This window comes from Streptomyces gobitricini (assembly GCF_039532985.1).
GTDB classification, from domain to species: domain Bacteria; phylum Actinomycetota; class Actinomycetes; order Streptomycetales; family Streptomycetaceae; genus Streptomyces; species Streptomyces gobitricini.
In genome coordinates, this window is the sequence record NZ_BAAASR010000016.1 from 146,640 (window position 1) to 238,876 (window position 92,237).

At 73.3% G+C, this 92,237-nt stretch carries 73 protein-coding genes and 1 tRNA gene; 28 read left to right on the forward strand and 46 right to left on the reverse strand.

What is annotated here, in order from left to right; all coding sequences use genetic code 11:
* Positions 1–42 precede the first annotated feature (42 nt).
* The 3 genes from ABD347_RS14985 to ABD347_RS14995 all read right to left on the reverse strand — a co-directional run bounded on the left by ABD347_RS14985 (position 43) and on the right by ABD347_RS14995 (position 6,114).
* A complete protein-coding gene (locus ABD347_RS14985; protein ID WP_344361131.1) occupies positions 43–1,815 on the reverse strand; it encodes an outer membrane protein assembly factor BamB family protein in 1,773 nt (590 codons plus the stop codon).
* A 364-nt stretch (positions 1,816–2,179) separates the two neighbouring features.
* Positions 2,180–4,066 carry an outer membrane protein assembly factor BamB family protein gene (locus ABD347_RS14990; RefSeq protein ID WP_344361133.1) on the reverse strand — a complete coding sequence of 629 codons (1,887 nt, stop codon included), beginning with the start codon at positions 4,064–4,066 and terminating at the stop codon, positions 2,180–2,182.
* A 245-nt stretch (positions 4,067–4,311) separates the two neighbouring features.
* Entirely contained in the window at positions 4,312–6,114 is a 1,803-nt protein-coding gene (locus tag ABD347_RS14995; RefSeq protein WP_344361136.1) for an ABC-F family ATP-binding cassette domain-containing protein, read from the reverse strand.
* A gap of 108 nt (positions 6,115–6,222) precedes the next feature.
* On the opposite strand from ABD347_RS14995, the gene ABD347_RS15000 reads away from it, so the two are divergent.
* Entirely contained in the window at positions 6,223–6,852 is a 630-nt protein-coding gene (locus ABD347_RS15000) for a lipoprotein (RefSeq protein ID WP_344361138.1), read from the forward strand.
* A 112-nt stretch (positions 6,853–6,964) separates the two neighbouring features.
* On the opposite strand, the gene ABD347_RS15005 is transcribed toward ABD347_RS15000, so the two are convergent.
* From ABD347_RS15005 to rsmI, 7 genes are all read right to left on the reverse strand, one after another.
* Positions 6,965–8,251 (reverse strand): acyltransferase family protein, encoded by a 1,287-nt coding sequence (locus tag ABD347_RS15005; protein WP_344361141.1) that lies wholly within the window; start codon positions 8,249–8,251, stop codon positions 6,965–6,967.
* A 48-nt stretch (positions 8,252–8,299) separates the two neighbouring features.
* A complete protein-coding gene (locus ABD347_RS15010) occupies positions 8,300–9,199 on the reverse strand; it encodes a 4-(cytidine 5'-diphospho)-2-C-methyl-D-erythritol kinase (RefSeq protein ID WP_344361143.1) in 900 nt (299 codons plus the stop codon).
* Positions 9,196–10,059 (reverse strand): 16S rRNA (adenine(1518)-N(6)/adenine(1519)-N(6))-dimethyltransferase RsmA, encoded by an 864-nt coding sequence (gene rsmA, locus ABD347_RS15015; protein ID WP_344361144.1) that lies wholly within the window; start codon positions 10,057–10,059, stop codon positions 9,196–9,198. The genes ABD347_RS15010 and rsmA overlap by 4 nt, the downstream gene beginning before the upstream one ends.
* Positions 10,056–11,459 carry a resuscitation-promoting factor gene (locus tag ABD347_RS15020; protein WP_344361145.1) on the reverse strand — a complete coding sequence of 468 codons (1,404 nt, stop codon included), beginning with the start codon at positions 11,457–11,459 and terminating at the stop codon, positions 10,056–10,058. Before ABD347_RS15020 ends, rsmA begins: the two co-directional genes overlap by 4 nt.
* Before the next feature lie 96 nt (positions 11,460–11,555).
* Entirely contained in the window at positions 11,556–12,425 is an 870-nt protein-coding gene (locus ABD347_RS15025) for a TatD family hydrolase (RefSeq protein ID WP_344361147.1), read from the reverse strand.
* A 40-nt stretch (positions 12,426–12,465) separates the two neighbouring features.
* On the reverse strand, positions 12,466–12,885 hold the full coding sequence (locus ABD347_RS15030; protein WP_344361149.1) for a hypothetical protein: 420 nt from the start codon (positions 12,883–12,885) through the stop codon (positions 12,466–12,468).
* 128 nt (positions 12,886–13,013) lie between these two features.
* Positions 13,014–13,892 carry a 16S rRNA (cytidine(1402)-2'-O)-methyltransferase gene (gene rsmI / locus ABD347_RS15035; RefSeq protein WP_344361315.1) on the reverse strand — a complete coding sequence of 293 codons (879 nt, stop codon included), beginning with the start codon at positions 13,890–13,892 and terminating at the stop codon, positions 13,014–13,016.
* A 72-nt stretch (positions 13,893–13,964) separates the two neighbouring features.
* Between rsmI and ABD347_RS15040 the strand changes: the two genes are divergently transcribed.
* The 5 genes from ABD347_RS15040 (at position 13,965) to ABD347_RS15060 (ending at position 19,326) form a co-directional block, all read left to right on the forward strand.
* Positions 13,965–15,698: a dolichyl-phosphate-mannose--protein mannosyltransferase gene (locus tag ABD347_RS15040; protein WP_344361152.1), complete on the forward strand. Its 1,734-nt coding sequence runs from the start codon at positions 13,965–13,967 to the stop codon at positions 15,696–15,698.
* 206 nt (positions 15,699–15,904) lie between these two features.
* A complete protein-coding gene (locus ABD347_RS15045) occupies positions 15,905–16,453 on the forward strand; it encodes a hypothetical protein (RefSeq protein ID WP_344361154.1) in 549 nt (182 codons plus the stop codon).
* Between the two features lie 36 nt (positions 16,454–16,489).
* The gene (locus ABD347_RS15050) at positions 16,490–17,182 is read left to right on the forward strand and encodes a hypothetical protein (protein WP_344361157.1); all 693 of its coding nucleotides are present in this window, start codon (positions 16,490–16,492) and stop codon (positions 17,180–17,182) included.
* Between the two features lie 180 nt (positions 17,183–17,362).
* Positions 17,363–19,003, forward strand: a complete 1,641-nt coding sequence (locus tag ABD347_RS15055) for a penicillin-binding transpeptidase domain-containing protein (protein WP_344361160.1) — start codon at positions 17,363–17,365, stop codon at positions 19,001–19,003.
* Positions 19,004–19,125: 122 nt separating this feature from the next.
* On the forward strand, positions 19,126–19,326 hold the full coding sequence (locus ABD347_RS15060) for a type II toxin-antitoxin system VapB family antitoxin (protein WP_344361162.1): 201 nt from the start codon (positions 19,126–19,128) through the stop codon (positions 19,324–19,326).
* Between the two features lie 34 nt (positions 19,327–19,360).
* Here the strand turns inward: ABD347_RS15060 and ABD347_RS15065 are convergent, their stop codons facing one another.
* The 5 genes from ABD347_RS15065 to ABD347_RS15085 form a co-directional block, all read right to left on the reverse strand.
* Positions 19,361–20,167, reverse strand: coding sequence for a helix-turn-helix transcriptional regulator (locus ABD347_RS15065; RefSeq protein ID WP_344361163.1), 807 nt, complete (start codon positions 20,165–20,167; stop codon positions 19,361–19,363).
* Positions 20,168–20,368: 201 nt separating this feature from the next.
* Positions 20,369–21,538, reverse strand: coding sequence for a serine hydrolase domain-containing protein (locus ABD347_RS15070; RefSeq protein WP_344361165.1), 1,170 nt, complete (start codon positions 21,536–21,538; stop codon positions 20,369–20,371).
* Positions 21,539–21,583: 45 nt separating this feature from the next.
* Positions 21,584–22,345 (reverse strand): energy-coupling factor ABC transporter ATP-binding protein, encoded by a 762-nt coding sequence (locus ABD347_RS15075; protein WP_344361168.1) that lies wholly within the window; start codon positions 22,343–22,345, stop codon positions 21,584–21,586.
* Positions 22,342–23,103: a cobalt ECF transporter T component CbiQ gene (cbiQ, locus tag ABD347_RS15080; RefSeq protein WP_344361170.1), complete on the reverse strand. Its 762-nt coding sequence runs from the start codon at positions 23,101–23,103 to the stop codon at positions 22,342–22,344. The genes ABD347_RS15075 and cbiQ overlap by 4 nt, the downstream gene beginning before the upstream one ends.
* 1 nt (position 23,104) lies before the next feature.
* Complete coding sequence (locus ABD347_RS15085) at positions 23,105–24,193, reverse strand: energy-coupling factor ABC transporter permease (RefSeq protein ID WP_344361171.1); 1,089 nt, start codon at positions 24,191–24,193, stop codon at positions 23,105–23,107.
* 159 nt (positions 24,194–24,352) lie between these two features.
* Here ABD347_RS15085 and ABD347_RS15090 point away from each other — a divergent pair, with 159 nt between their 5' ends.
* Positions 24,353–24,709 (forward strand): SsgA family sporulation/cell division regulator, encoded by a 357-nt coding sequence (locus ABD347_RS15090; protein WP_344361172.1) that lies wholly within the window; start codon positions 24,353–24,355, stop codon positions 24,707–24,709.
* Positions 24,710–24,829: 120 nt separating this feature from the next.
* Here ABD347_RS15090 and ABD347_RS15095 read toward each other — a convergent pair whose 3' ends face one another.
* Together ABD347_RS15095 and ABD347_RS15100 are read right to left on the reverse strand one after the other, a co-directional pair.
* A complete protein-coding gene (locus tag ABD347_RS15095) occupies positions 24,830–27,001 on the reverse strand; it encodes an MMPL family transporter (protein WP_344361174.1) in 2,172 nt (723 codons plus the stop codon).
* Between the two features lie 167 nt (positions 27,002–27,168).
* On the reverse strand, positions 27,169–27,741 hold the full coding sequence (locus ABD347_RS15100; RefSeq protein WP_344361176.1) for a TetR/AcrR family transcriptional regulator: 573 nt from the start codon (positions 27,739–27,741) through the stop codon (positions 27,169–27,171).
* 162 nt (positions 27,742–27,903) lie between these two features.
* Here ABD347_RS15100 and ABD347_RS15105 point away from each other — a divergent pair, with 162 nt between their 5' ends.
* Positions 27,904–31,260, forward strand: a complete 3,357-nt coding sequence (locus tag ABD347_RS15105; protein WP_344361179.1) for a S41 family peptidase — start codon at positions 27,904–27,906, stop codon at positions 31,258–31,260.
* Positions 31,261–31,903: 643 nt separating this feature from the next.
* On the opposite strand, the gene ABD347_RS15110 is transcribed toward ABD347_RS15105, so the two are convergent.
* The 4 genes from ABD347_RS15110 to ABD347_RS15125 form a co-directional block, all read right to left on the reverse strand.
* The gene (locus ABD347_RS15110) at positions 31,904–32,107 is read right to left on the reverse strand and encodes a hypothetical protein (RefSeq protein ID WP_344361180.1); all 204 of its coding nucleotides are present in this window, start codon (positions 32,105–32,107) and stop codon (positions 31,904–31,906) included.
* A gap of 98 nt (positions 32,108–32,205) precedes the next feature.
* Positions 32,206–33,102 carry an SDR family oxidoreductase gene (locus tag ABD347_RS15115; RefSeq protein WP_344361183.1) on the reverse strand — a complete coding sequence of 299 codons (897 nt, stop codon included), beginning with the start codon at positions 33,100–33,102 and terminating at the stop codon, positions 32,206–32,208.
* Positions 33,099–33,977, reverse strand: coding sequence for an alpha/beta fold hydrolase (locus ABD347_RS15120; RefSeq protein WP_344361184.1), 879 nt, complete (start codon positions 33,975–33,977; stop codon positions 33,099–33,101). Before ABD347_RS15120 ends, ABD347_RS15115 begins: the two co-directional genes overlap by 4 nt.
* Positions 33,974–35,485, reverse strand: a complete 1,512-nt coding sequence (locus ABD347_RS15125; protein ID WP_344361185.1) for a flavin-containing monooxygenase — start codon at positions 35,483–35,485, stop codon at positions 33,974–33,976. The genes ABD347_RS15120 and ABD347_RS15125 overlap by 4 nt, the downstream gene beginning before the upstream one ends.
* A gap of 330 nt (positions 35,486–35,815) precedes the next feature.
* Here ABD347_RS15125 and ABD347_RS15130 point away from each other — a divergent pair, with 330 nt between their 5' ends.
* Positions 35,816–36,442 carry a MerR family transcriptional regulator gene (locus ABD347_RS15130; RefSeq protein ID WP_344361316.1) on the forward strand — a complete coding sequence of 209 codons (627 nt, stop codon included), beginning with the start codon at positions 35,816–35,818 and terminating at the stop codon, positions 36,440–36,442.
* Here the strand turns inward: ABD347_RS15130 and ABD347_RS15135 are convergent.
* Together ABD347_RS15135 and ABD347_RS15140 are read right to left on the reverse strand one after the other, a co-directional pair.
* The gene (locus ABD347_RS15135; RefSeq protein ID WP_344361187.1) at positions 36,432–37,691 is read right to left on the reverse strand and encodes a DUF6528 family protein; all 1,260 of its coding nucleotides are present in this window, start codon (positions 37,689–37,691) and stop codon (positions 36,432–36,434) included. The genes ABD347_RS15130 and ABD347_RS15135 overlap by 11 nt on opposite strands.
* A gap of 105 nt (positions 37,692–37,796) precedes the next feature.
* Entirely contained in the window at positions 37,797–38,594 is a 798-nt protein-coding gene (locus ABD347_RS15140; protein ID WP_344361189.1) for an exodeoxyribonuclease III, read from the reverse strand.
* Positions 38,595–38,653: 59 nt separating this feature from the next.
* Here ABD347_RS15140 and ABD347_RS15145 point away from each other — a divergent pair, with 59 nt between their 5' ends.
* Positions 38,654–39,133 carry a GNAT family N-acetyltransferase gene (locus ABD347_RS15145; protein WP_344361190.1) on the forward strand — a complete coding sequence of 160 codons (480 nt, stop codon included), beginning with the start codon at positions 38,654–38,656 and terminating at the stop codon, positions 39,131–39,133.
* A gap of 181 nt (positions 39,134–39,314) precedes the next feature.
* Positions 39,315–40,271, forward strand: a complete 957-nt coding sequence (locus ABD347_RS15150; RefSeq protein WP_344361192.1) for a trypsin-like serine peptidase — start codon at positions 39,315–39,317, stop codon at positions 40,269–40,271.
* 33 nt (positions 40,272–40,304) lie between these two features.
* Here the strand turns inward: ABD347_RS15150 and ABD347_RS15155 are convergent, their stop codons facing one another.
* The 8 genes from ABD347_RS15155 to galU form a co-directional block, all read right to left on the reverse strand.
* Positions 40,305–42,179, reverse strand: a complete 1,875-nt coding sequence (locus ABD347_RS15155) for an RICIN domain-containing protein (RefSeq protein ID WP_344361195.1) — start codon at positions 42,177–42,179, stop codon at positions 40,305–40,307.
* A 385-nt stretch (positions 42,180–42,564) separates the two neighbouring features.
* A tRNA-Ala gene (locus ABD347_RS15160) sits at positions 42,565–42,638 on the reverse strand.
* Between the two features lie 86 nt (positions 42,639–42,724).
* A complete protein-coding gene (gene sepX, locus ABD347_RS15165) occupies positions 42,725–43,786 on the reverse strand; it encodes a divisome protein SepX/GlpR (protein WP_344361198.1) in 1,062 nt (353 codons plus the stop codon).
* 166 nt (positions 43,787–43,952) lie between these two features.
* A complete protein-coding gene (locus ABD347_RS15170) occupies positions 43,953–44,555 on the reverse strand; it encodes a GNAT family N-acetyltransferase (RefSeq protein WP_344361200.1) in 603 nt (200 codons plus the stop codon).
* 14 nt (positions 44,556–44,569) lie between these two features.
* Complete coding sequence (locus ABD347_RS15175) at positions 44,570–45,178, reverse strand: MogA/MoaB family molybdenum cofactor biosynthesis protein (protein WP_344361202.1); 609 nt, start codon at positions 45,176–45,178, stop codon at positions 44,570–44,572.
* Positions 45,175–45,675, reverse strand: a complete 501-nt coding sequence (moaC, locus tag ABD347_RS15180) for a cyclic pyranopterin monophosphate synthase MoaC (RefSeq protein WP_344361205.1) — start codon at positions 45,673–45,675, stop codon at positions 45,175–45,177. Before moaC ends, ABD347_RS15175 begins: the two co-directional genes overlap by 4 nt.
* 206 nt (positions 45,676–45,881) lie before the next feature.
* Positions 45,882–47,189, reverse strand: a complete 1,308-nt coding sequence (gene glp / locus ABD347_RS15185; protein ID WP_344361208.1) for a molybdotransferase-like divisome protein Glp — start codon at positions 47,187–47,189, stop codon at positions 45,882–45,884.
* Positions 47,186–48,097 (reverse strand): UTP--glucose-1-phosphate uridylyltransferase GalU, encoded by a 912-nt coding sequence (gene galU, locus ABD347_RS15190; protein ID WP_344361210.1) that lies wholly within the window; start codon positions 48,095–48,097, stop codon positions 47,186–47,188. Before galU ends, glp begins: the two co-directional genes overlap by 4 nt.
* A gap of 107 nt (positions 48,098–48,204) precedes the next feature.
* On the opposite strand from galU, the gene ABD347_RS15195 reads away from it, so the two are divergent.
* A complete protein-coding gene (locus tag ABD347_RS15195; protein ID WP_344361211.1) occupies positions 48,205–48,786 on the forward strand; it encodes a 5-formyltetrahydrofolate cyclo-ligase in 582 nt (193 codons plus the stop codon).
* Between the two features lie 22 nt (positions 48,787–48,808).
* On the opposite strand, the gene ABD347_RS15200 is transcribed toward ABD347_RS15195, so the two are convergent.
* Positions 48,809–51,643, reverse strand: a complete 2,835-nt coding sequence (locus tag ABD347_RS15200) for a penicillin acylase family protein (protein ID WP_344361213.1) — start codon at positions 51,641–51,643, stop codon at positions 48,809–48,811.
* A gap of 290 nt (positions 51,644–51,933) precedes the next feature.
* Between ABD347_RS15200 and ABD347_RS15205 the strand changes: the two genes are divergently transcribed.
* The 6 genes from ABD347_RS15205 (at position 51,934) to mscL (ending at position 57,873) form a co-directional block, all read left to right on the forward strand.
* Positions 51,934–53,391: a potassium/proton antiporter gene (locus ABD347_RS15205; RefSeq protein ID WP_344361214.1), complete on the forward strand. Its 1,458-nt coding sequence runs from the start codon at positions 51,934–51,936 to the stop codon at positions 53,389–53,391.
* A gap of 307 nt (positions 53,392–53,698) precedes the next feature.
* The gene (locus ABD347_RS15210; protein WP_344361217.1) at positions 53,699–54,994 is read left to right on the forward strand and encodes an MFS transporter; all 1,296 of its coding nucleotides are present in this window, start codon (positions 53,699–53,701) and stop codon (positions 54,992–54,994) included.
* 68 nt (positions 54,995–55,062) lie between these two features.
* The gene (locus ABD347_RS15215) at positions 55,063–55,404 is read left to right on the forward strand and encodes an FmdB family zinc ribbon protein (protein ID WP_344361220.1); all 342 of its coding nucleotides are present in this window, start codon (positions 55,063–55,065) and stop codon (positions 55,402–55,404) included.
* A gap of 76 nt (positions 55,405–55,480) precedes the next feature.
* Complete coding sequence (locus tag ABD347_RS15220) at positions 55,481–56,365, forward strand: S-methyl-5'-thioadenosine phosphorylase (protein WP_344361222.1); 885 nt, start codon at positions 55,481–55,483, stop codon at positions 56,363–56,365.
* A gap of 272 nt (positions 56,366–56,637) precedes the next feature.
* Positions 56,638–57,264 (forward strand): RcpC/CpaB family pilus assembly protein, encoded by a 627-nt coding sequence (locus ABD347_RS15225; protein ID WP_344361224.1) that lies wholly within the window; start codon positions 56,638–56,640, stop codon positions 57,262–57,264.
* 93 nt (positions 57,265–57,357) lie between these two features.
* A complete protein-coding gene (mscL, locus tag ABD347_RS15230) occupies positions 57,358–57,873 on the forward strand; it encodes a large conductance mechanosensitive channel protein MscL (protein ID WP_344361226.1) in 516 nt (171 codons plus the stop codon).
* 10 nt (positions 57,874–57,883) lie between these two features.
* Here mscL and ABD347_RS15235 read toward each other — a convergent pair whose 3' ends face one another.
* A complete protein-coding gene (locus tag ABD347_RS15235) occupies positions 57,884–58,258 on the reverse strand; it encodes a hypothetical protein (protein WP_344361317.1) in 375 nt (124 codons plus the stop codon).
* A gap of 1,214 nt (positions 58,259–59,472) precedes the next feature.
* On the opposite strand from ABD347_RS15235, the gene ABD347_RS15240 reads away from it, so the two are divergent.
* On the forward strand, positions 59,473–60,501 hold the full coding sequence (locus ABD347_RS15240) for a P1 family peptidase (RefSeq protein WP_344361228.1): 1,029 nt from the start codon (positions 59,473–59,475) through the stop codon (positions 60,499–60,501).
* A 174-nt stretch (positions 60,502–60,675) separates the two neighbouring features.
* The gene (locus ABD347_RS15245) at positions 60,676–61,401 is read left to right on the forward strand and encodes a DUF6227 family protein (protein WP_425575664.1); all 726 of its coding nucleotides are present in this window, start codon (positions 60,676–60,678) and stop codon (positions 61,399–61,401) included.
* A gap of 57 nt (positions 61,402–61,458) precedes the next feature.
* Here ABD347_RS15245 and ABD347_RS15250 read toward each other — a convergent pair whose 3' ends face one another.
* The 4 genes from ABD347_RS15250 to ABD347_RS15265 form a co-directional block, all read right to left on the reverse strand.
* The gene (locus ABD347_RS15250; protein ID WP_344361231.1) at positions 61,459–63,771 is read right to left on the reverse strand and encodes a fructose-specific PTS transporter subunit EIIC; all 2,313 of its coding nucleotides are present in this window, start codon (positions 63,769–63,771) and stop codon (positions 61,459–61,461) included.
* Complete coding sequence (gene pfkB, locus ABD347_RS15255) at positions 63,768–64,721, reverse strand: 1-phosphofructokinase (RefSeq protein ID WP_344361233.1); 954 nt, start codon at positions 64,719–64,721, stop codon at positions 63,768–63,770. The genes ABD347_RS15250 and pfkB overlap by 4 nt, the downstream gene beginning before the upstream one ends.
* Positions 64,718–65,479 (reverse strand): DeoR/GlpR family DNA-binding transcription regulator, encoded by a 762-nt coding sequence (locus ABD347_RS15260; protein ID WP_344361236.1) that lies wholly within the window; start codon positions 65,477–65,479, stop codon positions 64,718–64,720. Before ABD347_RS15260 ends, pfkB begins: the two co-directional genes overlap by 4 nt.
* 189 nt (positions 65,480–65,668) lie before the next feature.
* Positions 65,669–67,213 (reverse strand): MFS transporter, encoded by a 1,545-nt coding sequence (locus tag ABD347_RS15265; RefSeq protein WP_344361239.1) that lies wholly within the window; start codon positions 67,211–67,213, stop codon positions 65,669–65,671.
* A gap of 62 nt (positions 67,214–67,275) precedes the next feature.
* Here ABD347_RS15265 and ABD347_RS15270 point away from each other — a divergent pair, with 62 nt between their 5' ends.
* The gene (locus ABD347_RS15270; RefSeq protein ID WP_344361241.1) at positions 67,276–68,241 is read left to right on the forward strand and encodes a helix-turn-helix transcriptional regulator; all 966 of its coding nucleotides are present in this window, start codon (positions 67,276–67,278) and stop codon (positions 68,239–68,241) included.
* A gap of 210 nt (positions 68,242–68,451) precedes the next feature.
* Here ABD347_RS15270 and ABD347_RS15275 read toward each other — a convergent pair whose 3' ends face one another.
* Positions 68,452–69,459 (reverse strand): sigma-70 family RNA polymerase sigma factor, encoded by a 1,008-nt coding sequence (locus tag ABD347_RS15275; protein ID WP_344361243.1) that lies wholly within the window; start codon positions 69,457–69,459, stop codon positions 68,452–68,454.
* A 148-nt stretch (positions 69,460–69,607) separates the two neighbouring features.
* Between ABD347_RS15275 and ABD347_RS15280 the strand changes: the two genes are divergently transcribed.
* Positions 69,608–70,129 carry a GNAT family N-acetyltransferase gene (locus ABD347_RS15280; protein ID WP_344361245.1) on the forward strand — a complete coding sequence of 174 codons (522 nt, stop codon included), beginning with the start codon at positions 69,608–69,610 and terminating at the stop codon, positions 70,127–70,129.
* 47 nt (positions 70,130–70,176) lie between these two features.
* On the opposite strand, the gene ABD347_RS15285 is transcribed toward ABD347_RS15280, so the two are convergent.
* Complete coding sequence (locus ABD347_RS15285; protein WP_344361248.1) at positions 70,177–70,986, reverse strand: dioxygenase family protein; 810 nt, start codon at positions 70,984–70,986, stop codon at positions 70,177–70,179.
* Positions 70,987–71,100: 114 nt separating this feature from the next.
* On the opposite strand from ABD347_RS15285, the gene ABD347_RS15290 reads away from it, so the two are divergent.
* On the forward strand, positions 71,101–71,616 hold the full coding sequence (locus tag ABD347_RS15290) for a MarR family winged helix-turn-helix transcriptional regulator (protein WP_344361251.1): 516 nt from the start codon (positions 71,101–71,103) through the stop codon (positions 71,614–71,616).
* Between the two features lie 108 nt (positions 71,617–71,724).
* Here ABD347_RS15290 and ABD347_RS15295 read toward each other — a convergent pair whose 3' ends face one another.
* From ABD347_RS15295 to ABD347_RS15315, 5 genes are all read right to left on the reverse strand, one after another.
* Entirely contained in the window at positions 71,725–72,762 is a 1,038-nt protein-coding gene (locus ABD347_RS15295; RefSeq protein WP_344361253.1) for a YeiH family protein, read from the reverse strand.
* Complete coding sequence (locus ABD347_RS15300; protein ID WP_344361254.1) at positions 72,762–73,322, reverse strand: cysteine dioxygenase family protein; 561 nt, start codon at positions 73,320–73,322, stop codon at positions 72,762–72,764. Before ABD347_RS15300 ends, ABD347_RS15295 begins: the two co-directional genes overlap by 1 nt.
* A gap of 84 nt (positions 73,323–73,406) precedes the next feature.
* Positions 73,407–74,312 carry a LysR family transcriptional regulator gene (locus tag ABD347_RS15305; RefSeq protein WP_344361257.1) on the reverse strand — a complete coding sequence of 302 codons (906 nt, stop codon included), beginning with the start codon at positions 74,310–74,312 and terminating at the stop codon, positions 73,407–73,409.
* A 141-nt stretch (positions 74,313–74,453) separates the two neighbouring features.
* The gene (locus ABD347_RS15310) at positions 74,454–76,004 is read right to left on the reverse strand and encodes an MFS transporter (protein ID WP_344361260.1); all 1,551 of its coding nucleotides are present in this window, start codon (positions 76,002–76,004) and stop codon (positions 74,454–74,456) included.
* Positions 76,005–76,196: 192 nt separating this feature from the next.
* Entirely contained in the window at positions 76,197–76,943 is a 747-nt protein-coding gene (locus ABD347_RS15315; RefSeq protein WP_425575663.1) for a TetR/AcrR family transcriptional regulator, read from the reverse strand.
* Between the two features lie 182 nt (positions 76,944–77,125).
* On the opposite strand from ABD347_RS15315, the gene ABD347_RS15320 reads away from it, so the two are divergent.
* The gene (locus tag ABD347_RS15320; protein WP_344361264.1) at positions 77,126–78,406 is read left to right on the forward strand and encodes a M6 family metalloprotease domain-containing protein; all 1,281 of its coding nucleotides are present in this window, start codon (positions 77,126–77,128) and stop codon (positions 78,404–78,406) included.
* A 231-nt stretch (positions 78,407–78,637) separates the two neighbouring features.
* Here the strand turns inward: ABD347_RS15320 and ABD347_RS15325 are convergent, their stop codons facing one another.
* Together ABD347_RS15325 and ABD347_RS15330 are read right to left on the reverse strand one after the other, a co-directional pair.
* Complete coding sequence (locus ABD347_RS15325; RefSeq protein ID WP_344361267.1) at positions 78,638–80,332, reverse strand: class I adenylate-forming enzyme family protein; 1,695 nt, start codon at positions 80,330–80,332, stop codon at positions 78,638–78,640.
* A gap of 119 nt (positions 80,333–80,451) precedes the next feature.
* Entirely contained in the window at positions 80,452–81,072 is a 621-nt protein-coding gene (locus ABD347_RS15330; RefSeq protein ID WP_344361269.1) for a ScbR family autoregulator-binding transcription factor, read from the reverse strand.
* 304 nt (positions 81,073–81,376) lie between these two features.
* Here ABD347_RS15330 and ABD347_RS15335 point away from each other — a divergent pair, with 304 nt between their 5' ends.
* The 4 genes from ABD347_RS15335 to ABD347_RS15350 all read left to right on the forward strand — a co-directional run bounded on the left by ABD347_RS15335 (position 81,377) and on the right by ABD347_RS15350 (position 92,205).
* On the forward strand, positions 81,377–84,508 hold the full coding sequence (locus ABD347_RS15335) for an amino acid adenylation domain-containing protein (RefSeq protein ID WP_344361271.1): 3,132 nt from the start codon (positions 81,377–81,379) through the stop codon (positions 84,506–84,508).
* Positions 84,509–84,534: 26 nt separating this feature from the next.
* The gene (locus tag ABD347_RS15340) at positions 84,535–91,026 is read left to right on the forward strand and encodes an amino acid adenylation domain-containing protein (RefSeq protein WP_344361273.1); all 6,492 of its coding nucleotides are present in this window, start codon (positions 84,535–84,537) and stop codon (positions 91,024–91,026) included.
* Between the two features lie 82 nt (positions 91,027–91,108).
* Positions 91,109–91,429 (forward strand): AzlD domain-containing protein, encoded by a 321-nt coding sequence (locus tag ABD347_RS15345; RefSeq protein WP_344361276.1) that lies wholly within the window; start codon positions 91,109–91,111, stop codon positions 91,427–91,429.
* A gap of 29 nt (positions 91,430–91,458) precedes the next feature.
* Positions 91,459–92,205 carry an AzlC family ABC transporter permease gene (locus tag ABD347_RS15350; RefSeq protein ID WP_344361278.1) on the forward strand — a complete coding sequence of 249 codons (747 nt, stop codon included), beginning with the start codon at positions 91,459–91,461 and terminating at the stop codon, positions 92,203–92,205.
* Positions 92,206–92,237 lie beyond the last annotated feature (32 nt).

A 92,237-nucleotide genomic window follows, 5' to 3' on the forward strand; every position in this document is an offset into this window, starting at 1 on the left:
GCTCCGATGTGCCGGGCCGTCGGTCCGACCGGTGGGTACGGCTCAGCGCGTGGTGAAGGAGATGGCCAGGTACGCCTTCCTGTCGGTGGACGTGTCGCGCGGCGCGTCGAACAGGTGGTCCGCGATGAACAGCCTGCCGTCGGTGTAGATGATCTCCGCGGAGTCCAGCACGAAGGACTGCTCCGCGTCCCGCACCGACCGGTCGGAGGGGTTCTCCAGCAGGACGGTCTGCTTGAACGTCGCGCCGTCGATGCTCACGACCTGCCCGCCCTTGTCGTACGGCGGCTGCTTGAAGGCGATGATGTCACCGCCGTCCATCCTCAGTGGGAACATCGAGTACCGGTCGCCCGCCTCGGCCTTGTCGGACGTGGGCTTGCCGGTGGTGAGGTCGAAGGAGACGATCTCGTTGGTGTTGCCGTACTCGCCGCCGCCCTCGTGGTCCTCGGTGGGCAGGTAGAGCCGGTTGTTGCCGACGACCACCCGGTGGCAGACCTCCACGCCGGACGAGTCGCACTCGGCCGCGTACCGCTCGGCGTCCGCCGCGATCTTCACCTTGAGCTTGCCGGTCTTCTCGTCGATGGAGAAGAAGTCCGAGATGCTGGAGCCGTCACCGGCGGTGTCGCCGACGTCGGCGGCGACCACCAGCGGCTTGGTGGAGACGATGCCCGCGTCCTCGACGCCGGCCGGCATCTTGTACGACGACAGGGGCGCGCCGGTCTTCGGGTCGAGGTTCTGGATGAGCAGGTACCCGTTGTCGATCCGGCCACAGCGCCGGGCGGCGACCAGGCCCTCGCCGCCGCCGTAGCCGCGGTCCTCGCACTCCTCGGCGTTGGTCTGCGGCTTCCACAGCTCCTTGCCGGTGGCCAGGTCCCAGGCCGCGCCACCGTCCAGTCCGCCGGCGGCGACGGTGGTGGCGCCGATGGTCACCTCGTCGAACGCGGCCTTCTCGTCACCGGAGTCGGACGTGACGGACGTGCGCCACAGCAGCTTGCCGGTGGTCAGGTCGATGACGCCGACCTCGGTGCAGGGCTGGAAGTTCTTCGGCGGCACGCGCTTGGCGGCCTCGAAGACGACGGCGGTCCTGTTGTCCTTGACGTGCCGCGAGGCCGCGCAGACCTGGCCGGGCAGCGGGGTGGTCCACAGGGGCGTCCCCTTGGCGATGTCGTAGCCGACCACCGACTCGACGCCGGTCTTCACGTACGCCTTGTCCGTGACCCAGGAGCCGGTGACGTTCGTGAGGTCGTCGACCTTGGGCAGCGGAAGCTGGAACGCCACCTTCGCCCGGGTGTTGGCGGGTGCCTTCTCCTTGCCGCCGCCGTCCGGGGCGTTGCCGCCGGCTGCCTCGCCGCCGCTCTCACTGGTGCCCGTGGGCCCCTTGGCGTCGTTCGCGGGGTCGTCCTTGGACCCCGCGTACCAGATGCCGGCGGCGACGATCAGGACCACGGCGACGGCCGCGGCGATGATGATCCGCATCTGCGCGGACAGCTTCCCGCCCCCGCCTCCCTGCGGCGGCACCGGCTGCTGCACCGGCGCCGTGGGGTACCCGTACCCGGGCTGCTGGTAGCCGGGGCCGGGTGGCTGGGGCGGCGGGTACTGGCCGGGCGCCTGCGGGTAGCCGTAGCCGGGCGGCTGCGTGGTCGGAGGCGTGTGGGGCGGAGGCGCCTGGGGCGGCTGCGGGTTCTGCGGGTTCTGCGGGTATCCGTAGGCGGGGCCCGGGCCCTGCGGCGGCGGGGCGCCGAAGCCGGGGGGAGGGTCCTGCGGGGCGCCGAAGCCGCCCGAGGGGGGCTGGTTCGGCGGCGGCGGTGGCTGCGTCATGGGCTGAGTACCTCTGGAGAGAAGGGTGTCGGTCGGCCTTGGCACCGGGTGCGCGACCGTCGCGGGCGCACCGGGCCCGGGGGCCGGTCGCCTGCCGGTCGCCTGCGGGTCGCGTGCCGGAAGCCGTATGGGGCGCCGGCCGTGGGCGCCGGCCGCCTGGTCGTCGCCGGAAGTGGCGTACCACCGGACCCGGCCGCCGAGGACGACCGGGGCGGCCACGGCGGCGGGCGGGGGGCCGGCCCCGCTACGGCGGGCCGGGGGCGGCGGCGGTCGCTACCCGCCCCCGTGCGGGTCGAGGGTGTCGTACGGCCCGGCCGGGCCGTACGACGGCTGGATCGGCCGGCTCGTCGAACCGGCCCTGTGCTCACTTGCCGAAGGCCATCATCGTCTTCGTCTCCTTCTCCTCGGTGTCGTTACGGGCGCTGACGCGGCCGCTGGCGATGAAGAAGCGTCCGTCGGCGTACGCGTACCGGGGCGAGTAGAAGTCGCGCTCGATCTGGGCCGTCGACGCCGGGTGCTGGAGCAGCGTCTTGGGGGCGCCGCCGGTCGGGGCGAGGGTCGCGACGCCGCCGCCGCGGTCCCAGGAGCCCTCCATGTACAGCAGGACGTCGGCGCCCTCCATGCGCAGCGGGGTCATCGTCCGCTGCGGTCCGGCGGGGGCGCGCCACTTGGACTTGCCGGTGTTCAGGTCGAACGCCACCACGTCATTGGTGCCGTTGGTGAGCTGGGTGGGCTCGGTCGACATGTAGAAGGTGTTCGCGTCGGCGGCGACACCGATGCAGCCCTGGAGGTTCTCGCCGAAGACGACGAAGGATCCGCCGCACTTGGGGTTGAACTTGTCCTTGCCGCCGTCGAGCGTCGAGCGGAGCTTGCCCGCGTTCGTCAGCGCGACGACGCTCCACGTCTTCTTGTCGGGCTCTTCGATGGAGATGACCAGCGGGCTCACCGAGAAGACCTTGGTGACCTCCCAGTTGACCGGCAGCCGGTACGTCCACTTCGGCTTGCCGGTCGCCGGGTCGACCTCGCTGACCTCGTGCTGTGTCTTCTTGTAGTCACCGGTACGGCACTGGGCGGCGGCGATCAGCTTCGGCCCGCCCGCGTAGGCGAACGGCTTGCAGTCGGCGTTCGGCGTGCCGAACAGCTGCTTGCCGTCGGCGAGGGAGAATCCGTGGGAGTTGCCGGTGCCCGCGGCCGTCACGGTGGTGCCGCTGATGGCCAGCGTCATGTCGGACAGCGCGTTGAAGCCGGTCCCCTGCGGGACGGGCTTCTTCCACCCCGCCTTGCCGGTCTTCAGGTCGATCTGCTGGAGGACGACGCAGTCGGCCTTGTCGCCGGCTTTGTCGTTGAGGCCGATGACGATCGTGCCGTCGGAGGCGGGTGCGACGGGCGCTGTGCACACCTCGGTGGTGAACGGCACCTCCCACTTCTTCTTGCCGTCGGCCGCCGAATAGCCCACGACGCTCTTGTACATGGCCTTGACGACGGTGTCGCCGACGACCCACGGGCCGTACACGTGCGCGCCGTTGCGCGGCAGGTCGACGTCGTTCTTGACCAGCCACTCGACCCTGGCCTCGCCGTCCTTGCGGCCGGCGTTCAGGTCGTCGTCGGCCTCCCGGCCGCCACCGCTGCCGTCGCCCTGGTCGACGTCGCCCGATCCGGTCGGGGCCGGCGCGGCGTTGGAGCCCTTGGCCTCGGGCTTCTTGGGGTCGCTGCCGTCGTTCGCGAGGGCCAGGTACGTGCCTCCGCCGATGACGAGCAGGGCGGCGACGGCCGCGCCGATGATGGCGGCCGGCTTGCCCTTGAAGGGGCCGCGCGAGCCGGCCGGGGGCGGGGTGGGCGCCCCGGGGTACTGCGGCTGGGCCGGGTAGCCGCCGTAGGGACCCGGCTGGCCGTAGGGACCCGGCTGGCCGTAGGGGCCGGGCTGCGCCGCGTACGGGCCGGGCTGCTGCCCGGGAGCCTGCGGGTAGCCGTAACCGGGCTGGCCCGGAGGGGTCTGCGGGTAGCCGTAACCGGGCGGGCCCGGAGGGGGCTGGGGGTGGCCGTAGCCCGGTGCGGTGGCCGGCGGCGGGCCGGGGGGCGTCTGGGGCGCCGCCGGCGGCGAACCGGCGGGCGGCTGCGGGGCCGCGTCCGGCGGTGTCCCGTGGCCGGGCGCCGCGGCGGGCGGCTCCGGGGCCTGGGGAGGCTGCTGGTGCGGGTCCTGCGGAGACCCGAAGCCCCCCTGCGGCGGTTGCTGGCTGGGCGGCTGAGTCATCAGCGCTTCCCCCTTCGTGCGGCCCGCTGCCCGACCGGCCTCCCCCGCGATTCCGGCGCGCACGTACCGCCGGAAAGGAGCGAATCGGACATGGATTCCGCAGTGTTGCGTGAGTCGAGCGGGGCTTCTTTCTATCACTCGGCACCGACACGAAAGGGGCCGGTCCGCCCCTGTTCCCAAGGGAGGACCGGCCCGTGACGCCCTCGTTATCCGCTCTCCACGCCTTCTCTACGCGGGCGCCGGCGCTATGCGTCCTCGGCGAGTTCCAGCCACCGCATCTCCAAGTCCTCGCGCTGTGACGCCAGTTCCCGCAGCTCCGCGTCCAGTTTGGCCACCTTCTCGAAGTCCGTGGCGTTATCGGCGATTTGGGAGTGAAGCTTGGCCTCCTTCTCGGAGACCTTGTCGAGCTGCCGCTCGATCTTCTGCAGCTCCTTCTTCGCGGCACGGGCGTCGCCCGCCGACTTCTCCTTGGCGGGCGCGGAGGCGGCGGCCGGCGCGGGGGCGGCCGTCTCGATCATCCGCCGGCGTCGCTCCAGGTACTCGTCGATGCCGCGCGGCAGCATCCGCAGCGTGGCGTCGCCGAGCAGCGCGAACGTCCTGTCCGTCGTCCGCTCGATGAAGAACCGGTCGTGGGAGATGACGACCATCGAGCCGGGCCAGCCGTCGAGGAGGTCCTCCAGCTGCGTGAGCGTCTCGATGTCGAGGTCGTTGGTCGGCTCGTCGAGGAAGAGGACGTTCGGCTCGTCCATCAGCAGCCGCAGCAGCTGCAGCCGGCGGCGCTCACCGCCGGACAGGTCGCCGACCGGCGTCCACTGCTTCTCCTTGGTGAAACCGAACTGCTCGCACAGCTGCCCCGCCGTCATCTCCCGGCCCTTGCCGAGGTCGACGCGGTCGCGCACCTGCTGGACCGCCTCCAGCACCCGGAGCGTCGCCGGCAGTTCCGCGACGTCCTGCGACAGGTAGGCGAGGCGCACCGTCTTGCCGACGACGATCCGCCCGCCGGCCGGCTGTTCCTCGCCCCGTGTGGTGGCCGCGTCGGCGAGGGCCCGCAGCAGCGAGGTCTTCCCGGCGCCGTTGACGCCGACCAGGCCGATGCGGTCGCCGGGGCCGAGCTGCCAGGTGAGGTGCTTGAGCAGCACCTTCGGTCCGGCGGTGACGGTCACGTCCTCCAGGTCGAAGACGGTCCTGCCGAGCCGGGCGTTGGCGAACTTCATCAGCTCGCTCGTGTCGCGCGGCGGCGGTACGTCGGCGATCAGCTCGTTGGCCGCCTCGATGCGGTAACGCGGCTTGGAGGTACGGGCGGGGGCACCGCGCCGCAGCCACGCCAGCTCCTTGCGCATCAGGTTCTGCCGCTTGACCTCCTCCGTGGCGGCGATGCGCTCACGCTCGGCCCGCGCGAAGACGTAGTCGGAGTAGCCGCCCTCGTACTCGTGGACCGTGCCGCGCTGGACGTCCCACATCCGGGTGCAGACCTGGTCGAGGAACCAGCGGTCGTGCGTGACGCAGACGAGCGCGGAGCGCCGTTCCTGGAGGTGGCGGGCCAGCCAGGCGATGCCCTCCACGTCGAGGTGGTTCGTCGGCTCGTCGAGGACGATCAGGTCCTGCTCGGCGATCAGCAGCTTCGCGAGCGCGATACGGCGGCGCTCGCCACCGGACAGCGGCCCGATGACGGTGTCGAGTCCCTGCGGGAAGCCCGGCAGGTCGAGCCCTCCGAACAGCCCGGTCAGCACGTCGCGGATCTTGGCGCTGCCGGCCCACTCGTGGTCGGCGAGGTCCCCGATGACCTCGTGCCGCACCGTGGCGGCCGGGTCGAGCGAGTCGTGCTGCGTGAGTACGCCGGTGCGCAGGCCGCCGCTGTGCGTGACCCGCCCGGTGTCGGCCTCCTCCAGCTTGGCGATCATCCGGATGAGGGTGGTCTTGCCGTCTCCGTTGCGGCCGACGACACCGATCCGGTCCCCCTCGGAGACGCCGAGGGAGACACCGTCGAGCAGGGCACGGGTGCCGTACACCTTGCTGACTGCCTCGACATTGACCAGATTGACGGCCATTTCACTCCTGTGCAGGTGGACGGGGTCGACCTACCAGGGTAGTCGCCGTGGGGGGTGGGGTAGCGTGCGGCGTTCGATCGAACGGTCAGGCTCGGGGGCGGGATGGTCATGGGGCGGTACGGGATGCGGCGCGGCGTCACCACGGCGGTGGCGGCCGGGATGGTGCTGACGGGCTGCGCGTCGAAGACGCCCGAGGCGGCGCCCTCCGCCGGGCCTGCCGGGGCGACCGCGGCGACGCAGGCCGGTCCCGAGCCGGTGAAGGGCGTCGCGCTCGGCGGCAGGGGGACGCCGTGCCCGCTGCCCGTGACGTTCGAGACGGCGCCGAGGTGGACCGCGGAGGCGGTGACGTCCGAGTTCGGGACGCTCGACCAGGGCCCCGTCACCCTCGCCTGTGAGATCGACGCCAAACCGGCCGGGAACATCGGCTTCATCCGCGTCTGGACGGGCGACGCCGCCGGGGCGACGCCGCGCGAGGTCCTGGAGGGGTTCGTCGGCGCCGAGAAGGACGCCACGAAGATCCGGTACCGGGAGACGAAGGCGGGCGCCCTGCCGGCCACCGAGGTGACCCTCACGGTCAGCGGCGAGTTCACCGACGGGCCCAAGCCGGAGCGGGCCTTCGCCGTCGCCACGCCGCGCGGCGCGGTCGTGGTGCATCTGGGCGGGCTGGACGCCGAGGAGCACGGGGCGATGCTCCCGGCGTACGAGCTGGCCAAGCGGACGGCCGCGCTCACGGACTGACCCCTGCCACGGGCCGCCCGCCCGGGAGCCGCCGCCGGCAGCCGCCGGTGCCTGCCGGTTCCCGTGCCCGTGCCCGCCGGTCCCCGTACCCGCCGGTGCCGGTGCCTGCCGGTCAGGACGTGCGGCTCGCCCGCTCCACCAGGAGCCAGCCCACCAGCGCCATGCCGACCGCCACCGGGGCGCTGACGGGGACGGCGATCAGGAGGGCCGCGCGCCCCTCCAACAGGCCGCCGAAGCCCACCATCGACAGGCCCAGGACTCCGAACAGGCACAGCGTGATGCCGAGCGCCGCCATGGGCGACGAGCCCGGTGCGGCGGCCGGGCGGGAGCCGGGCCGCTCGAAGGCGCGGAACGCGGCGACCAGCACGCCCGTCACCGCCGCCGCCACCGCCAGCCGCACCGGCACCTGCGCCCACCACGCGCCCGAGGCCGGCGCCGGGAGGGGCACGTCCAGCGCGAGCATCGCGCCGTACACAGCGAGCATGGCCGTCAGGTGCCACAGGAACGCCGTCATGGCGACGCCGTTCGCCGCGACGACGGCCCGCCACACGGCCGGGCGCCGCGCCAGCCGGGCGCCGGGGCCCCGCAGCAGCTCCACCGCGCCGACCAGCCACAGGGCGTGGCAGAGCAGCGCGAAGGTGGGCGGCGCCATGTTGGAGACCTTCTCGCCCGGCATCCCGACCATGGACAGCGGGTACGGGCCGAGCGCCACCAGGGCGACGGCCCCCACCAGGCCGGACACCGCCAGGGCGGCGGGCAGCCGGATCCGGCCGTCCGCCCGCAGGAAGCCCAGCTGGTGCACGGCCAGCCACACGAAGGCGAAGTTCAGGAACTCGACGTACGGCACCCCGGCCGCGAACCGCAGCGCGTCCACCGCCGCCGCGCCCGCCACCAGCGCGGCGAAGGCGCCCCACCCGTACCGCTCGTGCAGCCGCAGCAGCGGCGGGGTGAAGGCCACCATCGCCAGGTAGATGCCGATGAACCACAGCGGTTGCGCGACCAGGCGCAGCGCGACGCCCGTCAGGCCACCGTCCCCGCCGGCGAGCTGGACGGCGAGCGCGGCGGCGGTCCACACGCCGATGAACACCATCGTCGGGCGGAGCAGGCGCTCCAGCCGGGCCCGCAGGAACGTGGCGTAGCCGGGGCGGGACCGGTACGACAGGGCGTGCGAGAACCCGCCCACGAAGAAGAACACCGGCATGATCTGAAGCGCCCAGGTGAGCGGTTGCAGTGCGGGGACGACGGCCAGCAGGTTGCCGACGGAGCCGTCGGCGGTGACGGCGGCCATCAGCCAGTGGCCGAGCACCACGGTCGCGAGTGACACGACCCGCAGCAGGTCGATGTACCGGTCGCGGGTGTCGGGGGTGCGGGCGGCGAGCTCCGAGACGCTGATTGCCATGCCGGTACGGTCCCGGACGGGGCCGCACCGGCGTCAGTGCTCTCGTACTCAGGTGCGGATCTGAGTAGCTCCCGGCGCCGGGGAGGTCGCCACCCGGGCGGTGCGGCAGGTGCCGGAGGCGAGCAGGGCGTCGGCGACCGTGCGGGCCGCGTCCTCGTCCTTGACCAGGAACGCGGTGGTCGGGCCCGATCCGGAGACCAGGCCCGCCAGGGCGCCCGCGGCGGTGCCCGCCGCGAGGGTGTCGGCGAGTGAGGGCCGCAGGGAGAGGGCGGCGGGCTGGAGGTCGTTGACGAGGGCGCCCGCCAGCAGCGCGGTGTCGCCGGTTCGCAGCGCGTCCAGCAGCGCGGCCGAGGCGGCGGGGGCGGGGACGTCCGCACCGGCCACGAGCCGGTCGAACTCCCCGTACACCGCGGGCGTCGACAGCCCGCCGTCGGCGACCGCGAACACCCAGTGGAAGGTGCCGCCCACCTCCAGCGGCGTCAGGCGCTCACCGCGCCCGGTGCCCAGTGCCGCCCCGCCGACGAGGCTGAACGGCACGTCGCTGCCGAGCTCGGCGCAGATGGCCAGCAGTTCGTCCCGGGACGCCCGGGTGCCCCACAGGGCGTCGCAGGCGAGGAGCGCGCCGGCGCCGTCGGCGCTGCCGCCCGCCATGCCGCCGGCGACGGGGATGTCCTTGGCGATGTGGAGGTGGACGTCCGGGGAGATGCCGTGCCGGGCGGCCAGGGCGAGGGCGGCGCGGGCCGCCAGGTTCGTGGTGTCCAGGGGCACTTGGCCGGCGTCGGGGCCCGAGCAGGTGATCCGCAGCTCGTCCGCGGGGGTCGCCGTCACCTCGTCGTACAGCGAGACGGCGAGGAAGACGTTGGCCAGGTCGTGGAATCCGTCCGGGCGGGCGGCGCCGACCGCCAGCTGGACGTTGACCTTCGCCGGGACTCGTACGGTGATGCTCACGCTGACTTGGCCTCCGCGATACGGGCGAACTCTTCCACGGTGAGGGACTCGCCCCGCGCCTGCGGGGAGATCCCGGCGGCGACCAGCGCGGCCTCGGCGGCGGCCGGGGAGCCGGCCCAGCCGGCCAGCGCGGCGCGCAGCGTCTTGCGGCGCTGGGCGAAGGCGGCGTCGACGACCGCGAAGACGTCCTTCTTGGTGGCCGTGGTCCTCAGCGGCTCCGAGCGGCGCACCAGGGAGACGAGTCCCGAGTCGACGTTGGGGGCGGGCCAGAAGACGTTGCGGCCGATGGCGCCGGCCCGCTTGACCTCCGCGTACCAGTTGGCCTTCACCGACGGCACGCCGTACACCTTGTTGCCGGGCCGCGCCGCGAGCCGGTCGGCGACCTCCGCCTGGACCATGACGAGGGTCCGCTCGATGGTCGGGAAGCGGTCCAGCATGTGCAGCAGCACGGGCACGGCGACGTTGTACGGGAGGTTCGCGACGAGCGCGGTCGGCGGCGGGCCGGGCAGCTCCTCGACGTGCATGGCGTCGGAGTGGACGAGGGCGAAACGGTCCTTCCTCGCCGGCATGCGGGCGGCGATCGTGGCGGGCAGGGCGCCCGCCAGGACGTCGTCGATCTCGACGGCGGTCACCCGGTCCGCGGCCTCCAGCAGCGCCAGGGTCAGCGACCCGAGCCCGGGCCCGACCTCCACCACGACGTCATCGGGACGGACCTCCGCCGTGCGGACGATGCGCCGGACGGTGTTGGCGTCGATGACGAAGTTCTGGCCGCGCTGCTTGGTGGGGCGTACGCCCAGCGCGGCGGCCAGTTCACGGATGTCGGCGGGGCCGAGGAGGGCGTCGGGCTCAGTGGTGCTCACCGATACAGCCTACGGCCGCAGTGCGGCCACGGGCTCGCCCCCCGCTGCACGTAGAGCTTCTTCGCCCGGTATGTCTGTTCGGCGGCGGGGGCGTCCTGGGCGACGCCGCTGCCGCCGAGGGAGCGCCAGGTGCCGGGGTCGAACTGGTACAGCCCGCCGTAGGTGCCGGAGGCGTCCACGGCGTCGGGCCGGCCCCCGGACTCGCACTGGGCGAGCGCGTTCCAGTCGAGGTGGTCGGCGCCGTCGACGGATGCGGGCCTGGGCTTGGTGCCGACCAGCACCCGCCGGTCGACCGGCTCCCGCACGAGCTCGTCGGCGATCTTCCGGGGCCTCTGCTGGACGCCGTTGACCGTGCGCAGGGAGTACGTCACCCGGCGCGAGCCCTGCCGTCCCTGCCGTTCGACGACCTCGGTGCCCTTGTACAGGGACGGGTCCTCGACCCGCTCGACGCCGTAGGGGACGGGCTCCTCCCGGACCTCCTTGGTGTCGGTGATCCGCATGATGGTGATCGTCTGGCCGTCGCGCGGGAAGCTGCCGAACGGTACGGAGGTGGTGTCGCGGCCGCTGAGGGTGATCCCCGCCTGGTCCAGCGCCTCGCGGACGGTGGCGGCGTTGGTGCGGATGGTGCGCTCCCGGCCGTCGGCCATGAACGTCACGGTGCGTTCGGTGCGTACGTCGAGGGTGAGGCCCTCCCGCGAGATGGCGGCGGAACGGGACACGGACATGTAGGCGCCCTCGGCGCGGACCCCGAGGGCGCGCAGGGCCTCGCCGACGGTCCGGGCGGTGGTCCAGACGCGGCGGCGCTGCCCGTCGAGGGTGAGCGTGACGGGGCGGCCGTAACGCAGGGCGACCTCGTCGCCGCTGGCGAGAGCCTGGTGGGGGCCGGGGACGACGAGGTCGTGCTCGCCGACGGCCAGGCCCTCGTCGGCGAGGAGTTCGGAGACGTCGTCGGCGAAGGTGTGCAAGGTGCGCGGTACGCCGTCGACGCTGAGCCGCACCGCCTTGTCGTCGGCGACGAACGCGCTGGTGCCGCCGGCGAGGAACGCCACGACCAGCGCCTGCGGGACGAGCCGCCGCAGCCCTTCGGGGCCGCCGGACCCGGCCGCCCTGCGGCGGCGTGCGGCACGGCGGGCCTCGGCGCGGCCCCCGGCGGGCACCGCCGTGAGGGTGGGCGCCTCGGGGTCGACGCGGGCGGCGGGGCCGGCCTCGGGGCCCGCCCCCTGGCGGGGCAGCGCCCGGTACACGGCGACCGGCGCGGGGCCGGGCGGGGGCGCGGGGCTCGGCAGCGGTACGTCCCACTCCCCGTACCCCGCCTCGGCGACCGGGGCGGGTGCGGGCGCCCCGGAGGCGTGGCGGCCGGCCCGGGTGGCGGCGCGGTGACTGCCCTGGGAGTTGCTCACGAGGCCGGGACCCTAGCGGAGGGTCGGTGACTCTCCAAAGCGGCTCGACTACGCAGCGTCGCACCGCTACGCTGAGTGGCCCGTGTGCGTTATCGGTCAGTAATCAAAGGCTCGCGCGGTGTTGACGGCGATCGCGGTGGACATGGCCTCCTCGTCGATCCCCCGCACCCGGGCCATCGCCCGGACCGTGATCGGAACGAGATACGGGGCGTTGGGCCGTCCGCGGTACGGCACGGGCGTCAGGAACGGGGCGTCCGTCTCGACGAGCACGAGGTCCAGCGGCGCGACGGCGAGCGCGTCGCGCAGCGGCTGGGCGTTCTTGAAGGTGACGTTCCCGGCGAAGGACATGAAGTACCCGGCCTCCGCGCAGGTCCGTGCCATGTCGGCGTCGCCGGAGTAGCAGTGGAACACCGTCCGCTCGGGGGCGCCCTCCTCGGCGAGGATGCGCAGGACGTCGTCGTGCGCCTCGCGGTCGTGGATGACGAGCGCCTTGCCGTGCCGCTTGGCGATCTCGATGTGGGCGCGGAAGGACCGCTCCTGGGCGGCCATGCCCTCCGGGCCGGTGCGGAAGTGGTCGAGCCCGGTCTCGCCGACCGCCTTGACCTCCGGCAGGGCGGCGAGCCGGTCGATCTCGGCGAGCGCGTCGTCGAGCGCCGCGTCACCGCCCGCCTCCCGGGCGCCCTGCCGCGACCACCCGTCGGGGTCGCCCAGCACGATCCGCGGCGCCTCGTTGGGGTGCAGGGCGACGGCCGCGTGGACCTGGGGGAACGCGGCGGCGGTCTCCGCGGCCCAGCGGGAGCCCTTGAGGTCGCAGCCCACCTGGACCACCGTGTCGACACCGGCGGCGGCGGCCTTGGCGAGGGCCTCCTCGACGGAGCCGGACTGCATGTCCAGGTGGGTGTGGGAATCGGCGACGGGCACCCCGAGGGGTTCGGGCAGCGGCGGCGGGACGTCCTTGGAGCTCATGCCCCGATCGTACGGAAGCCCCGGCCGCCCCTCCGTGGGGCTACTTGCGGTGGAAGGCGTGCAGCAGGTCGGACAGGTGCCAGTGGTGCGGTTCCCTGGCCGGGGCCTCGGTGGCCGGTTCCTCCGCCCGCGCCTGCGCCTGTTCCTGCCCGAGGGTCGGTCCGGCCGACCCGACGGAACCCTTGGTGGGCTCGGCCTGGTGCTGGGCGAGCAGTTCCAGCACCGAGGAGACCTGACCGGCCCGCATGATCCGGACGACGTGCCGTCCGCAGTTGAGGCAGGTGGGGTCGGACAGCGGCGACGGCACCCGGCGGCCCCCCGCCTTGTACACGACGAACTCATGACCGCTGATGTCGGTGTGGTGCTCGATGTCGTACGCCTGCTCCCAGCCGTACCCGCAGTTCATACAGGCGAAGGCATAGGCCTCATGGCCTACCGGGGTGCTTGTCGTCTCGCTCATGCCAGCTCCTCTCCACTGCACCAGTGGACGCCTCTACGGGCGGGAGTGCGCAGGCACCTGCCGAATGTTGGACCGGTTTTGGGGCTTACCATGCCGAAAGGCCTGCCGCACGGTCTGGTCTTTGCCTTTCACGATAGACCTTTACCCGCCGCGGAGCCTTCGGCGGACGCGTTCTTCGCCGCCACCACGGCGTCGAACACCTCCCGCTTGGGCAGGCCCGCGTCGGCTGCGACCGCCGCGATGGCTTCCTTGCGGCGCTCCCCCGCCTCCTCGCGCACCCGTACCCGGCGCACCAGCTCGGCCGCGTCCAGATCGGCGGGACCGGTCTCGGGGGCACCCTCGACGACGATCGTGATCTCACCGCGTACGCCTTCGGCCGCCCAGGCCGCCAGCTCGCCGACGCCGCCGCGCCTGACCTCCTCGTACGTCTTGGTCAGCTCCCGGCAGACCGCGGCCCGGCGCTCCTCGCCGAACACCTCGGCCATCGCGGCGAGCGTGTCGTCGAGCCGGTGCGGGGCCTCGAAGTAGACGAGGGTGCGCCGCTCCCCGGCCACCTCCCGGAGCCGGGACAGCCGCTCCCCCGCCTTGCGGGGCAGGAAGCCCTCGAAGCAGAACCGGTCGACGGGCAGCCCGGACAACGCCAGCGCGGTCAGGACGGCCGACGGGCCCGGTACGGCGGTGACCTTGATGTCCCGCTCGACGGCGGCGGCGACCAGCCGGTAGCCGGGGTCGGAGACGGACGGCATGCCCGCGTCGGTGACCAGCAGGACACGCGCGCCGCCCGCGAGGGCCTCGACCAGTTCGGGCGTACGGGCGGACTCGTTGCCCTCGAAGTACGACACGACCCGGCCGGTGGTGTGGACGCCGAGCGCCTGGGTCAGCCGGCGCAGCCGCCGGGTGTCCTCCGCGGCGACGATGTCGGCCGTTTCCAGCTCGGCGGCGAGGCGCGGCGGGGCGTCCGCGACGTCCCCGATCGGGGTTCCTGCGAGTACGAGCGTTCCGGTCACCGTTCCTGTCACGGAGCCATCCTCGCAGCCCGGACGGGCGACTCGCACAGGCGCGTTCCCTACGATGGCGCGGTGACCAGTACTGCTCATGAGGCCCTGCGCGGGCGGGACGCCGGGGAACAGCCGCCCCCGTGGCAGCAGCGCCTGCGCCGATTCGGCTACGTACCGCGGCCCGTTACGGGCGTGCGCGAGCGGTTGGTGCCTCCGTACGCCCGCCCCTCGGACCGGGTGTGGACGGTGCTCGGCGCACCGCCCGCGGTGGCCGAGCGGCTGTGGCGGCTGGCGGCCTGGGGCGGGCCGCTGCTGGTGGCGCTCGTCGCGGGGCTGCTGCGGTTCTGGAACCTGGGCCGGCCCCATGCGGTGATATTCGACGAGACGTACTACGCCAAGGACGCCTGGGCGCTGGTCAACCAGGGGTACGAGGGGGCGTGGCCGAAGGACGTCGACGCGTCGATCCTGAAGAACCCGGGCGCGGTCGCCGTCCCGACGGACCCGGGCTATGTGGTGCACCCTCCGGTCGGCAAGTGGGTCATCGGCCTGGGCGAGCAGCTCTTCGGCTTCACGCCGTTCGGCTGGCGCTTCATGGTGGCGGTGCTGGGCACGCTGTCGGTGCTGATGCTGTGCCGGATCGGGCGGCGGCTGTTCCGCTCGACGTTCCTGGGCTGCCTGGCGGGCGCGCTGCTGGCCGTGGACGGTCTGCACTTCGTGATGAGCCGCACGGCGCTGCTCGACCAGGTGCTGATGTTCTTCGTCCTGGCGGCGTTCGGGTGCCTGCTCATCGACCGTGACCGGTCCCGGCGGCGGCTGGCGGAGGCGCTGCCGGTGGACGCGGACGGGCTGCTGCGGCCGGACGCCGGGATCGCGGAGACGCTGCGCCTGGGGTGGCGGCCGTGGCGCGTCGCGGCCGGTCTGTCGCTGGGCCTGGCGGCGGCCACGAAGTGGAACGGCCTGTACGTCCTCGCCGCGTTCGGCGTGATGACGGTCCTGTGGGACGTGGGCGCCCGCCGCACGGCCGGTGCCCACCGGCCCTACGAGAGCGTGCTGCGGCGGGACCTGCTGCCGGCGTTCGTCTCGACGGTCCCGGTGGCGATCGTCACGTACATCGTGTCGTGGTCGGGCTGGATCCTCACCGACAAGGGGTACTTCCGGAACTGGGCCACCAGCGAGGGCAAGGACAGCGCGTGGTCGTGGCTGTTCCCCGACTGGTGGCGCAGCCTGTGGCACTACGAGTCCGAGGTCTACGGCTTCCACGTCAACCTGACGTCGGGGCACACGTACGAGTCGAACCCGTGGAGCTGGATCGTGCTGGGCCGGCCCGTGTCGTACTTCTACGAGGACCCGGAGCCCGGCCGGGACGGCTGCCCGGTGAACGCCACGGAGAAGTGCGCGCGCGAGGTGCTGGCCATCGGCACACCCCTGCTGTGGTGGGCGGCGTGCTTCGCGATCCTCTACGTCCTGTGGCGCTGGTTCTTCCGCCGCGACTGGCGCGCGGGCGCGATCGCGTGCGCCGTCGCGGCCGGGTGGGTGCCGTGGTTCCACTACCAGGAGCGCACGATCTTCGTGTTCTACGCGGTGGTGTTCGTGCCGTTCCTCTGCCTCGCGGTGGCGATGATGATCGGCGCCATGCTGGGGCCCCCGGGCACCGGCGAGGCGGCCGAACGGCGCCGGACGATCGGCGCGGTGGGCGTGGGAGTGCTGGTGCTGCTCATCATCTGGAACTTCATCTACTTCTGGCCCCTGTACACCGGCGAGTCGATCCCGATGGAGGAATGGCGCGACCGGATGTGGCTGGACACCTGGGTGTAGGTGGAGGGGGCCTGCCCGGCCCACGGCCCTCCCGCCGTTGTCAGTTGGCCTGTGTAGGCTGATCGGCAGCCGGGGGGAGCGGGTCTGGAACGGCATGCGCGGTTGCGTGTTCACACGTGGCGCGGGTGCCGTCCGTGGCGTGTGCGGTGGTGCAGGTTCGCCGTTTCCCCCGGGACATGAGCACCTACGGGGATACGGGGAAACACATGAGACGGAGCACACGTGTGCTCGCGGCGCTCGGCGCCGCTGTCGGTTCGCTGATACTCGTCACGCAGCCGGCCTCGGCCAATTCCTTCGGGCCGACGTTCGCCGACAACAAGGCGCACAGCTTCTTCTTCGACGACGACCTGTCGAAGAAGCAGCGCTCGGGCATGGACTGGGCGCGCAAGAACTCGCTGGCGCCGACGGACATGACGACCAGCGTGAACCGCACGTACAACAAGCAGGTCGACGTGTGGACGTACGCCACGTGGAACCCCACCGGGGACCAGAAGAACTGGTACGCGTGGACCACGTGCGTGAAGAGGGCGAGCGGCAGCAAGTGCGACCAGTTCACCATCGTGTTCAACCACAAGGTTCCGCACTCGAACTACAAGTCGCTGTCGTGCCACGAGATCGGGCACAGCGTCGGCCTGGGCCACGCCAGCGGCAAGAACAGCAGCTACTCCTCGGCGAATCGTTCCTGCATGCGCGGCAATCCCGACCACAACTACTACGCCAAGCATGACAAGAACCACATCAACGGCCGTTACTGAACAGGGACCGAGAGAGCAGAGGAGAGTGAGCAACCGATGAAGACACGTATGCGCCTCGCGCCGGCCGCCGCCGGCGCCGCCACCCTTGCCGTCCTGCTGAGCACGGCGGCGTGCTCCTCCGGCACGCCCCGGGCCGAAGGGACGCCGGACACCCCGGCCGCCTCCGGCGGCTTCTGGGGCGCGCACGCCGGCGCCGCCGCCTCCGAGGCGAATCCGCCGACGAGCGTCCCCGACCTCGCCGGCCGCTCCGACCTGGTCGTCCTCGGCACCATCACGGGCGCCGAGGAGGGCAAGGAGTACACCGACCCGGGCAAGCCCGCCAACCGCACCTCGAACGTCCGCATCGCGGTCGAGAAGTCCAGCAAGCCGGGGGTGACCGAAGCGGTCGTGGAGTTCACCCGCGACCCGGCGCACGACCTGAACGACATCACCGACGACCTTCCCGAGGGGAAGTACGTCTTCTACCTCACGTCCTGGTACGAGGGCCCGGACGGCCCGGTCCACAGCTGCGCCTCGACGGCGGCGTGCGTGGTCAGCGCCAAGGACGGCGCCCTGGAGACGCCTCGGGACCCGGAGATCGCGCGGGAGCTGACCGAGGGCACCAGGGCGGCGGTCAAGACCGAGCCGGTGAAGAGCGCCCAGTCGTCCAGGGCCGGGCAGTCGGCTCAGGAGGGCCGGCCGCGGCTGAACAGCGCCGATGACGTCTTCGCCCTCGGCGTCGCCGGCTGAGCGCACCACGGACCGCGGTGAACCGCGGTGACGTGCGGGCCCCGGACATCGCGCCGATGCCCGGGGCCCCGCACGTTCCGGTCGGATAACGGTCCGCCGCCTCGTCAGAACCGTCCCGTAGGGTGACTCCAGTTACGTGCTTGAACATGTTCAAGGGCTCCTGGGGAGGGGGACTGCACGATGCGCAGCGGAGCGAAGATCGCCATCGTCGGCGGGGTGTTCACCGTCGTGGCCGGTGGTGTGGGGTACGGGGCGTACAACGTCTTCAACGGCATCACGGGCGGGGCGGGCGAGACCACCACCACATCGGCCGTGGCCGCGCGGAAGGCCGGTTCGGGGCCGGTGACCGCCGAGGAGATCGAGCGGACGGCGAAGGACTTCCTCGCCGCCTGGGCGAAGGGGGACGCGGAGGCGGCCGGCGACCTGACCAACGCCGCCGCCACCGCGACGTCCGCCGTCGCGGGCTTCCGCGAGGAGGCCCACGTCTCCAAGGCGGTAATCACGCCGGGCAGACCGGTGGGGCCGAAGGTGCCGTTCACGGTCGACGCGACGGTGACGTACGACGGGCGGTCCAAGCGCCTGACGTACGCCTCGCAGCTCACCGTCGTACGGGGCGTCACCAGCGGCGTGCCGCTGGTGGACTGGGCGCCGACGGTGATCCACCCCGGGCTGACCGCCCAGTCGGTACTGCGCACGGGTGAGGCGTCCAGCCCGCCGGTCGAGGCGGTCGACCGCGACGGCGTGGAGCTGACACCGGAGAAGTACCCGTCGCTGAAGCCCGTCCTGGACCAGTTGCGAGAGAAGTACGGCTCCCGGGCGGGCGGGAAGCCCGGCATCGAGACCTGGATCGACTCCACCGGCGAGGGCGTGGCCGACCGGACCCTGCTGACGATCGCCAAGGGCGTGCCCGGCAAGCTGCGGACGACGCTGGACGCGGACGTGCAGGCGGCCGCCGAGCGGGCGGTGAAGCGGTACGCCGAGTCCTCGGTGGTGGCCGTCAAGCCGTCCACGGGCGAGATACGGGCGGTGGCCAACAACCGCACGGACGCGTTCAACGCGGCGTTCGAGGGGAAGCAGGCGCCCGGATCCACGATGAAGATCGTGACGGCGGCCATGCTGCTGGAGAAGGGCCTGGTGAGCGCGGACCGTCCGGCGGAGTGCCCCAAGGACGTCATGTACCAGAGCCGGTCCTTCCACAACCTGGACCACTTCGCCCTCCCGGACGGCAGCACCTTCAAGGAGAGCTTCAAGCGGTCCTGCAACACCGCCTTCATCAAGCTGATCGACGACGTGGGCGACGACGCGGCGCTCGGCAGGGAGGCCCGCGACGTCTTCGGCATCGGCCTCAACTGGCAGACGGGCGTCGTCTCCTGGGACGGTTCGGTGCCCGCGGAGGCCGGCGGCGTCGCCGCGGCGCAGTACATCGGCCAGGGCACCATCCAGATGAACGCCCTCAACGTCGCGTCCATCGCCGCGACCGCGAAACACGGCTCCTTCAAGCAGCCGATCATCGTGCCGCGCGACCTGGACGACCGGGAGATCGCCACCGCCGCGCGCGGCCTGCACGGCTCCGCGGCCCAGCAGTTGCGCGAGATGATGCGGGCCACGGCGACCAGCGGCACGGGCGCCACGGCGATGGCCGGGGTCGGCGGCGACAAGGGGGCCAAGACCGGCTCCGCCGAGGTCGGCGGGCAGGCCGACTCCAACAGCTGGTTCGCCGGCTTCGCCGACGACCTGGCGGCCGCGGCGGTCGTCCAGTCGGGCGGCCACGGCGGGGACGCGGCCGGCCCGCTCGTCGCCTCGGTGCTCAAGGCCCGGTGACGCGCTCGCGTGGCCCGTACAGCCACCGCCGGCGTGCGGGGACGAGCGGGGGCCGGGGCCGTCCCCGAGCCGCTAGGGTCCGGTGAACCGAGGTGCGCGTACGAAACGACGAGGGGGGCCGCATGGCCAAGGTGGAGATCAGTCTCGACGCCGAGCTGGTGGTGGAGGTGATGGTGCTGGCCGGGGTCGGCTCGCCGCAGGACGCCGTCGAGCTGGTCGTGCGCGACTACATCGCCCGCGGCCACCGCACGGAGGCGCGCACCGAACTGAAGGACCGGACCCGGCGGGAGACCGACGCGCGGCCGCAGGAGCCGCAGGGCTGACGCGCCGGGGCGTGCGCCGCGGCGGGCGGGCCGGTCATCGTGGGGTACCGGCCGCCGCGGGCGGGTGGGCGGGCGGGAGCAGGCCCAGTTCCTGGGCGCGCAGGACCGTGCCGAGCCGGTCGGCGGTGCCGAGCTTGCGGTAGAGGTTCTGCAGGTGCTTGTGCACCGTCCGTACCGAGACCCCGAGCCGGCGGGCCATGGCGGTGGCGGGGAGCCCCTCCGCGAGGGTCCGCAGGACGGCCGTCTCACGGGGGGTCAGGCCACCGGTGGCGGGCGCCGGCCCGGGGGCGCCGGCGGGCTGCCGGGGCGCCAGCAGCCGGCACTGGGCCGCGGCGGCGGACAGGAGCGGCTGGACGCGTGCGGCGTAGTGGAGGTCCCGGGCGTCGAAGTCGGCTCCGGAGCGGTGGACGATGAAGCCGCGCACGGCGCCGTCGCGGTCGGGGAACGGGAGACCGAGCATGTGGCGGGTGCCGAACGAGTCCCGCAGGGCGCTCGCCGTCTCGCTGTGCCGCCAGGCGCGCTCCCCCACGAGCTGCGCCGCGGTCCGCGGCTCCCGGTCGGTGCGGGAGCCGTAGTGGGTGGCGAACGGGTACCCGGACCTGACGAACCCGGCTGTCCGGCCCACCGGTTCGACGGGCGCGGAGGCGTCCCGGAGCCAGGCGCGGACCGCCCCGTCGGCCGGTGTCCACTCCTCGTCCTTCATGAGCAGTACGGAGCCGTCGAGCGTGCGCAGGAGCTCCTGGGCGATCAACCGCCAGACGGTCTCGGGCTGTCGGCTCTCCAGGACGGCGACGGCGAGAGCGAGCATCCGCTCGTAGTCGTCCTTCCCCAAGTACGGCACGGCCCCTCCGCAGTCCATACGCAGTTCTCCCCATGGAACCGGCTTCGGCCACGCTGTCATCGTAGGCGTGCCGGATCCCCACCCGACCGACGAGCCGGCCCCCGGGCCGCCTCGGACGACCTCCCGCACAAGCGCGCCCCGCACGGCCTGAGCCGGGTCGTGCGGGGCGCGCGCACGCGCGCCGCCGCCCCCGGGCGCGGTCTACACGCCTATGGCGGTTCTGACCGCCCGCACCAGGGCCTGGGCCCTGGGGTCCGCCGTGACGCCCTTGCGCATCCCGTTGGTGACGTAGCCGAGCGCGACGCCCGAGGCGGGGTCGGCGAAGCCCAGGGAGCCGCCCCGCCCGGGGTGGCCGAAGGAGCCGGGGGACAGCAGCGGGGACGCGGGGCCGTGGAGCATGTGGCCGAGGCCGAAGCGGGTGGAGACCACCAGGACCCGGTCGGGGCCGGCGGACTCCTCGGTGCGGGCCATCGCGAGGGTCGCCGGCGCGAAGAGGCGGTGGCCGTCCACGGGGCCGAGCGTCGCCGCGTAGAAGCGGGCGAGGGCGCGGGCGGTGGAGATGCCCGCGGAGGCGGGCAGTTCGGCCGCGCGGTAGGCCGGGTCGTTCTCGTCGGGGGACGGGGTGATGACGCTGAAGGCGCGGCGCGTGAGCGAGGACGGGTCGGCGTAGGCGTCGGCGACCGAGCGCTTCGGGCGGAGCCTGAGCGCGCCGCCGTCCGCGGGCTCCTCGACCGGGCCGACGCGGCCGGCCCGGTGGGCCTCGTCCGCGGGGAGGCCGATCCACAGGTCGAGGCCGAGCGGGCGGGCGATCTCCTCGGCGACCCAGCGTCCTATGGAGCGGCCGGTGACCCGCTGGACCAGCGCGCTCAGCAGGAAGCCGTACGTGTGGGCGTGGTATCCGTGGTCGGTGCCCGGCTCCCACACGGGCGCCTGGGCGGCGATGGCGTCCGACGCCACGGAGAGGTCGGCCGCCTCCGCCAGGGTCAGCGGACGGTCCAGGGCCGGGACTCCCGCCTGGTGCGACAGCAGGTGGCGCACGAGCGTCCGCTCCTTGCCCGCCGCCTTGTACTCCGGCCAGTACGTGCCGACCGGGGCGTCCAGGTCGAGCTGCCCGCGCTGGTGCAGCAGCAGGGGTACGGCGGCGGCGACGCCCTTCGTGGCCGAGCGGACGACCTGGGCGGTGTCCACGGCCCACGGGGCGGTGCCGTCGACGTCCCGCGTGCCTGCCCACAGGTCGACGACCTTGCGGCCGTCCCGGTAGACGGCGACCGCGGCGCCGCGCTCGCCGCGCTGCTGGAAGTTGCGCAGGAACGCGTCCCTGACCGGCTCGAAACCCGACTGCACCGTGCCCCGGATGTCCCGGACGTCCACGCTCCCACGCTCCTTACGCGATCGGTCACCCCATGGTGCAACGCGCTACCGGGTGACCGGCTTCCGGGTCGGGTCGAAGCCGAAGGGCAGCTCCAGCCGGTGCCGGCGCATCAGTTCCTCGTCGGCGAGCAGGTCGCCGGTCGGGCCGTCGGCCGCGATGACGCCGTCGCTGAGCACGACCGCCCGGGGGCACAGTTCGAGCGCGTACGGCAGGTCGTGGGTGACCATCAGGACGGTGACGTCCAGCGAGCGGAGGATGTCGGCGAGTTCGCGGCGGGAGGCCGGGTCCAGGTTGGACGAGGGCTCGTCGAGGACGACGATCTCGGGTTCCATGGCGAGGACGGTCGCCACCGCGACCCGCCGCCGCTGGCCGAAGGAGAGGTGGTGCGGTGGCCGGTCGCCGTACTCCTCCATGCCGACCCGGGCGAGCGCCTCGCGCACGACCGCCTCCAGCTCGGGGCCGCGCAGTCCGGCCGCCGCCGGGCCGAAGGCGACGTCCTCGCGGACGGTCGGCATGAACAGCTGGTCGTCGGGGTCCTGGAAGACGATGCCGACCCGGCGGCGGATCTCCGCGAGGTTGGCCTTCGCGACGGGCAGTCCGGCGACGGTCACCGTTCCGGCGCCGCCGGTGAGGATGCCGTTGAGGTGGAGCACGAGGGTGGTCTTGCCGGCGCCGTTGGGGCCGAGGAGGGCGACCCGTTCGCCGCGCTCGACGGTGAGGTCGACGCCGAAGAGCGCCTGGTGGCCGTCGGGGTAGGCGTACGCGAGGCCGCGGACGTCGAGCGACGGGACGAAGTTCGGACTCATAGGGTCCATCCCAGCAGACAGATGAGCAGGGCGGTGAGGGGGAGGGCGGCGGCCGAGGACCACTGGGCCCGGGAGGCCCCCACGTCGTCGATGACCGGCATGGAGCCGGTGTACCCGCGGCTCACCATCGCCAGGTGGACGCGTTCGCCGCGTTCGTAGGAGCGGATGAACAGGGCACCCGCCGACTTCGCGAGCACTCCCCAGTGCCGTACACCCTTCGCCTCGAAGCCGCGTGAGCGGCGGGCGACGGACATGCGCCGCATCTCGCCGGTGACGACGTCGCCGTACCGGACCATGAAGGTGGCGATCTGGACGAGGAGGGGCGGGAGCTTCAGCCGTTGCAGGCCGAGCAGCAGGGCCCGCAGTTCGGTGGTGGCGGCGAGGAGCACCGACGTGGCGACGCCCAGGGTGCCCTTGGCCAGCACGTTCCAGGCGTCCCACAGGCCCGGTACGGAGACGTGGACGCCGAGCAACCGCGTCTGCTCGCCGGGCACGACGAACGGCATCAGGAACGCGAACGCGACGAACGGGACCTCGATCACCAGGCGCCGCAGCACGAAACCGGGCGGTACCCGGGCGGCACCCGCGACCGCGCCGAGCAGCACGGCGTACGCCGCGAAGGCCCACACCGCCTCGCGCGGCGTGGAGACGACGACCACGACGAAGGCGAGGACGGCGGCGAGCTTGCAGTGCGGCGGCAGCCGGTGCACGGGTGAGTGCCCGTGCCGGTAGAGCTTGTGCGCGTGGCCGGCGCCCACGTCAGACGGTTTCCTCGGCGCGGACGCCGGTGCGGACGTCGTCGCGGCGGCGGCGTACCGCCCAGAAGACGCCCGTGCCGGCCAGGACGGTCGCGCCGACGCCGATGGTGCCCGCCAGCCCCCCGGACAGGCGGGCGTCGGTGAGGCCGCTGACGCCGTAGTCGGCGAGCGGCGAGTCGGCGGCGGCGTGCTCCTCGGCCTTCCGGTCGATGCCCTGGTCGGCGGCGACCTTCTCCAGGCCGTCGGGGCTGGCGGAGGCGTAGAAGGAGACGAACCCGGCCAGCACGAGGGCGGTGGCCAGGCCGGTGGCCCAGACCTTCCCGGTGGACCGGGCGGCCGGAGCCGCCACGGGCGCGGGGGACGCGTCCACCAGCTCGCCGCCCACCCGCAGCTTCAGCGGCGTGGTCAGGCCGCGTGCCCCGTACACCAGGTCGGGCCGTACGGCGATGACGGCGCCGACGGTCGCGGTCGTGATCAGCGCCTCGCCGACGCCGATCAGGAGGTGGACCCCCACCATGGCGGTGAGGACCTTGCCGACGGGTACGGCGGTGGTGCCGCCGATCGCGTAGACGGCGGTGAACGCGGCGGCCGCGGCCGGTACGGACACCAGCGAGGCGACGAAGGAGGCGACGGTCACCGACCGGCGTGACCGGGGCAGGACCTTGACCAGGCCGCGGAAGAGCCCGTACGCGACGAGGACGGTGACCACGCCCATGACGGTGATGTTGACGCCGAGCGCGGTGAGCCCGCCGTCGGCGAACAGGACGCCCTGCATCAGCAGGACCACCGCGATGCACAGCACCCCTGTCCAGGGCCCGACGAGTATCGCGGCGAGCGCGCCGCCGAGCAGATGCCCGCTGGTCCCGGCCGCCACGGGGAAGTTCAGCATCTGCACGGCGAAGATGAACGCCGCGACCAGTCCGGCGAGCGGCGCGGCCCGCTCCCCCTCGTAGCCCGCGTAGCCCTCGGCACGGGAGGTCCCTCCGAGCTCCCGCCGCGCTCCGCGCAGGCTGACCGCGACAGCACCGGCGGCGACGAGACCGGCGGCGGCGGAGACCGGCGCGTTGATGAATCCGTCGGGAACATGCATGCGGGGACCGCTTTCGGACAGGCGGAAAGGGACGGCTCTGATGATGGGTCCTTCTGCGAACGACTTGCAAGAGCGTCCACATCACAGAAGCGGGGCGGGCGCAGACCACGGAATGGTGGGACATTAGAGACAAACGAGGCGAGTGTGAGGAGTCGGCCCATGTACCCCGCTGAGGAAGGTGTCGTAGTCCGCACCAAGGCCCTGATCGTGACCGACGGCCCTCTCTCCCGCCCCGTTCCCGTCGCGATGCGCTACCGGCCGGCCGGCCCGGAGCCCGTCGTACAGCTGTGCTTCCCGGGCGGCACCGAGTGGAGCTTCCCGCGCACCCTGCTGGAGACCGGTCTGCGCGCCCCCGCCCGGGACGGCGACTTCGGCGTCTGGCCGTGCGGCCGGGTCCAGACGATCGTGGAGTTCCACGCGCCGGAGGGCGTGGCCGTGGTGCAGTTCGACTCCTCGGCGCTGCTGCGCTTCCTCCGGCGTACGTACGCCGCCACCACGTCGACCGTCACCCGGTGACTCCGGGAGGGCACGACGCGGCGGCGGCGTGACGCCCGCGCCCCGCCGCCGTCCCCACCGCGGTCAGGGCGCGTGCCCGGGGCGGCCCTCCGCTCGAGCGGCCGCCCAGGGGCGGGTGTGTCAGGCGCGTACGAGCTTCCGCCCGCCGTCCTCGGACGCGTCGCCCGCCGGCTCCCCGCGCAGCCCCTCGCCCTCGACGTCCACGTTGGGCAGGGCGCGGTCCAGCCAGCGCGGCAGCCACCAGGCCTTGCGGCCGAGCAGGGCGAGCACCGCCGGGACGATCGCCATGCGGACCACGAACGCGTCGAAGAAGACGGCGACGGCGAGACCGAAGCCGATCATCTTGACCATCTGCTCGCTGGAACCGATGAAGCCCGCGAAAACGGCGATCATGATGACGGCCGCGGCCGTGACGACCCGGGCCCCGTGCCGGAAGCCGGTCACGATCGCCTCGCCTGGCCGCTCCCCGTGGACGTACGCCTCACGCATCCGGGTGACGAGGAAGACCTCGTAGTCCATCGCCAGGCCGAAGACGACGCCCACCATGAAGATCGGCATCATGCTCATGATCGGGCCGGTCTGCTCCACCCCGAAGACGGAGCCGAGCCAGCCCCACTGGAAGACGGCCACGACCGCGCCGAGGGCGGCGACCACCGACAGCAGGAAGCCGAGCGCGGCCTTGAGCGGCACCAGCACCGACCGGAAGACCACCATCAGCAGCAGGAAGGCCAGGCCGACGACGAGCGCCAGGTAGGGCAGCAGGGCGTCGTTCATCTTCTGCGAGAAGTCGATGTTCATCGCGGTCGCGCCGGTGACCAGCACGTCGTCGCCTGTGGTGTCCCGGATCGAGTGGACCAGGTTCTCCGTCTCGACGGAGGAGGGCCGGTCCTTCGGCACGACGGTGATGATCGAGGTGTCGCCCGCCTCGTTGGGCGTGGCGGGGGTGACGGCGGCGACGCCGTCCAGGCCCTTGATGTCGGTGACGGTACGGTCCGCGGCGGCCTTGTCGCCGTCGACGACGACCATCAGCGGCCCGTTGGAGCCGGGTCCGAAGCCCTCCGACAGCAGGTCGTAGGCGCGACGCTGGGTGGTGGAGGTGGGCTGGGCGCCGTCGTCGGGCAGACCCATCTCCAGCGAGGCGGCCGGTACGGCGACGGCACCGAGGCCGATGACGCCGACGAGCAGGACGGCGACCGGGCGGCGCAGCACGAAACGGGCCCAGCGGGTGCCCAGGTTCGCCCTGGTCTCGGCGGGCGCGCCCTCGGCGGCCTTGCGGGCCTTGCGGCCCACCACGCGCCGGCCGGCGTAGCCGAGCAGCGCGGGGATGAGGGTGAGGGCGATCAGGACGGCGATCAGGACCGTGCCGGCCGCCGCGAAGCCCATCTTCGTCAGCATCGGGATGTTGACGACGGCCAGACCGACCAGGGCGATGACCACGGTGAGACCGGCGAAGACGACGGCGGAGCCGGCCGTGCCGACGGCCCGCCCGGCCGCTTCCTCCCGCTCGCGGCCCTCGGCGAGCTCGGCGCGGTAGCGGGAGACGATGAACAGCGCGTAGTCGATCCCGACCGCGAGGCCGATCATCATCGCGAGGGTGGAGGTGGTGGAGCCGAGGTCCAGGGCGGACGCGAGCGCCGTGATCGTGGAGACGCCGATGCCGACGCCGATGATCGCGGTGAGCAGCGGCAGTCCGGCCGCGACCAGCGACCCGAAGGTGATGACGAGGACGATGCCCGCGACGATCACACCGATGATCTCGCCCGCGCCGGTCTCCGGGACGGTCTGCAGCGCGTCGCCGCCGATCTCGACGGTCAGCCCGCTCTCGCGGGCCTCCTCACCGGTGGCCTTCAGCGCCTCGCGGGTCGCGTCGGTCAGCTCCATGCCGTTGACCTTGTAGGACACCTGCGCGTAGGCGGTGCTGCCGTCCCGTGAGACCGCCTGGACGGTGTACGGGTCGGTGACGTCGGCGACCTGGTCGGAGCCGGCCCTCAGCTCGCCGACGGCCTCGCCGACCGTGGCCTTGTTGGCCGGGTCGGTCATCTTCTGCCCGTCGGGGGCCTTGAAGACGACGCGGGCGGTGGCGCCGTCGGCGCCGGCGGCCGGGAAGCGCTCTTCGAGGAGGTCGAAGGCCTTCTGGGCCTCCGTCCCCGGTATGGAGAAGGAGCTGGACGTCGCGACGGGCGCGGAGGCTGCTCCGACGCCGGCGAGCGCCAGCAGCGCGACCCATATCAGGGCTACATAGTGGCGGTGCCGGAAGGCGGACCGGCCGAGTCGGTAGAGGAACGTTGCCACGGGGGCGTCTCCCGGTGATGGGTGGACAAGGACATGGGGAGTCGGCCCGACAGCGTGAGCGGTACGTGTCAGGTGCTGCTGGGTGGTGCGGGTGCGTGGTGCGGGTGCTCGTGCGCCGGGCTGGGTGTTCCCGTCGTACGCGGTGGCGCCGGTGGTGCGGTGGAGCGTCAGACGCCCAGGGCGGGGAGGACCACGGCGTCGACGTAACCGGTGAGGAACGCCTGGTCGACCGGCCGGTCCTCGATGAGGGGACGGGCGACGAAGGCACCGATGAACATGTGCGGGACGAGCTTGAGCGCCGGGTTGTCCACGCTCACCTCACCGCGCCGCACCGCGCGGCCCAGCACCTCGTCGAGCCCGGTCATCTCGGGTTCGACGAGCAGGTCGCGCAGCGCCTGGAGCAGGTCGGGGTTGTCGTGGACGGCATGGGCGAGGCCCCGCATCAACGCGGAGTCCCTCTCCATCTGGCAGTCGTCGGAACGCGCCAGCATCTCGTGGAAGTCGCCGCGCAGCGAGCCGGTGTCGATCTCGGCGATGTGGACCGGCTTGTTGTGCCGCAGGGCGTGGGCGACCAGCTCGGGCTTGCTCCCCCACTGGCGGTAGAGGGTGGCCTTGCTGGAGTGGGTGCGGGCGGCGACGGCGTCCATGGTGAGCGCGTCGTACCCGACCTCGCGGAGCAGGTCGAGCACGGCTTCGTAGAGCTCGGCCTCGCGCTCCGGGGTGAGCCTGCCACGTGCCATGCCTGACGACTCCCATCGAGACGAAACGGTTTCGTACACCTCGACCGTACGCCAGGGCCTCTGCGAAACGAAACCGTTTCGTACGTGTCCCCGGTCACGGTGATCCTCACCAACTGCCGTGATCGGGTTGCCGGGCCCCCTCCGCGCGGAAAGCATGGCTGTGTGAGCAGTGACGGCGCATACCTCCGCTACCCCCACCTCCACGACGGCCTGCTGTGCTTCGCGGCCGAGGACGACCTGTGGGTCGCCCCCCTGGCCGCGGACGGTGAACCGCCCGGCCGTGCCTGGCGCGTGACGGTCGACCGGACGCGCGTCGGACACCCGCGCTTCTCGCCGGACGGACGGCACATCGCGTACACGACCTGGCGCAGTCTGGACCCGGAGATCCACCTGGTACCGGTGGACGGCGGGCCCGCGCGCCGGCTGACCTACTGGGGGTCGCTCGACACCCGGGTGTGCGGGTGGACGCCGGACGGCGAGATCCTCGCCGTCGCCTCGCACGGCCAGCCGTTCTCGCACTTCTCCTGGGCGTACAAGGTCCCGCTCGACGGCTCGCCCGGCGGGCGCCTGCCCTGGGGGCCGGTCTCCGACATCGCGGTCGCGGACGTCGACGGCCGGCACCTCACCCTGCTCCTGACCGGCAAGCCGCCGCACGAGCCGGCCGCGTGGAAGCGGTACCGGGGCGGGGCGACGGGGCGGCTGTGGCTGCACGGGGAGCGACTGCTGCCCGACATCGAGGGACACCTCGACTGCGCGATGTTCGTGGGCGGCCGGATCGCGTTCCTCTCCGACCACGAGGGCGTCGGCAACCTCTACTCCTGCCTGCCGGACGGCGGCGACCTGCGGCGGCACACCGACCACGACGACTTCTACGCCCGGCACGCCTCCTCCGACGGGCGCCGCGTGGTCTACCAGTGCGCGGGCGACCTGTGGATCGTGGACGACCTGACCCCGGACTCGGTGCCGCGCAGGCTGGCCGTGCGGCTCGGCGGGCCGCGCGCCGGACGGCGCACGCACCAGGCACCGGCGGCGAACAACGTGGACGCCGTGTCGGTGGACGAGACGGGCCGGGCCAGCGCCGTCTCCGTACGCGGCAGCCTGTACTGGCTCACCCACCGGGACGGGCCCGCCCGGACGATCGCCGACACCCCGGGCGTACGGGTGCGGCTGCCGGAGATGCTCGGCGGCAGCGGCCGGATCGCGTACGTCACCGACGCCGAGGGCGAGGAGGCCGTCGAGGTGGCCCACCTGCCGCGCGTGAGCGGCGACCGGGCGCCGAGGCGGCTCGCGGCGGGCCGGCTGGGCCACGTCACGGAGATGGTGTCCGACCCGGAGGGCGAGCGGCTGGCGATCGCGTCGCACGACGGGCGACTTCTGCTGCTGGACGTCTCGGAGGAGCCCGAGGCGCCGGAGGAGCCGGCGGCACCGGGCGGTGAACCGGCGGGCGGGCCGGAGCTCGGGCCGGGGGGCGGCCCCGAAGGTGGTGCGGGGGGTGGTCCGGAGGACGGGCTGACGGAGCTGACCCGCTCGATCAACGGCCCCGTCCGGGACATGGCGTTCTCCCCCGACGGCGCCTGGCTGACCTGGGCACACCCCGGGATCGGCCGGTCACTGCGGCAGATCAAGATCGCCCGGATCAAGGACCGGACGATCGTCGACGTCACCGACGGGCGGTTCGAGGACGAGAGCCCCGTCTTCACCCGGGACGGCCGCTACCTCGCCTTCCTCTCCTGGCGGGGCTTCGACCCGGTGTACGACGTGCACACCGGGGACCTGTCCTTCCCGCTCGGCTGCCGCCCCCACCTCGTACCCCTCGCCTCCACCACGCCGTCCCCGTTCGCGCTGTCGCCCGAGGGGCGGCCGGCGGCGGGCGGCCTGGACCTCACGGAGGAGGCGGCGGAGGGCGACGGGACGGTGGTCGTCGAGTTCGAGGGGCTGGAGAACCGGGTGACCCCCTTCCCGGTCGCCGCCTCCAAGTACTCGTCCCTGCACCCGGTGAGCGGCGGCGGCCTGGTGTGGCTGCGGTGGCCGATCTCCGGCGCGCTGGGCGAGACGTTCGCCAACCCCGCCGACACCTCCGGGCGGCCCACGCTCGAACACTTCAACCTCGCGAAGGCCCGCAGGACCGAACTCGTCGACCACCTGGACTGGTACGCCGTGAGCGGTGACGGGACACGGCTCGTCGTCTTCGACGAGGGCGACCTGCGGGCCGTTCCGGCGACCGAGACGGGTGACAGCGACAGCACGGTGTACGTCGACTCCCGCCGGATCCTGCACGAGGTGGACCCGGGCGCGGAGTGGCGCCAGGCGTACGAAGAGGCGGGGCGGATCATCCGCGCCTACTTCTGGGACCCGGGGATGAGCGGCATCGACTGGGACGCCGTCCTCGACCAGTACCGCCCGCTGGTCGAACGGGTGGCCACGCCCGACGAGTTCGCCGACCTGCTGCGGGAGGTGCTCGGCGAGCTGGGCACCTCCCACGCGTACGTCACGCCCGCGCGCCGCAACGAGGGCCCGCCGCACTACCAGCGGGCACAGGGCCTGCTGGGCGCCAACTTCGTGTGCCGGGACGGCCGGTGGACGGTGAAGCGGATCCTCCTGGGCGAGTCGTCCGACTCCAAGGCGCGCTCACCCCTGGCCGGTACGGGCATCCGGGAGGGCGCCGTCCTCACCCACGTGGACGGCCGGCCGGTGGACCCCGTGGCGGGGCCGTACCCGCTGCTGGCCGGGGCGGGCGGGACGACGGTCGAGCTGACGTTCCGCCCCGACGGGGGTGAGGGCCGCCCCCGGCGCGTCGCCGTCGTCCCGCTGGTCGACGAACGGCCGCTGCGGTACCAGGACTGGGTCGCCAAGCGCCGCGACGTGGTGCGGGAACTGAGCGGCGGCAAGTGCGGATACCTGCACATCCCGGACATGGGCGGCTCGGGCTGGGCGCAGTTCAACCGGGACCTGCGGCTGGAGGTGTCACGGCCCGCTCTGATCGTGGACGTCCGGGGCAACGCGGGCGGGCACATCAGCGAGCTCGTCGTCGAGAAGCTCTCCCGCAGGATCCTGGGCTGGGACCTCACGCGGGGGGCGCAGCCCGTCTCGTACGCCTCGAGCGCCCCGCGCGGCCCGGTCGTCGCCCTCGCCGACGAGGCCACGGCGTCGGACGGCGACATGATCACGGCCGCGTTCAAGCTCCTGGGCCTCGGGCCCGTGGTGGGGCAGCGCACCTGGGGCGGAGTCGTCGGCATGACGGGCCGCCACCGGCTGGGCGACGGCACGGTGATCACCGTACCCATGAACGCGGCCTGGTTCGACGAGTACGGGTGGTCCGTCGAGAACCACGGGGTGGCCCCGGACATCGAGATCCCGCGCACCCCGCTGGACTGGGCGGAGGGCCGCCACCGCCAGCTCTCGGACGCGGTGGAGGTCGCGCTGGACCTGCTCTCCACCCACCCGGCGTCCCGTCCCCCGGACTACTCCCAAGTCCCCTCGCTCACCCGCCCGAAGCTCCCCCCACGCCCCGGCCGCTGACGCCCGCGGACCCCGGGGCCCCGCCCCGCGACCGGCCCGGTGCGGGACCGCGCCACGGCGGGTCTCCGGACCCGCCCTCGCCGCCCCGCCGCACCCGGCACGGACGCGGCGAAGGCGCGGGTCGCCCCGTACGCGGCCCAGGCCCGGCGCGCACCCGGCCCGGGCACGGGCGCGGGCAGCACCGCCCGCCCCGGCGGCCCCGGCCTACGCGGTGCGCGCGCCGCTCAGAGCGGCGCCGGCGCCCGAGTGCCACCACCCCTCCAGACCGAACCGCATTACCGCCCGCCGCGCCGCCCGGCACACGGCATGTGAGGCCGGGGCGTCCGCCTCCCGCCGCACCAGCACCCGGGGCGCCCGGCACCCGCCGCACCACCACCCGCCACCCGGCACTCCCGGCCGAGACCCGGGCCTCCCACCTCCCGACGACCGCCCGCCGCCCCAGACCGGGGCCGGGCGCCCACGTCCCGCCGCACCACCACCCGCCGCCCCGGGGCCGAGGCGCGGACCGAGGCCGGGGCGCCCGCCCCGGCAGCTCCGAGCCCGGCCGTGGCGCGGGCCCCGCGGACAGGCCCGCCCCCGGGCATGCGCGAGGGCGCACCCGGCGTCCCGGGTGCGCCCTGCGTACTGCCGCCGAGGCGAGGCGTCAGACGTCGCCCCGGTCCGACCGGCCGCGCGTCGCCTGCATGTCGTCCTGCACGCCCTGCCTGCGCTCGTCACGCGGCGGGCGGCTCTTCTGCTGGCCCTTCTGCGTACGCTCCTGCGCCTCGCGCTTCGCGTCCTGGGCCCGCCGCTTGGCCTGGTCCTTCATGTCCTGCGCCTTGTCCTGGAACTGGTCTGCGATACCCATCGAGGTTTCTCCTGAAAGGGTGTGTGGGAGTGCCGGGAACCGTCGTCGGTTCCCGGCCTCGACCAGCCTGGCACGCCCGGACATACCGCGCATTTCGATCAATGCGTAACGGATCGGTCGCGCTCCGTGCGCACCTGCTCGTCCGCCGCGCCACCCGCTCCGACCAGCCCCTTCCGCACGCCCCCGAGCCTCGGCCCGAAGCGCCGCATCTCGCGCTGTCCGACCGTCGCGATGAGCCCGGGCAGGTAGCCGCGCATCGACTGCATGCCCCGCAGCCACCACTGGGCGTACACGTGCGCCGAGCGCCGCTCGATGCCGGCGACGATCCGGTCGACCGCCGGGCCGAGCGGGTACGTCCGGTTCGACGGCCACGGCAGCCGCTGCCGCAACTCCCGCATCACGTCGTCCTCGTCGGCGCCACGCACCATGTCCGTGTCGGTCCACGACAGGTAGCCGACGCCGACCCGCACGCCCTTGTACCCGACCTCGGCGCGCAGGCTGTGCGCGAACGCCTCCACACCCGACTTGGACGCGCAGTACGCGGTCATCATCGGCGCGGGGGTGATCGCCGCGAGCGAGGCGATCTGGAGGAAGTACCCCCGGCTCTCCGTCAGCACCGGCAGGAAGGCCCGCCCCGTCACCGCGCCGCCGATGAGGTTGACCTCGATGACCCGCCGCCACGCGACCGGGTCGGAGTCGACGAACGGGCCGCCCGCCGCGACGCCCGCGTTGGCGACGACGACGTCCACCTTGCCGAAGCGCTCCTTCACCTCGCCCGCGACCTGGGCCATCGCCTCGTGGTCGGTGACGTCGACGTGCCACCAGTCGCTCTCGGTGTGCAGCCGCCCGGAGACCTCCTTCAGCAGCTCCGGCTCCAGGCCGAGCAGGGCGATCTTCGCGCCCCGCGCGGAGAGCTTGCGCGCCAGCAGTTCGCCGACGCCGCGCGCGCCGCCCGTGATGACGGCCACCTGCCCCTCCAGGCTCACCCTGCTCATGCGACCTCCTCCTGTCCGGTACGGACGTACGTCGTCACCAGGCCGCGTATCCGGGCCGTCACGGCCTCCGGCGCCTCGACCGGCGTCATGTGCCCGACACCCGCCAGTTCGTCGAGCCCGAGGCACTCGGGCAGCGCGGCGGCCAGGGCCCTCGCGTGTACGGGCGGGGTGAGCCGGTCGGCCGTGCCGACGATCACCGCCGTCGGTACGGTCAACTCCCGGACGCGCGACTCCACGTCGAGTCCGGCGAGCACCCGCGACCACGCCACCCGCACCGCGCGCGGGCAGGCGTGCACGATCCGGGCGCACTGAGCGACCCGGTCGGCCGCCGAACCGGGGCCCATGGTGGCGTACTTGAGGATGGCCTTCGACACGGGGGTCACCGGCCCGAGGGGCGCCCGGGCGCCCAGGACGGCACCGGTCAGCCGGGTCCGCAGCCGACCGGCCCGCAGCGGCAGCACCAGGGACTCGGCGACCAGCCGCGAGGAGCCCGTACTGCACAGCAGGACGGCCGCCGCGTGGGCACGCAGCCCCGGTCGCCCGGCGGCCGCCATGAGCGTCATGCCGCCCATGGAGTGCCCGGCGAGCACCGCCTTCTCGCCCGGCTCCAGCGTGGCGGCCAGCACGGCCTCCAGGTCGTCGGCGAGGGCGTCGGTGGTGTAACCGGCCGGCCCCACGGCGGGCGAGCGCCCATGGCCGCGCTGGTCGTAGACGATCACCCGGTGGTCGTCGGCGAGGTCCCGCACCTGGGCGGCCCAGAACTCCGTCGAGCAGGTCCAGCCGTGGGACAGCACCACCGCCGGGGCGCCCTCGGGCCCGTACACCTCGACGTGCAGCGTCGATCCGTCGGCGGAGACGGCGGGGACGACCTTCATGCCGCGGCCTCCTTCGACCCGGCCAGCGAGCGGGCGCGGACCACCTCGTACTCCGTCAGGTCCACCGCCTTCGTGGCGCGCCGGAACTCGGACGTCGTGCCCGGCCAGAGCGTGGTGTTGCGCCCGTTGGCGTCCAGGTACCAGCTGTCGCAGCCGCCCGCCTTCCACACCGTCCGCTCCATCCGGGCCTGTACGCGCCGGTTCCACGCGGCGACCGCGGACGGCCGGGCGGCCAGTGCGGCCCGCTCACCGAGCAGGTTCAACTGCCGCAGGTAGTCGGCCATGTAGTTCAGCTGGGACTCGATCATGAGGATCATGGACGAGTTGCCGAGCCCCGTGTTGGGCCCGATGATCGTCATCCAGTTGGGGAAGCCCGCGGCGGTCGCACCGCGCAGCGACTCCATGCCGTCCTTCCACGCCTCGGCGAGCGTGATCCCGTCGGCGCCCACGACCCGTTCGGAGATCGGCATGTCGGTGACGCGGAAACCGGTGCCGAAGATGATCGCGTCGACCTCCGCCTCCGTCCCGTCGGCGGCGACGACGGTCGAGCCGCGCACCTCCGCCAGCCCGGAGGCGACGACGTCCACGTTGGGCTTCGCGAGTGCCGGGTAGTACTCGCTGGACAGCAGGATCCGCTTGCAGCCGATCCGGTACGACGGGGTCAGCTTGGCGCGCAGGGCGGGGTCCTTGATGGCCCTGGCCATGTTGGCCTTGGCGATCGACTCCACCAGCCGCAGTTCGTTCGGCCGCTTGGTGAACGCGCTGACCTGGAGCTCCCGGATGCCCCACAGCAGGCCCCGCCGAGCCGTCCCGGTGATGGGCAGTCGCCGGTGCAGCCACCGCTCGGCGCCGCTGATGGCGCGGTCCATCCGGGGCATGACCCACGGCGGGGTCCGCTGGAAGAGCGTCAGCCTGCCGGCCTTCGGCTGGATCGCGGGCACGATCTGGATGGCCGAGGCTCCGGTGCCGATCATGGCGACACGCTTGCCGGTCAGGTCGTAGTCGTGGTCCCAGCGGGCCGAGTGGAAGACCTTGCCGCCCGCCTCCTCGAAGGAGGCCAGCCCGGGGACGTCCGGGATCCTGGGGTCGGACAGCGGGCCGGTGGCGGAGACCACGACGTCGGCGGTGAGCGTCCCGCGGGTGGTCTCGATCTCCCACCGGAGTTCGTCGTTGTCCCAGCGCATCATCAGCACCTCGTGGTCGAGGCGGATGTGCGGGCGCAGCCGGAAGGTGTCGGTGACGTGCTCCAGGTAGGCGCGGATGTGCCGCTGCCCGGAGAACGTGCGCGGCCAGTCGGGGTTGGGCGCGAACGAGAACGAGTAGAGATGTGACGGTACGTCACATGCGCAGCCGGGGTAGCTGTTGTCGCGCCAGGTGCCGCCGACGGAGTCGGCCCGCTCAAGGACGACGAAGTCGGTGATCCCCTCGCGGCGCAGCCGGACGGCGGCGCCCAGGCCGCCGAATCCGGATCCGATCACCGCCACTCGTACATGCTCGTGCTGGCTCATGCCGCCTCCGCATCGGAAATCCGAGATCCGCAAAACTCTGCCAGCAATCACTGGCACGGTTGTTGGGAGAGTAGAGCAGGCGCATACCGAGCGGTAGGGGTAGGGCCAAGGAAGTTACCGGCGGTACGACATAGGGTTGCGGACGTGACGAACCAGCGGGCGAACGGACGGGTGGACGGACCGGCGGGCGAACCGACGGGGGCCGGGGCGGACGGCCGGGCGGGCGGTCCGGCGGACGGCCGGTCACACGGCGCGGCGCACGAGCCCACGGGCACCTCCGCGGCCCACGCCGACGCGGCCGACGCGGCCGACGACGGGCGCGAGTACCGCATGGAGGAGCTGGCCGAGGCGGCCGGCATCACCGCCCGTACGCTGCGCTTCTACCGCGAGCGGGGGCTGATCCCGCCGCCCCGCCGGGAGGGCCGCATCGCCTGGTACGGCCACCATCACCTGGCCCGGCTGCGGACGATCGCCGCGCTGCTGGAGCGCGGCCACACCCTCAACGGGATCGCCGACCTGGCCGCCGCCTTCGAGAGCGGCCGCGACGTCGGCGAGGTGCTCGGGCTCGGCGAACCGACGGAGGAGGAGCCGGTCCGGCTCACCCCCGAGGAACTGGCCGACCACTTCGGCGACCAGGTCACACCCGAGAACTTCGCCGCCGCCCTGGAGCTCGGGTACCTGGCCACCGACGGCGAGGAGATCGTCCACGTCAGCCGCCGGCTGCTGGAGGTCTCGGCCGCCCTCGTCGGCGAGGGCGTCCCGCTGTCCTCGGTCCTGGCCGCCGCGGCCCGGGTGCGGGAGCACGCCGACGCCCTCGCCTCGCTCTTCGCCGACCTGCTGCACACCCACGCGGTGGCGGACGCCGACCTCGTACGCCTGCGCCCCCTGGCGAAGAGCGTGGTGGAGGCGGAGGTCTCGATGGCCCTGGACCGCCGCCTGCGCGCCCTCAAGCAGTAGTGCGGAGGCGCGCCGCACCGGCGGTGGAGGCGGTGCGGCGCGCGCCCGCGGGCCCGGTGCTCGCCGCGCCCCGCGTACAGCACCGGCCGCCCCGCGGTGTGGCGCTTCCGGCGCCGCTCGCCGCGCCGGGGCTCCCGGACCGGGCCGCCGCGCCCGCCGTGCCCCACGCGCCCCGGGCGCTCGCCGCCCCGGGCGCGGCCGACACCTCCGCCCCGCCCGGCCGGCCGCGGGGCGCGGTCCACCACCGCGCCTTGTAGATGCCCCCGTTCGCCAGGCGGTAGCGGCCGGCCGGCCGGTGCACGGCCACGGTGCGCGTCCACCAGGTCTCCTCCAGGCCCCGCTCCGGCACCGTGGAGATCACCTGCCCGGTCACCGGGTCGTCGCCCACCGCCTTGACCCGCGCCCGGCTGATGTCCGCCGCGCCCGGGAAGTCGCGCAGAAACGTCCCGGTGCTCTTCACGTACTGGTGGACGGCCGAGCCGCTGCTCACCCACAGCCGGTCCGGGTTCCCCGCCACCTGCCCCAGGTCGTGGCCGTGCGGGGCCGGCAGCCGCGCCCCGAAGGCCTCGTCGAGCGTCGGCCGCGCCGCCGTACCGCCCACCCGCAGCGCCACCAGCCGGTCACCGCCCAGCGCCCACAGGACCCGCCGCCCGGCGTCCCACTGGAGTCCGTGCGCGTCCTTCAGCGGGTACGTCGCGAACGGCACGCCCGCCCGCCCCCGCGAGGCCGCGTAGAGCCGCACGACGCCGCCGGTGCTGCCCGCGACGGCGACGTTCCCGTCCGGCAGCAGTTCGATGCTGTGCGGGTTGTGCCGGATCGTCCCCGGCGAGAGCGCGTCGCCCCAGTACCGCCGGCCCGAGGGGTACTCGACCACCGCCGCGAACCCGGACGAGGCCACCGTCAGCACATACGTCCTGCCGCGCCAGACCCGCACCTTGGCCTCGCTGGGGTGCACCCAGCTCACGTCCGGATCCAGGTCCGCGTACCGGGCGTCCCCGAGCGGTGAGAACGCCCACCGCACGACGGCCGGATCGGCGCCCGGGTCCCACCCGCGCCGCGCGCCGTCGAGGAGCAGGACGCGCCTGGAGGCCTGGTCGGTGAGGAGGACGTCGGGCGTCCCGGCGGGGATCGCGGCGGCGGGAACCGGGACGGCGGCCGACGTCGGTACGGTGGCGACGATCAGCAGACCGCACGTGACGGCCGCGACCAGGACGGACTTCAGCGGCGTACGTACGGCGGTGAATCGCACACCGCCTCACCTTGCCAGAAGCATCCCCCGAAGTGAGGTTCGCCACACCAGCACTGACATACCCTCACTTCCGGATCCGGCCGCTCCCGCTTCGGCGGCGCGGCCTCAGAGCTCGTACACCGCCGTGACCGGGGCGTGGTCGCTCCACCGCTCGCCGTGCGTCGCGGCGCGCTCCACCCACGCCTTGACCGCGCGGGCGGCGAGGCCCGGCGTCGCCACCTGGAGGTCGATGCGCCAGCCCGCGTCGTTGTCGAAGGCGCGGCCGCGGTAGGACCACCAGGAGTAGGGCCCCTCCTGGCCGGGGTGGAGGGCGCGGACGACGTCGACGTACGCGGCCTCGTCGAAGACGCGGGTCAGCCACTCCCGCTCCTCGGGGAGGAAGCCGGAGTTCTTCCGGTTGGCCTTCCAGTTCTTCAGGTCGGCCTCCTGGTGGGCGATGTTCCAGTCGCCGCAGACGACCACCTCGCGGCCGTCGGCGGCCGCGCGCTCCTTGAGCTCCTTCAGGTACGGCAGGAACTCGCCCATGAAGCGGGTCTTCTCGTCCTGCCGCTCGGTGCCGACCTCGCCGGAGGGCAGGTAGAGGCTGGCGACCGTGACGCCGGGCAGGTCCGCCTCCACGTACCGGCCGGTGCCGTCGAACTCGCTCGACCCGAATCCGATCCGTACCGCGTCGGGCTCACGCCGCGTGTAGACCGCCACCCCCGCGCGGCCCTTCGCGGCGGCCGGGGCGTGGACGGTGTGCCAGCCCTCCGGCGCGCGGACCGCCTCGGGGAGCTGGGACTCCTCGGCCCGTACCTCCTGGAGGCACACCACGTCGGCCTCGGTGGTGGCCAGCCACTCCACGAAGCCCTTCTTGGCGGCGGCACGCAGACCGTTTACGTTCACGGACGTCACAATGAGCATCCGCGCACCCTACCGACAACGCCTCGAAGACCGCTCCGCATGATTGTACGATGCCACGCATGATTATTCACACCCGGCCGTTCGACCACCCCGACGCCCGCAAGCTCAACGACATGGTGCAGCTGGAGTACGCCGAGCGGTACGGCGACGAGGGCGACCTCACCCCGCTCGACCCGTCGATGTTCCGCCCTCCGCGCGGCCTGTACCTCATCGCCTACGACGCGCAGGACCGCCCCGTCGCCACCGGAGGCTGGCGCGCGCAGGAGAGGAACGACGAGGGGTACGCCGACGGCGACGCCGAGCTCAAGCGCATGTACGTGATCCCGGAGGCCCGGGGTCTGGGCCTCGCCCGCCGCATCCTCGCCGCCCTGGAGGACGACGCCCGGGCCGCCGGCCGCACCCGGATGGTGCTGGAGACCGGCGACGCGCAGCCGGAGGCCATCGCGCTGTACGTGTCCAGCGGCTACGAGCCCTGCGCCAAGTTCGGCTACTACCGGGAGTACGAGAGCAGCCGCTGTTTCGCCAAGCCGCTGAAGTGACGGCGAACGCCTGGAGTGACGGCGAAGTGACCCCTCCGGTGAAGTCGTGGTGACGCGCCCCTGACAAACCGTCGCCGTCCATGACACCCTGCCTCACGCACGTCGATCCGCACCGCTCTTCGTTCCCCCACCCTGCCCGGCCGCGTCTGCCGCGCACCGGGCACGGCAGAAGGAGACATGCGTGAGAGGCCAACGCACCGCCACGGGCGTCCTGCTGACCGTCGGAGCCCTGCTCACCGGCACCCTGTCGGCCACCGCCGCCACCGCGGCCCCGACGGCGCCCGCCCCCGACACCAGGACCGTCACCACCGCCGAACAGCACAAGGCGCGAACCTTCTGGACCGCCGAACGGATGCGCTCCGCCGCCCCGCTCGACCTGCTGCTCACCCCGCGGGCCGTCAAGAAGCTCAAGGCCCCTGAACCGGGCGGCGCCACCACCACCGTCGCGCCCACCGCCTTCCCCCAGGCGGGCGGGGCGTGGACCGGCGGCGGGGCCGTCGTGAAGACGTCCGGACGCGTCTTCTTCACCCACCAGGGCCGCACGGCCTCCTGCTCCGGCAACGCCGTGACCAGCCAGAACGCCAGCACCGTGATCACCGCGGGGCACTGCGTGAAGTACCAGGGCAGCTGGCACACCAACTGGGTCTTCGTCCCCGCGTACGACAACGGCCAGGCCCCCTACGGCCAGTGGACCGCCTCGAAGACGCTGACCACCCCCCAGTGGGAGGCGAGCGAGGACATCAACCACGACATCGGCGCGGCCGTCGTCGCACCGCTGAACGACCAGAAGCTCACGTCCGTCACCGGCGCCCAGGGCATCCAGTTCAACGGCGGCTACAACAAGCGGATGTACGCCTTCGGCTTCCCCGCCGCCTCCCCCTACGACGGCTCGAAGCTGATCTACTGCAGCGGGAACTCCTCCAAGGACTTCCTCTTCTCCCAGGACCACAGCCTGGGCTGCAACATGACGGGCGGCTCCAGCGGCGGGCCCTGGTTCACCGGCTTCAGCGAGACGGCCGGCACGGGCCTCCAGGTCTCGGTGAACAGCTTCGGCTACACGTTCCTGCCCAACCGGATGTTCGGCCCGTACTTCGGCGACGAGGCCAAGGCCCTGTACGACAAGGCCCAGACGTCCTAGCGGGGCGAACGCCCGGCGGCCCGCCGCCGGGCGTCACGGCCGCGGCCCGGTGCCCTCCCCGGCGCGTCCCGTGGCGGGCGCGGGCCCCGCGGCACCCGGCGCCGCACCGTCGGCCGGGCCGCTGACGCCCCGGACGCCGTACCGGTCCCCGGCAGGGGCCCCGGTCGCCGCTCCGCGCCCGGCAGGAGCCGCCGGAGGGCCGGGCTCCCGGCCGGCCGGCGGTCTCGTCGGGGAGCGCGGGACCTCGGCCCCGTCCACCGCCCCGAGGCGCGCCGTGCCCTCGGGGCCCTCGTGGCCCTCGGTAGTAGCGATGTCATCGACGGCCCGCCGGGGGGAGGGGGCGGCGACAGCGTTGTCGGTCAGCCAGCGCTGGGACGCCGACCCGTCACGCACCTTGACGACCACGGCGGACCCCTCCCGCTCGGCGACCGGCACCAGGCCGAGGCCCGCGTGCCACCGGGGCACCACATGGCCCTGGACGCTCAGGTCGTACCGCACGGTCACGGCGGCCTGCGTCGCGCACAGCCGCAGCACGACCGCGCCGGAGGGCTCCTGCGAGTGGGGGCACAGTTCCGGGGCCGCGGCGCTGCGCAGCAGCCCGTCCCGCTCGTACCGCCAGCCCTGCGTCGGGGAGCCCGAACACGGCGCGAGCGTGAGCTCGGCGCCCACCAGCGGGCGGCTCTCCCGGATGTCGAGGCACAGCCCGGCCGCGGCGTTGCGCAGCCGGGTGTCCAGGGCCCCGCCGTGCCCGGCGGACTCGGGCGGCTGCGGCGGGGCGGCCGTGGACCCGCCCGGGCCCGGCGCGGGGACGGCACCGCCCGACGGGGCCGCCGTGCCTCCCGGGGGCACCACTCCGGCGCTGTGCCCGCCACCGTCCGTGCCCGTCCAGAGGCTCGGCAGGGCCGCCACACCCAGGACACCGGTCATCACCAGTCCCAGTCCCACCAGGAACGCTCCCCCACCCGGCACGGCCCCCGCCAGGCGCCGCGCGGCACCCATCGGCACGACCCGCGAGTGACGGCCGGACCTGCGCGCCTCCGCCGGGGCGCCGGCGCCGGGGCCGGTGCCGGTACGGGTGCGGGAGCGGGCCGGCCGCGATTCGACGTACCCCCGGGCACTCCCGCCGAGGACCGCTTCGGCGAGGAGCAGCGGCAACCGCCCTTCGGAGTGGTTCAACTGGTCCGCCGCGTAACGGCAGTGCCGGCACTTCGACAAATGCCGGCGGATGTCCGGGATGAGCGCGCCGCCGCGGCGCAGCGATATGTCGAGGAGCCGGTTGTAGTGGCGGCATTCCGGGTCCGTCGCGAGTTCCGAGTGGGCGTGCAGACAACCGGCGCGCAACAGTTCACGGGCCTCTTCGAGTCGCGCCGTGGCGGCCCGGGGATCGATGGCCAGCAAAGCGGCCGGAATGGATATCCCCTCCGCCTCCACCTCACGGTGCCAGAGCAGTACCTGCGCCGGTCCGGGCAGCGCCGCGAAGGCGCGGGCGAGGAACCTCCGGTCCGGCGCCGGCGCCGCGGGGGCGGGCAGTCCGGTCAGGAGGGCGGCGACGCGCCCGTCCTCGGCCCACTCCGCGACGGTACGGCGCACGGCCACCAGCAGCCGCGGCCGGAGCGCCGCCCGCGCAGGCCCCGCGCCGCCGTACCTCAGCTCGTCCAGGACCCGCGCGAAGGCCGCGGACACGGCCATCGAGGCGTAGGTGCGCGAGGCGGTGAGCAGCGTGGCGTAGTCGTTCGCCGCGCCGCAGTGCCGCGCCATGATCACGGTGGCGGGATAGGCGTCCGCCTCGGCGGCCGGGCCGTCGGGCGCGGCGCTCAGCATGTCGGCGAGTGCCGCGTCCGCCCCTCCGGATGTGGGCGCGTAGGGCGGCGGTGGCGGGACGGAATGCTCGGGACGGGGAAAGGGCATGGATGTTTTTCCGTTCAGGGCATTGCGATGGGGGGCTGAAGGTGAACGCAGCCTGATTGGTACATACCTTGTCGGCGCGATTCCCTTTTAGGGACAACACCGTCCACTAATTCGAACTGCCGCTCAATAAAGCCCTGTCGGGCCCGTAGGGCTGCACAGCCTTCCATAACCCGCCGGTATGGAACAAGAGTTCCGGCTCGCGAGGCTTCCCGGCCTATTCCACCCGCCCCCCGCGCGCCCCGACGCGCCCCCGGCCCCCGGCCCCCGGCCCCCGTACGTCCCGCCCGGCCGACTGCCCGACCACCCGACGGCCCGCCGTCCGTTCCGGGCACCAACGACAAGATCCCGCCCGATCGGAACGATCGGACGGGATCTTGTGTGTGCGTGGACCTGAGGGGATTTGAACCCCTGACCCCCTCGATGCGAACGAGGTGCGCTACCAGTCTGCGCCACAGGCCCTTGCGACGTGTGAAACATTAGCATCCCGATCCGGGTGCTCGGAAATCCGCTTCCCCGGGGCCGCGGGGAGGCGCGTCACGCCGTCCTCACTCGTTGGCCGCGCGCGGGCGGTCCTCGTCCGCGTACTGGTCGAAGAGGGGCGTCCTGCCGTGGTCGTGGGAGCGGCGCGGCGGGTGCGGGCTCGGGTGCGGGTTCTGCCGGGTGGCGGGCGGCGGAGTGGGGTCGGCCGCGGAGGAGCGGGCCGCGCTCCAGGTCTCCGGGTCGGTGACGTCGACGCCACCCGTGGCACGCGGAGCGACCGGCGCGGTGACGTACGTGGGCAGCGGCACGGGGACCGGGTCCCAGCTGTCGCCGCGGGTGGGGCCGTGGTCACGCTGCTGGTCCACCCACTCGGCGTGGTCGGTCTGCTCGACCAGCGCGCGGCGGCCGGCCTCCTGCGGGGTGAGCACAGGGGCCGGCTCCGGCTCGGGGTCCGCACGGCGGACCTCGGGCGCGTCGCCCTGGTCCGGCGCGGGCCGGCCGCGCGGACGGCTCTCCCGCAGGCGCTGCGCCGCGACCTCGGCCCGGCGCCGGTCCATGACGTACACGAAGCGGCGGCGCTCCTGGGCCCGCAGGTGCACGATGTACGCGCTGAGCAGCACGGCGGGGACGCCCGGGGCCCACAGGAACGCGAGTCCGCCGACGGCCGCGACGACCGCGCCGACCGTGAAGGCGAGGAAGAGGACGACCGTGGTGCGCCGGCGCCGGGCGAGGACCTTCGAGCGCCGGGCCCGCTCCGCGGCCGCCCCGGTGGGCAGGGGGCGCCGGGCCGGGCGCGGCCTGGCGGGCGGGGCCGCCGGAGCCTCCAGGCGCGCCTCCGTACGGTCCGGGGGCGCGGCGAAAGCCCGGACGTCGACCGAGCTGAGGTGCTCGGTCTCGGCGTCCGGGTCGACGTCGGGCGAGGCCGCCTGCTCGGCGCCCCGCTCGCGCAACTCCTTGGCGTACCGGCGCTCCATGCCCGCCCGTCCGGAAAGGAGCCGGATGGCGGTACTGAAGCGTTCCGTCGGACGGGCTTCGTTCAGCTCGTCCTGCCTGCGGAGCCACATCGGCACCAGGTAGGCGGCCCAGGCCCCGACGATGACTGCGTAGATGAGGCCGCTGCTGCTCACGACTCACACGGTAGAGGGGTTCGCATCCAGCCATCGGCCAATTGGGCCGGTGTGTCGCACGATCTGGCTCATATCACTGAATTTTTTTGTGATTGGTCGGACCGGTTCCGACAGATCGGCGACTGAATTCGAACATTTATTTTATTTACGGGAGGCATGGCCCCATTCAGCGGGGGGTTCCCCGGCCGGTCCGGTGCCAGCGGCGCAGCAGGCCTTCCGGCACCTCCTCCGCGGTGAGCGCGAAGACGAGATGGTCGCGCCAGGCGCCGTCGATGTGGAGGTAGCGCGGGCGCAGCCCCTCCTCGCGGAACCCCAGTTTCTCCACGACGCGGCGGCTCGGCGTGTTCTCGGGCCGGATGCACACCTCGATCCGGTGCAGGCCGACCGTGCGGAAACAGTGGTCGACGGCGAGCGCCACGGAGGTCGGTATGACTCCCCGGCCGGCGACGTCGCGGTCCACCCAGTAGCCCACGTGGCCCGAGCACATGGAGCCCCAGGTGATGCCCGCCACCGTCAGCTGGCCTACCAGCCGGCCCTCGTACTCGACGACGAACGGCAGCATGCGCCCCGCGTTCGCCTCCGCGCGCAGGTGGCGGACCATCTGGCGGTACGTCGGGCGCTGCGCGAGCGGTACGCCCGGCGCGGGCGGCGGAATGGTCGCCTCCCAGGGGCGCAGCCAGTCGCGGTTGCGCCGGTTGACCTCGCGCCACTCCCGCTGGTCGCGCAGCTTTATCGGCCGCAGGACCACGGCGCCGTCCGCCAGCGTCACGGGCCAGGCCGGGATCATGACGGTCTGGGGTGGTCGCCGCCGCGCAACTGGTCGACCGCGTGGACCAGGAGCCGTTCCAGGACGGCGAGACCGTCGCGGACGCCGCCGGTGGAGCCGGGCAGGTTGACGATCAGGGTGCGGCCGGCCACCCCGGCCAGGCCCCGGGACAGGGCGGCCGTCGGCACCTTGTCGCGGCCGTGGGCGCGGATGGCCTCCGGGATGCCGGGGACCTCGTGGTCGAGGACGCGGCGGGTGACGTCGGGGGTGCGGTCGGTCGGCGAGACGCCGGTGCCGCCGGTGGTGAGGATGACGTCGTACCCGGCGTCGATCCCGGCGCGCAGCGCCGCCTCGACGGGGTCGCCGTCGGGCACGACCTGGGGCCCGTCGACGGTGAAGCCCAGACCGGCGAGCCCCTGGGCGAGGATGGGGCCGCCCTTGTCCTCGTACACCCCGGCGGATGCCCGGTTCGAGGCGGTGACGACGAGGGCGCGGTAGGGGGCGGCACCGGCGGGGACGTGCTCCGGCTCAGGGGCGTGCGGGGCGGGTGCGGGGGCGTGCGGAGCGACGGGGTGCTCCGGCTCGTCGGCGTGCGCGCCGTGGACCTGCCCGGCCCGGGGCGTCACGCCTGCGCCCCTTCCGCCTCGGTGCGCCGGTAGTGGCCGGACTTGCCGCCCGTCTTCTCCTCCACCCGTACGTCGGTGATGACGGCCGCCTTGTCGACGGCCTTGATCATGTCGACGACGGTCAGCGCGGCCACCGACACGGCCGTGAGTGCCTCCATCTCGACGCCCGTGCGATCGGTGGTCTTCACGGTCGCCGCGATCTCGACCGCGTCGTCCGCGACCGACAGGTCGAGCTTCACCCCCGAGACGGCCAGCGGGTGGCACAGCGGGATGAGGTCGGGGGTGCGCTTGGCGCCCATGATGCCGGCGATACGGGCGGTGGCGAGGGCATCGCCCTTGGGGACGCCCTCACCGCGCAGCAGCTCGATCACCCGGGGGGAGACAAGGACCCGGCCGGTGGCGCGGGCGGTCCGGGCGGTGATGTCCTTCTCGGAGACGTCGACCATACGGGCCGCCCCCGACTCGTCGATATGCGTCAGGCTGCCTTGCGTACTCACTGCTGAACTCCGCCTCGCGTGTTCCGGCGCCGATTGCCCCGCACGGCCATTGTCGCTCCGGCGGGGGCCGGGGGTGGTCCCCCGGGAAGGCACAGCGGCAGACACGGTACCGCCACGCCGAGGGCACCTCCACGCCCGCACGGGGGTCCCCCGCGCCCGGACGGAGCAGGGGGATCCCGGGGGGGGGACCGGGGGGCCGGGGTGAGTCATCCGATGAGGACCACGTCCAGTTCGTCGCCCGGCTCGACCGCGGTGGTGTCCTCGGGGACGACGAGCAGCGCGTCCGCGTGCGCGAGGGCGGCGATCAGGTGGGACCCGGTACCACCCACCGGGGTGGCGGTGCCGGCCTCGGCGTCGTACGTGCCGCGCAGGAACTGGCGCTTGCCGGCCGGTGAGGACAGCGGCCCGCCGGCGGCCAGGGCGGCACGCACGCGTGGCCGCCGGGCGTCCTTGACGTCCCCCAGGCCCATCAGCGCGCGGATCGCCGGCCGGACGAACAGCTCGAAGGAGACGTAGGAGGAGACCGGGTTGCCGGGCAGGGCGAGCAGCGGGGTGTGCTCGGGACCGATGGAGCCGAAGCCCTGCGGCTTGCCCGGCTGCATGGCGAGCCTGCGGAAGTCGATCCCGCTGCCCGGTTCGTCCTCGTCGCCCACCGAGGACAGGGCCTCCTTGACCACGTCGTACGCGCCGACGCTGACCCCGCCGGTGGTGACCAGCAGGTCGGCGCGGATCAGCTGGTCCTCGATGGCGGCCCGCAGCGTCGCGGCGTCGTCGGTGACGGCGCCGACCCGGTAGGCGATGGCGCCCGCGTCCCGCGCGGCGGCCGCCAGGGCGAAGCTGTTGGAGTCGTAGATCCGGCCCTCGCCCAGCTCCTCGCCGGGCTGGACCAGTTCGCTCCCGGTGGAGATCACGACCACGCGCGGGCGGGGGCGCACCCGGACGGTGCCGCGGCCGATGGCGGCGAGCAGGCCGATCTGCGGCGGGCCGAGGACCGTGCCGGCCTCCAGGGCCAGGTCGCCGGCCTGCACGTCGCTGCCCCGCGCGCGGACATGGGCGCGGGCCGCCGCCGGGCGGTGGACGCGGACCTCGCCGGTGGCGCCCTCGGGGGCGGCGCTCGCGGCCCGCATGCCGGTGGCGGGCGCGCCGCCGGTACCGCCGTCGGTCCACTCGACCGGGACGACGGCCTCGGCGCCGGGCGGCAGCGGGGCACCGGTCATGATGCGGGCGGCCTGGCCGGGGCCTACGGTGGGCAGTCCCGCGCTGCCCGCCGCCACGTCGCCGATGACCTTGAGCACCGCGGGGAACTCCTCGGTGGCGCCGGTGACATCGGCGATCCGTACCGCGTACCCGTCCATGGAGCTGTTGTCGAAGGGCGGCAGGGCGACGGGCACCATGACGTCCTCCACCAGGACACAGCCCTGGGCGTCGGGCAGCTGCAGCTCGATGGGCTCGAGCGGGTGGACCGCCTGGAGGATGTCCTCCAGGTGCTCGTCCACCGACCAGGTCGTACTCACAGTCCCTGCATCTCCTCGGTGACGTAACCGCGCAGCCAGTTCCGGAAGTCCGGTCCCAGATCCTCACGTTCGCACGCGAGTCTGACAATGGCCCTCAGGTAGTCGCCGCGGTCACCGGTGTCGTAGCGGCGGCCCTTGAAGACGACGCCGTGCACCGGGCCGCCCACCGACTCGTCGGCGGCGAGCTTCTGCAGGGCGTCGGTCAGCTGGATCTCGCCGCCCCGGCCGGGCCCGGTCTCGCGCAGTATCCCGAAGACGGCCGGGTCGAGCACATAGCGGCCGATGATGGCGTAATTGCTGGGCGCCTCGGCCCGGTCGGGCTTTTCGACCAGGTTGGACACCTTTACGACGTCGGCGTCGCCGGTGGGCCCGACGGCCGCGCAGCCGTAGAGGTGAATCTGCGACGGGTCGACCTCCATGAGGGCGACGACGCTGCCGCCCTCGCGCTCCCGCACCTCGACCATGCGGGCCAGCAGCGGGTCGCGCGGGTCGATGAGGTCGTCACCGAGGAGGACGGCGAACGGCTCGTCGCCGACGTGGGGGGCGGCGCACAGGACGGCGTGGCCGAGCCCGCGCGGGTCGCCCTGGCGGACGTAGTGCATGGTGGCCAGGTCGCTGGACTCCTGGACCTTGGCGAGGCGCTCCTGGTCGCCCTTCTTGATGAGGGCCTCTTCGAGCTCGTAGTTGCGGTCGAAGTGGTCCTCGAGGGGCCGCTTGTTGCGGCCGGTGATCATCAGCACGTCGGAGAGGCCGGCACCGACGGCCTCCTCGACCACGTACTGGATGGCGGGCTTGTCGACCACAGGCAGCATCTCTTTTGGAGTGGCTTTCGTGGCCGGCAGGAACCTGGTGCCGAGGCCGGCGGCGGGGATGACAGCCTTGCTGATCCTGGGGTGCGACTCGTTCATGCGGAGCACCATATCCGGTCGGTATGGGCGGAAGATTCACTTCCCTTTGCCTTCATGCCCATACGACCACTAATGAGAGGCTTTGTGAGGTATTGGTGGCCGACGACATGTCCGAAAAGGGCGCTCTGCGGCGCCAACTGCTGGCCGCTCGCGCCCTCCTGACCAGTGATGACGTCCAAAAGGCCGCTGTGGTTCTCGCGGACATCGCCCTGAACCTGCCCGAGCTGAGGCGGGCCTGGACGGTCGCCGCGTACGTTTCCATGGGGAGCGAACCGGGCACGCGCGCGTTGCTCGACGTGCTGCGCGAGCGGGGAGTCCGCGTCCTGCTGCCGGTCCTGCTGGAGGACAACGACCTCGACTGGGCGGTCTACGAAGGCGCCGAGCGGCTCGTACGGGCCCGGCGCGGGCTCCTGGAGCCCACGGGTCCCCGGCTGGGCGTGGACGCCGTCCTGACGGCCGACACGGTCCTCCTGCCCGGCCTGGCGGTGGACGCGCGGGGCATGCGGCTGGGCCGCGGAGGGGGCTCGTACGACCGGGTGCTGGCCCGCGTCGCCCGGTCGGGGCTCGATCCGGCCCTGGTGGTGCTCCTGTACGCGAACGAGGTGGTCGAGCGGGTCCCGGAGGAACCGCACGACCACCCCGTGCACGCGGTGGTGACCCCGGAGGTCACCCTCCGCTTCCGGGCCTGAGGGGCCCGTCCGGTCAGGTGGCCTACGGCGTCAGCACGAGCGTGTCGGCGGTGGCGGCGTCGACCGCCTGCTTGCCGTAGGCCCAGTCGAGCAGCTCACCCTTGGCCCACTTGTCCGTCTGGTCGATGTAGTGGGCGTTGTAGGCGTGTCCGGAGGCGCCGGTCAGGTTGATCCAGCGGGACTTGTCCCAGTCGCCGACGTTCACCACCATCCGCATCGACGGCACCCACACGACCCCGTACCCACCGGCCGCGTTCCAGCCGGTGGCGTTGACCGCCGCCTCGCCGCCGGAGAGGTTCCAGGGGCCCCGGTTGAGCAGGGACTGGATGAAGCCCGGCCCCTCCGTACCGAGGGTCTGGTTCTTCAGCGTCAACTGGTGCAGCCGGCCCCAGCTCCAGCTGTTGACGTCCTTGCCGAGCTTGGCGGTCAGCTCCCAGCGGGCGTCCACCATGGCGCGCTTCAGCAGCTGGTCACGGGTGACGGTGCCGTCCCGGTCCGTACGGGTGGGGGCGGACTTCCACCACTCGTTCTTCTCGTCCTGCAGGATCCGGCGGACCACTTCGTACCAGCGGTCGCCGCCGTCCGGCTGGGCCGTCTCGGCGTCGCGCTGGCCGCACTCGCGCACCAGCCGGTCCTGCTCGTCGACCGGCCCGGTGGAGTCGGCCGGGCGGACGTTGAGGCACTCGCCCTTCACCCGCAGCTCCTTGGGCAGCTTGTCGCCGAAGGAGAGCTTGAGGACGTTGCGCCAGACGCCGTTGAAGTAGGCGGCCGCCGCGGAGTCCGCCTCCTGGGTGTAATTCCAGCCTTCGAGGAGCTTCTGCGCCTCACGGACGTGCGCGTCCGAGATGTCGATCTTCAGCAGGTAGGGCGTCAGCAGCTTGGCGATCTCGCTGCTGTTGTCCATCTGCATCGCGCGCATGTCCTCGGTCGAGACCTTGGCCCCGTCCTTGGTCTTGGACTCGATCAGGTCGTTGATGCGCTGGCTGCGCGATCCGTAACCCCAGTCCTCGGTGAGCAGGTACGGGTACTTCCCGGCGTCGATGACGGCCTGGTTGGCGGTCACGATGTAACCGCGTTCCGGGTTCTCCTCGTAGGGCAGCTCGTCGAAGGGGACGTACGCCTTCTTCCACGTGTACTTCTTGTCCCAGCCGGGCGCCGGCATGGTGCCGTCGTGGCCCTTCTGGCGGACCGGGATCCTGCCGGGGGCCTGGTAGCCGATGTTGCCCTCGGCGCCCTTGGCGTCGGCGTAGATCAGGTTCTGGGAGGGCACGTCGAAGTCGCGGGCGGCCTCGCGGAACTGCTTGAAGTCGGTGGCGCGGTTCAGCTTGAACACGGCCTCCATGGACCTGCCCGGGTCCAGCGCGGTCCAGCGCAGGGCGACCGCGTAGCCGTCGCCGCGGTCGGGGGCGAGGGTGTCGACGGGGGCCTCGTCGCCGACCTTCTCCAGCTCGTTGCTGCGGTCGGAGACCAGGGGCCCGTGGTTCGTCGTCCGGACCGTGATCTTCCTGCTCTTGGCACCGGCGATCTTGATGACCTCTTCGCGGGTGACGAAGGGCCGTTCCTTGCCGTCGTACAGGTAGCCGCTGTCGGTGATCTTCTCCAGGTACAGGTCGCTGACGTCCGCGCCCAGGTTGGTGAAGCCCCAGGCGATGTCCTGGTTGTGGCCGATGATCACGCCGGGCATTCCCGAGAACGTGTAGCCGGACACGTCGTAGCGGCACTTGTCCGAGACGGAGCGGCAGTGCAGGCCCATCTGGTACCAGAGCGAGGGCAGCTGGGGCGCCAGGTGCGGGTCGTTGGCCAGCAGCGGCTTGCCGGTCGTCGTGTACTTGCCCGAGACGACCCAGGAGTTGGACCCGATGCCGTTGCCGTTGGGACCGAGCAGGGCGGGAATCTTCTCCAGGGAGGCGGACAGTGCCGACAACTGCGACTGGAGGCCCTCGGTGGCGCCCTGGGCGGTGCCGGCGCCACCGCTCCGGCCGGTGTTCTGACCGGAGTCCTGGCCGTCGCTCTGGCGGGAGTCCCGGCCGTCGCTCTGCCCGGAGTCCTGGCCACTGCCGGTCTCCGTGTCCTGGGTGCCGCCCCGCACGGACGGGTCGAACTTCCCGGTGGCCTCGTCGACGCCGCCCTTGTCCACGATCGGACGGTGCAGGTCGTACGGGTACGCGGGGTAGAGGTCCTTGATCTGCTTCTCGCTGAGCCTGCTGGTCATCAAGGAACGGTCGATCTCCTCCTGCATGTTGCCGCGCAGGTCCCAGGCCATGGCCTTGAGCCAGGCCACGGAGTCGACCGGCGTCCAGGGCTCGATCGCGTAGTCGTTGCTGAAGGCGAGGGCGGCGTACTCGACGGAGATGTCACGGCCCTCCTTGCCCTTCAGGTAGGCGTTGACGCCGTCCGCGTACGCCTGGAGGTTCTTCTTGGTCTCCGGCGACAGGAGCTTGTCGTACTCCTCCTGCGCCACCCGGTGCCAGCCCAGGGTGCGCAGGAAGGCGTCCGTCTCGACCTGGCCCTTGCCGAACATCTCGGACAGGCGCCCGGCCGTCATGTGCCGGCGGACGTCCATCTCCCAGAACCGGTCCTGTGCCTGGACGTACCCCTGGGCACGGAACAGGTCCTCGTCGGTGGAGGCGTAGATCTGCGGGACGCCGTAGTCGTCCCGTTTCACGTCGACGGGTCCGGAGAGACCGTCGAGCTTGAGGGTGCCGGTGGTCTGCGGGAAGGGGGCGCGTACGGTGCTGACGCCCCAGTAGGCGCCGTAGCCGACTCCCGCGACCAGCGCCAGCACCAGGGCGATCACGAGCAGACGGGCGCGTCGCCCCTTCTTCTTGGTGGAAGCGGCGGTGGTGTTGGCGGGCATCGCTGTCCTTCGAGGCGCAGTCTGGTCCTGGAGTGCTGGAGCAACCATAGGCGCAGCGCCCGCCCGGCCCGGACGCGGTGTCAGTAAGGAGCCCCTCCCTGGGACCCTCCACAGGCGCCGCGCACCCCGGACCGTACCCGGACCCGAGCGCCGGGCGGGCATCAAGGAAGCGTTAATGATTAGGTAAGGTAACGAAGTACCGCGGCGGGAACGATCCGGCGTGCATGTGAGGAAAGGGTCGGCCACTGACTGTCCACCAGCTCAACGAACTCCTGTTCATCTGCTCGCTCGTGCTGCTCATCGCCGTCGCGGCGGTGCGGATCTCCTCCCGGAGCGGGCTCCCCAGCCTGCTGCTGTACCTCGGGATCGGGGTCGCCATCGGGCAGGACGGGATCGGCAAGGTCCAGTTCGACAATGCCGAACTGACCCAGGTGATCGGCTATGCCGCGCTTGTGGTGATCCTGGCCGAGGGCGGCCTGGGCACCCAGTGGAAGGAGATCAGACCCGCGTTGCCCATGGCGGCGGTCATGTCGACCGTCGGCGTCGCGGTGAGTGTGGGCGTCACGGCGGCGGCGGCGCACTACTGGGTGGGCCTGGAGTGGCGGCAGGCATTGATCATCGGCGCGGTCGTCTCCTCGACGGACGCCGCCGCCGTCTTCTCCGTCCTGCGCAAGGTGCCCCTCCCGTCGCGGGTGACGGGCACCCTGGAGGCCGAGTCCGGCTTCAACGACGCCCCCGTCGTGATCCTGGTGGTGGCCTTCTCCACGACCGGCCCGGTCGACAGCTGGTACGTGCTGCTCGGCACGATCGCGATGGAGCTGGCCATCGGCGCGGCCATCGGACTGGCCGTCGGCCTCCTGGGCTCGTTCGGGCTGCGGCACGTGGCCCTGCCCGCCTCCGGCCTGTACCCGATCGCCGTGATGGCCATCGCCGTGGTGGCGTACGCGGCCGGTGCCATGGCGCACGGCAGCGGCTTCCTCGCGGTGTACCTGGCCTCGGTGATCCTGGGCAACGCCAAGCTGCCGCACGCGCCCGCCAACCGCGGTTTCGCGGAGGGCCTGGGCTGGATCGCCCAGATCGGCATGTTCGTCCTGCTCGGCCTGCTGGTGACCCCGCACGAGCTGATCGACGACTTCTGGCCGGCGGTGATGGTCGGGCTGGTCCTGACGGCGGTGGCCCGGCCGCTCTCCGTCGCCCTGAGCCTGCTGCCCTTCCGCATCCCCTGGCAGGAGCAGACCCTGATGTCCTGGGCGGGACTGCGGGGCGCGGTGCCCATCATCCTGGCGACCATCCCCATGGTGTCCGGGATCGAGGGCAGCGAGAAGGTCTTCAACATCGTCTTCGTACTCGTGGTGGTCTACACGCTGGTCCAGGGCCCGACCCTGCCCTGGCTGGCCAGGGCGCTGCGGCTGGGCGACTCGGCCGAGGCGGCCGATCTGGGTGTCGAGTCGGCTCCCCTGGAACGGCTGCGGGGACACCTGCTCTCGGTGGCCATCCCGGAGAGGTCCCGGATGCATGGCGTGGAGGTCGCGGAACTGCGGCTGCCGCCGGGAGCGGCGGTCACGCTCGTCGTGCGGGACGACGAGAGCTTCGTGCCCTCGCCGACGACCGTACTGCGGCGCGGTGACGAGCTGCTGGTGGTGGCGACGGACCCGGTCCGGGACGCCGCCGAGCGGCGCCTGCGGGCGGTGGGCCAGGGCGGCAAGCTGGCCGGCTGGCTGGGCACCGGCGGGAACGGCGGAAGGTGACGGCCCCCGGCCCGGCGGCGGCCGGGGACGGGCGGGACGCGGCGTACCGGAAGATGAACGTCCGGTTAATCGGAGGTGAGGTCTCCGCCGTATCGGCCATTTCACAGGCACCGCACCCGCTCAGCCCTGTACCATGAAGGCACACTGATCGACCAACTCTGCCTGACGCAGAGCTGGCGCGACCGTATGGCGGCCGTGACGCTCCTCCGCAGAGCCCGGCATCTACCGCAGTTCCGCGCAAGAGGACAGCTCTCGGCGGCTCCCGACACCCAGGGGAGCGCTACCAGGCGGCAGAAAGGCACGGGCCGTGCCCTCCGCTGTAGACACAGCCACGGTCACCCCCTCGGACACCTCTCGGCGTCCCGGCTACGGGCAGCTTCTGCGCACACCCGGCGCATGGACGTTCCTGCTCCCCGGATTCGCCGCGCGGCAGCCCTTCGCGATGCTGACCATCGGCATCGTCCTGCTGGTCCAGCACACCACCGGTTCGTACGGCAGCGCCGGCGCCGTCGCCGCGTTCACCGGGGTCTCCATGGCCCTGTTCGCACCGCAGAGCGGCAAGCTCGCCGACCGCTTCGGTCAGCGCGCCGTCCTGGTCCCCGGCGTGCTCGTGCACACCCTGTCGGTGGTGGCCCTGACGGCGCTCGCGCTGGCGGACGCCCCCCTGTGGGTCCTGTTCGCGGCGGCGGTGCCGACCGGCGCCTCCGTGCCGCAGATCGGCCCCATGGTGCGGTCCCGCTGGGCCGCCAAGCTCGAAGGGTCACCGCTGATGTCGACCGCGGCGGCCTTCGAGTCCGTGACGGACGAGTTCACGTTCGTGGTCGGCCCCGTCCTCGCCACCGCGCTGTGCACCGGCGTTCACCCCGCGGCCGGTCTGATCGCCGAGGCCGCGCTGACGCTGACCGGCGGCCTGCTGTTCGCCGCCCAGCGCGGCACCCAGCCCGCGCACGGCCTGACCGCCGGCCACGCGCGCGTGGAGCGCGTCTCCGCCCTGTCCGTGCCCGGCGTACGGGTCCTCGCCATCGCCTTCCTCGGCATCGGGTCCGTCTTCGGCGGCATGCAGGTCTCGCTGACCGCGTTCACCGAGGAGATCGGGCAGCCCGGCATGAACGGTCTGCTGTACGGCCTCTTCGCCGCCGGCAACATGCTGGCCGGTGTCGCCGTCGGCGCCATCGCCTGGAAGTCCGGTCCCCGCCGCCGGCTGTTCCTCGGCTACGCGGGCCTGACCGTCGCCGCGTCGCTGTTGTGGTCCGCCCACTCCGTGGTGCTGCTCGGCGCGCTGGGCCTGATCGTCGGCCTGTGCATCGCCCCCGCGCTGATCACCGGCTACACGCTGGTCGAGTCGCTGGTCCCGGCGTCCGCCCGGACCGAGGCGTTCACCTGGCTGACGGGCGCCGTGGCGCTCGGCCAGGCGGCCGCCGTGACGGTGGCCGGGCGGCTGGCGGACGGGCACGGCGCGAGCGCCGGTTTCCTGGTCCCGCTGGCCGGTACGGCCATGGCGCTGGCCACCCTGGTGGCGCTCCGGTCGCGGCTCGCGCCGCGTCCGGCGACCCGGACCGTGGCACGTGGCGTCGGTCACCGCGTACCCGTGACGGTGGACTGATCCGTCGGAATACGTCAGTATGGACTGTCGTTAGCACTCAATGAGTGAGAGTGCCAGGAGGAAGACAAGTGCCGACCTACCAGTACCAGTGCACCGAGTGCGGCGAGGGCCTCGAGGCGGTGCAGAAGTTCACCGATGACGCCCTGACCGAGTGCCCGAGCTGCCAGGGACGCCTGAAGAAGGTGTTCTCGGCCGTCGGCATTGTCTTCAAGGGCTCCGGCTTCTACCGCAACGACAGCCGTGGCGCGTCGTCCAGCAGCTCGCCGGCTTCGAAGTCGAGCTCCTCGGGTTCGACGAGCTCGTCCGACTCCGCGTCGGGCTCCTCTTCGAGCTCGTCTTCGAGCTCCGCGTCGTCGGACTCCAAGCCCGCCACGTCGAGCGCGGCCGGAAGCTCCAGCTCCGCCGCCTGATCCGGCTCCCCGGGACCCTGCCGTTTCTGCCACGGCGGGGTCCTCGGCGCATCCGGGCACGGCTAGGGTGAGCCGCATGGCGAACGCAGTTGAGGCAGGCAACGGCGCGGGGGACCGTGGTGACGGCGGCCTGCGCGCGGACATCGGCGTGATCGGCGGCTCCGGCTTCTACTCCTTCCTGGAGGACGTGACCGAAGTCCGGGTGACCACCCCGTACGGCAGCCCGAGCGACTCGCTGTTCTTCGGCGAGCTGGCCGGGCGCCGAGTCGTCTTCCTGCCCCGGCACGGGCGCGGCCACCATCTGCCGCCGCACCGCATCAACTACCGGGCCAACCTGTGGGCGCTCCGCTCGGTCGGCGTACGCCAGATCCTCGGGCCGTGCGCGGTGGGCGGCCTGCGACCCGAGTACGGCCCGGGCACGCTGCTGGTACCGGACCAGCTGGTGGACCGGACGAAGAACCGCACACAGACGTACTTCGACGGGGAGCCGCTGGCGGACGGGACCGTGCCGAACGTGGTGCACACCTCGTTCGCCGATCCTTACTGCCCGGACGGCCGCAAGGTGGCCCTCGCCGCGGCGCACGGACGGGGCTGGGAGGCGGTGGACGGCGGGACCATGGTCGTCGTCGAGGGCCCCCGCTTCTCCACGCGCGCCGAGTCGCGGTGGCACGCCGCGATGGGCTGGTCGGTGGTCGGCATGACCGGGCACCCCGAGGCCTGCCTCGCTCGTGAGCTGGGTCTCTGCTACACCTCGATGGCGCTGGTGACGGACCTCGACGCGGGCGCCGAGACCGGTGACGGCGTCTCGCACACCGAGGTGCTGCGGGTCTTCGGGGAGAACGTGGGCCGGCTGCGGGAGGTGCTCTTCGACGCGGTCGCCGGGCTGCCCGAGACCGTAAGCCGCTCGTGCCTGTGCACGCACGCGCACGACGGGTGGGACCTCGGCATCGAGCTGCCGTGACCTGACCGGCGGACGCCCCGGCGGCTGTGACCAGGGCGTCCGACCTCCGTGATCGGGACCGCCCGGGGGACACCCCGGCGGAGGGGCCTGGGCACCGAGCTGCCGGGAACGCGGTGGAGGGGCACCCGCGCGGGTGACGGGGCTGTCCACATCGCGGGGGTTGTCCACAGGCACGAGCGGGATCGGCGGAGTCACGGGATCGTGAGGGCGTCGGCGGACAGCCGGCGGAGTTGATGCCCGGTCCCGGTCTCCCACGGCAGGCGGTGGTCGCCATGACGTCCCGTTCCCTCTCCTCTCCTTCTTCCTCCCTCCCCTCCTCTTCTTCCCTGTCCTCCTCCCTGTCCTCCGCTCCCCCGTGCGGGTTTCCCGTGGCACGCGGGGCCGCGGTGCCGGTGCCCGAGACGCACGGGGTGCCGCAGTTCCCGCCGCTGCGGGTCCGAGGCGGGCGCCATCGGTTGCGCCGGGCCGTACGACGGCGGCGGCGGGCGATGGCGGCGGGGCTCGCCATGGCGGCTGCCGCGCTGGCCGCCTCCGCTCCGGGGTCCCGCGGGCCCGCCGAGGCGGACCGGCCACCGGCCGCGGCGGCTCCGGAGCGGGAGCGGAAGCCGGTCGAGGTGGTGTCCGCTCCGGTACGGATCGCCGACGGCGCCACGGTGCGGCTGCTGCGGCCCGGCGACCGCGTCGACGTGATCGCGTCGCCGGTCTCACCGTCGGCGGAGCGTGAGGACAGCGCCCGTGTGGTTGCCCGGGGCGCCCGCGTGGAGAAGGTGCCGCCCGCGCAGGGCGAGGCAGCGGCATCGGACGGCGGTGCGCTCGTGGTGTTGGCCGTCCCGCGTGGGATCGCCGCCGAACTGGCCGGCGCGGGGACGACGTCCCGTCTGGCCGTGACGCTGTGCTGAGCCGCCCCGGAGCGCGCGCCCGTCGCACGGAATGCCTGTCACGTCACCTGTCCGTGTGTACGGATTGGACGGTTGTCCACGACGCCCGGCGTAATGACTGCGCCAACTGCACAAGCGACGAAAGGCACCGTGGTGAGCCAGGAGAAGAACCAGAACTTGCTGGAAGGCTTCAAGGCCTTCCTCCTGCGCGGGAACGTGATCGACCTGGCGGTCGCGGTGGTGATCGGCGCCGCGTTCACCAACATCGTGAACGCGATCGTCAAGGGGGTGATCAGTCCGGTCGTCGGTGCGTTCGGCACCAAGAACCTGGAGAGCTACCGGTCGTGCCTGAAAGCCCCGTGCCAGGTGAACGAGAGTGGCGAGGTCGTCCAGGGCGTCGCGATCCTCTGGGGCTCGGTGCTCAGTGCCACGCTCAGCTTCCTGATCACCGCGGCCGTCGTCTACTTCCTGATGGTGCTGCCCATGGCGCGGTACCTGGCCCGCCGGGCAGCTCTGCAGAAAGAGAGGCGGGGCGTGGAGGAGGCGCTGGAGGTCACCGAGCTGGAACTCCTCAAGGACATCCGGGACGCCCTCGTCGCCCAGCGCGGAGCGGAGCGGGGCGCCCCGTAGGGACGTCGGCTCAGAGGTGGTGCGGCGGCTTCTCGTCCAGGAAACGTGCGAGGTCGGCGGCGCTGCCGCCGGCCGGAGGCCGCTCGCCCCACCCACGGTCCGTATCGTCCGCTGACGTCTGGTCCAGCGGATCGTCGAAGATCAGCGCCGGCGTCCTCTTCCTGGGACGTGCCGGACCGGCCGGACTCGTCGGATCGGCCGGAGCGCTGGGACTGTCCGGACCGTTATGGCTGTCCGGGTCCGCGCTGTCCGGGCTCTGCGTGTTCTTCGGATCCTGCGGGTTCTTCGGATCTTGCGTGTTCTTCGGATTCTGCGGGTACTTCTCTTCCTCCGGCGCCGATTCGCTCTTCGCATCGCGCGGTCCGGGGGCGGGGGCGGTCCTCATACCCCCAGCGTACGCCGGGTGTCAGCGGTCGTCAGGGGTGAGCGGCCGTGAGGTGCGGCCCGCGCCCCACCGTTCGTCGACGACTGCCGTCATGCCCCGGAGCCCACCGACCACCACCGCGAGCGCCGGCGTGGGGGCGGGCCCTGGCCCCGGGTGGGGCGGCGGATCCGCGGATCGCCGCAGCCGCGGGGTGTGCCGTTGGCGGGCCGGGCTGTTGCGGCGGGGGCGCGGCCGCGGACGTGGACCGGCTTGCACCGGGCTGCGCCGGACCTCTGCGACCCCAGGAAGTGCGGCGGTCAGGTGTGCCGGTTCCTCTCCTCCCGGGAGTCCTCCCCGGGTTCCGCACCGGAGTCCTCACCGGGCCGGCGGCCGGTGTCGCCGGCTCCGCCGTCTTGTCGCCCGGCCGGGGGGCGGGGCGGTCGGCGGGTGGGCTCCGACGTGGCGTCGGGGCGAGCGGCCGGCGGTCCGGCCGCGTCGGTGGGGGCGGGCGGCTCGCCGGGCGCGGGATCACCGGTCGGGGCGGGCGGGGCGCCCGGACCTGCCTCACCCGTAGGTGCGGGGGCCTCTCGGGAGCTCGGCTCGCCCGTGGGGGCGGGGGCGGGGTGCGCCGGGTCGTCCGTGGGAGTGGGTGGGATGCGCAGGCCGGGGTCGCCGGTCGGGGCGGGCGGGGCGCCCGGACCCGGGTCGCCCGTAGGGGCGGGGGCCCCGCCCGGACCCGGCTCGCCGGTGGGAGCAGGAGGGTCGGCAGGGGCCGGGTCCGCCTGGGTGGGGGCGTCGTGCCGGGGCGGGTGGTCGGGGGACTGGGTCACGCGGCCACCGTAGGGGCAGGCGGTGCGGTTCGCGCGTTCTGGAGACTTCGTGAGGCACGGCTTCCCACGGATGGCGCCCGGCGACGGCGTCTCTGCCGCCGGTCGGACGGCTCCCCGCCCGGCGTGTGTCCGAACGAGGGGCTCGTCCTGGTTACTCGGACAGACCGGGAGTGGGCCGGAGCGCCGAGCCGGACTGCTTGCTCTTCCGCCGTGACGGTGAGTCCGGACCGGTCGTGTCCTGGAGTGCCGCGTGTCCTGGAGTGCCGCTGTGTTCCCACCACCGGGCGCCGGGGCGACTTCTCGGGCGCGACTTCTCGGGCGACTTCTCGGGCGGGTTCGTCGCGGCGGTGGCCTTCGGAGTCGGGTCTCGCTCACCGCCCGTACGGAGCGTGGTACGCAAGGGGGATGAATGACGCACTGACGGACGTGGTCGGTCTCCGGGTCGGGCACGCGCGCGTACCGGGGGACAACGCGCTCAGCGGCACCACGGTGGTCCTCGCGCCCGAGGGTGGGGCGGTCGCGGCCGTGGACGTCCGGGGCGGGGGCCCCGGGACGCGGGAGACGGACGCGCTCGACCCGCGCAACGTGGTCCAGCGCATCGAGGCGGTCGTCCTGACGGGTGGCAGCGCCTATGGGCTGGAGGCGGCGGCCGGGGTGATGGCCTGGTTGGAGGAGCGCGGGAGGGGCGTGCGTGTGGGACCCGACCCGTCGCAGGTGGTGCCGGTGGTCCCGGCGGCATGCGTGTTCGACCTCGGCCGGGGCGGCGACTGGAAGGCGCGTCCGGACGCCTCGACGGGGCGTGCGGCGGTGGAGGCGGCGGACGCCACCGGCCCCCGCGCCCCCGTGGAGTGCGGTGCCGTCGGCGCCGGGACCGGGGCGGTGATCGGCGGGATGAAGGGCGGGGTCGGTACGGCCAGTATGGTCCTGACGTCCGGGATCACGGTCGGCGCGCTGGTCGTGGCCAACGCGGTGGGTTCGCCGGTCGATCCGTCGACCGGCGCCCTGTACGGGGCGTACGGGGACGGGCCGGTCGAGCTGCCGGCACCCGAGGTGCACGCGGCGGCGGCACGACGGCTGGCGGAGGCGCTGGAGCGGAACGACTGGCCGCCACTGAACACCACGCTCGCGGTGGTCGGTACGGACGCGGAACTGACCCGGGCGCAGGCGCAGAAGCTGGCGGGGACGGCGCACGACGGTATCGCGCGCGCCGTGCGGCCGGTGCACCTGCTCAACGACGGCGACACCGTGTTCACGCTCGCGACGGGTGGGCGCCCGCTGCCCGACGCACATGGGCCGCTCGCGCTGAACGAGGTGCTGTCGGCCGGCGCCACCGTCGTGACCAGGGCAATCGTCCGGGCGGTGCGGGCGGCCCGGTCGGTGTCGGGGCCGGGTGGCGACTACCCCGCGTACCGCGATCTGTACCGGCTCGACTGACCGTTCCCAGGGCCGAGTTGGGCGGGGCGCACGGGAACTCGTGCCGCGCGCCCCTCGTTTTGTGGAAGTCGGACGCGTTGTCAGACCCAGGCACTACCTTAAGCAAGCATCAAGTGACACGCGGCGACGGCCTGGAGACCCCTCTTGAACGTTCCGAACGACGAGACGACCGAGATGCACGTGGAGCGCCTTCTGGGGCGGGCGCTCAACTCCTTCGATCTGCCCGACGCGCTGGTCGAGCGATTGGACTCCGCTCTGGCGCACGCCAGTTCACTGCACTCGTCGTACCACAGCGCGGCGCTCCGCCGGGTGACGTACCGGCATACGTACCTGCTGGCGGACGGCTCGTCGCTGACGCTGTGGGAGCTGGTGCACGCCACCGGGCGGGACGGCCGCGAGCAGCACGAGCTGTACGCGGACGAGACCGACGTACGGCTCGCCGCCTCCCGCCTGCCGGCCGGCCTCCCCGACCCGGAGGACGACCTGGACGTCGACCTGGACGCGGACCTGGAGCTGCTGGGCGCGTTACTGATCCGGCCGACGGCCCCCGCCCCGGTGGTGTACGTGCCGGACGACTCGGCGGACCACGCGCGCCGGGTGCTGCGTCGCGCGGAGAACGTGGACCGGCCCGGCGAGGCGGTGGCCTCGCGGCTGCGGAGCGCGTTCGCGCACCACATCAAGCAGGTCTTCGGCCGGCAGTGCGGCGTGGCCGGGAAGGACGCCGGGTTCACGCTGTACGAGCACGCGTTCCTGCTGCTGGACGGCAGCGAGATGAGCGTCTGGGAGGTGGAGCACACGGCGACGCCGGACGGCCGGCACATGTGCGAGGTGTACGAGGACGAGCACACCGCGCGCGAAGCCATGGAGCTCCGCGCGCGGGTGCGGGGGCGCGTGCGCTGACCGGCCCTGCCCCTTTCCGGGGCCGGGTCGTCGCAGCGGGGCGTCAGGGCGGGGGCGTCACGCTGCGACGGTGACCTTCCCGTGGTTCTCCCCCGGCTCGTCGGCCGCCGGCTCGGGGGGCGGCGTCCGGTGGGAGTGACCCTTGAGCAGGGTCACCAGAGCGGCGCTCACCAGCACGCCGGCGAGGACCGCGACCAGGTACAGCAGCGGGTTGCCGATCAGCGGGATGACCCAGACCCCGCCGTGCGGGGCGCGCAGGGTGCACTCGAAGAGCATCGACAGTGCGCCGGTGACCGCGCCGCCCGCCATCGCCGACGGGATGACCCGCAGCGGGTCGGCGGCGGCGAAGGGGATCGCGCCCTCGGTGATGAACGAGGCACCGAGCACCCAGGCGGCCTTGCCGTTCTCCCGCTCCGCCTTGGTGAACAGCTTGCCGCGCACCACCGTGGCCAGGGCCATCGCCAGGGGCGGGACCATTCCGGCGGCCATCACCGCGGCCATGACCTTGAGCGAACCCTCGTTGGGGTTGGTGAGGCCGCCGATGGCGAAGGCGTACGCGACCTTGTTGAGCGGCCCGCCCAGGTCGAAGCACATCATCAGGCCGAGGATCACGCCCAGGACGACCGCGTTGGCGCCGGACAGGCCCGACAGCCAGTCGGTCAGCGCCTTCTGGAGCGACGCGATGGGCTTGCCGATCACCAGGAACATCAGGAAGCCGACGATCGCCGACGAGACGAGGGGGATGACGACGACGGGCATGATGCCGCGGAGCGCGGCGGGCACGTCGACCCGCTGGATCGCCCGCACCACCGCGCCCGCGATCAGGCCGGCGGCCAGGCCGCCGAGGAACCCGGCGTCGATGGTGAGGGCGACGGCGCCGCCGACGAACCCGGGGACGAGGCCCGGCCGGTCGGCCATGCCGTACGCGATGTAACCGGCGAGAACCGGGATCAGGAAACCGAACGCCAGGGCGCCGGTCTGGAACAGCAGCGCGGCCCAGCTGTCGGCCTGCCCCCAGGCGAAGTTCTCGGCGACGGAGGGCGCCTTGTCGATGGCGTAGCCGCCGATGGCGAAGCCGAGGGCGATGAGGAGGCCGCCGGCGGCGACGAACGGGACCATGTAGCTCACGCCGGACATGAGCCAGGTGCGGAGCTTGGCGCCGTAGCTGTCGCCGGGTTCGCCCGCGTCGTCGACGGGGCTGCCGGTGGCCGCCGGGGCGGTGGCCTCACCGCGTACGGCCTTGTCACGCACCTCGGCGATCAGCTCCGGGGCCCGGTTGATCCCGGCCTTGACGCCGACGTCGACGGTGGGCTTCCCGGCGAACCGTTCCTTCTCGCGGACGGGGACGTCATGCGCGAAGATCACCCCGTCGGCGGCGGCGATGACCTCGGCGTCGAGCCGGGTGAACCCGGCGGACCCCTGCGTCTCGACGGCCACCTCGACGCCGGCGTCCCGTCCGGCGTTCTCCAGGGACTCGGCCGCCATGTAGGTGTGTGCGATGCCGGTCGGGCACGACGTCACGGCCACCACGCGGAACGGTGCGGAGGGTCCACCCGCGGGGGCTCCCGCCGTCCCCCTGGCGCCCTGCCGCACGCCGGGGTCACCGCCGGCCATCGCCCCCGGCTTTCCCGGCCTTCCCGGCTCACCCGACTTCCCCGGCTTCTCTCCGGCGGCAGGGGTTACGGCGGAAGGCGCCACGCCCGCGGCCGGGCCTCCAGCCGCAGCCGAGGTGCCCGGCGCGGCCGGGCCGGTCGGCGTGGTGTCCGCCCCGGGGCCGCTCGCCGTGAGGTCCACCTCGCCGGCCTGCCGTGCGGCGCTTCCCTCGCCGGTGGACGAGCCCGGGCCCCTGCCGGTGTCGGCGCCTCGCGCCGGGGGATGCGCCGTGCCGGAGGCGAGGCCCTCGGGCGGGCTCGGCGCGGGCCGCGCCTCCGCGTCGCCGCGGATCAGGGCGGCGGCGCCGGCCCGGGAGGTGGTCGTGCGGAGGGCGGAGGTGAACTCCGGGTCCATCAGGCGGCGGGCCAGGGACGACAGGATCGTCAGGTGGGCGTCGTCCGCGCCGGACGGAGCGGCGATCAGGAAGATCAGGTCCGCCGGGCCGTCCGGAGCGCCGAAGTCGATGCCGGGGCCCGAGCGGCCGAAGGCGAGCGTCGGCTCGGTGACGTGCGCGCTGCGGCAGTGCGGGATGCCGATGCCGCCGTCCAGGCCGGTCGGCATCTGCGCCTCGCGCGCCGCCACGTCGGCCAGGAAGCCGTCCAGGTCGGTCACCCGTCCCAGCCGCACCAGACGCTCGGCGAGCGATCGGGCCGCTTCTTCCTTCGTGCTCGCGGCCAGGTCGAGATCGACCAGGTCCGCGGTGATCATGTCGCTCATCGCGGGTTCCCTTGTTCGCTCAGGTATCGATCGAGGGGTACGTCGGCGGTCACCGTGACCGCCGCCGGGTCCAGGTCGGACGGGGTGGGCATCTCGCTGCCCGGCAGCCGCACGGCCGCGGCGCCGTGCGCCACCGCCGCCGCCAGGGCGGCCGGGCCTTCGCCGCCCGCGGCGAGGAAGCCCGCCAGGGAGGCGTCACCCGCACCGACGTTGCTGCGTACGGCGTCGACAGCGGCGTACCCGTAGAAGGCGCCGGCCGCGCAGACCAGCAGCTGGCCGTCCGCGCCGAGGCTGGCCAGCACCGCGCCGGCGCCCGCGCCGCGCAGCTCCTCCGCCGCCTTGAGGGCGTCGCCCACGGTGGCGAGGGGGCGACCGACGGCTCCGGCGAGCTCCTCGGTGTTGGGCTTGACCACGTCGGGGCGGGCGCGCAGCCCGGCCAGCAGCGCGGGGCCCGAGGCGTCCAGGGCGATCCGCGTGCCGTATCCGTGCGCACGGGTGACCAGGTCGGCGTACCAGGCGGGTCCGAGGCCTCGCGGCAGGCTGCCGCAGCAGGCGACCCAGTCGGCGGCGGGCGCGTGGGCGCCGACCGCCGCGAGGATCGCCTCCGACTCCCCCGGGGTCAGCCGGGGCCCGGGCGCGTTGATCTTGGTCAGTGTGCCGTCCGGTTCGGCGATCGCGATGTTGGAGCGGGTGTGGCCCTTCAGCGGGACGGGCGTCACCTCGATGCCCTCGTCGGCCAGCAGTTCGGCGACGAGGACCCCGGGGGTCCCGCCCAGCGGTACGACGGCGACGGTGCGCCGTCCGGCCGCGGCCACGGCACGGGAGACGTTGACGCCCTTGCCGCCCGGGTCCATCCGCTCGCGGGTGGCGCGCAGCACCTCGCCGCGGTCGAGGGCCGGGACTTCGTAGGTGCGGTCCAGGGACGGGTTGGGGGTGACGGTGAGGATCATGCGCGTACGACCTCCGTACCGGCCGCCTCGATGGCCGCCGCCTGCTCGGGGCCGAGTCCGGTGTCCGTGATGAGCAGGTCCACGTCGGCGAGGTCGCCGAAGCGGGCGAAGTGCTCCTCGGTGTGCTTGGCCGAGTCGGCGAGCAGTACCACGCGGCGGGCGGCGGCGATCATGGCGCGCTTCACGGCGGCCTCGGCGAGGTCGGGGGTGGTGAGCCCGCGTTCGGCGGAGAACCCGTTGGCGCCGAGGAGGAGGACGTCGGCGCGGATCTCGGCGTACGCCCGCAGTGCCCACGCGTCGACGGCGGCGCGCGTACGGTGCCGGACGCGTCCGCCGACCAGGTGGAGGGAGATGCCGGGGTGGTCCGCGAGCCGGAAGGCGACGGGCAGGGCGTGGGTGACGACGGTGAGCGAGCACTCGGGGGGCAGGCCGGCGGCCACCCTGGCCACGGTGGAGCCCGCGTCGAGGATGACACTGCCGTCCTCGGGCAGGCCGGCCAGCGCGGCGCGCGCGATGCGGTCCTTCTCGTCGGCGGCGGTGGACTCGCGCGCGGCGAGGTCGGGCTCGAAGTCCAGCCGCCCGGCCGGGATGGCGCCGCCGTGCACCCGGCGGACGAGTCCGGCGCGGTCCAGGGCCTTGAGGTCGCGGCGGACGGTTTCGGCGGTGACCTGCAACTGCTCGGCGAGGGAGAGCACGTCGACCCGGCCGCCCTCGCGGGCGAGACGCAGGATCAGCTGCTGGCGCTCCGGTGCGTACATGTGGTTTTACGTCCGATCAATGCCCGAGCTTGTGGTTTCTTCCCGCAGAGTACGTCCGATCTCGGGGGAAGTAAACAGAACCGGGCAAACGGAAGGCCCGGATCCGAGGCGGTCACGCCGCCTCGGATCCGGGCCGTCAGCCCTCCGCCCGGTCGGACGGGCCGGCACCGGACCTCAGTGGACCGGACCTCAGTGGACCGGCACGGGCTCCGGTTCCTCCGCCGCCGCCCCGGCGGCCGGCGCACCGGCGCCCTCCGCCGCCGCGCCCTCCATGTGCTGCTTCGGGCGACCCGGCAGCGCGAACATCACGGCGAAGATCACCAGGAGGACCGCGACGACCCACCACAGCGAGCCCTGGAAGGCGCCGGCGAAGGCGGCCCCGACCTCCCCGGGCGCGAGCCGCTGCTCGTCGATCGCTCCGAAGAAGACCACCGACACCAGCCCCAGGCCCAGCGCGGTGCCCATCTGCCCGGTCGTGTTGATCAGGCCCGACGCGGACCCCGCGTGCTCGCGCGGCACGTCCGACAGCACCGCGTCCGTCAGCGGCGCCACGATCAGGCCCATGCCGGCGCCCATCACGATCAGCGGCGCGACCATCTGCCAGGGCTCGATCCCGGTCCCGTACCGCCCGGCCTCCCAGATGTAGAGGAGCACCCCGGCGACCATCGTCAGCGCGCCCGCCTGAAGCACCTTCCGCCCGAAGCGCGGCACCAGCTTCTGTACGGACATCCCGGCGGCGGCGGACACGGCGATCGAGAACGGCACACCGGTCAGACCGGCCTTCAGGGGGGTCCAGCCCAGCCCGATCTGCATGTACAGCGTCCAGACCAGGAAGAAGATGCCCATCACCACACCGAAGGTCAGCTGCACCGCGATGCCCGCCGCGAAGCTCTTCACCCGGAACAGCGACAGCTCGACCAGCGGTGATCCGTCCTTGCGCGTCTTGTGCCTCTCGTACGCCACGAACGCGCCGAACACCGCGAGGCTCGCGACCATGCACGCGTGGCCCCACAGCGGCCAGCCCAGCTCGCGGCCGCGCGTCAGCGGGTAAATCAGCATGAGCAGGGCGAGGGTGACCAGGGCGACGCCGACCAGGTCCAGCCGCATCGCCCGTTCGGCGCGCGACTCGGTGATGAACTTCCGGCCCAGGATCAGCCCGGCGATGCCGACGGGCAGGTTGATCAGGAAGATCGGCCGCCACTCCAGCCCGAACAGGTTCCACTGCGTCAGCAGCGCGCCCAGCAGAGGCCCGGAGACGGCCCCGAGCCCCACGACCGCGCCGAACATCCCGAAGACCTTGCCGCGCTCGTGCGCCGGGAAGGTGACGTGGACGATCGCCAGCACCTGCGGGACCATCAGAGCCGCCATCGCGCCCTGGAGCAGCCGGGAGGCGACCAGCATCCCCGGGTTCACGGCGAAACCGCACAGGGCGGACGCGACGGTGAATCCGGCCATGCCCACGAGGAAGAGCCGCTTGCGTCCGTAGATGTCGCCCAGACGCCCGCCGGTGATCAGCCCGGCGGCGAAGGCCAGCGCGTAACCGGCGGTGATCCACTGGATCGCGCCGAACGAAGCGGACAGGTCCCGCTCGATGCTGGGAATGGCGATGTTGACGATGGTGACGTCGACGAGGTCCATGAACGCGGCCGTCATGACGATGGCGAGTGCCAGCCATCGCCGGCGGTCGGCCGCCGCCGACGCCGTACCCGTGGTGCTGGTGGTGAAGGAGGTCATGCCGGAAAACTAATCGCCATATAGGTCAGGTCATGTCCTACTGGGCGCGCATCCTGGAAGGCATGACGGACACTCCGGCACGACTCCTGAATCTGCTGTCGCTCCTCCAGACGCCGCGCGAGTGGCCGGGCAGCGAGCTGTCCGAACGGCTCGGTGTGAGTCCCCGTACGATCCGCCGCGACATCGACCGGCTGCGGGATCTCGGCTACCCGGTCGAGGCGAGCCGCGGCGCGGTCGGCGGATACCGGCTGGTCGCGGGCGCCGCGATGCCGCCGCTGCTGCTGGACGACGAGGAGGCGGTAGCGATCGCCGTGGGGCTGCGCGCCGGGGCGGGCCATGCCATCGAGGGCATCGAGGAGGCCGCGGTACGGGCGCTGGCCAAACTGGAGCAGGTGCTTCCGTCGCGGCTGCGGCACCGGGTCGCCACCCTGCAGAACGCGACGATCCCGCTGACGCGCGGCGACGGCGCGACGGTCGCCCCGTCGACGCTGACGACCCTCGCCGCGACGGTGACCGCCCATGAGCGCCTCCGGTTCGGCTACCGGGCGGGCGACGGGACGGAGTCGAAACGGCAGGTGGAGCCGTACCGCCTGGTGTCGACCGGCCACCGCTGGTACCTGGTCGCGTACGACCTGGAGCGCGAGGACTGGCGGACGTTCCGCGTCGACAGGGTCGCCGAGCCGTTCGCGACGGGCGCCCGGTTCACGCCGCGCGAGCTGCCCGCGGGCGACGCGGCGGAGCTGCTGTCGCACACCACGTCACGTACGCAGCCCGACCACGAGGTGGACGTCACCTTCGCGGCACCCGCGCAGTTCGTGGCCGCCCGGCTGCCGGCGCACCTGGCGCCCGCGCCGACGGGGCCCGACAGGTGCCGGCTGCGCGCGCGGTCGGCGGACTCCGTGGAGTGGCTGGCGCTGCGCCTGGCGCTGGTGGACTGCGAGTTCACCGTGCACGGCCCGGACGCCCTGACCGCGTACGTCGCCGCCCTGGCCGCCCGCCTGGCCCGCTCGGTGCCCGCGGCGCCCTGAACCCCGGCCGCACGGCGCGGACCGGCCGGACCGGGCCGGCCGGCCGGGGTACGACGACGCGGCCGGGCCGGGGGTACGACGACGCGCTGGGCCGGCCGGGGTACGACGACGAGGCCGGGCCGGGGGTACGACGACGCGCTGGGCCGGCCGGGGTACGACGACGGCCCCCGCCACAGGGGCGGGGGCCGGGGCGCCGGTGCCCCGTGGGGCTTACGCCGCCGCGTCGAAGCCGGTGTCGCGGGCCATGCGCTTCAGTTCGAGCAGCGCGTGCTTCTCGATCTGGCGGATCCGCTCACGGGTCAGGCCGTGCTCCTTGCCGACCTCGGTCAGCGTCCGCTCACGGCCGTCCTCGATGCCGTACCTCATACGGATGATCGACGCCGTACGGGTGTCGAGCTTGCCGATCAGCCCGTCCAGCTCCTCGCTGCGCAGCAGCGTCAGCACCGACTGCTCGGGCGACACCGCGGAGGTGTCCTCCAGGAGGTCGCCGAACTGCGTCTCACCGGCGTCGTCCACCGACATGTTCAGCGACACCGGGTCGCGCGCCCAGTCCAGGACGTCGATGACCCGCTCCGGGTTGGAGCCGAGCTCGGCGGCGATCTCCGCCGGCTCCGGGTCCCGGCCGTGCTCGCGGTTGAACTCGCGCTGCACGCGGCGGATGCGGCCCAGCTCCTCCACCAGGTGCACGGGGAGGCGGATGGTGCGCGACTGGTCGGCGATCGACCGGGTGATGGCCTGGCGGATCCACCACGTCGCGTACGTCGAGAACTTGAAGCCCTTGGTGTAGTCGAACTTCTCCACCGCCCGCACCAGGCCGGCGTTGCCCTCCTGGATGAGGTCGAGGAGGGGCAGGCCACTGCGCGGATACCGGCGGGCGACGGCGACGACGAGACGCAGGTTCGACCGGATGAAGACGTCCTTGGCGCGCTCACCCTCGGCCACCAGGCGCTCCAGCTCCGCACGGGACGCGCCCGCGGCGTCGGAGTCCACCTCACCGTCGAGGATCTGCTGGGCGAACACGCCCGCCTCGATGGTCTGGGACAGCTCGACCTCCTTGGCGGCGTCGAGCAGGGGCGTGCGCGCGATCTCGTCGAGGTACATGCCGACCAGGTCGCGGTCGGCGATCTCCCCGCCCACGGCGCGCACGCTGCTTGCCCGGTCCGTGGTCCTGGCCCCACCGGGGGCGGACTGACGACGGGCGACGGCACGGGTTGCCATGCGAGCTCCCTTGCTGAGTAGGTCGCGACACCCTCCCGGGTGCCCTGCATCCGACGGAAACAACGACTGGAATCCGGACAGAATTCCCATGGCGTCCGTCGATTTCCCGGATCTTGCAGTACCCTGTGCCGCCACCGAGGGAGGTCGAATGCCGCACGGGGGCGAAGAGGTGCAGGTCAGGCCGGGGACGGAAGGTGACCTCAGAGCCCTCACGGACATCTACAACCACTATGTCCGTGAGACGGCCATCACATTCGACACCGCCCCTCTCACCACCGAGGAGCGACGCCCCTGGCTGCGCTCCCACCCGGAGGACGGCCCCCACCGCCTGCTGGTCGCCCACGGCGCCGGCGGCGCCGGACCGGTCCTCGGGTACGCGACCTCCAGCGCCCTGCGCCCGAAGGCCGCGTACTCCACCTCCGTCGAGGTGAGCGCCTACCTGGCCCCGGAGGCGGCCGGCCGGGGCGTGGGGACCCTGCTCTACGCGCACCTCTTCGAAGCGCTGGCGAAGGAGGACGTACACCGCGCCTACGCCGGGATCGCGCTGCCCAACGAGCCGTCGGTGCGCCTGCACGCCCGTTTCGGCTTCCGGCACGTCGGCACCTACGCGGAGGTGGGACGGAAGTTCGGGCGGTACTGGGACGTGGCCTGGTACGAGAAGGCCCTGTAGCCGGGGCGGGCAGGCACCGCGACGGGACGGAGGCCCGGAGCCGGGGGCTACCCGAACTGCACCGACCGCTTCGCCAGCCCCATCCAGAACCCGTCGACGACGCTGCGCCCGCCGGCCAGGTCGCCCGCCGCGTCGGCGGCGCCCAGCGTCACGAAGAGGGGCGCGAAGTGTTCGGTACGCGGGTGGGCGAGCGCGCCGGCCGGCGAGGCGTGCGCGAAGTCCAGCAGCGCGTCCACGTCCCCGGCGTCCAGCGCCCGCCGCCCCCAGTCGTCGAACTCCGCCGACCAGGTGGGGACGCCCGCGTGCCGCAGCGCCGCCAGGTTGTGGGTGAAGAACCCGCTCCCGACGATCAGCACCCCCTCGTCGCGCAGCGGCGCCAGTCTGCGCCCGACGCCCATGAGGCGGGCCGGGTCCAGCGTGGGCAGGGACATCTGCAGGACCGGCACGTCGGCGTCCGGGTACATCTCGACGAGCGGGACGTACGCCCCGTGGTCCAGCCCCCGGCCGGGAAGGTCCCGCACGGGCGTGCCGGGCCCGCGCAGCAGCTTGCGCACGGACTCGGCGAGCCGGGGCGCGCCGGGGGCGGGGTACCGCACCCGGTAGTAGTGCTCGGGGAAGCCCCGGAAGTCGTACACCAGCGGCGCGGTCACGGTGGCGCCGAGGGTCGTCGGGGCCTCCTCCCAGTGGGCGGAGACCATCAGGATCGCGGAGGGCTTCGGCAGGCGGGCGGCCCAGTCGGCGAGCTGGCCGGGCCATACGGGGTCGTCGGCGAGCGGCGGGGCGCCGTGGGAGAGGTAGAGGGCGGGCATCCGCGCCGCCTCACGCCGTACGGGCTCCAGCTCCTCGAAGGCTTTCATGGCCGCGACTCCTGACGTGCTTCTTCCACCATACCTACTTGAATATTCAAGCAGACTCGCCCATGAGCGTATCGACCGTTTGTTCAACTTTCAAGAAGCCGTAGAGTGGGATACATGGATACGGCACCGAACGGCGGCGGCGGCGAGCAGCCGCGCTGGCTCAGCGACGACGAGCAGCGCGTCTGGCGTGCGTACCGGCACGCCACCACGCTGCTGGAGGACCATCTCGACCGTCAGCTCCAGCGCGACGCCGGAATGCCGCACATCTACTACGGGCTGCTCGTCCAGCTCTCCCAGGCCCCGCGCCGCCGCATGCGGATGACCGAACTGGCCAAGGACGCCAAGATCACCCGGTCCCGGCTGTCGCACGCCGTGGCGCGCCTGGAGAAGAACGGCTGGGTACTCCGCGAGGACTGCCCCTCCGACAAGCGCGGCCAGAACGCGTACCTGACGGACGCGGGGTACGAGGTGCTCAAGCGCAGCGCGCCCGGCCATGTCACCGCCGTACGCCAGGCGTTGTTCGACCGGCTCAGCCCCGAGCAGGTCGGCCAGCTCGGCGAGATCATGCGGGTCATGGCGGAAGGCCTCCAGCCCTCGGACCCCGACGCCGACCTGCCCTGGCTCCGCTAGCCGCGCCATCGGAGGCCCTCACGGCCTGGCCGCCAGGCCGCCAGGCCGTCAGCCCCGGGCCGTCAGGCCGCCAGGCCGTCAGGCCGCCAGGCCGTCAGCCCCGGGCCGTCAGGTCGTCAGCAGGACGCCCGCGTACGACGCCACCGCGACGATCACCCAGGCCGTCAGCCCCAGCACGGCGACCCGCGCCCCGGTCCGGGAGAGCGTCGGCAGGTGCACCGCGCTGCCCAGACCGAACAGGGCGGCGGCGAGCAGGAGTTCCTGCGCCGTCCCGGCGGCCTCCAGGGCCGGCCGCGGCAGCCACCCGGTCGTGCGCAGCGCCACCATGGCGAGGAACCCGGCGACGAACAGCGGCACGAGCGGCGGGCGCCGCCCCCCGGGCGCGGCACGCCCCCGGCGCCGCGCCGCCACCACCAGCGCCGCGACCAGCGGCGCCAGCAGGGCGACGCGCATGAGCTTGACCAGCACCGCCTCGCCGAGCGCGGCCGGTCCGGCGGTCTGCGCGGCGGCGACCACCTGGCCCACGTCGTGCACGCCCGCCCCCACCCAGCGCCCGAACTGCGCGTCGCTCAGCCCCAGAGGGCCGTGCAGCAGGGGAAGCACCGCGATGGCGAGCGTGCCGCAGAGGGTGACCAGGGCCACCGACGTGGCCATGTCGTCCTCGTCGCTGTCCCGCACCGCGCCCACCGCGCCGATCGCCGACGCCCCGCAGATCGCGTACCCCGCGGCGATGAGCACCGGCCGGTCACCCGGCAGGCCGAGGCGGCGCCCCAGCCACCAGGTGCCGCCGAAGGTGGCGGCCACCACGGCCAGCACCATCGCGACGGTCCACCAGCCCACGCCCAGGACGTCGGCGAGGCTCAGCTTCAGCCCGAGCAGGACGACACCGACACGCATCAGGCGCTTGGCCGCCAGGGTCAGGCCGGGCCGGCAGCCGCCCCGGACGCGGTCGCGCAGCCCCGGCGTGTGGGCGGCGGCGACACCCAGGACGACGGTGGCGGTGAGCATCGGGACGGCCGGCACGGCGAGGTGCGCCAGCCAGGCCGCGGCGACCCCGGCCGCGGCGAGCGCGAGACCGGGCACGGGGGAGGGCCCCGCCCGGCCGCCCGCCGCGAGGGGGCGCAGGCGTGGGCCGACGAGCGCCATCAGCGGTCCGCGGGCAGGCGGTAGAGGCGCCGGACGCTGGTGCCCAGGCGGGTGATGTCGGCCCCGTAGACGTGCAGGGACAGGGTGGTGCGGTCGCCGCTGTTGCGTACGGAGTGGATGTCGCCGGGCGGGGCGAGGGCGGCGACCTCGCCGGCCCGGCTGATCACGTCCTCGGTGGCGAGCAGCCGGGCGGAGGCGCCGTCCGGGACGAGCTGGTAGCGCCGTTCGTGCTCCTCGCCCCGGTGGACGCCGGTCGCGCACCACGAGACGTGGTCGTGGATGGGCGTGGACTGCCCGGGCAGCCAGACGAGGGCGACGACGGAGAAGCTGCCGTCGGGCTCGGCGTGCAGGACGTGCTGGCGGTAGTGGGCGGGGTCGGAGGCGCACTGCGCCGGGGTGAGCAGGTCCGGCGCGCCGAGGTGCGGGGCGATGCGTTCGGCCACGAGTCGGGAGGTCGGTTCGGGCGGCAGCCCGCGCCCCACGGCCTCGCGTACCGCGGTGACGAGAGCACGAAGGCGTTCGGTGGTCGGGCCGGCGGCGGCAACGGGGATCGTCGTCATGGCGGCAGGGTCCGCCCCGCCGAGCCATCACGTCCAAGGAGGGTTCTTTGCCGGACACCCAACCAGCGCTTATGGGTGGGGGGTTCAGCAGCCGGTCCTGGACTCGGCCACCGTGACGATCTCGTCGAGCATGAGGGCCGTCGCGGGGATCCGGAGATGGTCGCGCAGGACGTACGCGTACACCTGGCGCCGGGTGTGGGGTTCGACGATCCGGCCGGTGACCTTGTCGTGGCAGAGGAACGACAGGACGAGTGCGGGCACCATGGCGATGCCGACGCCGGCCGCCACGAGGCTCTGCATCACCAGGTTGTCGTCCGTGGTGCAGGCGATGTCGGGACTGAAGCCGGCCTCGGCGCAGGCGTGCAGGAAGTTGGCGTTGCAGCGCGCGCAGCCGGCGATCCACCGCTCGTGCGCCAGATCGGCCAGGTGCACGGCCCGGCGGCGGGCCAGCGGGTGCCCGGTGGGCAGGAGCACCGTCAGCGGGTCCTCCAGCAGCTTGAACTCGTCGAGTTCCTCGGGGACGTCGACCCGCAGTCCCGGATAGCTGAAGGCCAGGGTGATGTCGCACTCGCCCCTGGCCACCATCCGCAGCGACTCGGGCGGCTCGCTCTCCACCAACTCGACCCTGACGCCCGGGTGCCGGGTCGCCATCCGGGCCATGGCCTCGGGCAGGATCGTCGCTCCGGCGCTGGGGAAGGCGCAGACGCGCACCCGTCCGGAGCGCAGCCGCGCTATGGCGTCGATCTGTTCCTGGGCGGCGGCCAGGCTGTCGAGGATCGTCCCGGAGTGCCGGGTGAGGGCCTCCCCCGCCTCGGTGAGCCGCAGGCCACGTCCGACGCGGGTGAACAGCGGCGTGCCGACGTCCCGTTCGAGCGCCTTCATCTGCTGGCTGACGGCCGGCTGTGTGTACCCGAGGGCGCGGGCGGCCGCCGTATAGGAACCGGTCCTGACCACTTCATGGAAGGTCTTGATGTACCGGGAATCGAACACGGTCGAAAGCATAAGCAGAAATTGGGATACGGAAAGGGGCGCTCCTCGCCACCTCGGTGGCGGAGAGCGCCCCTCCCGGTACGTCCGTACGCCGTTGCCGCCGTACTCCCGTGATCCCGTACTCCCGCGCTTCCGGGCGCGTCAGTGCGCGACGACCGGGATCCTCGCCTCGCCCTCGACGTGGTCCCCGTCGCCACCGCCCGCGTCCGGCCGTGAACCGACGCCCGGACGGCCGGTGTTGATGAACGTGACCGCGATGACGGCGGACACCACCAGGATGCCGACCGCCCACCAGATGGCGGCGGAGTACCCCTCCACCATGCCCTGGAGCTGGAGCAGCTTCCGCGCCTGCGGGGAGGCCGCGGCGGCCGCGTTCTCGGTGATGTACGCGGTGGTGGCCGACGCGGCGATGGTGTTGAGCAGCGCCGTGCCGATCGCGCCGCCGACCTGCTGCGAGGTGTTCACCATCGCGGAGGCCACACCGGCGTCCCGGGCCTCGACGCCGTGCGTCGCCAGGGACATGGCCGGCATGAAGGCCGTACCCATGCCGAGACCCAGCAGGAGCTGCGCGGGCAGGATGAGCCCGGCGTACGACGATCCGACCTCCAGTTGCGTCAGCAGCAGCATGCCGGTGGCGGCGGTCAGGAAGCCGGGACCCATCAGCAGCCGGGGCGCGACGCGGGTCATCAGCCGGGCACCGATCTGCGTCGAACCCGTGATCATGCCGACGATCATCGGCAGGAACGCGAAACCGGTCTCGACCGGCGAGAAGCCCTTGACGATCTGGAGGTAGTAGGTGAGGAAGAGGAACAGGCCGAACATCGCGATGACGGCGAGTCCGAGGGAGAGGTAGACCCCGCCCCGGTTGCGCTCGGTGATCACGCGCAGCGGCAGCAGCGGCGACTTGACCTTCGCCTCGACGGCGAGGAACGCCCCGAGCAGCACGGCGGACGCGACGAACAGGCCGATGGTGCTCGCGTCGGACCAGCCCTGGGACTCGGCGCGGGTGAAGCCGTACACCAGGGAGACCAGACCCAGGGTGGACAGGACGACGCCCGGGATGTCGAGCGGCGAAGGGTTGCGCCCGCCGGCCGGCTCACGGATCACGAAGTAGGCGCCCGCGGCGGCGACGACGGCGAAGGGGATGTTGACGAAGAACGTCCAGCGCCAGTCGAGGTACTCGGTGAGGACACCGCCGAGGATCAGGCCCACGGCGCCACCGCCACCGGCGATCGCACCGTAGATGCCGAACGCCTTGGCGCGCTCCTTGGCGTCGGTGAACATCACCGCCAGCAGGGACAACGCGGCGGGTGCGAGCAGCGCGCCGAAGGCGCCCTGGAGGGCGCGCGAGCCGAGCAGCATCGCCTCGCCGGTGGCCGCGCCACCCAGCGCGGAGGCGGCGGCGAAGCCCAGCAGGCCGACGACGAAGGTGCGCTTGCGGCCCCACAGGTCGGCGATACGGCCGCCGAACAGCAGCAGTCCGCCGAAGGCGAGGGCGTAGGCGGTGATGACCCACTGGCGGTTGCCGTCCGAGATCCCCAGGTCCTGCTGGGCGGAGGGCAGCGCGATGTTCACGATCGTCGCGTCGAGCACGACCATCAGCTGGGCCAGGGCTATGAAGACCAGCGCTTTCCAGCGGCTGGGATCAGGGGCGAGGCCGGCGGAGAGAGGACCGGAAGGCGTTTTCGGCATGGGAGCGGCCACCTAGGGGCTCGGAAACGGCGAGAAACGGACGTAAGGGTGCGGGGAAGCGGGTCGGTCGCGCGGGCGGGCGTGGCGTAGTGGCGTAAGGGCAGGGGCGGGGAGGCGGGGCGTAAGGGCGGGGGGCGTCATCGGTGCCCGCCGCGGGGGGCGGGGGCGTCATCGGCGCCCGCCGCAGGGGGCTCAGAGCTCGCGCCGGAGGTCCTCCAGGGTCGCGGCCGTCCCGGGGAGCTCGGAGCGCGCGGGCGTCTCCAGGCCGTCGAGGAACAGCTGCAGATGGCGGTGTACGAAGCGGTCGAAGTTCGGGCACGCGGAGCCGGGCAGCGGCCGGGTCAGCTGGGAGAGGCCGACCAGCAGGTCCCCCACGGCGACGTCGGTGCGCAGCCGTCCGGCCGCCTGCGCCCGGTCGAAGAGGGCCTGTACGGCCTCCTCCAGGCGCCCGCGTTCGGCGAGCAGTTCGGGGTGGTCCTTGTCGAAGGCGCCGGAGAGCATCGGGCACAGGGCACCGATCCGCTCGTCGGCGGCGGCGTGGGTGAAGCGGCGCAGCGCCTGGAAGGCGTCGGTCTCCTCGGCGGCCGCTTCCAGGGCCCGCTCGGTCGTGCGGGACATCACCGACAGGACGACCTCGTGGATGAGCGCGTCGCGGTCGGGGAAGTGCCGGTAGAGCGTGGCGTTGCCGACCCCGGCCCGGCGGGCGACCTCGTCGAACGGCACCTCGGGACCGAACTCGACGAACATCTCGCGGGCCGCCGTCACGATCCGCTCCCGGTTGCGCAGGGCGTCCGCCCGGGGGCGGGGCGCGGGGCGCGGGGCGGCACCACCGACGGCGCTGGTGCTGGGGCTGGTGCTGGGGCTGGCGCTCGTCACGGTCACTCCCTCTCTTGGCGCGTAACCGGGGACCGTTTCCCCGCTTGTCGGCGACACAGGCATAAACGGGGAGTCCGTCCCCGGTTAATCCCGGTCCGCCTGTGACGTACACCACTCACCTCCTGGCCGGTAACCCCCGATCGGCCGTATCCGGCGGGCGTCCGCCTCCGGCCCGGCAGAGGCTGATCGGACGGAGAGCAGCCCGGACCCGGCCGGCTGCCGCCGACCGAAGGCGATCAGCACGCATGCAGCAGACGCGCCGGCGGACTCGTAGACCGGTCGCCCTCGGGGCGGCCGCCACCACCCTCGTCATAGCCGGGCTGGCCACGGCGAGTTCGTCCCTCCCGGACGGGACCCGCGCGTCGGCCGGCCCCATAGCCGTCCGTGCCGCCGACGAGGCGGGGCTCGCGCCGTGCCGGATCACGACCGCGGTGGGCGTCCAGCTGTCGGAGGGCATACCCACGGGCCCGGACTACGCCCGCTCCACCGGCGAGGTCCGGGCCCTGACCCTGATGGTCGACTTCCCCGACGCCCCCGGCGAGGGCCCTGCGATGAGCCGGTTCGCCGAGTTCTTCCCGCAGACCACCGACTGGTTCCGCACCAGCTCCTACGGGCGGTTGCGCTACCGCCCCGAGGCACCGCTGCGCGACTGGCTGCGGATGCCGATGCCGTTCGGCTCGTACGGGATCGAGCGCGGCTCACCGTACGAACCCGGCTACCGCCAGCTCGTCCAGGACATCGTTGCGGCCGCCGACCCCAAGGTCGACTTCGGCGAGTACGACCTGGTCAACATCCTGGTCACGCCGAACGCGGGCCCCTCGGCGCTGGACACCGTGCTGTCCGTCACCTTCTCCGGCAACACCGAGGCCCCGCACGCCGACGGAGCGCCGCTCGCCAACACGTCGTTCGTCTACAGCCGCCAGGACGACGGCTCGGGCTCGTACCACGAGACGGGTTTCCGGGTCCTGCCGCACGAGAACGGCCACGTCTTCGGACTCCCCGACCTCTACACCGCCGAGGGCGGCGGCGCGGTGGGGCACTGGGACATCATGTCCGAGGACTGGGGGGCCAACAACGACCTGCTGGGCTGGCACAAGTGGAAGCTGGGCTGGCTCGACAACAACCAGGTGCGCTGCGCCTCGGCCTCCGGCACCCGCGAGTACACGCTCACCTCCCTGGCCACGAAGGGCGGCCCGAAGCTCGCCTTCGTCCCGCTCACCCCGGAGTCCGGGTACGCGGTGGAGGTCCGCACCCGGGACGGCAACGACGAGGCCGTGTGCGAGCCGGGCGTGCTGATCTACCACGTGCAGTCGGACGTGGACACCGGCCACGGCCCGGTCACCGTGGTCGACAGCGACCGCGACAGCGGCGGCTGCACCCGCCGCCCGAACGTGCACGCCGAACTGTCGGACGCCCCGTACCGCCCCGGCGAGTCCTTCACCGACCGCGAGAGCGGGGTACGGATCACCGTGCTGTCCGAGGACCCCGAAAAGGGCACGTACCGGGTCCGCATCACGCGCGCCTGACCCCACGCCCGGACCCGGACGCCGCGCCCGATCCGGACCACCCGCGCCCCGGCCCCGCACCCGGCCCGGACCACCCGCGCCCAACCGCCGCACCCGGCCCCCGGCCCCGTACCCGGCCCGGACGCCGCACCCATCCGGACCACCCGCAGCCCGGCCCCGCACCCGCCCCCGACCACCCGCGCCCGGGCCCCGGTTCCGGGCGCGTACCCGCGGGCGGCCGCCGCTCCGTGCCTAGGCCTCCCGGCGGACCCTGGCCCGTACCTCCTGGCGCAGGTCCCGCTTGAGCACCTTGCCCGTCGCGTTCCGCGGCAGCGGCCCGTCCTGGACGAGGACGTGCGCCGGCACCTTGAAGGCCGCCAGGCTCCGCGCCACGTGCGCCCGCAGCTCCCCGGGCCCGGCCGTGGCGCCCGGCCGCAGCCGCACCACGGCGGCGACCTCCTCCCCGAGTACGGGATGGGGCACGCCGAGCACGGCCGCGTCCGTCACGTCGGGATGGTCGTACAGCGCCGCCTCGACCTCCACGCAGTACACGTTCTCGCCGCCCCGGATCACCATGTCCTTCAGCCGGTCGACGACGCTGACCCGCCCGTCGCGCACGGTGGCGAGGTCACCGGTGCGGAACCAGCCGTCGGCGGTGAACGCGGCCGCGGTCGCCTCCGGGTCCTCCCAGTAGCCGCGCGCCAGGGACTGGCCGCGCAGCCACAGCTCGCCCACCTCGCCGTCGGGCAGCGCCCGTCCGTCCGGGGCGGCGATCCGCACCTCGGTGGCCGGGGTGGGCCGCCCGACGCTGCCGGGGAAGCGCCGGTAGGACGCGCCGAAGGTGGCCAGCACGCCGCCGCTGGTCTCGGTCAGCCCGTAGCCGTTGCGGGGTTCGACGCCCTCGGGGCAGCGGGCGACGAGGCCGGGCGGGGCGGCGGCGCCACCGGTGTTGAGCTGGGTCAGCGTCCCGAGGCCCCCGTCCCCGGCCGCGTCCAGCAGCTGGAGCGCGGTGGCCGGCACCCCGGCGTAGTGGGTCACGCCGTGCCGGTGGATCAGCTCCAGGGCCTTCGCGGCGTCCCACTTGCGCATGAGCACGAGCGTGCCGCCCGCCGCCATCACCGCGTAGAACGAGGTGAAGGCGGCGACGTGGAAGAACGGGAACGTGGTCAGCGACACCGGCGCCGGGCCCGCCCCCGGGATCTGCCCCCGTTCCAGCGCGGCGACGGCGGCGTGGAAGCGGGGGTTCATCGCGGCCCCGGCCTGCGCGAGGTGCGTGGCGACGGCACCCTTGGGCCGCCCGGTGGTGCCTGACGTGTAGATGATGGTGGCGTCGTCCTCGGGCCGGACCTCCACGTCCGGCGGGCCGAGCGCGGGATCGGCGGCGGGCAGGTCCTCGTACCGCTCGAAGCCCTCCTCGGCCTCCCCGTGGAAGACCAGGCCGGTCACCCGTGCGCGGCGCGCCCAGGCCCGTACGCGCTCCACCCGCTCGCCGTCGACGAGCAGGACACGCGGGCGGCAGTCGTCGAGGGCGTACGCGAACTCGTCCTCGGTCCACCAGGCGTTGAGGGGTACGGCCACGAGCCCGGCGAGCTGCGCGGCCCAGAACGCGACCTGCCACTCGGGGTGGTTGCGCATGGCGACGACGGCCCGGTCGCCGGGGCGCAGCCCGTACACGTCGGTGAAGCGGCGGGCGAGGGCGCAGGCGGCGGCGAAGAACTCGCCGTAGGTGTACGTCCGGTCCTCGGCTACGAGGAAAGGCCGCTCGCCGAAGGCCCAGGTGACCTCGGCGAACTCGCGGAGCGTGCGCGGTCCGGCGGCGTACACCGGGGGCCCGTCCCCGGTCGTCTCGACGGCGAAGGGCGCTCCGGGGGCGGTGAGCACGGCCTCGGGGCGCGCCGGGTGGTGCGTGGACGCCGGGTGGTGCGTGGACGGATCGGTGTGCGGCACGAACGCCTCTTCCTAAGCGCTTGCTCAGTCCCTTCCCGGGCGACGCTATGCGCCCCGGCCGCATCCCGTCAAGGTCCGTGTATTGAGCACCTATATGCGGGCTTCCGGCATTCAGGACCTCAGGCGGCCGGCGCCAGGACGGGCCGCACGACGTGCCACATGCGCCCCAGCCACTCCTGGGCCGTCTCGCGCGGCGCGGGCAGGACCTCGCCGAAGGCCGCGTCGGCGCGCGTCCGGGCCATCGTCTCGGCGCCCACGATGACGGACATGACGAGCGCCGCGGCGGACCGCGCGTCGGCTCCGGGCAGCGCCGTCCCGTCGGCCTCGGCCCGCCGCAGGGCGCGGAAGAGGCTGCCGAGCCAGTTGACGTGACAGTGCAGGGCCGGGTCCTCCGGAGTCTCCAGCTCACGGGCGAGGCGGACCCCGGCCCGGGTGACGACATCGCTCTCCAGCAGCCCCACGAGCGTGTACGTCATGTCGACGACGGTCTGGAACGCCGGTCCCGGACGTTCGGCGCAGAGCCGCAGGGCGGCTCCCGAGGTGGCGCACGCCTCGGCCTGCACGGCGCGGGCGAGATCGGACTTGGCCGCGAAGTGGAACGACAGCGCGCCCTTGGTGACCTGGGCGTGGTCACTGATCACCGCGAGGGTGGCGCGCTCGTAACCGACCTGGTCGAACACCGCCGCGGCCGCCCGGATCAGATTCGCCCTGGTCCGCTCGGCCCTCTCCTGCTTCGCCACAGCCCCACCCCTCTCGCCGGGACGACAGTAGAAACCAACCTCTTGGTATGTCAATGGGTCGGGAAATCCGCGTACAACCAGCCGTCGACGCATGCCCGCAAGCCAGTTTGCCACCCCCGGGGCGCGTCAAACAAACCATCTACGCGGTTCTGTTAGCTCCACCCGTAGCTCCACCCGCTTCCCGGGGCGGGGGCGGTGGCCGAGTTGGCAAAGTGGCGCCCGGTGTGGGTACGCCCCGAAAAAAATACAGAACGCTCCCTATTCTTTTTTTCGTCACACGTACCGCCGGAGGTAGGGACCGCCCATGCCAGCTCACCACCCATCCCCTGTCGACCAGCGCGTCGACCGGCTCTTCCTGGAACAGGCCGAGCGGGCCCCGGACGCCCTCGCCCTGGTGCACGGCGAACGGAGATTGACGTACGGGCAACTGCGGGACCGGGCCCGGGCGGTCGCCGGGCGACTGGCGGCCCTGGGCGTGGAACGCGAGACGCTCGTCGCACTGGCCTTCCCCCGCTCCGTCGACGCGGTCGTCGCCATGCTCGGCGTCGTCCTCGCCCGGGGCGCCTACCTCCCCGTCAACCCGTCCTTCCCCACCGGGCGGATCAACCGGCTCCTGGACGACGCCCTCCCGCCCCTGCTGCTCTGCGGCCCCGGACTCGCCGACGGCCTCGCACCGGCCGTGCCGGAGGGCACCCGGCTGCTCGGCCTCGACGAGCTGGAAGCCATGGTGGCCACCGCCACGCCGGCGTCACCGGCCGTCGGGGAGTCCGCGGCCGGGTCCCCCCTCGCGTACGTGATGTACACCTCCGGATCCACCGGCCGCCCCAAGGGCGTCATGATCGAGCACGCCGGGATCGTGCGGCTGGTACGCGGGGCCGACTACTTCGACTTCTCCGACCGCCACCGCTTCCTGCTCACCGGCGCCCTGGAGTTCGACGCCGCCACCTTCGAGATCTGGGGCGCGCTGCTCAACGGAGCCGTCCTGCACCTCGTGGACGAGGACGTCCTGCTCACCCCCGCCCGGCTCAAGACCGCCCTGCGGGACGCCGGCACCACCGTCCTGTGGCTCACCGCACCCCTGTTCAACCAGCTCGTCGACGAGGACCCCACCCTCTTCGCCGGACTCGAGACCCTTCTGGTCGGCGGCGACGTACTCTCCTGCCGGCACATCGCGCTGCTCCGCGCCGCCTGCCCCCGGCTCAGGATCCTCAACGCCTACGGGCCCACCGAGAACACCACCTTCACCACGGTGTTCCCCATCGAGCGCGACCACCGCACCGCCATCCCCATCGGCCGGCCCATCAGCGGCACCACCGTCCTGGTCCTCGACGCCGAAGGCCGCCCGGCGGCCCCCGGACAGGTGGGCGAGTTGTACACCGGCGGGCAGGGCCTCGCCCGCGGGTACCTGGGGCGGCCCGACCTCACCGCCGAGCGGTTCGTCACCGTCGACGGCGCCCGCCACTACCGCACCGGTGACCTCGTCAGCGCCGACACCGACGGCGTGCTGTCCTTCCACGGCCGCACCGACGACCAGGTGAAGATCCGCGGCCACCGGGTCGAGGTCAAGGAGGTCACCAACGCGCTCCTGGAGACGGACGGCGTCCGCGACGCGCACACCCTCGTCACCGGGGAGGGCACCAGCCGCCGGCTCGTGGCCTACGCGGTGCTCGACGGCACCTCCGGCGAGGACTCCGTCGCCGCGGCTCTCCGCCGCACCCTGCCCGGGTACATGTGCCCCGACCGCGTCGTGGCGGTGCCCACCCTCCCGCTGAACGCCAACGGCAAGGTCGACAGCGCCCGCCTGCCACAGCCGCCCGCCCGCCCCACCCACCGCGAACCACCGGTACGCACCGCGCTGGAGGAGCGCGTCGCCGGCCTCTGGGCCGACGTGCTCCACCTGGACGCCGCGACCATCCACCCCGACGACGACTTCTTCGACCTCGGCGGCACGTCCATCACCGCCGGGGCGCTCGCCGGCCGTCTCCACCGGGCCACCGGTGCGGCGCTCCCGCTGAGCCGGCTGTTCGAGACCCGCACCCTGGCGGCCGTCGCACAGGCGGTGGCCACGGCCGAACGCACCGAACTCGCCCCGCTCCCCGCCGAACCGGGTGGCCGGCGTACCTCCGCGCTCCACCCCCAGCAGCGCGCCCTGTACGCGCTGTGGCGCACCGACCCGTCGTCGACCGCGTACAACATCCCCTTCCGCCTCGACATCGCGCCCGGCCTGGACGCCCGGCGGCTGAAGGCGGCGCTCACCGCGCTCGTCGCCCGCCACGACGCCCTGCGCACCGGGTTCCGGCTCGACGCGGACGAGGTCCACCAGGTGCACGGCCCCGAAGCAGCCGCCGAGGTGACCACGGCCGACGAGCAGCGGGTGCCCACCGACGCCGAGGCCCTGGAGCGGCTGGTGCGCCCCTTCGACCTGGAGCGGCCGCCGCTGCTGCGTGCCCTGCTGGTGCCGGGCCCGGACGCCGACCGCCTCTACCTGGACGTCCACCACATCGTCTTCGACGGGGTGTCCCTCGCGGTCCTGGTGGAGGACCTGCTCGACCTGTACGCCGGGGTCGCCCCCGCCCCGCTGCCCGCCGGGTACGGCGACGCGTCGCAGTGGTTCGCCGACCGCCTCGCCTCCGGGGCGCTCGGTGACGCCGAGCGGTACTGGCGCGAGGTCTTCGCCGAACCGCCCGCCCCGCTGGACCTCCGCCCCGACCTGCCCCGCCCGCCGGTCCGCTCCACCCGGGGCGGCGTGGTGCGCCACCGGCTCGGCGCAGAGCGCGGCGACGCCGTCCGGGAGAGCGCCGCACGGCACGGTGTCACCGCCTTCAGCGTGCTGCTCACCGCGTACGCCACCGCGCTGGGCCGGATCACCGGCCAGCGGGACCTGGTCGTCGGCTGCCCGATGAGCGGACGCTCCCACCCGGACCTCGACCGGTTGGTCGGGATGTTCGTGAACACCGTGCCACTGCGGCTGCGGCTGACCGAGCAGGACCGGTACGCCGATGTGCTGCGCCGTGCCGCCGACCACCACCACCAGGCGCTGACCCACCAGGACTACCCGTTCGAGCGGCTGGTGCGGCAGGTCGTCACGGAGCGGGACCCCTCCCGCAACCCGCTCTTCGACGCCTTCTTCGCCCTCCAGAACATCGGCTTCCACCGCTTCCGCCGGCACGGCCGGCGCGTCGGGGTGTCCCTGCTCCACCAGGGCACCTGCCGCTTCGACCTGAACCTCCAGGCGTACGAGCGCCCCGAGGGCACGCTCCTCGAACTCGAGTACAGCACCGCCCTGTTCCACCCGTCATCGGCCGAGTTCCTCCTCGACCGGGTCGTCGCCGCCCTCGACGAACTCCTCACCGCCCCGGACTCACCGGTGTTCCCGCCCGCCGCACCACCGGCCCGGACGACACCCGCGGCGACCGCCGCCAGCTTCTCCTTCTAGCGCCTTCCACCCCCCAAGGACGAACCATGAGCAACGCACTCGCACTCCAGTCGGCCCTCAACGACTTCCCCCAGCAGCTGCGGTTCTGGCAGGAGCACCCCGCCGTACTCGCCGAGCCGACCGTGCTCGTACGCGACCACTCCCGCAAACACACCGGCGCCCGCCCCGCCGTCACCGTGCCGCTGCCCGCCCGGGCGACCGCCGCCGCCCGCGCCCTGACCGGCGGCGACCCGGTGCTGCTGCGGGTCCTGGGCGGCTCCGCCCTGGCGGTGCTCGCCGCCCGCGCCACCGACCGGGCGGACGTCGCCGTCCTGCTGCCGGCGCCCTCCCCCGCGGCGGCCCCGGCCCTGCCGGTCGCCGCCGAGGTGCGCCCCGCCACCACCGGCCGGGAACTGCTCGGCGCGGTGCGCGACGCGTACCTGGAGGGCCTCGCCCACCTGGACATCCCCCTCGGGGCGTGGCTGGACGCGGAGGAGGTGCGGCCCGGCGACCTGATGCTGGCGCTCGACGGCGACCTCACCGAGCGGCACGCCGAGGAGCGCGGCTGCCCCCTCCTCCTCGACCTGCGTACGGGCGAGGGGGGCGGCCCGGCGGAACTGGCGCTGTCCTACGACCCCCGGCTGTTCTCCCGGACCACCGCCGAGCGCCTGGGCGCCGACTTCGCCCGCGTGCTGGACGCGCTGCTCGACGACACCACGCTCCCCCTCGGCCCCCTGCTCGCCCCCACCGACCGCGAACTCTCGCTGATCGAGGGGGAGTTCAACGCGACCGACGCGGACTTCCCGGCCGACCGGACGCTCCACAGCTTCCTCGAGGAACGCGCCGCCGCCACGCCCGACGCCATCGCCGTGGCCGACGGGGGCGTGACGTACGCGCAACTGAACGCGGCCGCCAACCGGCTGGCCCGCGTCCTGCGCGACCGGGGCGTCGGCGCGGACGACGTGGTCGGCGTGTGCCTGCCCCGCTCGCCCCGGATGCTGGTCGCGGTGTACGCGGTGCTCAAGGCCGGCGGCGCCTATGTGCCGCTCGACCCGACACTGCCCGCCAACCGGATCGCGTACATCGTCGACCACAGCGGCACCGGCCTGGTGCTGGTCGACGACGACACCGCGCACGCCGTACCCGGCCGGGCGACCCTCCACGTGGACGACCCGGACGTCGCCGCGCAGGACGGCACCGACCTGCCCGCCGTGAGCGGCCCCGGCCACCTCGCGTACGTCATCTACACCTCCGGCTCCACCGGCCGCCCCAAGGGCGTCATGGTCGAGCACCGGGCCATCGTCAACCGGCTGTGGTGGATGCAGCGCGCCTACCCGCTGGGCCCCGGCGACACCGTCCTGCACAAGACGCCGTTCACCTTCGACGTCTCCGTCTGGGAGATCTTCTGGTGGTCGCTCGCGGGCGCGTCCGTGGTGACGCTGCCGAACGGGGACGAGAAGAACCCGGAGCTGATCGCCCGGCGCATCGCCGAGTTCGGCGTCACCACGACCCACTTCGTCCCCTCGATGCTGCACGCCTTCCTCCAGTACACCGCCGCCACCGGCGGCTCCCCGGGGCTCGGCTCGCTGCGCCGGGTGTTCGCCAGCGGTGAGGCGCTCGCCGTCGCCCACGTCCAGGCCTTCACCCGCGACCTGGGCGCACACGCCGAGCTGGTCAACCTGTACGGTCCGACCGAGGCCGCCGTCGACGTCACCTGCCAGCCGTGCGCCGGCACCGACGCCACCCGGACCGTCCCCATCGGCCGTCCGATCGACAACATCCGCCTCCACATCCGCACCCGCGACGGCGGCCGGGCACCCATCGGCACCCCCGGCGAACTGTGCATCGCAGGCACCGGCCTGGCCCGCGGCTACCTCAACGCCCCCGAGCTGACCGAGGAGCGGTTCATACCGAACGCCTTCGAGCCCGCCGGGCGCCTCTACCGCACCGGCGACCTCGCCCGGTGGCTCCCCGACGGGACCATCGAGTACCTGGGCCGCATCGACACCCAGGTGAAGATCCGCGGCTACCGCATCGAACTCGGCGAGATCGAGCACGTCGCCTCGGCCGCTCCCGGGGTCGCCGACTGCGCCGTCACCACCGCCCCGGACGCCGCCGGCGACCACGCGCTCGTCGCGTACGTCGTACCCGGCGACGGCTACCGGGCGGACGCGCTGCGCGCCGCGCTCACCGCCGAACTCCCCTCGTACATGGTGCCGCGGCACCTCGTCGAGGTGACCGCCATCCCGACCAGCCACAACGGCAAGCGGGACCTGAAGAGCCTGCCGCTGCCGTCCGTCGCCCCCGCGGCCACCGGTGAGCACATCGCGCCGCGCACCCCGGTCGAGGAGACCGTCGCCGCGATCTGGGCCGAGGTCCTGGGCACCGAGCGGATCGGCGTCCACGACAGCTTCTTCGCACTGGGCGGCGACTCCATCAAGTTCATCGCGGTCCTGGCCCGCGCCCGCGCGACCGGGCTGCACTTCACCTTCCAGGACCTGTTCGCCCACCCCACCGTCGCCGAGCTGGCCGAACTGGTCGCGGCGGGCGGCGCCACCGCCGGACCGGCCCACCAGGACACCGACCGGGAACCGTTCGCGCTCCTGCCGGACGCCGACCGGGCGCTGCTGCCGGACGGGCTGGACGACGCCTACCCGATGTCACGGCTCCAGATCGGGCTGATCTACGAAGCCACCCGCAGCGACAGCGTCGGCATGTACCACGACATCCTCAGCTACCGGATCGACGACCGGGTCGACCTCGACACGTTCTCCCGCGCGGTCACCGAGGTCTCCGCCCGGCACCCGGTGTTCCGCACCTCCTTCCACCTCGCCGGCTTCAGCGAGCCGGTGCAGCTCGTGCACGGCCGGACCCCCGCACCGCTGTCGGTGCACGACCTGCGCGGCCTCGGCCCGGACCGGCAGGCCCGCGCCCTCGACGAGTTCGCGGAGCGCGAGCTGGGCGACGGCTTCACCTACGGCACCCCCGACCTGGTCCGCGTCCACCTGCACCTCCTCACCGACGACTCCTACCAGTACTCGCTGAGCTACCACGACGCCGCCCTCGACGGGTGGAGCGTCAACACCATCCACCGCGACATCTTCGCCACCTACTTCGCCCTCCTGGACGGTACGGCGGTCCCGGCGCACGAACCCGCCCTGTCGTACCGCGACTTCGTGGCACTGGAGCGTGACGCCGTCGCCTCCGAGGAGCAGGCGGCCTTCTGGCAGCGGCTGCTCGACGGCGCGGAGAAGACCGCGCTGCCCCGCCTGCCCGACAGCGACACCGCCGGCCCGGGCGTGTCCCTCCACGACGTCGACCTGCCGCCGGAGCTCTCCGCGTCCGTCATCGCCACCGCCGGCCGGCTGCGCGTCCCCGTCAAGTCGCTGCTGCTCGCCGTGCACACCGCCGTGCTCGGCTTCGTCGCCGGCACGGACGACGTGCTCACCGGCTACGAGCACTCCGGGCGGCCGGAGGTGGACGGCGGCGAGAAGCTCGCCGGGCTCTTCCTCAACACCGTGCCCTTCCGTATCCACCTCACCGGGACGGACACCTGGGCGGGGCTGGTGCGGGCCGTCTACCGCGCCGAGACCGGGATGCTGCCCCACCGCCGCTACCCGATGGCCGAGATCAAGAAGACCGCCGGCACCCAGGAGACCCTCTTCGAGACGGTCTTCAACTTCACCCACTTCCACGTGCTGAAGGACCTGTCCGAGCGGGACGGCTTCGGCCTCGTACGGTCGGTGGTCAACGCCCAGACCGAGTTCCCGTTCCGTGCCGAGTTCTCCCAGGACGCGGTCACCGACGAGGTCCGGCTGAGCCTGCACTTCCACAGCGACGCCCACGCCTCCGAGCACATCGCCCGTATCGGCGGCTACTACCGGCGCGCCCTGGAGCAGCTCACCGCCGACCCGGACGCCCCGCGCGACACCGGCGCCCTGCTCGGTACGGAGGAGCTCGCCCTGCTGCGCGGATTCGCCGGACCCGATCACGAGCTGCCCGACGGCACGTTCGTCGACCTGTTCGCCGCGCAGGCCGCGCGCCACCCGGACCGCACCGCCCTGACGCACGGCGCCCGGGAGCTCACGTACCGGGAACTCGACCGCGAGTCGGAGCACCTCGCCGCCTGGTTCCGCTCGCGCGGGGTCGCGGCGGGCGACACCGTCGCCACGGTGCTGCCGCGCGGCGTCACATGGGCGGTGACCGTGCTGGCGCTGCTGAAGCTCGGCGCGGTGTACCTGCCGCAGGAGGCGGACTACCCGATGGACCGGGTGGCGAAGGTGCTGCGCCGAAGCGACTGCCGCCACGTCGTCGCCGACGACACCACCGCTCCCCGCTACCGCACCGCCCTGGCCGACGCGGGACTCGCGGTGGAGGTCCTCGTCCCCGAGGACGCCGCCGACTTCGACGCGACCGGGGCCCCCGCGCCTCGGCCCGGCCCCGCCGACGCGGCGTACCTGATCTTCACCTCGGGCTCCACCGGTGAGCCCAAGGGGGCGCTGATCCGCCACTCCGGCATGCTCAACCACCTGCTGGCCAAGGTCGTCGACCTGGACCTCGGGCAGGAGGACCGGGTCGCCCAGATCGCCACCCAGTGCTTCGACATCTCCGTGTGGCAGCTCCTGGTGGCCTGGACGCGCGGCGCGTCGACCGTGATCTACACCCAGGACTCCGTGGTCGACGTCCCGGGCTTCCTGCGCGCCGTCGCCGACGACCGCGTCACCGTCCTGGAAGTGGTGCCGTCCTACCTGGACGCGCTGCTCACCGAGACGTCCCTGCGGCCGCTGCCCCTGCCCGACCTGCGGGTCAACCTGGTGACCGGCGAACCGCTGCCCCCGGCCCTCACGCACCGCTGGTTCGCCCAGTACCCGGACATCCCCCTGGTCAACGCCTACGGCCCCACCGAGGCCTCCGACGACGTCACCCACCACCGCGTCGAAGCCCCCGTCGACGCGGTACGCGTCCCCGTCGGCCGCGCGGTCCTCAACACCGGCATCCACGTCGTGGGCCCCGACGACACGCCCCGCCCCCTCGGCAGCTACGGGGAGATCGTGGTGACCGGCGCCGGTGTCGGCCTCGGTTACGTCAACGACCCGGACCGCACCGCCGCCGTCTTCCGCCCCAACACCCTCGACGACCGTTCCGGGACGCTCTACCGCACCGGCGACGTCGGCCGCTGGCTGCCCGGAGGGGTCCTGGACTGCGCCGGACGCACCGACCACCAGGTGAAGGTGCGCGGCTACCGCATCGAACTGTCGGAGATCGACAGTGCCGTGCGGCGGCTCACCGGCGTCACCGGAGCGGTCACCCTGACCCGGCGGGTGTCCGGCGAGACCCGTCTCGTCACGTACTACACCGGAAGCGCCGAGCCGGACCTCGCCGCCTTCCGCCAGGGCCTGGCCGAGCTGCTGCCCGGCTACATGCACCCCGAGGCGCTGGTCCGCCTGGACGAGTTCCCGCTCACCGCGAACGGCAAGACCGACCGCAAGGCCCTGGAGAACAGCCGGGTCACCGTGGACGAGCGGCCCTTCGAGGCCCCGGCGACCGACGAGGAGCGGGAGGTCGCCGCCCTGTTCGCCCGCGCCCTGGACGCCGACCCGGCGACCGTGTCCGCGACCGGCAACTTCTTCGAGTCCGGCGGCCACTCCATCGCCGCCATGAAGGTCGCCGCCCTCTCCGACGGCCGGATCGCGCTGCGCGACCTGCTGGCCCACCCCACGCCCCGGCAGCTCGCCTCCCTCCTCACCGGCCCGGCGGGCGGCGAACGGCCGCTGCTGGTGGACCTGACCCGGGCGGCGGGCGTGGACGTCACCGACCCGGTGGCCACCGTCGTGTGCGTACCGTTCGCGGGCGGCAGCGCGGTCAGTTACGTCCCGCTCGCCACGGAGCTCGCCGCCCGCGGCGACGTCCGGGTCCTCGGCGTCGAACTCCCGGCCCGCACCGCGGCCGACACCCGGCCCCAGGTCCCCGTCGAACGGCTCGCCGCCGACCTGGCCGGCGAAGTCGCCGCGACCGTCGACGGGCCCGTGACGGTGCTCGGCCACTGCGCGGGCTCGGCCACCGGGCTGCTCCTCGTGCCGGAGCTGCGCCGCCTGGGTGTGGACGTCCAGCGCCTGCTGGTCGTCTCGAAGATCCTCAGGTCCACGGACTCGGCCGACCACACGTCCAACGAGGTCCTCGGCATGTCGGAGCAGGCGATCCTCGACTGGCTCGTCGACAACACCGGCCTGGACGAGGTGCGGACGCTGTCCGCGCGTGAACGCGCCGACCTCGCCTCCTCGTTCCGGTACGACACGGTCGAGGCGACCCGCGGGTTCCGGCAGGCCCTGAAGGAGCTCGCGAACGCCCCGCTCGACCTCCCCGTCACCGTGGTCGTCGCCACCGACGACCCGCTGACCGGTGGCCGCGCCGAGGCCGCGGACACCTGGCGGGAGCTGGGCCGGGACGTCCGTACGGTGGTCACCGGGCACGGGGGCCACTACCTCAACGTCACCCGCCCCGAGCTGGTCGCCGGCCTGCTGCTCGCCGACGGCTCCTGACCTTCCCCCCGGTGGCCGCGGCGTGACCCGCCGCGGCCACCTCCCGTTCGCACGTCCCTCCCGACACCCCTGAGAGGCCCCCATGACCCTGGTGACCATCGCGCTGATGGGGGCGGTGACCTTCGCCGTCCGTATCGCGTTCTTCGGTCCGCTGCAACCGTCGTCCATCTCCCCCAGGATCGAGCAGGCGCTGCCGTACGTCATGCCGGCCGTCCTGATGGCGATCATCGTTCCCTCGGTGCTGCTGGCGCCGAAGACCGACGGCGGCGGTCCGTCCTGGCTGACGCCCTACCTGGTGGGCGCCCTCGTCGGTTTCGCGGTGGGCGCGGTCAGGCGCGACAGCTTCTTCCTCGTCTTCGCCTCCTCCGTCGCCGCGTTCGCCCTGACGGGACTGGCCCTGTGACCGCGCTCCGGCGGAGGGCCGCGTCCCCCATGACCGCCGCGGCCTGTGCCGCCCCCGCTCCCTCCCGGATCCTGGAGATACGCCGGGGCTCGGTGACGTCCATCGGCATCGTGGTGGGCGCCGTCCCGTTCGGGCTGCTCGTCGGTGCCGTCTCCGAACAGTCCGGGCTGAGCCTGCTGGAGACGATGCTGCTGAGCGCCCTCGTCAACGCCGGCTCCGCGCAGATGGTCGGCATCGGCATGCTCGCGTCCGGGGCGGCCTGGCCACTGGTGGTCCTCACCACCCTGGTCATCAACGCCCGGCACGTCTTCTACTCCGCGTCCCTCTCGCCGTACGTCAAGCACCTCTCCCCCGCCTGGCGTTCGGCCCTCGCCTTCGGCATGACGGACGCCGTGTACGCGCTCGCCGCCAAGCGGTACCGCGAGGACGCCGACCCGCGCGGTTACCAGCACTGGAACGTGATGACCGCGTCGGTGGCCGTGTACGTCGCCTGGCTGGCCTCCACGCTGATCGGCTGGATCTACGGCAAGGATCTCAGCAGCATCGACGGCCTCGGGCTGGACTTCGCCATCTACGCCACGTACATCGGCCTGGTGGTGTCCTGCTTCACCAGCGCCCGAGCGGTGGCGATCGGCCTCCTGGCCGGCGCGCTGTCACTGGCCATGCACCAGCTTCCCTACCAGAGCGGCCTGTTCGTGGCGACGATGGTCGCCGCCGTCGTGGCGAGCGTCTGGGAGGGCAAGGTCCGCGGCCGCGACCTGGACCGAGCCGCCTGACCGGTACGGGAAAGGGGCCCCGGCGCCGGAGG

Coding starts and splice junctions, on each gene's coding strand:
- ABD347_RS15350 (WP_344361278.1), top strand. CDS start 91,459: ATGACCGCCGCGGCCTGTGCCGCCCCCGCTCCCTCCCGGATCCTGGAG.
- ABD347_RS14990 (WP_344361133.1), bottom strand. CDS start 4,066: ATGACTCAGCCGCCCAGCCAGCAACCGCCGCAGGGGGGCTTCGGGTCT.
- ABD347_RS15260 (WP_344361236.1), bottom strand. CDS start 65,479: ATGTACGCACCGGAGCGCCAGCAGCTGATCCTGCGTCTCGCCCGCGAG.
- ABD347_RS15315 (WP_425575663.1), bottom strand. CDS start 76,943: ATGCCTGTGTCGCCGACAAGCGGGGAAACGGTCCCCGGTTACGCGCCA.
- ABD347_RS15245 (WP_425575664.1), top strand. CDS start 60,676: ATGCACGTGGAGCGCCTTCTGGGGCGGGCGCTCAACTCCTTCGATCTG.
- ABD347_RS15130 (WP_344361316.1), top strand. CDS start 35,816: ATGGAGGAGCTGGCCGAGGCGGCCGGCATCACCGCCCGTACGCTGCGC.
- ABD347_RS15110 (WP_344361180.1), bottom strand. CDS start 32,107: ATGGGTATCGCAGACCAGTTCCAGGACAAGGCGCAGGACATGAAGGAC.
- ABD347_RS15220 (WP_344361222.1), top strand. CDS start 55,481: ATGGCGAACGCAGTTGAGGCAGGCAACGGCGCGGGGGACCGTGGTGAC.
- ABD347_RS15055 (WP_344361160.1), top strand. CDS start 17,363: ATGCGCAGCGGAGCGAAGATCGCCATCGTCGGCGGGGTGTTCACCGTC.
- ABD347_RS15265 (WP_344361239.1), bottom strand. CDS start 67,213: ATGACCTCCTTCACCACCAGCACCACGGGTACGGCGTCGGCGGCGGCC.
- ABD347_RS15000 (WP_344361138.1), top strand. CDS start 6,223: ATGGGGCGGTACGGGATGCGGCGCGGCGTCACCACGGCGGTGGCGGCC.
- ABD347_RS15030 (WP_344361149.1), bottom strand. CDS start 12,885: ATGAGCGAGACGACAAGCACCCCGGTAGGCCATGAGGCCTATGCCTTC.
- ABD347_RS15050 (WP_344361157.1), top strand. CDS start 16,490: ATGAAGACACGTATGCGCCTCGCGCCGGCCGCCGCCGGCGCCGCCACC.
- ABD347_RS15345 (WP_344361276.1), top strand. CDS start 91,109: ATGACCCTGGTGACCATCGCGCTGATGGGGGCGGTGACCTTCGCCGTC.
- ABD347_RS15090 (WP_344361172.1), top strand. CDS start 24,353: ATGTACCCCGCTGAGGAAGGTGTCGTAGTCCGCACCAAGGCCCTGATC.
- ABD347_RS15115 (WP_344361183.1), bottom strand. CDS start 33,102: ATGAGCAGGGTGAGCCTGGAGGGGCAGGTGGCCGTCATCACGGGCGGC.
- ABD347_RS15195 (WP_344361211.1), top strand. CDS start 48,205: ATGTCCGAAAAGGGCGCTCTGCGGCGCCAACTGCTGGCCGCTCGCGCC.
- ABD347_RS15100 (WP_344361176.1), bottom strand. CDS start 27,741: ATGGCACGTGGCAGGCTCACCCCGGAGCGCGAGGCCGAGCTCTACGAA.
- ABD347_RS14995 (WP_344361136.1), bottom strand. CDS start 6,114: ATGGCCGTCAATCTGGTCAATGTCGAGGCAGTCAGCAAGGTGTACGGC.
- ABD347_RS15120 (WP_344361184.1), bottom strand. CDS start 33,977: ATGAAGGTCGTCCCCGCCGTCTCCGCCGACGGATCGACGCTGCACGTC.
- galU (WP_344361210.1), bottom strand. CDS start 48,097: ATGAACGAGTCGCACCCCAGGATCAGCAAGGCTGTCATCCCCGCCGCC.
- ABD347_RS15200 (WP_344361213.1), bottom strand. CDS start 51,643: ATGCCCGCCAACACCACCGCCGCTTCCACCAAGAAGAAGGGGCGACGC.
- ABD347_RS15250 (WP_344361231.1), bottom strand. CDS start 63,771: ATGAGCGACATGATCACCGCGGACCTGGTCGATCTCGACCTGGCCGCG.
- ABD347_RS15155 (WP_344361195.1), bottom strand. CDS start 42,179: ATGCCCTTTCCCCGTCCCGAGCATTCCGTCCCGCCACCGCCGCCCTAC.
- ABD347_RS15280 (WP_344361245.1), top strand. CDS start 69,608: ATGCCGCACGGGGGCGAAGAGGTGCAGGTCAGGCCGGGGACGGAAGGT.
- ABD347_RS15295 (WP_344361253.1), bottom strand. CDS start 72,762: ATGGCGCTCGTCGGCCCACGCCTGCGCCCCCTCGCGGCGGGCGGCCGG.
- ABD347_RS15240 (WP_344361228.1), top strand. CDS start 59,473: ATGAATGACGCACTGACGGACGTGGTCGGTCTCCGGGTCGGGCACGCG.
- ABD347_RS15005 (WP_344361141.1), bottom strand. CDS start 8,251: ATGGCAATCAGCGTCTCGGAGCTCGCCGCCCGCACCCCCGACACCCGC.
- ABD347_RS15145 (WP_344361190.1), top strand. CDS start 38,654: ATGATTATTCACACCCGGCCGTTCGACCACCCCGACGCCCGCAAGCTC.
- ABD347_RS15275 (WP_344361243.1), bottom strand. CDS start 69,459: ATGGCAACCCGTGCCGTCGCCCGTCGTCAGTCCGCCCCCGGTGGGGCC.
- ABD347_RS15085 (WP_344361171.1), bottom strand. CDS start 24,193: ATGCATGTTCCCGACGGATTCATCAACGCGCCGGTCTCCGCCGCCGCC.
- pfkB (WP_344361233.1), bottom strand. CDS start 64,721: ATGATCCTCACCGTCACCCCCAACCCGTCCCTGGACCGCACCTACGAA.
- ABD347_RS14985 (WP_344361131.1), bottom strand. CDS start 1,815: ATGACGCAGCCACCGCCGCCGCCGAACCAGCCCCCCTCGGGCGGCTTC.
- ABD347_RS15225 (WP_344361224.1), top strand. CDS start 56,638: ATGACGTCCCGTTCCCTCTCCTCTCCTTCTTCCTCCCTCCCCTCCTCT.
- ABD347_RS15285 (WP_344361248.1), bottom strand. CDS start 70,986: ATGAAAGCCTTCGAGGAGCTGGAGCCCGTACGGCGTGAGGCGGCGCGG.
- ABD347_RS15060 (WP_344361162.1), top strand. CDS start 19,126: ATGGCCAAGGTGGAGATCAGTCTCGACGCCGAGCTGGTGGTGGAGGTG.
- ABD347_RS15270 (WP_344361241.1), top strand. CDS start 67,276: ATGACGGACACTCCGGCACGACTCCTGAATCTGCTGTCGCTCCTCCAG.
- mscL (WP_344361226.1), top strand. CDS start 57,358: ATGACTGCGCCAACTGCACAAGCGACGAAAGGCACCGTGGTGAGCCAG.
- ABD347_RS15025 (WP_344361147.1), bottom strand. CDS start 12,425: ATGAGCTCCAAGGACGTCCCGCCGCCGCTGCCCGAACCCCTCGGGGTG.
- ABD347_RS15045 (WP_344361154.1), top strand. CDS start 15,905: ATGAGACGGAGCACACGTGTGCTCGCGGCGCTCGGCGCCGCTGTCGGT.
- ABD347_RS15235 (WP_344361317.1), bottom strand. CDS start 58,258: ATGAGGACCGCCCCCGCCCCCGGACCGCGCGATGCGAAGAGCGAATCG.
- ABD347_RS15310 (WP_344361260.1), bottom strand. CDS start 76,004: ATGCCGAAAACGCCTTCCGGTCCTCTCTCCGCCGGCCTCGCCCCTGAT.
- ABD347_RS15140 (WP_344361189.1), bottom strand. CDS start 38,594: ATGCTCATTGTGACGTCCGTGAACGTAAACGGTCTGCGTGCCGCCGCC.
- ABD347_RS15300 (WP_344361254.1), bottom strand. CDS start 73,322: ATGACGACGATCCCCGTTGCCGCCGCCGGCCCGACCACCGAACGCCTT.
- ABD347_RS15125 (WP_344361185.1), bottom strand. CDS start 35,485: ATGAGCCAGCACGAGCATGTACGAGTGGCGGTGATCGGATCCGGATTC.
- ABD347_RS15340 (WP_344361273.1), top strand. CDS start 84,535: ATGAGCAACGCACTCGCACTCCAGTCGGCCCTCAACGACTTCCCCCAG.
- ABD347_RS15075 (WP_344361168.1), bottom strand. CDS start 22,345: ATGAGTCCGAACTTCGTCCCGTCGCTCGACGTCCGCGGCCTCGCGTAC.
- ABD347_RS15290 (WP_344361251.1), top strand. CDS start 71,101: ATGGATACGGCACCGAACGGCGGCGGCGGCGAGCAGCCGCGCTGGCTC.
- ABD347_RS15320 (WP_344361264.1), top strand. CDS start 77,126: ATGCAGCAGACGCGCCGGCGGACTCGTAGACCGGTCGCCCTCGGGGCG.
- ABD347_RS15335 (WP_344361271.1), top strand. CDS start 81,377: ATGCCAGCTCACCACCCATCCCCTGTCGACCAGCGCGTCGACCGGCTC.